We start from the raw sequence: 108,945 nt of genomic DNA on the forward strand, positions 1-108,945 counted from the left end.
TGGGATGGCTTCAGTGACAAGGTAGATCGGTATTTTGAGAGGGAGGATTGGCAAGCCAACCCGCCTCCATCGCAACCATTCCCGGCGGCAGTGGGCCGCTTGCTCAAGGCGCTGGACGAATTCCGCCCCACAGGATGGCTACAGTTTGACGGATTCTTGCGAGATTTTGGAGACGAGGGGCGAGGTAACATCAGCCAATATCTCGATGAGCTTACTCCTACTCTTTCAGAACATCCTCGGCGTCGTTTTCAAATTGGCGAGGACGCACCGATTCAATTTTGGCTTTTCCGCGAAGCCTCACCACCTGATGCAAAGGAGGTACGATATCAGGCTCAGGTGGGCTGTCTGACCGTCCAAGCTGCAGATATGAGGGTTTTGCTCGTCGCCTATAACAACTCGGGGAAAATCAGTGGCTTGCGCTGCGAAACCCATCTTGCGCCGTCGGTTCTGCAAGTTGACTACCCAACATTACGGGCGGAAGCTGATCGGGAGCGTGCCCAAATAATTACGCTCGGTTGAGAGCTTCGGCGTATCGCTGCTGCCATGAACACGCCGCGCCCGGAACAAGAGATATTTGACGAGCTGGAAGCGCAGGCCGCTACGCTAGGTTTGCCTAGTCGCAGACCACTATCCCGCGCTTGCCTTCCAAGCCGATCAGTTCCTTGTTCGCCGTGAAGTGGAAGCCGTCTTTGACCCGCTCATCATCGACGTTTTTACGCTCGATGTCATGGCCGAGATGCTGCACCGTCCGTTGCGCTTCCTCAGCTATCTGGAACTGCGCGTGCTCTATGGTGACAAGGTGCATAGCCTGGCGGGACGTAGCCTTCCACTTAAGGCGTGCATGAGTGTTCCTCTCAGCGCACCCAAGCCCCGCAGATGCCAGATGAAGGGGCTAAGCCATCGCACCAAGCGCTAGGACAACTCTGTGACCCCATCGGGACCCACGCGGGCGGACGCGCCGCCCGATCATCCGTAAGTCATTGAAAAATGGTGGACGCACTAGGGCTCGAACCTAGGACCCGCTGATTAAGAGTTAGTGCGTCTGCCTAGGACGCGATCGACAGACATCCTGAAAACAACGCCCTTCCAGCATATTCCCCACCTGATGCCATCCGATGCCATTGCATGCTTGATTGCTGTCGCTTACTATTTGATTGCTAGATGTGATCAACGGAGCCTGCGGCCATGCCCACCACCAGCGACAAAAAGTCGAAACGCCTGACGCTCGACACCGTGAAGGATGCGAAGCCGGGCGAGCGGGATGCGTTCCTGTGGGATGCTGACATCAAGGGCTTCGGCCTGAAGGTCACGCCAGCCGGCAGCAAGGTCTACATCTACCAATATCGGGTTGCGGCGCCTGGAGAGTCCGCAATCACGACGGCCAAGCGCTACACCATCGGCCGGCATGGCTCGATTACCCCGGAGCAAGCCCGGCGCCGTGCCAAGGAATTGGCGGCGATGGTGACCAACAAGATTGACCCCATGCAGGCCGAGAAGGCGGAGCGTGACGAGCGCAACCGGCTGGCGGCGGAGGCTGCCGAGAAGGCGAAGGCTGACACGCAACTTGCCTTCAGCCGCTATGCCGGCCTGTGGCTTGACCATTACGAGAATGAGAAGGGCCGGCGCCCTGCCAGCGTGCGCTTGGCGGCTTCCATCGTGCGCAATCACCTGAAGCCGGCGCTGGGCGACAAGCCGATGCCGCACATCACGGCGGCGGACATTAGGCCCATCATCGATGACATTCCCCTGAAGCGCAAAGGGCTGCGGCGGGCGGTATTCGCCTATGCGTCGGTGCTGTTCGGCTGGGCGGTGAAGCGGGGCGACATTGCCGAGAGCCCCCTTGCCAAGATGGCCCGCCCTGAAGCCCCGAAGTCGCGCGATCGCGTGCTTGAAGACACCGAACTGGTGCGGGTGTGGCGGGCAACCTTCGAGGTGTCGGAAACCTTCGGCCCGTTCTTCCGCTTGCTGGTGCTGACGGGGCAGCGCCGCGACGAGGTTGCCGGCATGGCATGGGCGGAACTGGACAAGGCGTCGGCCACCTGGACCATTCCGGCCGCGCGCTCAAAGAACGGCGTTGCGCAGATTGTGCCCCTGTCGGCCCCGGTGCTGAAGGAACTGGACGCGCTGGCGCGGCTGGGCGAGCTGGACAAGAACGGGAAGGCGATCGAGGCATGGCCCAAGACCGGCCTGACGTTCACCACCACCGGAGAGACGCCTATCAGCGGCATGACGAAGGCGAAGCGGGCGCTTGACGAGGCGGTGGCCAAGGACGGCGGCAAGGATGCCGAGCGCAACCCGCTGCCCGAATGGCGCGTGCATGATCTGCGCCGCACGGTCGCCACCGGCCTGCAACGGCTGGGCGTGCGCTTCGAAGTCACGGAGGCCGTGCTGAACCATGTGAGCGGCGCCAAGGGCGGCATTGCCGGCATCTACCAGCGGCATGACTGGAAAGAGGAAAAGCGGGCCGCGCTGGACGCATGGGGGCGCCATGTGGAAGCCATCCTGAAGCCGGCGACGACCGACAATGTGGTGTTGCTCGGCAAGAACAAGAGATTGGCGTAGCGTCTCACTTACATCTTTTTTTGAGTATGCCCCTCCCCCTATCCTCCTAAAGAGGGCAAGGAGGCATCCTCAGAATCTGGGCGAGGCTCAAGGGGAGAGGGATGCTTCAATCTGTCGAGCTTTTTGCCGGCGCTGGGGGCCTTGGGATGGGCTTGGCGTTGGCGGGGTTCAAACCGGGCGCGGTTATCGAGTGGGATCGGTGGGCGGCCGACACGCTCAAGGAAAACCAACAACGTCACTTTCCCCTTGTGGACGGTTGGCAGATACATTGCGGCGATGTCCGGACCTTCGATTACAGCTCTGTTCAAGGTGATGTCGACCTGGTGAGCGGGGGGCCGCCTTGCCAGCCGTTCTCGATGGGCGGAAAGCACAAGGGTAATGGGGATAGGCGGGACATGTTTCCGGCAACGGTCGATGTCATTCGGCAGCTCCGCCCGCGCGCGTTCATCGTTGAGAATGTGAAGGGATTAACCAGGGCGGCATTCTCCAATTACCTGCAATATATCGAGCTGCAGCTTCAGCATCCCGAACTTGTGCGCACGGATGACGAGACGGTCGACGATCATAACGCCAGGCTACAGCGGGAGCATACAGCCAACGCCGGCGGCCTTCGGTACGATCTTGTAAGGACGCTGGTGAACGCGGCTGACTATGGCGTACCTCAAAGGCGTGAGCGAGTTTTCATCGTCGGCTTCCGACGCGATCTCGGGATCGAGTGGAGCTTCCCAAGTCCGACACATTCGCTCGACGCCCTTTTGGTCAGCCAGTTTGTTTCGCAGGAATACTGGGATCGGCACAAGCGCCGAATGCCGCCCGAGTTGGAGCTTGGGCGGAAGATGGGCGGGCGGCTCGAGCGGATGCGGATTGCTAACGACATTGCCGAGCATCGTCTCCCTTGGCGTACGGTTCGCGATGCTTTGGCAGGTATGCCGGAACCAAGAAGGGTGGAGACTCCCGGTTGGTTCAATCACCGGCTTCAAGAGGGCGCCCGATCCTATCCCGGGCATACTGGTAGTCCGCTAGATCTGCCGGCGAAAACCCTCAAGGCGGGGGACCATGGCGTGCCAGGCGGCGAGAACATGATGGTTTGCGATGATGGCAGCGTCCGCTATTTCTCGGTGAGGGAGAGCGCTAGGCTACAAACCTTCCCGGATACTTTCGTCTTTCATGGGTCTTGGACGGAGACAATGCGCCAGCTAGGCAATGCCGTGCCGGTCAGCCTTGCTCATGTGGTGGCACGATCGGTTGCGGAAAAGCTACTCGAGGCAAGTCACAGTGAAATGCTGGCGACTGCGGCTACAGCTGCATGAGCTTCGACCCCTACGATCCTCTAGACGATCGCAACCTTGGTGCCAGCGTGGCCGAGGCTCTACTCGAGCGGGAGCCAATGCCCATGGGAACGATGCCCCAATTCGACGGGGCGGGAGTTTACGCGATTTACTACACGGGCGAGCATCCGGCCTATGAGCCGTTGGCAGCTCGCAATCGAGACGGGCAGTTTGGCTGGCCGATCTACGTTGGGAAGGCTATCTCAGAGGGCGGCCGGCAAGGTGGTTTCGGACTAGGTGGCAATCCCGGGCCTCGGCTAGCGCGCCGCCTAAGAGAGCATGCGGGCTCCATTCGCCAGGCTATCAATCTCCAGATCGAAGACTTTTGGTGCAGGGCCCTAGTGGTCAAAGAGATATGGATACCGCTGGGGGAGGCGATGCTCATCACGAAATACACGCCGATCTGGAACACGTATCTGGATGGCTTCGGCAATCATGCGCCCGGCTCCGGCCGGAATATGGGTTTGAGGCCTCGGTGGGATGTGATGCACCCTGGAAGGGCATGGGCGACCAGCCTTCAACCCCGGACGGAAACAGCCGAACAGCTGGCGGCCGAGGTCCTAACCTCCCTGGCTTCAATCAGCGTCCCTGATCATCCCAAGTTCCATAAGGTCTAGATGGGCGTCGACACTCAAGCTGCGCTTCAAGGTGACGTACAAGCCGCCGATGTCTCAACGGCTCTTGCTCATATCCTGCCGGTCGATTCCTTCGACGAGATTGCCTGCCGGCCAATATCCGGCTCACACTGGATCATTCAACCGATCGTCGACGGCCTCCCGATCGCCAGCCTCGAGCTTTTCATCGGCCGACGATACTTATCCGACTTCCGGGAGCTGACAGTACTCGAAGGCGAGGGAAGCCTCGCTGTGGCTGAGGCGTCGCCGATCGGGCTCGATCTATGCCAACGGCTGGCAGCGCATTTTGGCGGCTGGTGGCGGCCGTCGGATCATGGGGAGTGGCAGCGGCTGGGCCCGATGTGATTGCCTAGGCAATGAGAACGATCAGCAAGAGAGAGCGCGCTATCGGGCCGCGCTGGACGCATGGGGGCGCCATGTGGAGGCCATTCTGAAGCCCGCGAAGGCAGACAATGTGGTGTCTCTGGACGCCGCGCAGAGATCGGCGTGAGCCGATAAACGCGGCCCGGCCGGGTGCTGGAACCACTCGACCGGGCCTAACCGCAACCGTCTGAAATGGAGACGATCATGGCTGAGATGAACCTACACCCCAAAGGCCCGGACGCAATCGGGGAGCTTTCCGAGCTGGAGCGCGCCTGCATTCTGGCGCTTCGCCGGGATGCAGCCTCTAGGGTGCCACCGGACCCCGAGACGCTTCGCATCAAGCGAGAGCAGGCCGAATTGCGCGCCATGACATTCGCGGCCCGGAATGCCCGGGCGGTGCGCAATGTCGCGGCGATCCTGCACTCGATCAACCTGGGCGAGATGCTGGAGCGGGTGCAGCCCAAGGAAGGGGAAACCATGGATACGCATTGGGCAGCCCTGGACCTGCTGAGGGCGGCCCGTATCGAGCTTTCCACTGTCGGCAGCGGGGACGCGCCCGGCTGGGATGACTTCGGGGACGTGCTGGCGAAGCATGGCCTGTGCCTGTTCGAGCCAACCGAACCGGAGAGCGCCGTCATGAGCCGCGCCGCCTAGTTGTTCCTCGAAAGGGGCGGCAAACGTGCTCTGCGGGCACTGACAAAACTGACAAAACCCCCCACCTAGGGGGCGGGGATAGGCCGGCCAGCCGACAAGCGCGACACTCCGACGTGCTTCCCCGTTCCACCATCGGAGCCGCACCGGAGGCGGGATGAAGCACTCTAAGGACGGCCCGGCACCTTTGGATGCCGATGCTCTTTTCGACCCATTGGAGAGAGAAGAGAGATTGTTTTGGGCGACCTTTTGGCAGTCCGATGCCGCCATAAACAGAACATTCGAAGATGCTGGCCGAACAGGTGGCGGCTACCAAGCTAAGGCTCTTTTTGAGAATGCTGAGAGCGAGGTTCAGAAGTTTGTATTTGGGTTGAACGAGAGAGGTTGCCTGCGCATTTCTCCCGTCGAACTGGCTACGCGACTGCTTCAGCAATATGTCGATCAGAAGAGGCAGGTCTTTCGTAGCCAGAACTTGCGCCTGCAGGGCAGTCCGATGATTACAGTGCTCGACAGATGTTGGGCACAGTCATTGCGCGAACTCAAGGCGCTAGAAGAGACTGACCCGAGGTGGGCGCTCAAGAAGGGTCCGATTCTCTCTAATGGTAGCCTACGCGAAGCGAGGGCGCCGGCGTTCAAGAGCGGTCGGCAGCCTCCAGATGCCGACATTCTCGCGAAGGCAGACGAGATGAAAGCGCGCGGGCTGGATAGCCGAACCATAGCAGCAACAATGCGGCACGAAACTGGCTTCGAGAACGTGGCAACGACGCATGTCCGCACGCTACTCCAAGGACGCTGGCAGCCTGGAAGGCCAAGAAAAACAGCAGGATAAAACGCGCAGCCATTCGCGCACATGGGCATTTCGCTGCGCATTTTTAGCAGGATTAGGAAGGCGTCACCGACAACATGAGGTGACTGCCAATGCAAACAGACATTCTGAAAACCCCCGAGGCGGCTGGATATGTCCGGCTTGGGGTGCCGACGCTGGAGCGCTTGCGCCTTACCGGTGACGGCCCTGCCTTCCTGAAGCTGGGGAAGGCCGTGCGCTATCGCAAAGCCGACCTGGACGCATGGCTGGAAAGCCGCATCACTCGCTCCACCAGCGAGGGGGTGTGACATGCCCCAGAAAAGCGAAACCCCGCACGAGGGCGGGGCGTCGCGGAATCAAATTGGTGTCTGGTTCCGCTGCGCTTCTACCCCCTCCGACCTTCAGGTGCAAACGCTGATCGCGCTGCACAATGTCCGTCCCGAGCTTGCTGCGACCATCGCAGCGCTCGCTTTTGGTGGAGGCGCCAATGGCTAGCGCCTATCCTGATGCGCCCGGCTTCAAGGGGCCGGATGGCACGAGCGAGGCGGCGGCGGCGGCGATCGCCCCGAGCGTTCCCCGCCTTCGCCTGATCGCGTTGCGCGTGCTTGCCATGCTGGGCGCGGCAACCGTGCTTGAGGCTGTCGCGGCGGCCAAACTGCCCCGCGAAGCGCTCCAGCCGCGTTTCTCGGAACTGCGGGCGGCGGGGCTGGTGGAGCCGACCGGCGATCGGCGGCGCAACCCGTCTGGCAAATGGGCGGCGGTGCTGCGGCTGACGGCCAAGGGGTGGGAGGTGCTGGCATGATGGACCTGCACCAGTTGCGGGCCGACAACCCGCTTTCCGCTGTCGCGGGCGCACATATGCGCCTTCACCGCGCTGGTCGTGAGTGGAAGGGGTGCTGCCCCTTCCATTCCGATCGGACCCCTAGCTTCACCATCTTTGCCGGTGGCGATCGCTTCCATTGTTTCGGCTGCGGCGCGTCTGGCGACGTGCTGGACTTTGTGCAGCGGTTGCACGGCGTCGAACTGGTGGAGGCGGCCCGGATGCTGGGCGCGGGCGATCTGCCGTGCGTGCCGCTGCCGGCCCTGCCACCAGCCGGCACCACCGACCGCAGCGACGAGGCGCGGGCAATATGGGAAGCGGCCCTGGATGCCCCGCAAACGCCCGCTGAAGCCTATCTGCGGTCTAGGGGTATCACGGACCCGCCACCGCCTGACATTCGCTTTGCGCGACTCCCTGTTGGCCGTGTGGAGCCTCTGCCGTGCATGGTGGTGGCGGTGCGCGACGTGGCGGGTGAGGTGACGGGCATCCAGCGCATATTCCTGCGGCCCGATGGGCGCGGCAAGGCCGACATGCCCAAGCCCAAGCTGTCGCTGGGGCGCATCGCCGGGGGTGCCATGCGGTTCGGCCGCGTGAAGCCGGGCGAGGTGCTGACAGTGTGCGAAGGGCCGGAGGATGCGCTGTCCATCCGGCAGATGTTCGGCCTTTCCGTCTGGGCGGCGGCCGGCGCTGCGAACCTGCCGGCGATGCGCTTTCCCCGCCATGTCCGGCGTGTGGCGATCGCGGCCGACAACGACGAGGCGGGCGAGCGGGCGGCGAAAGAGGCGGTGCGGGCCTTCACCCTGCAAGGGCTGATCTGCCGCATCATCCGCCCCGCTGCCGGCTTCAAGGACTTTAACGACGAACTGATGAAAGGGGCGCGCTGATGGCTGCGACCGCATTTGACGAGCGGCTGCAAGCCGCACCTTCCGACACCTGGCCCGACCCGCTTCCGTTGCGGGATGAACTGCCGGCCGTGCTGCCGTTTGACCCCGGCTTGATGCCGGCCCGGCTGCGGCCTTGGGTTGCCGACATTGCCGAGCGCATGAACTGCCCGATCGACTTTGTTGCCATTCCGGCGATGATCGCGGCGGGTTCGCTGATCGGCCGGCGTATCGGCATCCGGCCGCAAAGGCGCACGACGTGGCTTGAGGTAGGCAATCTGTGGGGGTGCGTTGTGGCGCGCCCTGGCAGCCTGAAAAGCCCGGCAGCGGCCGAAGCGCTGAACCCCCTGCGCAAGCTGGAGGCTGAGGCGGCAGAGGCGCACCAATCGGCCCTTGCCGATCACAAGGCAGCCGAAGTCTTGTTCAAGATTGAACGGGACCAAGCCGAAGCGGCAGCGCGGATGGCTTTGAAGGACAAGGCGGGCGGGCGCGGGCTTGCCATGCGGGCACTGTCGGACGTGCAAGAGCCGGAGGCGCCAGCCGCCAAGCGCTATCTGACGAGCGACGCGACGGCGGAGAAGCTTGGCGAGATATGCGCCGGCAACCCGAATGGCATCATGGTGCACCGCGACGAGCTGATGGCCCTGCTTGCCGATCTGGACCATCCCGAAAAGGCATCGGCGCGGGGGTTCTTCCTGACGGGGTGGAGCGGCCTGGACGGCTATACCTTCGATCGCATCATGCGCGGGACGGTGCGGGTGCCGGCGGTCAATCTGTCGCTGTATGGCACGACACAACCGAGCCGCCTTGCCGGCTATGTGCGCGAAAGCATCCGGCGCTTTGACGACGGCATGGTGCAGCGCCTGCAACTGCTGGCATGGCCCGACTGTGCATCGGAGTTTCGGGAGGCCGACCGCTATCCCGATGGCGAGGCACGGCGGGAGGCACACCTGTGCTTTGCCGACCTGTCGCGGCTGGACGCGGGCGCGATGGGGGCGGAGGTTGACGCCTTCGACGGGCCGGGCGCGGTGCCGTTCCTGCGCTTTGCCGGCGATGCCCAAGAGCATTTCAGCGAGTGGCGGGCCGATCTGGAGCGCACGGTGCGCGGCGATGACATACCGGGTCCGCTGGCAGCGCACCTGTCCAAGTATCGCGGGCTGCTGCCCCGGCTCGCGCTGATCTGCCATCTTGCGGGCGGTGGCTATGGGCCGGTGTCGCTGTCGGCGCTGAAGCAGGCGCTCTGCTGGGCGGAGTATCTGGAGAGCCACGCACGGCGGGCCTATGCCTCCACCAGCCTGGACAATGCGGAAGCCGCACGGCTGATCTGGCGTCGCGTGCGCAAGGGCGATCTGCCGGCCCTGTTCACGGCGCGGGACATTTACCGCAACGGATGGGTGGGCCTTGGCGACAAGGACCGGGTGACGGCGGGCCTTGCGGCGCTGCTGGAGGCCGAATGGCTGATTGCCGGCAAGGTGGAGCCCGGCAGCCAAGGCGGGCGCCCGTCTGCGGTGCACATTCCCAACCCCAAGGCGCTGCGGCTGTGACGCGGGCGACGGGCGGGGGTTTTGTCGGTTTTGTCGGTTCCCGCAGGTGCGAGTTTCCCCGCGCACCTGCGGCACCGGCCCGGACGGAAAGGGCAGGCCATGAGTGAGCGTGCAAAGATGGCGGACATGCCGGACTGCAAGGCGGAGCGGCGCAAGCTGATGACGGCGGCGATGATGAACCCCGCCACCGCGCACGCGGCGATTGCGCACGCCCTGCTGAAGCCAATCAGCGGCGACGATCTGGACCAAGAGGAACTTACGCTGGGGGTGCACGAGCGATTGAAGGCGGTGCGCGCCGGCAAGCTGGGCAGCGTGCACAACATGCTGGCGGCCCAAGCCTTCAGCCTGGACGCGCTGTATGCCGAGATGATGCGGCGCGCGATGCTGAACCTAGGCGAGTATCCCGACGCGGTGGAGCGCTACACGCGGCTGGCCCTGAAGGCGCAAGCGCAGAGCCGGGCGACGCTGGAGGCGCTGGCGAAGATGCACCAGCCACGCGAACAGACGGTGCGCCATGTGCACGTCGACAACCGGGGCGGCCAAGCCGTCATTGCCGAGACCATCCAGACGGGGGGGCAAAATGGAAATGCAGTCGGACAATCCCATGCAACCGGAGCGGCTGGCATCGGCGGCGCGCTGCCTGGCCCGGACGCGATCGGGTGGGCAGTGCCAAGCCCCCGCAGTGAAGGGCCGGAAGCGGTGCCGGATGCACGGCGGGACCAATCCGGGGGCGCCTAGGGGCAACAAGAACGCCTGGAAGCATGGCGCGCGATCGGCGGAGGTGGAGGCGCTGGTGCGGGAGTTGCGGGAAACATGAGCCCGACTGACGATTGACGATTTTCGGGTGCGAAGGACCAACATCAAGGGTAAGGAAAGCACATGGGCAAGATGGAACGCATTGCGCCGGACCCTCTGTTGGCAGGGTTCTACAGCATCGGGGATGCCACCCGACTGCTGGGCGCTTCTCATGCCTCCAAGCTTCGGAGCTGGGTCAACGGGCGGCCGTCTGCGAAGGTCGGCCCAATTGTCGATCGGGACTTCAAGAATACCCCCACTGTCAGCTTTCTCGACCTGATGGAGCTGCGGTTCATTGAGTTTTTCAGGGGGCAGGGTGTTTCGATGCACACCCTCCGCAAGGCGGCGGAAATGGCGCGTAAGGAGTGGAGCGTTCGACACCCCTTTGCTCTGTCGGAGGTGAAATACCTCACAGACCGCCGGAAGGTTATCGCTCGCGCGTCGGAAGACCTGGGCGATGTCCGCACGTGGGAGCTTGCAACTGGTCAATTCCTGATTTGGGAAGCGATTGAGAAGAGCATTGCAACCGGTGTCGAGTTTGACCCTTCTACCCATTTGGCAACGGCGTGGCGGCCTAGACCGGGCGATCATCCGAATATCATTCTCGACCCGTCGCGCGCGTTCGGAAAGCCCATTGTCGATAATGCGGGCATACCGACCTCCGCGCTTTTCCGGCAGTGGAAAGCCGAGGATGGGGACTTTGACCGTGTCGCGCGGTGGTTTCGAATTGAAAGGCCGCAGGTGGAAGATGCGGTCCGCTTCGAGCTTGAACTGGCGAGTTGAGGATACGAGCTGACGAACACGTGGCCGAAGCCATCGTGAGCGCGATCCGCGAGATCGCGTTACGCGATGGGTGGTCAATCGACTCTGTTGTAGGCGCGGGGCACAAAGGCAGAGACGATGTGCACTGGATTACTGCCTTCATGGCAGACGGCGGCAACGCAATCCTAACGGCTGATCGCGACTTCCTGGACAGCCCGCCGCAAGTGACGGCAGTCTTCAATACAGGTGCGAAGGTTATTCACCTCCCCCCGAAGTGGGGCACTGCACGCGGGGCAATGCAGTCAGCACATATCCTCATGTGGTGGGGGCGCATCGAAGAATGCCTTGTGAGGATGTCGCCTCGCCAATGCTATCGCCCCCCCTGGAACATCAAAGAAGTTGGCCAGCTGAACCAAGTGCCGCTGGATTTTCAGTCTGCTCAAAAGAAGCTACGGAAGGCCCGACAGAGGTAGGCATGTGCGCCGCGTCGAAAGGTTATTGATCTACAGCATGAGAACAGGGACAAACATCTTGCTGGCAGCTTTGGCCGCCCTGATGGCCGCGATGGTCGGCGCAAACGCGCAGGACGGTAGCGGATGGCTTGCATTGAATGCGTCCCAGACCAGCGTCATCTTTATACGCACGCCACTGGTGCAACCGACGGGCCCAATCAGGCGCGCTTGGGTCCACATCAGCCAAGTGAGGCCGAAGGGCCGAATGTATTACGCCCGATCTCTATATGATTTTGACTGCGCCGGTGGGCGAGCCAAGTTTTTGCATGGTTCGTCCTATGACGATCAAGGGGGCGTCATAGTGTCAGGTGATACTCCCGGCAACGATTGGAATTTCGTTGCGCCGGACACTCTGCTCGATACAGCTATGACGTTCTCATGTGGCTCCAGACATGTCGCCGATCCATCACGAAATTGGGTCGAGGTAGGTCCCGACCCGGAAGTAGGAATGAAAAGGCTGAGAGCAGCTGAGGTCGGACAAACCCGATAGCCTACCCACAGGTGCAGTCATGGTGCTTCAACCGGCTGCGCTGAACCCCCATAACACCAACCACATGCTTGCTATTTGATTGCCAACCGACCGCAACAAGGCGTTGGCGGGCTATCGCTGCTGGGTAAGTCATTGAAAAGTATGGTGGACGCACTAGGGCTCGAACCTAGGACCCGCTGATTAAGAGTCAGCTGCTCTACCAACTGAGCTATGCGTCCGTCACCATTTCGGCGGAATTGGACCGCCCGGGGTGTTCGCCCCGTGGGAGGCGGGCATTTACAAAGCGGAATCGGGCTTGTCCAGCCGATTCTCCAATCCGGCCTCAGATATGTTTCAGATGCCTTTGCCGGTACACGCCCATCAGGATGCCCAGCGCGATCATCACCGTAAGGGCCGCGCTGCCGCCATAGCTGACCAGCGGGAAGGGAATGCCCACCACAGGCGCCAGCCCCATCACCATCATGCTGTTGATCAGCACATAGAAGAAGATGGTCATCGAAAGCCCGGCGGCCAGCATCCGTGCGAAGTGGGTCTGCGCGGACAGCGCCACCCGGATGCCCCAGTTCAGCACCAGCCCATAGGCGATCAGCAGCCCGGCGCCCCCCATCAGGCCCCACTCCTCCGCCATGGTGGCGAACACGAAATCGGTGTGCTGTTCGGGCAGATACTGAAGATGGCTCTGCGAGCCTTCGAGGAAGCCCTTGCCGAACACCCCGCCCGATCCGATCGCGATCTTGGACTGGGTGATGTGGTAACCCGCCCCCAGCGGATCGGCGGAGGGATCGAGGAAGATCAGCACCCGCCGCTTCTGGTAATCATGCAGCAGGTTGTAGAGCAGCGGGAGGGAGGCGAGGCCCGCCGCGCCGGGGATGAGGAACCATTTCAGCGGCAGCCCGCCCAGGAACATCATCGTCAGCCCGCCCGCCGTGATCATCAGCGCGGTGCCCAGATCGGGTTGCAGCATCACCAGCGCGGCGGGCGTGCCGATCAGCGCCAGCGGCGGCCAGATGCCCGCCAGCTTCGCCGGATAGCCGCGCGGCAGATAATGATAGAAGCGCGCCAGTGCGATCACGACCGCGAGCTTCATGAATTCCGAAGGCTGAAGCCGGATGAAGCCCAGATCCAGCCAGCGCTGGGAGCCGCCCGCGATGCCGCCCACCACCTCCACGCCGATCAGCGCGACGAGAACGGCCGCATAGAGCGGGTAGGCGATCTTCAGCCAGAACCCCAGCGGCACCTGCGACAGCAGGATGGCGAGCCCCATGAACAGGCTGAGGCGCACCGCATGGTTCATCGCCCAGGGCTGCAGGCTGCCGCCCGCCGCCGAATAGAGCACCACCACCGCGAAGCCGCCGATCGCCGCCACCAGGAAGATGATCCGCCAGGGCAGTTGCAGGATGCGCTGCGGCCAGCGCGAGTTGAGCAACCCGCCGATCATGGCGCGCCGCCTGCGGCAGGCACTGGCGCGGGCGCGGCTGCGGCTGCGCGCGCGGCTGCCGCCTCCGCCGCTGCCCGGGCCGCGGCTTCCTCGGCGGCGCGGCGCGCCCGTTCGCGCGCCTCAAGTACGCCGGCGAGCTGTTTTTCGGCGGCGGGGCGATCATAGATCCAGGTCAGCACGTCGCGCGCGATGGGGGCCGCCGCGCGCGATCCGCCAATGCCATGTTCCACCACCACGCTGATCGCATAGCGCGGATTGTCCACCGGCGCGAAGCCGATGAACAGCGCGTGGTCGCGGAACTTCCAGGGCACGTTTGCGCCGCCCCGCGCGCTGCCCGATATGCGCCGCACCTGCGCCGTGCCGGTCTTGCCGCCCATCGCCACGCCCGGCACCCGCAGCATCGAACCGCGCGCGGTGCCGCCGGGGCCGTTCACCACATCGTCCATGCCGCCGCGCACCACGTCCAGATATTCGGGCGGGATGGGCAGGGGGGCGAAGGGCTTGGGCGCAGGCCCGGTCAGCATGCGCGGCTCCACCATGCGGCCGGTTGCGATGCGCGCCGTCATCACCGCCAGCTGCAGCGGGTTCACCACGACATAGCCCTGCCCGATGGACATGTTCAGCGTGTCGGCCACCGTCCAGTCCTTGTCGAACCGCTTCCGCTTCCAGGCCGGATCGGGAATGTCGCCGGCGCGCTGCACCGGCATGGGAATGTCGAACTTGTGGTCCAGCCCCAGCGTTCGCGCCATGTCCGCCACGGCCTGTGCGCCCACGCGCCGCGCCATGGTGTAGAAATAGACATTGCAGCTTTTCGCGATGCCGGATCGCATCGCCACCGTTCCGTGGCCGGATCGCTTGTGGCAGTGCCACACCGCCCGGCCATAGCGGTAGCTGCCGCCGCAATGCACCTGGTCCGTCGGCAGCACGCCGTTCGCCAGCGCCGCCAGCGCCGTGACGGGCTTGAAGGTGGAACCGGGCACATAGAGCCCCTGCAGCGTCTTGTTCAGCAGCGGCTTGCGCTCGTCCTCCTGCAGTTCCTTCCACAGCTTCGAAGGGATGCGGTTGGAAAACACATTGGGGTCGAAGGCCGGCATCGACAGCAGGCATTTGATGTCGCCTGTCACCACGTCGATCACGGTGACCGAACAGCTTTCGTTGCCTACCCGCGCCGCGGTGAAGGCCTGCAGGGCCCGGTCGATCGTCAACTGCACCTGCTGGCCCGGCGTATCTGGCCTTGTGTCCAGCTCGGCCACGATCCGGCCGCGCGCATTCACTTCCACGCGCCGCGCGCCGGGTTTGCCGCGCAGCACCGCGTCCTTCGATCGTTCCACCCCGTCCTTCCCCACGCGGAAGCCGGGCAGCAGGTAGAGCGGGTCCTTGGTTTCCAGATATTGTTCGCGGGTGGCGCGGCCGACATAGCCCGTCACATGCGCGAAGGCCTCAGCATCGGGATAATGGCGCACATAGCTGCGCATGGGTTGCAGGCCCGGCATGTCCGCCAGTTCCAGGTTCAGGGCGGCGAAGGCGTCCCAGCCGATGTCGTTGGCGATCGTCAGCGCGGCCGAAGGCGGAAGCCCCTTCGCTTCCTCCCGGATGCGGTCCAGATCGGCGGGCGCCAGCGGCACGATTGCCGAAATGCGCGCAAGCGCCTCTTCAAGCTCTCCGGCCAGGGAGGGGATCAGATCCACGGCATAGGCCGGGCGGTTGGTGGCGATGGCGGCGCCTGTCGCGTCCAGGATCCAGCCGCGGCGCGGCGGAATCAGGTGCAGGGCCACCCGATTGTCCTCTGCCGCGACCTTGTACTTGTCGGCCTCCGCGATGGAGAGCTGCGCCATCCGCCCGATCAGCGCCACGCCTGCGCCGGCCTGTACGGCGCCCAGAAAGAAGGCGCGGCGGTCGAACATGCGGCCATTTTCGCCTTCCGCCGCCACAGGATCAGCTGCCCGAAATGGCGAGCCGGCGGTGAATCTTCGCCGCGACCGACGCGGCCAGCGGATAGGCGACTGCCGTGATCAGCCCCTGCACAAGGAAGGGCAGGGCGGGGGCGGACAGGCCCATGAAGCCGTTCAGCTGCCAGGCCAGCAACTGCGCCGCCATCACCAGCAGCCCGGCAAAGCCCCAGTCGATCGCCAGGCTGTGCCCTTCCATCCGGCTTTCGGCGATGCGCACGGCCCCGATCACCAGCGGGAAGATCAGGCCCCAGATGCCCAGCATGCCGCCGAAAAGAAGATCCGCGAAAAGGCCCAGCAGAAACCCCCCCCAGACCGGCATCAGGCGCGGCTGGATGCTGGCCCACATGATCAGGAACAGCAGCGCCAGGTTCGGCATCACCCCCCAGGCCAGCGGCAGGGGCAGTGCCATCGCCAGCAGCGCCAGCAGGACGGTGCCGGCAGGCACCAGCCGGCGGACGATCTCGCCGGCGCCGGCCCTGTCCTTTACCAGATAGCTCATCGTGCGGGCTGCGGGGCCGGCGCGCGCGCTGCGGCTGCTGGGGTCGCAGCGGCAGAGGCGGCGGGTGCAGGAGACGGGGTGGCAACTGCAGGCACGGCCGCCTGCCCGCCGGGCGAAGCGGGCGGCACGGGCCTGTCGGCCTCGGGCCGGGCGGGCGCTGCAGGCACGAAGTCCGGCAGCGGCAGCCATGGCGCCTCGATCATCACGGTTCCAAGACCTGTCGGGTTGGCCAGCGGACGCGCGCGGGGCGGATTCCCTTCCGCATCGATGATCACGGCGACGGGAATGCCGGGCGGGAACAGACCGCCATCGCCCGACGTTACCAGCCGGTCGCCCACCCGGATCCTGTCCGAACCGGATGCGATGTCGAACTGGAAGTCCAGCAGGGTGCCGCCGGTTCCCACCAGCAGCCCTGTCCAGCCGGTGCGCAACACCTTCACCGGCACCCGGCTGTCGGCGTCTGTCAGCAGCATCATTCGCGCGGCCTGCCGTCCCACGTCTGTCACGCGGCCGGCAAGCCCGCCCGATGCAATCACCGGCATGCGCGGGCGAACCCCGTCCGACAGGCCCGCGCTCAGGATCGCCTGCCGCTGCCCGGCGCCTGCCGAAACGGCAGAGGCGACGGCCGAAGCCACCAGTCGCCGCTCGGGCCGGCGCAGCGCCAGCAACGCTTCCATGCTGTCCAGCTCGGCGGCCAGCCGCTCTGTCTCGGCCGCGCGCCGCTGGGCGGCCTTCAGGTCGGCGGCCAGCTGCCGGTTCCTTTCCACCACGCCCATATGCTCGCCGATCAGCCCGCCCAGCCGCCGCACGCCTTCAACCGGCGCCATGGCAACCGAGATCAGGGGCGAAAGGGCGTCGGCGGTGGCGCCGCGCATCCGGCCGCCCAGTTCGGGATTCACCCGCTGCAGCAGCAGCATCAGCAGCGCAAACGCGATAACGACGCCTGCGAACAGCGCCCCCAGAAGGGCCAGGTTGCTGTCCCTTCGGGCGAAACTGGTGCGTCGCGCGGGGCGCAGGCGCGATGGGTTCGGCATCCGGTTCATGCAAAATCCACGATGGGCGCGATCCCGGCGGTCATCAGGCTCCCATCAGCACGCCGCGATAGATCGGATCTTCCAGCGCCCGGCCGGTGCCCAGCGCCACGCACGACAGCGGATCTTCGGCCACCGTCACCGGCAGGCTCGTCGCCTGACGCAGTGCTTCGTCCAGCCCGCCCAGCAGGGCGCCGCCGCCGGTCAGCACGATGCCCTGGTCCACGATGTCGGCCGCCAGTTCCGGCGCGGTATTCTCCAGCGCGAGCCGCACCGATTCCACGATCTGGGAAACCGGTTCGGACAGCGCGTCCGCCACCTGGCCCTGGTTGATGGTGATTTCCTTGGGCACGCCGTTCACAAGGTCGCGGCCCTTGATCTCCAGCGTGCGGCCGATGCCGTCTGCCGGCGGCAGGGCGGTTCCGATTTCCTTCTTGATCCGCTCGGCCGTCGCGTCGCCGATCAGCAGATTGTGGTTGCGGCGGACATAGTTGATGATCGCTTCATCCATCTTGTCGCCGCCCACGCGGACGCTGGTGGTATAGGCGAGGCCGCGCAGCGACAGCACCGCCACTTCGGTCGTGCCGCCGCCGATGTCCACCACCATCGAGCCGATGGGTTCCGTCACCGGCATTCCCGCGCCGATGGCGGCCGCCATCGGCTCAAGGATGAGATGGACCTGGGAAGCGCCGGCATTGTTGGCGGCGTCGCGGATGGCGCGCCGTTCCACCGGGGTGGAACCGGAAGGAATGCAGACCACGATTTCGGGGCCGCGCGGCACCCAGCCGGATTTGCCGTGCACCTTGTCGATGAAATATTTGATCATGTCCTCGGCCACCTCGATGTCCGCGATCACACCGTCGCGCATCGGCCGGATGGCCTGCACATTGTCGGGCGTCTTGCCCATCATCAGCTTGGCGTCGTTGCCCACCGCTTTCACCTGGCGGCGGCCGTTCACCGTTTCCAGCGCCACGACAGACGGTTCGTTCAGAACGATGCCCCGTCCACGGACATAGACGAGCGTGTTGGCGGTTCCGAGGTCGATGGCCATGTCCTGGCTCAGGAAACCGAAAATGCGGCTGAAGAAGTTCACGGGTCTTGCTGGCCTCTTGTCAGGCGTCTTGCGCCGGTCTTCCGGGATTGGGCGTTTGCGGCAACCATGCCCGCTGGCCACCCGTGGCCTGCCGCGCCCGGTTTTCGCCGCGCATCAGGTCTGGCCGGAAGCGCGAATCGGGGCGGCAGGGCCGCGTCAGGCGCCTGTGCAGACACTGTTGCGGATTGACCAAGTGGAATAGGCTGTCGCTGACGGGCACGCAACCATTCTTCTAAGGCATCCGCCGGGCAATCCGGCTCGTTTCGGCCCGGTTCGCCGCGCCGATCCGGCGCAGGCGGCCTTGCCCACTTGAGCTCCCGTCCGGCAGGCGGCAACAGCAGGGCATGCCCATCCGCCGCCTTCCCAGCCATCTCGTCGACCGAATCGCGGCCGGCGAAGTCGTGGAACGGCCCGCAAGCGTGGTGAAGGAACTGGTCGAGAACAGCCTCGACGCCAACGCCTCGCGGATCGAGGTGCAGGTGTCGGGCGACGGCACCCAGCGCCTCCTCATCGTCGATGATGGCCATGGCATGGCGCCGGCGGAAATGCGCCTTGCCATCGAACGGCACGCGACATCGAAGCTGCCCGACGATGATCTGCTAGCCATCCACAGCTTCGGCTTCCGGGGCGAGGCGCTGCCTGCCATCGCGTCGGTCGCCCGCTTCACGATGGAAAGCCGCCCCGCGGGGGCCGAAACCGGCTGGCGCCTCCAGCTGGACGGCGGAGCGCTTCTGTTCGACGGGCCGGCGGGCCTCCCCCCTGGAACCCGCATCGCAGTGGACGGGCTGTTTTCCCGCGTGCCGGCCCGCGCGAAGTTCCTGAAAAGCCCGCGCACCGAAATCGCCGCGATCCATGATGCGCTGCGCCGGCTTGCCATGGCCCACCCCCATGTGGCCTTCCGTCTGCTGCACGAGGGCCGGCGCCTGCTGGATGTCACGGCAGAGCCCGAGCCCGGCGTTCCTGGCCTCGCCCGGCGTGTCCAGTCGCTGCTGGCCGATGGCGCAGACATGGTGCCGGTGGATTTCGAGCGCCCCGATCTTCGCATCGGCGGCCTTGCGGGGCTTCCCGCCGCTTCGCGCGCCACATCCGAGCATCAGTATCTGTTCGTGAACGGCCGCCCCGTGAAGGATCGCCAGCTGGTCGGCGCGCTGCGCGGGGCCTATGCGGATCGCCTGCCCGCCGGCCGCCACGCGGTTGCGGCCCTGTTCCTCGACCTTCCCACGCACGACGTCGACGTGAACGTGCATCCGGCCAAGACGGAAGTGCGCTTCCGCGACCCGGCGCGGATCCGCGCCTCCCTCATCTCGGCTATCCGCGCCAGCCTGGAGGACGCGGGCATCCGCCCGGTGCGGGCGGCTGGGCAGGCGCTGGCCGCCGCCTTCGCGCCCCCGCCCGCGCAGCTGTCGCTGCCGGCCGCGCCCGCGCAGGCGCCTCCATCGGTGGCGACGGCCCTGTTCGTGTCGGATACGGCCCTCGCCTGGGCGCCGCCGCAGGGCCGTTCGCCGGAGACGCTGGCGCCCGGGCCGATGCCCCATCCCGGCGGGGATTATCCGCTGGGCCTGGCGCGCGGGCAGATCGCCAACGCCTATATCGTGGCGGAAAGCAGCGATGCGCTGGTGCTGGTGGATCAGCATGCCGCGCATGAACGGCTGGTGCTGGAAGCGATGCGCGGCCGGGCCGGCGGCGCGCCGTCCGCGCAGCCGCTGCTGGTGCCGGAGGTTGTCCAGCTGGCCGAACAGGCGGCGGACACGCTGGAATCCGCCGCGCCGGCGCTTCTTGAACTCGGGCTCGAGCTGGAACGCTTCGGACAGGATGCGATCCTCGTGCGGGCCCTGCCGGCCGCGCTCGGCACGCCGCCGCTGAAGCCGCTGCTGACGGATCTGGCGGATGAAATCGCAGGGGGCGACGGCCCCCGGGCCCTGGTCGGCCGGCTCGATCACATCGCGGCCACCATCGCCTGCCACGGCAGCGTCCGCGCCGGGCGGCCGCTGAACCTCGCGGAGATGAACGCCCTGCTGCGCCAGATGGAAGCCGTGCCCGCCAGCGGGACCTGCAACCATGGCCGGCCCACCTTCCTGAAGCTGACGAAGGCGGATCTGGAAAAGTTGTTCCACCGCCGTTGAACGCCATGCCGATTGATCCGTCGCAATCCGTTCGTCGCAAAGCCGTGGCATCGGCTTGACGGACTGACCCGGCGGGCCAATGCTCAGCCGATCCACCCGGGAGAATGATCTTGAAGTCCTATCTGATTGCGATGCTGGCGGGCGCGACGGCGCTGTCGGCCTGTTCGACCCCGTCTACCCCGTCGCTGCGGCCAAATCCGGTTTTCACGGTGAACTACCGCTGCGCAAGCGGAGAGGCCGTGACCGTCCGCTACTTCGACGAGCAGGGGACAGCCGTGCTGGTGCGTGGCGGCCAGAACATGGAACTGAACCGGGTTTCCAACACGCCGCTCACCTATCAGGGCGGGCAGACGACAATTGTCGCCGACGCGGGGCGCATGGGCATCAACCTGACCACGGGCATGATGGCCCCCACCAGCTGTCAGGCCACCAGCGCCAGCGGCCGCCCGCCCGCGCCGCCGTCCCAGCCCGCGCCGCCCCCGGCCCCGCCCTCGCCGCCATCGGCCCCGGCTGAAATGCGCGTCACCTACAATTGCACCAACGGCGAACAGATCAGCGTGCGCTACTTCCCGCAACAAGGCGTGGCCTCGTTGAATCGCGGCGGCACCACGACGGAGCTTCAGCAGCAGTCCACGCCTCCGGGCTTCACCTATACCGGCCAGAATACCGTGCTGCGCGTGCAGGAGGATCGCCTGCGCCTGACGATGACGGTGGGCATGATGGCCGGCACCAACTGCACGGCGGCCTGAGGCGGCGATGCGCCCCCTTGCTGCCCTGGTGGGGCTGGCCGCTCTGGCGGCCTGCGCCCCGAAATCGCCGCCGAACACGCTCGACGCGCGGATGAGCGGCACCTTCAACTGGATATGCGCTGGCGGAACGCCCGCCACCGTCACCTTCCATGATGATGCGAAGCTGGCCGATCTCACCATCGAGGGGCAGACCATCCAGCTGCTCCGCATGCCCACAAGCCGGGGCTGGCTGTATCAATTCGGATCCACCCAGATCAGCGGCAGTCCGGACAGGATGCAGATTTCCAGCCAGCAGCACGGCAATCTGGATTGCCGGCCCAACTAACGAGGAGACTGATGATGAAACCGATCCTGTTCGCAAGCCTTGCGGCTGCCGCCCTGGTCGCCGGCTGCAACAAGCCGGCCGCCGCACCGGAAGCGCCCGCCCCCGAAGCCACGGCCCCTGCCCCTGAAGCAGTGGCCCCCGAAGCCACTGCCCCTGCGGCCGCGCCCGCTGGTGTCGTCGGCGCCGACCTTCCGGCCGACAACAGCACCCCCGCCGTCAAGGCGGAGATCGAAAAGGCCGCCGCTGCCGCCGGTGTTCCGGCCACGAAGCAATCCCGCACCACCTTCGCCTGCGACAATGACGAGACGATCGAAGTCCGCTTCTTCCCCGATCAGGGCATCGCGGTGCTGGTGCGCGGCGGCAAGAATACGGAGCTGAACGGCGAACCGGTCGCCTCGGGCTTCAAATACACGAACGGCCAGACGACGATTCAAGGCAAGGGCGACGAGCTGACCCTGAATGTCGGGATGATGGCCGGGACGAAGTGCAAGGCCAAGGCCGGCTGAAGCCGGCACGAGAAGGGCGGGGTTTCCACCCCGCCCTTCCTGTCGTTTACCACGCGCGGCATTGCCGCGCGCGGTTTCTCTTCATCCTGAACGGATGTTCCCGCCGCCTCAGGCGGCGAGCGCGCTGCGCCCCCGCTTCACGATCAGCTTGTTCAGCGCATTCACATAGGCCCGGGCCGAAGCCACCAGCGTGTCGTTGTGGGCGCCGACGCCGCGAACGGTCCGGCCATTCTCGGCCAGCACCACGCTCACTTCGGCCTGCGCGTCCGTTCCCGCCGTCACGGCGGACACTTCATACAGCTCCAGCGTCGCATCCTCGTGCGGCACCAGCTTGCGCACGGCATTGAACAGCGCATCCACCGGGCCGTTGCCCTTCACCGCCGCCGTCGATTCCTCGCCGTCGATCGACAGCGTCAGGATCGCCCGCTGCGGCCCGGTCGAGCCGCAATAAACCTCCACCTCGGTCACCTGGATCCTGTCGTGGCCGCGCAGAACCTCGTCGTCCACCAGCGCCACGATATCCTCGTCGAACACCTGCTTCTTGGCGTCCGCCAGCGCCTTGAAGCGCTGGAAGGCATCCTGGAACTCATTGTCGGACAGCTGGTAGCCCAGCGTTTCCAGCTTGTCCTTGAAGGCGGCGCGACCCGAATGCTTGCCCAGCACCAGGCTGGAATGGGATTGCCCCACGCTTTCCGGCGTCATGATCTCGTAGGTGGAGCTGTCCTTCAGCATCCCGTCCTGGTGGATTCCGCTTTCATGCGCGAAGGCGTTCGCGCCCACGATCGCCTTGTTGGGCTGCACATGCATCCCCGTCACGGCGGAAATCAGCCGGCTGGCGCGCGTGATCTCGGTGGAAACGATGCCGGTGCGGTAGGGCAGCACATCATGGCGCACCTTCAGCGCCATGGCGATTTCCTCGACGGCGGCGTTTCCGGCCCGTTCCCCGATGCCGTTGATCGTGCTTTCCACCTGGCGCGCCCCCGCCATCACCGCCGCCAGCGTATTGGCGACGGCCAGGCCCAGATCATTGTGGCAGTGGGTGGAAAACACCGCCAGATCGGCGTTCGGCACCCGGCCGATCATGTCGCGGAACATCGCGCCGTAGGTTTCGGGCGTTGCGTAGCCCACGGTGTCGGGCAGGTTGATGGTGCGGGCGCCGGCCCTGATCGCCGTCTCGATCGCCTTCGCCAGGAAATCCGGTTCGGACCGGGTGGCATCCTCGGCGGACCATTCCACATCGTCCACCAGGTTGCGCGCCAGGCCAACGGATTCGCGGATCGATTCCAGCACCTGTTCGGGCGATTTCAACAGCTTCACCTTCATGTGCAGGGGCGAAGTCGCGATGAAGGTGTGGATACGCGGCCGTTTCGCCGGCTTCAGGGCCGCGCCGGCACGTTCGATGTCGGCCCGCGCCGCGCGCGCCAGGCTCGCCACCACGGCGCGCTGGCACTGCCGGGCCACGGCCTGCACGGCTTCGAAATCGCCTTCGGATGCGATGGCGAACCCTGCCTCGATGATGTCCACGCCCAGCGCTTCCAGTTGCGCCGCCACGCGGAGCTTCTCTTCAAGGTTCATGGAGCAGCCGGGGGACTGCTCGCCGTCTCGCAAGGTTGTGTCGAAAATCAGGATCTGATCGGCCATGTCTGCCTCTTGTCGCGAAAGATCGTCTTGGGGGCTCGGATGTTCAACCCTCAGGCACGTGTTCGCTCAGGCCCGCCCGCAGGCCAGGGGGAACGCGCCTAAGGGCGCGTAAGTCGCAGCAGAAGAAGGGCGGTGGCCGCTTTCATGACGGTGGCGCGCATAACATCGCCCGCCAGCCCCTGTAAAGCTGCGCTTTGCGGCCCGCAAAGTTGTCAAGCCGCGCCCCCGCTCCTAAAGGCCCTGCAACGACACGGCAGCCGAAGGCAAAAGAATACCCGACATGGCGACAATCGTGATGAAGTTCGGCGGCACCTCCATGGCCGGGATCGAGCGGATCCGGGGCGTGGCGGCGCGCGTGAAACGAGAGGTCGAGGCCGGCAACCGCGTCGCCGTCGTCGTCTCGGCAATGGCCGGCGAAACGGACCGGCTGGTCGGCTTCTGCAAGGAGGCTTCGCCGCTGGCTGATCCTGCCGAATATGATGTGGTGGTGGCGTCGGGCGAACAGGTCACGTCCGGGCTGCTTGCCATCGTCCTGCAATCCATGGGGCTGCGCGCCCGCAGCTGGCTTGGCTGGCAGCTGCCGGTTCATACGTCGGATGCGCATGGCAAGGCCCGCATCATCGATGTCGGCACCGATGCGCTGAAGGCCGCGATGGAGTCGGGCGAAGTCGCCGTGATTCCCGGCTTCCAGGGCCGGACGGAAGGCAATCGCGTCACCACGCTGGGCCGGGGCGGATCCGATACGTCGGCCGTTGCCGTCGCCGCCGCGCTGAAGGCGGACCGCTGCGACATCTACACCGATGTCGAAGGCGTCTTCACCACCGATCCCCGGATCGTCCCGCGCGCGCGCAAGCTCGGCAAGATCACCTACGAGGAAATGCTGGAACTGGCTTCCGTCGGCGCCAAGGTGCTGCAGACGCGGTCGGTCGAACTCGCCATGAAGGAAAAGGTCCGGGTCCAGGTGCTGTCCAGCTTCTCGGATGCGCCGGGCACCATGGTTGTCGATGAGGATGAAGTCGTGGAACAGGAACTGATCGCGGGCGTCGCCTATGACCGCAACGAAGCCAAGGTCACCATCGGCGCCGTGCCGGACAGGCCCGGTGTCGTCGCGGCCATCTTCGGCCCGCTGGCCGATGCCAACATCAACGTCGACATGATCGTCCAGAACATCGCCAACGACGGCACGACGGACGTCACCTTCACCGTGCCGCGCACGGAACTGGCGCGCGCGCGCAGCGTGCTGGAGGCGAACGCCGGTTCCATCGGTTACGCCCGGCTGGTCGCGGACGATTCGGTGGTGAAGATCTCCGTTGTGGGGGTCGGCATGCGCAGCCATGCGGGCGTCGCCGTCACCATGTTCAAGGCGCTGGCCGATCGCGGCATCAACGTGCTTGCCATCACCACCTCTGAAATCAAGATCTCCGTCCTGATCGCGGAAGAGTATCTCGAACTTGCCGTGCGCGTGCTTCACACGGCCTACGGGCTGGACGCCGCTGCATGACGGATACGCCCCATCTCGACGCCCTGACTGAGCGGGGCCGCACCTTCCTCGGCACCCGACACGCCATCATGGCGGGCGCGATGTCCTGGGTGTCGGAACGCAACCTCGTCTCCGCCATCTCCAATGCCGGCGGGTTCGGGGTGATCGCCTGCGGCGCGATGACGCCCGCGCTGCTGGAAGCCGAAATCGCCGCCACACAGGCGCTGACCGACAAGCCCTTCGGCGTGAACCTCATCACCATGCACCCGCAGCTGATGGATCTGATCGGGGTCTGCCGCGCGGCGGGTGTTTCGCATGTGGTGCTGGCCGGGGGCATTCCGCCCGGGCCCGCCGTCGCCGCCATCACCGATTTCGCGAAGCTGATCGCCTTCGCCCCCAATTTCGCACTTGCCCGAAAACTTCTGCGCTCCGGCACCGATGCGCTGGTGATCGAAGGCTCGGAAGCGGGCGGCCACATCGGTCCTGTCAGCCTGGCCGTGCTGGCGCAGGAAATCCTGCCGGCTCTGCCCGATGCCACCATCTTCGCCGCCGGCGGCATCGGCCGGGGCGAAGCGATCGCGGCGCTGGTGGAAATGGGCGCCGCCGGTGTTCAGCTGGGCACCCGCTTTGCGGCCTCGGCCGAATCCATCGCCCACCCCAATTTCAAGAAGGCTTTCCTCCGCGCCGCCGCGCGCGATGCGGTGGCATCCGTCCAGTTCGATCCGCGCCTGCCCGTCATTCCGGTGCGGGCACTGAAGAATGCGGGTACAGAAGCCTTCATGGCGAAACAGCGTGAAGTCTCCGGACAGCTGGCGCGCGGGGAAATCGAGCTCGCCGCCGCCCAACTCGAGATCGAGCATTACTGGGCTGGCGCCCTGCGCCGCGCGGTGATCGACGGTGACGTTGAAAACGGCTCGGTGATGGCCGGCCAGTCGGTCGGGATGGTCACGGCGGAAGAACCTGTCGCCGTCATCATCGACAGTCTCGTCACGGAAGCGGAAGCCGCGCTCGCCCGCCGGGCCGGGTGCGCCTGATGCCGTTCGGGCACGCGAGGGGCTGATGCCGAGCACAGGCAGCGCCCGCGAACTGCTGCGCCGCCTGCACGATGTGATGGCGGCGCGCCAGAGCACGCAATCCAAGCTCGATCAGGTTGTCGAGCTGATTGCCGGCGCGCTCGAATCCGAAGTGGCGTCCATCTACCTTCTGCGCGACGGCATGCTGGAGCTCTCGGCCACCCGCGGCCTGAAGCAGCAGGCCGTGCATGTCACCCGGCTCGCCTTCGGGCAGGGTCTTGTGGGTACCATCGCCGAAACACGGATGCCCCTGAACCTCGCGGAAGCCAGCAGCCACCCGCGCTTCGCCTATCGCCCGGAAACGGGGGAAGAACGGTTCCACAGCTTTGCGGGCGTTCCGATCATCCGGCGCGAAGCCTGTGTGGGTGTGCTGGCGGTGCAGCACATGCAGCCGCGCGACTATGACGAGATCGAGATCGAGGCGCTGCAGACGGTTGCCATGGTGCTGGCCGAACTGATCGCGGCCGCCGGTCTCGTCGACGCCGACACGGCCGCCCCGCGTGTGGCGCGCGATTCATCGCCCGTTCGACTGGCGGGGCTGAAGCTGGTGGACGGCATGGCGCGCGGGCAGGCGGTTTTCCACCAGCCGCGCGTGGTCATCACCAATACCGTCGCCGACGACGCCGAGGCCGAGCGGCAGCGGCTGAAGGCGGCCTTCGCCCGCATGCGGGAAGAGATCGACCAGATGGTGTCCCGCGCTGATTTCGCGGGGCCGGGCGATCACGACGAGATTCTGGAAACCTACAAGATGTTCGCGCTGGACGAGGGCTGGGCGCGCCGCATCAACGACGGGATCGACGGCGGGCTGACGGCGGAAGCCGCCGTCGAGGCGGTCGCCCAGGCGCAGCGCATCAAGCTGGGCTCCGCCTCTGACCCCTATCTGCGCGAGCGTCTGCACGATCTCGAGGATCTGTCCAACCGGCTGATCCGCATCGTGTCCGGCCAGTCCGATACGGCGGCGAAGCGGGGCCTTTCCCAGGACAGCATCCTGATCGCCCGCAATCTGGGGCCTGCGGAGCTGCTGGAATATGACCGGCGTTTCCTGAAGGGCGTGGCGCTGGAGGAAGGGTCGCTGACGGCCCATGTCACCATCCTTGCGCGTGCGATGGGCATTCCCCTGGTCGGCCGTGTGCGGGGCCTGCGCGATGCCGTGGCGGAAGGGGATCCGCTTCTGCTCGACAGTTCGGCCGGCGCGCTGTTCGTGCGCCCGGCGCAGGCCGTCCTCGCCAGTTTCGAGGAGCGGACGGCGCTTCGCGTCGCCAAGCAGGCCGAGTTCGAGCAGTTGAAGGACCTGCCCGCCGAAAGCCTGGACGGCGTCACGGTGAAGCTGATGATGAACGCGGGGCTTCGATCCGACCTTCCCGCGCTCGACATCACCAACGCCGACGGCATCGGCCTGTTCCGCACGGAATTCCAGTTCCTGGTGTCGGCCACGCTGCCGCGCAAGGGGCGGCAGGTCGCGCTGTATCGCGATGTCCTGCACGCCGCGGCCGGTCGGCCCGTCGTGTTCCGCACCGTGGACATCGGCGGCGACAAGGCCGTTCCCTATGTCGATTCGCGTGGCGAGCGGGAGGAGAATCCGGCGATGGGCTGGCGTGCGATCCGCCTCGCGCTGGCCCGCTCCGGCCTGCTGGCGGCGCAGGCCTCGGCGTTGCTGGAGGCCGCCGCCGGCCAGACCCTGCACCTGATGTTCCCGATGGTCGCGGAGCCCTGGGAGTATGAGGAAGCCCGGTCGATCGTTGAATCGCGGCAGAAGCGGCTGGCGGCCGCAGGCATCCCGCACGCCACCGACGTGCGGTTCGGCGCCATGCTGGAGGTGCCTGCGCTTGCCTTCGTGCTGGACGAACTGCTGCCCCGGCTGGATTTCCTGTCGATCGGCACAAACGATCTCACCCAGTTCCTGCTCGCGGCGGACCGGGGCAACCCCCGGCTGGCGGACCGCTACGACTGGCTGGCGCGCGGTCTGCTGCGCTATCTGAAGCTGGTGGTGGATGCAGCGCGCGCAGCGGGCGTCCCGGTTTCCGTCTGCGGCGAAATGGGCGGGCGGCCGCTGGAGGCGCTGGCGCTGATGGCGATCGGCGTGGAGCGGCTGTCGATCACGCCGGCCGCGATCGGCCCGGTGAAGGCCATGGTGCGTTCGGCCACGCTTGCGCCGCTGAGGGCGCAGATGGCCCGCTGGCTGGAAACGCCGGGGGCAAACATCCGCCAGTTGCTGGCCGCCGAAGCCCAGGCGCAGGGCATCCGGCTGGACTAGGCCTGTCGGGAAGCCGCTGGTTTACCCCCTTCGGAAACTGCAGATCCGTGGAAAAGGGCGGCACCGAACGGCGGCCGCCGGATGGCTTTAGAAGGCCACCGCGCCGCCAAGCATTACGGCCCGATCATCCTTGTTCGGATCCAGCGGCGTCGGATTTTCCGGTGCCAGGCGATAGCGCAGCGAACCGCCCACCGAGATGCGCGGCGAAAGCGCGAGTGCGCCGCTGGCTTCCAGCGAGTAGCGCGGATCGGGCGAGCCGGCGCGCGGCACGATCTGGTTCATGTCACGCTCGGCGGAGGCCTGAAGCGCGGCCTGCCAGTTGCGGGCGCCATAGCCCAGGCCCACGTCAACGCCCTGCCGCGACCGGCCACCGATGCCGCCATCCACCCGGCTCATGCCGCCGGAAAGCTGCACGCCGCGATAGCCGACGGACAGGTCGAAATTGTAACCCGAAGGTGCGAGCGCCGGATCGGTCGACGCCGTGCGCTCCGCCGCGGTCGGCGCCAGGCTGCGCATGCTGCCGCCCAGGCTGACACCCTTGCTGCCGGCCGAGGGGGTGAAGCTGAAGCTCCGTTCCACCGTCTGCACCTTCGAGGAGGCGACCCGACCGGGTGCGGTGAAGGCGAACTTGCTGACATCCAGGTTGATCGGCTGAAGCACCAGCGCCTGTGATTTCGTGCGGAATCCGGCCACCGAACTCTCGGTCGTCACCTCCGGCTGAAGGTGGGTCTTCGTGGTTGCCGACAGGGCCGGAACGGCCGAAAGTGCCGAGGCGCACAGAAGGGCCGCCCCGGCAAGGGACGCCATTCGCGCAGCAAAGGACTCGGCACCTGATTGCATATCCGTAAAACGCTACCTCATCTGGCGGCGGAATCCCACGGTTTGCCGCATGATTCGCCCCTCAATTTTGCGCACAGGCAGCGAAAGCCCGCAGCTGTGGCATTTGGCCCACATAATTTGACTGGCAGATGAACATTCCCCATCGCCGTTCAGCCTGTGTTTCACGCCCGCCCGCCACGGCTGGCACGCCTGCCAGCGGCTGACTGTTGCGCACACCGCCGTCCGCCCTGTATGGCCGCCCATCGGCCCGGCGTCCACGCGCCCGGCCCCAAGGAACGGAGCCTTCATTGACCGACGGAATCGCCCAGTCCGCCTATCTGCCTTCCGCCCGTCCGGCGGCCGGCCGGGTCCCCGCCCTCGTCCTCATCGCCTGCGGCCTCGCGCTGGCGGCCTGTGGTGGCAAGAAGGGGCCCGAAGCGGTTGCGCAGCAGACGGCGGTCACCACCATCGGCGTCAATTCCTATCTGTGGCGCGCCAGCCTGGAGACGCTGCAATTCATGCCGCTCGCCCAGGTCGATTCCGCCGGTGGCGTGATCGTGGGCGAATGGTATCAGAACCCCAACGTCCCGAACGAGCGGGTGAAGGTGACCGTCGCCATCCTCGACGGCGCGCTCCGCGCCGACGCGGTGCAGGTATCCGCCCAGCGAGAGATCAACCAGGACGGCCGCTGGGTCGCAGCCCCGGTGCGCGCCGGCACGGTGCAGAAGCTGGAGGAGATCATCCTCGAGCGGGCCCGCATGCTGCGCCAGGCCTCCCTCGCCCGATAGGCGGCCGACACCCATGGCAATCGAACCCGAAAGCGGTCGCTTCGATCCGCGTGAGGCGGATTCCCGCTGGCAGGCCCGCTGGGAAGCGGCGCAGACCTTCCGCGCCGACAGCAGTTCGGCAAAGCCGAAGACGATGGTGCTCGAGATGTTCCCCTATCCTTCGGGGCGCATCCACATGGGCCATGTGCGCAACTATACCATGGGCGATGTGCTGGCCCGTGCGCGCCGCATGCAGGGCCATGCCGTTCTGCATCCGATGGGGTGGGATGCCTTCGGCATGCCGGCCGAAAACGCCGCGATGGAACGCAAGGTGCATCCGGGCGACTGGACACGCCAGAACATCGCCACGATGCGCGCCCAGCTGAAGCGGCTGGGCCTTGCGATCGACTGGTCGCGCGAATTCGCCACCTGCGATCCGGACTATTACGGCCATGAGCAGGCCCTGTTCCTGGATCTGCTGAAGGCCGGCCTGGTCGATCGCCGCGACGCCTGGGTGAACTGGGATCCGGTGGACAACACGGTCCTTGCCAATGAACAGGTCATCGACGGGCGCGGCTGGCGCTCCGGCGCGGTGGTGGAACGCCGCAAGCTGACCCAGTGGTTCCTGAAGATCACCGATTTCGCAGAGGAACTCGCCGCCGATCTGGCCACGCTGGACCAATGGCCGGAAAAAGTGCGGCTGATGCAGGAAAACTGGATCGGCAAATCCAAGGGCCTGCGGTTCCGTTTCGATGTCGATTCGCCGCCGGACGGCGTGCCCGGCAGTTTCGAGGTGTTCACCACCCGCCCCGACACGCTGTTCGGCGCCAGCTTCGCCGCCGTCGCCATCGATCATCCGATCGCGGCCGCGATTGCGGCCGGGAACGCGGCGGCACAGGCCTTCATTGCGGATGCCCGTGCCACGGGCACGGCCGCTGAAGAGATCGAGACGGCCGAAAAGAAGGGCTTCGACACCGGCCTTTCGGTTGTTCACCCGCTGGATCCGGGCCGCCGCCTGCCGGTGTTCATCGCCAATTTCGTGCTGATGGAATATGGCACCGGCGCCATCTTCGGCTGCCCCGCGCATGACCAGCGCGACCTCGACTTCGCACGGAAATACATGCTCCCGGTGCCGCGCGTTGTGGCGCTGCCCGGCGAGGAGGATGTGCCCATCGGCGACGAGGCCTATACAGGGCCCGGCCGGCTGATCCATTCCGGGTTCCTGACCGGCATGGAAGTGGAGCCGGCCAAGGCGGCCGTCATCGCCCGGGCCGAATCCGAAGGCTGGGGGCAGGGCACCACCGTGTTCCGTCTCAGGGACTGGGGCATTTCCCGCCAGCGCTACTGGGGCACACCCATCCCCATCATCCATTGCGAAGCCTGTGGGATCGTGCCGGTTCCCAAGGCGGACCTGCCGGTGACCCTGCCGGAGGACGTGACCTTCGACCGCCCCGGCAATCCGCTGGATCGCCATCCCACATGGCGCGATGTCGCCTGCCAGGCTTGTGGAAAGCCTGCCCGTCGCGAGACCGACACGCTGGATACCTTTGTCGATTCCAGCTGGTATTTCATCCGCTTCGCCTCTCAACCGGCGGACAGGCCGTTCGACCGGGCGGAAGCCGAATCCTGGTTGCCGGTGGCGCAGTATATCGGCGGGATCGAACATGCGATCCTGCACCTGCTCTATAGCCGCTTCTTCACCCGCGCGCTGGCGAGCATCGGCCAGATCGGCATCACCGAACCGTTCCGCGGCCTGTTCACGCAGGGGATGGTCACGCACGAGACCTACAAGTCCAGGGGCGGGGACTGGCTGGAACCGGGGCAGGTGGAAAAGCGCGGCGACCATTGGATCGAAATCGCCAGCGGTGAACCGGCGCAGGCTGGCCGCACCGAGAAGATGTCGAAATCCAAGAAGAATGTCGTCGATCCCGACGCCATTCTGGACCGCTACGGGGCAGACGCTGCGCGCTGGTTCATGCTGTCGGACAGTCCGCCCGAGCGGGACCTGCAATGGTCTCTCGCCGGGATCGAGGGCGCATCGCGCTTCGTGAACAGGCTGTGGCGCATCGCCGGCCTGGCAAAGGATGCCCCGGCGGGCGAGGACGAGGCGCTGACCCGGCTGACCCACAAGGCGATCGACGGCATCACCCACGATATCGACCGCCTGCAGTTCAACAAGGCGGTCGCCCGCGCCTATGAGCTGGCGAACGCCATCGAAAAGGCGAAACCCTCTGCTGCCCGCGCACAGGCCGCGAAGACGCTGCTTCTGCTGGTGTCGCCCATGGTGCCGCATGTCGCGGAGGAAGCCTGGGCGCTGATCGGCGAGCAGGGGCTGATCGCGGACGCATCCTGGCCCGTTGCCGATCCCGCCCTGCTGGTGGACGATGAAGTCACCTATGCCGTGCAGGTGAACGGCAAGCTGCGCGAAACGGTTGCCCTGGCAAAGGGCCTGCCCCGGCCCGAGGTCGAGCTCGCCGTGATGGCGCTGCCGAAGGTGCAGGCGCTTGTCGCGGGCGCAACGCCGAAGAAGGTGATCGTCGTGCCGGATCGCCTGGTCAACATCGTGCTGTGAAGCGGCTGGCGCGCCTTTTCTGGCCCTTGCTGCTGCCTGTCGCGCTGGCGGCCTGCCAGCTCGCGCCGGTCTATTCCGGCGGAACCGCCGGGCAGGCGCAGACGATGCTGTCCGGCATCGAGGTGGCCCCGATCGCGGACAAGGCCGGCTTCCTGGTGCGGGATCGCCTGATTGAGCGGATGAATCCGTCGGGCAACCCGGTGCTGAAGCTGGATGTGGCGCTGGACGACAACATCATCGGCTTCGGCGTGCGCGGCGACAACTCGATCATCCGCGAGCGCCGCACCCTGCGTGCGCGCTATCGCGTCACGGAGATCGCGACAGGCGCTGTCCTGCTGGACACGACCGCCAGCGCCGATGCCGGCGTCGATGTCGTCAGCTCGGAATATGCCGTGGTCGCGGCGGAGGCGACCGCGCTCGAGCGGCTTTCGAAGGACATCGCCGACCAGATCGTCGCCCGGGTGGCGCTTCTGGCCCGCAGCCGGGCGGCTGAATGACCGCGGTTCGCCGCGCCGACCTCCTGCGCCGCTTTTCGAGCTGGGATCCCGCGATCCGCCTGCTGCTGCTGGCCGGGCCGGATGAATCCGCCAGCCGCGAACTGGCGCAGGCTGCCGCCGCAGCGCTGGCCGATCCCGCCGATCCCATGGCCGTCACCGATCTCGCCACCGACGAGTTGAAGTCCGATCCGGGCCGGCTGGCGGACGAGGCCGCTTCTGTTTCGATGTTCGGCGGCGCGCGGCTGATCCGCGTGACAGGGGCCGGGGAATCGGCGCAGGAAGCGGTGCGTCTGCTGCTGGCCGCGCCTGCTGCCGGCAATCCGGTGGTGATGCTGGCGGGCGATCTTTCGAAATCCAGCGGCCTCAGGAAGCTTGCCGAAGACAGCCCGCTTGCGCTGGCGCTGATTTCCTATCCGCTGGAAGGGCGAGAGCTTCTGGGCTGGCTGGACGCACATGCGAAGTCGCTTGGCCTGCGGCTGGAATCCGGCATTGCCGAGCGGCTGGTTGCCACGTCCGATGGCGATACCGGCGTGCTGGCCTCGGAACTGTCGAAGTTCGCCCTGTTTCTGGATTCGGCCCCGGATTCCCCGAAAACGCTGGGGCGTGATCATGTCGCGGCGCTGGGGGCCGACAGCGCGGAGGACGACATGAACCTGCTGGTTTCCGCCGTGATCGCGGGCAACGCCGTGGCGACCGAGCGACAGTACCGGTTGCTGGCCGGCAACAGTGCCATTCCCGCCCTGCGGGCCATCGCCCGCCGGCTTCTGCAACTGGCCGAGGCGCGGGCGGCGGTGGATGCCGGCGCGCAGCCGCAGGCGGCGGTGAAGGCGCTTCGGCCGCCCGTGTTCTGGAAGGACGTGGATGCTGTGGCCGCCGCGCTGCGGCACTGGCCGTTGCCCCGGATCCGGCGCGGGCTTGCAGCCATGCTGGCTGGCGAGCAGGCGATCAAGCAGGCGGGTGGCCCGGGCGATGTGGCCGGCTGGCAGGCGATCGTGAACCTTGAAGCCGGCGCGAACCTTGGAAAGAGGCGGGAAAGACCCTAGGTTCACCCGGATGCCATCCACCGTGCCTGCGCCGAAGGGCTTCTTCGCCGATAAGAACCGCGCTTTCTGGACACTCCAGATCGCCGGATGGGTCGGTTATTTCCTGCTGCGTTCGCTGGGCGGGCTGGCGAACCGGATGGGCATCAGCTTCATCCTGCCGACAATCCTCGTCACGGTGACGGGGTTTTCCATCACCCTGCTGATGGCCTGGGCCTACCGCGCCATCATCCGCATGAAGCCGGTCTGGGTGTGGAGCCTGTCTCTGATGATCCTGGTGACGGCGGCAGTGTTGTTTTCCGTGATCGAGGTGTGGGCGCACGCCACCTTCTATGAACCCGGCTGGCGCCCTGCGGGGATCGAGTTCTTCGGCGCAATCCTGCTGACACTTGCCGTGCTTGGGGCCTGGTCTGCCCTGTATTACGGCATCAACTATTTCCTGATGCTGGACGAACAGGCCGAGCGGTTCGAGCGCATGGCGGCGCAGGCGAACAGCGCGCAGCTGGAAATGCTGCGTTACCAGATCAATCCGCACTTCCTGTTCAACACGCTGAATTCGATCAGCACGCTGGTGCTGCTGGCGGAAACGGAAAAGGCGAACACGATGCTGTCGCGCCTGTCCTCATTCCTGCGCTACAGCCTGGTGGGCGAGCGCGAAGGCCAGGCGACCGTCGCGCAGGAGATCCAGGCGCTGAAACTCTATCTGGAAATCGAGCGCACCCGCTTCGAGGACCGGCTTCGCACCCGATTCGACATCGCCCCGGATGTGATGAATGCGCGCATCCCATCCCTGCTGTTGCAGCCGCTGGTGGAGAATGCGGTCAAATATGCCGTCACCCCTCTGGAGGAGGGCGCGGACATCTGGGTGACCGCCCGGCGCTTGGGCGACAGGCTGGAGTTGACGGTGGCCGATACCGGACCGGGCGTGGGCGAGAGCCGGTCTGCTGCGGAAGGTACGGGCGTCGGCCTGGCGAACATCCGGGATCGGCTGCAGCAGGCCTATGGCGAGGATCAGCGCTTCGAGATTCTGCCGAACAGTAGTTCACCGCTCGTTCAAACCGGGGCGGCCAAGGGGCCGGGCGTACTCGCCGTAATCGAAATTCCCTTGCAACTCGTCTCGCCGGCCGAAGTGGCCCGCAGCGAACGTCTGCAAGGCTTCGTGCAAGAGGTTGCCCAATGACCATCCGAACCCTTCTCGTCGATGACGAGCCCCTCGCCGTGCAGGGGCTGGAGCTTCGGCTCAAGCCGTTCCAGGATATCGAGATCGTCGGCCGAGCGATGAACGGCCGGGAAGCGATCCGCGCCATCCGCACGGAAAAGCCCGACCTGGTGTTCCTGGACGTGCAGATGCCGGGTTTCGACGGCTTCTCCGTCGTGTCTGCGCTGGCTGACATCACCCCCCCGCTGTTCGTGTTCGTGACGGCCTTTTCCGACCATGCCATCCGCGCCTTCGAGGCGCAGGCGGTGGACTATCTGATGAAGCCGGTGGAGACCGAGCGGCTGGCGCAGACGATCGAGCGGGTGCGCGTGCGGCTTCAGGAAAAGCGCATGTGCGAGGAAGCCGAGCGGCTGGCCGCCAAGCTGGCCGAAGTCGACCCTGAGTCCGTTTCCACCCTGCAGCCCGCCGCCGAGCCAGCCTCAGACCGGTTCGAGAAGATCATCAACGTGAAGGATCAGGGCCAGATCTTCCGTGTGGACGTGGATTCGATCGAGAAGATCGACGCCGCCGGCGACTATATGTGCCTGACGACGGCCGACCAGACGCTGATCCTGCGCGAGACGATGAAGGACCTGGAGCGCCGGCTGGACCCGCGCAAGTTCCAGCGCGTTCATCGCTCCACCATCGTGAACCTCGACAATGTGCGCCAGGTGAAGCCCCATACCAACGGCGAATGCTTCCTGACGCTGGCCAGCGGCGCGACGGTGAAGGTCAGCCGCTCCTATCGCGACGTGGTGGCACGCTTCCTCTGACGGCTTGAATGAAGGGGAGGCGTCACCGTCCCCTTTTGCCCGCGAACGATCGGGAAGCCCCGACGGAGGCTTGCGAAGCATCTAGCAATGCCGTCGTCACGGTGCCAATGCGCGAGCCATGACCGAAAAGCCTTACGCTGGCGCCCGCCACGCCCCTGATCCCTCCATGCTTGCCAAGACCGAGGTGCTGGTGGAGGCGCTGCCCTATCTGCAGCGCTACGCCGGGCAGACCTTTGTGGTGAAATATGGCGGCCACGCCATGGGCGACCCGGAATTGGCGCGGGATTTCGCCGAGGACATCGTGCTGCTGAAGCAGGTGGGCATTCGCCCGGTGGTTGTGCATGGCGGTGGCCCGCAGATCGGGGCGATGCTGAAGCGGCTGGGCGTGGAAAGCCGCTTCGTCGACGGCCTGCGCGTGACGGACGCCGAAACGGCGGAAGTGGCCGAAATGGTGCTGGGCGCCATCAACAAGGAACTGGTGCGCTGGATTTCCGAAGCCGGCGGCCGGGCGGTTGGGCTCAGTGGCAAGGATGCCGGGCTGATCACAGCAGAAAAGGTGAATCGCACCAGCCGCGATCCCGGCTCCGCCATCGAGCAGGCCGTGGACCTGGGCTTCGTCGGCGAACCGGCGAAGGTGGACCGCAAGGTGATCGACGTGCTGACGGCGGCCGATTTCATCCCCGTGGTCGCGCCGATCGGGGCCGGCACGGACGGCCACACCTACAACATCAACGCCGATACCTGTGCCGGCGCGATTGCCGCCGCGCTGGGGGCGGCGCGCTTCTTCCTGCTGACCGACGTGCCCGGCGTGCTGGCGAAGGATGGCTCTCTGCTGACCGACCTGACACCTGAGGATGTGGCCCGCCTGGAAGCGGACGGCACCATTTCCGGCGGGATGATTCCGAAGCTCGAAACCTGCGTGGGCGCGGTGAACGGCGGGGTGGATGCCGCCGTGATCCTTGACGGGCGCGTTCCACATGCCATGCTGCTGGAAATCTTCACCCGGCGCGGCGCCGGCACACTTGTTCGGAGGCAGGCATGAAACCCATCACGTCCCTGATCGCCCTGGCCGGGGCCGCCATCGCCATCGCGGCCGCGGGGCCGGCCGCCGCTGTCAACGGCAACCAGGGGCGGCTGGGGGAAACCTGGGTCTGGCCGGCGATGTTCGAACAGACGCTGGCGCCGCTGGCTCCCATGGCGCAGAACGCGATCAAGAGCGGCCAGTGCCCCACGCTGGAGGGAACCGCCGGCAAGATGTCCCACAAGTTCGAGTTCGACGCGCAGATGAAGACGCGCGGCGCGGGGGAGAACAAACGCTGGGAAGTGGCGGAGCTGAAGCTGCTGACGCCATCGGGCTGCGAGGCGCTCGACGCGCAGGTCACGGCCTACATGCGCGACGCCATCCCGAAGTTCGCGGAGCCGTGGAAGGACCTGGACAAGAACGGCTGGACGCGGATTCCGGCCGTGCAGGTGAAGCTCGACTGACGGGGGCAAACGGGCGGCGTCTGCCGCCCGCCCGCATCAGAGCAGTTCGCCCCGAAGCGCATCCACCAGATCCGTCCGTTCCCAGCTGAAGCCGCCGTCGGCATCCGGCTGACGGCCGAAATGTCCGTAGGCGGCCGTGCGCCGGTAGATCGGCCGGTTCAGGCCCAGGTGGGTTCGGATGCCCTTTGGCGTCAGCCGCACAAGCCTTGGCAGCGCGGCTTCGATGCGGGCTTCGTCGACCGTTCCAGTGCCGTGGGTGTCAACCAGAATCGACAGCGGTTCTGCCACGCCGATCGCATAGGACAGCTGGATTGTCACCCGGCGGGCAAGGCGAGCCGCGACGATGTTCTTGGCGAGATAACGCGCGACATAGGCGGCCGAGCGATCGACCTTTGTCGGATCCTTGCCGCTGAACGCGCCGCCGCCGTGCGGAGCTGCGCCGCCATAGGTGTCCACGATGATCTTGCGGCCGGTCAGGCCCGCATCGCCGTCGGGGCCGCCGATTTCGAACAGGCCGGTCGGGTTCACATAGATTCCGGCCGCGCCGGGCAGCCAGCCCTTGGGCAGAACCTCTTCGAACACGGTCATCGCATAGTCGCGCAGGCGCTTCTGGCCTGCGTCGTTCGACAGGGCCCTGCCATGCTGGGTGGAAAGCACTAGCGCAGTGGCGCGAACCGGCACTTCATTCTCGTAGGCAAGCGTCACCTGGCTCTTGGCGTCGGGCTCAAGGAAATCGACGACGCGGTTGTGGCGATCTTGGGCCAGTCGTTCCAGGATCCGGTGCGAGTACCACAGGGTCGCCGGCATCAGATCTTCGGTTTCGTCTGTCGCGTAACCGAACATGATGCCCTGGTCGCCAGCCCCCTCGTCCTTGTTGCCGCTTTCATCGACGCCCATGGCGATATGCGCGGACTGGCCATGCAGATGGTTCTCGAACCGGGCCGTCTGCCAGTGGAAACCGTCCTGCTCGTAGCCGATGTCACGGATCGTGCGGCGCACATGCTGCTCGATCTCGTCTCGCACGCCGGGGGCCCAGCCTTCGGTATCCGGATGGGCCTCCTCATCGAACACGCCCTTGCAACGGATTTCCCCGGCCAGATAGATTCGCTGCGTTGTCACCAGCGTTTCACAGGCGACGCGCGCCTGCGGATCCTTCGTCAGCATGAAATCGACGACGGTGTCCGAAATCTGGTCCGCGACCTTGTCCGGATGGCCTTCGGAGACGGATTCCGAAGTGAAGATGAAGCTGCTGCGCGGCATTGGAGCTCCTTTGGACTCTAACTGCCGCTAGCCGCTGGGGCCAGCGATGGCAAGGGATATAAAGAGATACTTATGTCTTTCTGCGGCTAAGCCACAAGCCTGCGATGATGAGGATTGCCGCGAATCCCGCAGGGGAGAGAAGACCGATCCGCGCGAACGGGGTTGGTTTCAGAGGGGCGGGCGCCGCGATGAGCGCATGGGCCGCCACACCTTTCGGCAGGGTCTGAACCAGGCCGCCGCGCGGGTCGATCAGGCCGGAAATGCCCGTCGGGGTGACGCGGGCGACGGGCAAGCCTTCCTCGATGGCGCGCAGCCGGGCCTGGGCATGATGCTGCGGCGGGCCAGACGGGCCGAACCAGGCATCGTTGGAAATGGTGACGATCAGGTCCGGCCGGTCGCCCCGGTCCACGATGGCGCCGGGAAAGATGATTTCGTAGCAGATATTGGGTGCGATGGCGGGCAGGGGCGGGAAGCGCCAGGTCGCCGGCCCGTCGCCGGGCTTGAAATCCAGCGTACCGGGCACCAATCGGGCGAGCCCCAGCGGCTCGGCGATGGCGCGCAGCGGCAGATATTCGCCGCCGGGCACCAGATGCGCCTTATCATAGCGGGCGCGGATTTCGCCGCCGCTGTCCAGCAGATAGGCGCTGTTGGCCGCCGCCGTGATCGTGCCGCCTGCATCGCGCCAGAGCGCCACGCCGCCTGTCAGCAGGGCCGCGCCTTCTGGAAAACCCGAAACCAGTTCGCGCCTGAGTTCGGGCAGTTCCTCCAGCGGATATTCGACGGTCGCTTCCGGCCAGATCACCAGATCCGGCTTCAGCCCACCGCCAATGGCAAGCCGGGTGCGGGCGACCGCCGCCTCGACATTGCGCTCAAGCCCGCCAGCCTGATGCTTGTCTGCGATGCCCACGCCCGTCTGCACCAGCAGCAGTTTCGTCGCCGTCGGCGCGGGCAGAGGTTTCTGGATGCGTGGCACGACCAGCCCGATCCCCAGCAGCAGCGGGAAGGCGAGCACCAGCCCCAGCCGCCCTGCTTCGCCACGCGCGGCGATCAACGCCGCGAGGCTGCCGCCGGCGATCACCGCGAGCGCCGAAAGCCCGTTCGCACCCACCAGCGCGGCCAGTTGCGCCACGCCCGGCAATTGCAGCCAGGCGGCGCCCAGCGGGTTCCAGGCGAATCCCGTGAACAGCAGCCCCCGCAGGATCTCTGCGAGGGCGAACAGGCCGGCGAAGATCAGGGCCAGCGACACCACCCCGTTGGCGAGGCGCCGCGCCAGCCCCGCCGCAAGGGCGGTGTACAGGGCCAGGAACAAGGACAGCCCGACGACTGCGACCCAGCCCATCCATGCCGGCATCGCGGACTGGAAGCTGAAGGCCGTTGCGATCCATGTGAGGCCGATCAGGAAATTGCCGAATCCGAATCCCAGCCCCAGCCAGAAGGCCCGCCCGCGCGGACGGGCCGCCAACAGCAACAGCAGCAGGGCAAGGCCCAGAACGGGCCCCGCGACGCTGCCCACCGGTTCGAAGCCCAGCGCCGCCAGCGCGCCGGCGGCTAGGGCGGTTGCAAAGGCGATCGAAGACGGCAGCGCCGCCAGCTTGTGCATGATCGGGTGCTGCTCTGTCATGGCCGGGCGCATAGCCGCTGCCGGGCGGGTTCGCCAGCGCCGGACTCGACGCGGGCGCGCCGCTGGTGCATCGGCCCGGCCATGACGGCGCCTGCATTCATCCTCGTCCGCCCGCAGCTGGGCATGAACATCGGCATGGCCGCGCGTGCCATGGGCAATTTCGCGCTGGATCAGCTGCGGCTGGTGGCGCCGCGCGACGGTTGGCCCAATCCCGAAGCCGGCCCGCCTGCCGCCGGCGCCGATCATGTGCTGGAGGCCGTGACCGTGCATGACAGCGTTGCTGCGGCGCTTGCGGATTGCCACCTGACCTTCGCGACGACGGTTCGCCCGCGCGACATGCCCAGGCCGGTGGTGACCCCGCGCGAGGCGGCGGCGATGATGCGCAAGGCCGCGGCAAAGGGGCTGAAATCCGGCATCCTGTTCGGCCCGGAGCGATCCGGGCTGACGGCTGACGATCTTGCCCCTGTCGCAACCATCGTCACCTGCCCGGTGAACCCGGGCCATGGGTCGCTGAATCTTGCGCAGGCGGTGCTGCTGCTGGGGTATGAATGGTTTCAGGCGGCAGCCCCTGCGTCGGCCCCGGCCCCGGACCATGTGCCTGCGCCGCATGGCGAAGTGGCGGGGCTGATCGCGCATCTGGATCGCGCGCTGGATGAGGCCGGCTACTATCATGTGCCCGATCGCACACCTGCCACCCGGCGAACGCTGGCCGCGCTGCTGACCCGACCGCAATTCACCACGGAAGAGGTGCGCACCCTGCGCGGCATCATTCGCGCGCTGGCCGAGGCCCGAAAAAAACGGGCCTGACGCGCGGCATAGGCGCAGTCAGGCCCGAGCTCATCCAACCCTGGATGTGTTCGCGAAAAGAAGTTGTCGCTGCCGCAGCGCGGCAGGGTCCGGGCGCTGCCGGCGCCCGATGACCGAAGCCGTCAGGCTTCGTTGGCGATGGTGTAGCCCCGGCCCCAGACGGTTTCGATCACCGGCGGGGCGCCCGCGTCGGCGAGCTTGCGGCGCAGCTTGCAGATGAACACGTCGATGATCTTCATCTCCGGCTCGTCCTGCCCGCCATAGAGGTGCGCCAGGAACATTTCCTTCGTCACTGTCATGCCCCGGCGCGTCGCCAGGAATTCGAGGCAGGCATATTCCTTGCCCGTCAGCGGCACCGGCACGCCATGCACGGCGGCGCGATGGGCGACGAGATCCAGCACCAGCGGGCCGAACTTCACTTCCTGCGGAGAAGCGGCCCGGGCCCGGCGCAGCACCGCATGGATGCGGGCCAGCAGCTCGTCGCGGTGGAACGGCTTGGTGATGTAATCATCCGCGCCTTCCAGGAAATTCTCGATCTTGCTTTCCAGCGCGTTTTCGCCGGACAGGATGATGACGGGCGTGTCAGGGCGCATCTGGTGCAGTTGCTGAAGCACCATCGACCCTGCGATGTCGGGCAGCGTGAGATCCAGCACCACCACGTCGAAGCGGTAGGCACGGGCGAGATCCAGGGCGTCTTCCCCGAAGCCGGTGACGTAGACGGTGAAGCCGGCCATTTCCAGCATGCGGGACAGCGCATCCGACAGAAGCCGGTCGTCCTCGACGAGCAGCAGGCGGGTCGTGCTGCTGGGCGCCTGGAAACGGCTGCGGGCAGGTGCTGCGGCCGGGGCGATCCCGGCCCCCAGGGACGTGTCCAGCGTGTCCGCTTCGCGGCGGCCCGAAACGCGGATCGCGTCGATTCCGGTCAGCGGATCATGCCCGCCATGGTCGATCATCGTCATTTCTTGTCGTCCTTTCGGGCCGGCGCCTCCGTGTAAACGGGCGCCGCCGCAGCAAATTCAGGGGGTCAGATCGACCAGTGGCGGCTCAGGTCGCGGTGCACCGGCTCCGGCCGCTTCGCCTCTTTGGCTGCGGGCTTCACGGGATAGTCGCGATACAGCTGGATCCGGGTGACCCTGAGGCCGGGAACGCCGGCGCGGTCGATGGAGTCCTGCCACAGTTCGATCTCTTCGGGGCTCAGCCGGTACCGGGCGCAGGCCTCGGCAGCGGTCAGCAGGCCGCCGCGGATGGCTGCGATCACTTCGGCCTTGCGCCGCACCACCCAGCGCCGCGTGTCGGGCGGGGGAAGCGTTTCCAGGGAGATCATCCCGCCCATCGGGCCCGGGACTTCGAGGGGCCGTTGATCATCGGCACGGGCGCCGCTCGGGTTCCTGGCTGCCCGGGTCTCAGCGGACGTCGGCGACTTGGCCTCTTGTTCGTTCATGTTTCTAACCCTTGCTCTTCCGACAAAGCAGTTTCACGCAACCCGGCCACCGTCGTTTCCTGTCGGCAGCCACTCCTCCGGCGGTCGGGGCCATTCCCGCCGGCCGGTGTCCGCGTCCGGCGCGGTCCGGGCAGCCTCACCTGCCCAATCCGCGCCTGGCGTCTCCCGGCCTTCGAACCGCGCATCCGCCGGGGCCAGTCAAACCCCGCCCGGATCCAGGCACCTTGTGCTTTCGACCGGGACGGCCCATCTGGGCGCTTCCCGGTCGAAGGCGCGGTGCGCGCGCTCCAGCCTCTGTCGTCGGACTGCTGCCTGCCTTCTCCCAAGCAACGGCAGGTGTGTTCCCGCCTTGAGACCAACGATGATTGTCAGGTAACCCGAAACGTGGCCGAAGTGGTGCAAAGCATTGTTACCGGGGGCGCATCCGGGCCGCGGGACGCGGTTCAGGGCGCACTTCGTCACATTTCGGCGCGACTTCCCGCACCCGGCACCCGTGTCGTCGTCGCCATGTCGGGCGGGGTGGATTCCAGCGTGGTCGCGGCCATCGCCCACTGGCACGGGTGCGAGACGATCGGGGTCACGCTGCGCCTGTCGGACCATGAGGCCGCGCCGGCGCGCGAAGGGGCCTGCTGTGCCGGATCGGACATCGCCGACGCCCGCGCCGTGGCCGATGCGCAGGGGTTCGCCCACTATGTGCTGGACTATGCCTCCGCCTTCCGCAGCGAGGTGATGGAGGCTTTCGCGGACAGCTATCTGGAAGGCCGCACCCCGGTACCCTGCATCAGCTGCAACCAGACTGTGAAGTTCCGTGACCTGCTGGGCGTTGCGGCGGATCTTGGCGCGGAAGCCCTGCTGACAGGCCATTATGTGCAGCGCCTCGAAGGCGCGTCAGGGCCGGAGCTGCACCGCGCGGCGGATCCTTCGAAAGACCAGAGCTATTTCCTGTTCGCCACCACCCCGGCTCAGCTTGCCCGGCTGGGTTTCCCGCTGGGTGGGCTGGACAAGCCGACCGTGCGCCTGCTGGCCGACCATTTCGGTTTGCGTGTCGCCGCCAAGCCCGACAGCCAGGACATCTGCTTCGTACCCGGCGGCGATTATCGTGCGGTGGTGAAGAAGCTCCGCCCCGGCGCGGACCGTCCCGGCGACATCGTGGACATCGAAGGCCGGGTGCTGGGCCGTCATGCCGGCCTGATCGGCTTCACCGTGGGCCAGCGGCGCGGGATCGAGATCGGCGGCCAGGCGGAACCGCTCTATGTGGTCCGGCTTGACGCGGCGGCGAACCGCCTCGTCGTCGGCCCCCGGGCGGCTCTCGCGGTTTCCACCGTGGAGCTGGACGCCCTGAACTGGCTTGCCGGTCCGCTGCTGGCGGATGGTCTGCCGGTATCGGTGAAGCTGCGCTCCATGGCGCCACTGTCCCCGGCGCGGCTGTTCGGCGGCGCTTCGCCCCGGCTGGAATTCCCCGAGCCTCAGTTCGGGGTTTCGCCGGGGCAGGCGGCGGTCTGCTACGAAGGCAGCCGGGTGCTGGGCGGCGCCTTCATCCGGGCCGCCCGCTAGGCATCCCGGCGCGCCAACGCTTCCAGCGCAGCGCGAAGATCCTCTCCGATGGGAGCGGGGCGGCGGTTCGACAGATTGACCATCGCGCAGTCAGCGATGGCGATGGCACGACCCTGCTGGAACAGCGCCAGCCCCAGCCGGAAGCTGGACCGCCCGATGTCCGTCACCGCCAGCGTGGCTTCCACATCGTCGGGATATTGCCCCTCCGCCAGATAGTCGATCGAGACATGCACGATCATCATCGACGAAGGATCCCCGCCCTCGGGGGTGCGGCGCAGGCGGCTCAGCATGCGCACGCGCGTCTCTTCGAACAGCCGCGCGATGGCGACATTGTTCAGATGCGCGTTGGCATCCATGTCGCCATAGCGCGTCTGGATCGTTTCCCGCCGGCGGTAGGCGGCCGCGTCCAGCCGCCAGCCTTCGTCCTTCAGGCCCATCCTCAGGCCCAGGTCACGCGCACGGGCAGCGTCTTCAGTCCGTTCACGAAGTTCGCGTAGGAGTATTTCGGCTCGCCATCCAGTTCCACCGCCTTGATCTGCGGCAGCAGTTCCTCGAACAGGATGCGCAGTTCCAGCCGCGCCAGGTGCATGCCCAGGCACAGGTGCGCGCCATGTCCGAACGCGATGTGGCGATTCGGGTCGCGATCCGCCCGGAACACGTCCGGCTCGTCGAACACCGTCTCGTCGCGGTTGCCCGACAGGTAGAACAGGCAGAGCCCGTCACCCTTGCGGATGGTCTTGCCGCCCAGGATCGTGTCCTCGGTCGCGGTGCGCATGAAATGCTTCACCGGCGTGGTCCAGCGGATGGCCTCTTCCACGAACAGCGGGATCAGCGACGGATCCGCGTGCAGCTTCGCCAGTTCGGCCGGATTCTTCGCCAGTTCGCAGAAGCCGCCCGCGGCCGAGCTGCTGGTGGTATCATGGCCGGCGGTTGCGGTGATCACATAGTAGGACAGCGCCTCCCGCTCGGGGATGGGCTGGCCGTCGATGGTGCCGTTGGCGATCACGCTCGCCACATCGTCGCGCGGGTTGGCGCGCCGGTCCGCGATCACCTTGGCGAAATACTGGAAGAAGATCTGGGCCAGCTGCAGCAGGTCCACCTGCTTGTCCCCTGTTGAGCGGCCCCAGAGCGTGCTGTTTTCCGTGAGGATCTGCGAACGCGCGATCACGTCCGGGTCAAGCGCGCCGAAGGTCTCCTGCGTCAGCTTCAGCATCATGGGCTCGTCCTCTCGCGGGACGCCCAGGATCTCCATGATTACCCGAAGGGGGTAGAACAGCGCGACTTCGTTCACGAAATCCAGTCGTTCGCCCTTGGCGCGCATCAGATCGACATGTTCGCGCGCGATCTGGCGCACCTTCGGCTCCAGGTTCTTCTTCACCGTGCCCGGCTGGAACCAGCTGTGTGTCACCTGTCGCAGCTTGCGATGTTCGGGGTCGTCAAGATCGACAAGGGTGCGGAACAGGTGGGTGTCGCCTGTCATCTGCAGGATCCACTGCTCGCCCTCGATGGGGGAGAGGTAGGTGCGCTCCCGGTTTATGAACAGGTCGTTCGCCTTGGAAACCGCCGTGATGTCGGCGTGGCGGGTAATCGCCCAGAAAGGCCGGTATCCGCTGGGCTGGGTCCAGTGAACGGGATCGTCCCGGCGCAGGGTCGCATAGTCCGCCAGCAGCGTCGCCGGTTCGGTGTAGACTTCGGGGTTCACGATCCGGTCGTCCAGCGTGTCCCGGTTCCAGGTGAAGGGTTGTGTCGCCATCTTTCTCGCCTCCCAGCGGTTTGTACCTGATTGGCCGCGCGGCGCTGGGCTGCCAAGCTGTCAAGGCTGGGGGCTAAGCGCCTCAGCCGGCAGGAGAGGAAGGTTCCGGTGCGGCAGAGGCGCGACGCGCCTGCCAGATGCAGGCAGCCCCGATGATGAAGGCGCCCGCCCATGTGCGTGGCGCGACGGGTTCGGCGAAGAACAGCCAGCCGTACAGCGCAGCCCACACCAGCGCGGTATATTCGAAGGGCGCCAGCACCTGCGCTTCCGCCCGGGCGTAGGCGCGGGCGATGAATTGCAGCGCAACCGCGCCCGTTGCGCCGGCGGCCGCAACCCACAGCCAGTTTTCGCCGCTGGGCAGGATGGCCCCGGCCGGCACCGTCAGCAGCATGGGCACGAGCAGCGCCCCCGCCGGGATGATCGCGCCCAGCAGGCTGACGATGGCGGGCCCGTCCTTCGCGGCGCGCAGACGCAGCAGCACGATGGTCAACGCATAGGTCAGCGCGGATACCAGCACCGCCGCCACGCCCAGCAGCTGGCCCTCTGTCCAGGCACCGGGGTCGATCCCCACCGCCACGATCACGCCGGCAAAGCCCGCGATCCCGGCGAACAGGCTGCCGCTCTGCAGCCGCTCTTTCAGGAGGACGGCGGCAATGGGCGGGATCAGCAGCGGGGCGATGAAGGCGATGGTCACCGCCTGCGTCAGCGGCAGCACCGTCAGCGACCAGAAGAACAGGAAGGCGGACAGCGCCAGGATCACCCCGCGCGCCAGGTGCACGGGCAGCATGTCTGCCGTGATGCGCGGCCGCCCGGCCTGCACCCAGATGAGGCCGGTGAAGAAGATCGCCGCGACGTAGCGCCAGAAGGTCGCCATCACCGCCGGGTTGGTTTCGACCAGCTTCTTCATCACCGCATCCATCGCGCAGAAGATCGCGATCCCGATGATGTACAGAAGGAAGGGGCCTGCGCGCATGCCGCATCCGTTGGGCGCATTGCGAGGTGATTGCAACCGCTTCGCATGGCTGGCATGAACGGTTCAGAAGCCGTACGAATTCGGTCTGAAATTCAAGGGATGAGGGGAAGGATCATGGCAAAACTGCTGGGCAATCTGTCCTATGCCGTGCTGTTGGGCGCTGTTCTGCTGCTGGTGGTGCTGTTCGGATTCCATGGCACGCTGGTCGGCGGCGAAGGCACCCACTTCGCGAACGGCATTTTCCGCTTCCTGCATGTGCTGTGCGGGATCATGTGGATCGGCCTGCTTTATTATTTCAACTTCGTGCAGATCCCGACGATGCCGAAGGTTCCTGCCGAACTGAAGCCGGGTGTTTCCAAATACATCGCGCCCGAAGCGCTGTTCTGGTTCCGCTGGGCGGCAGCCTTCACCGTGCTGACGGGCCTGATTGTCGCCATGCTGTCCGGCTACCTGATCGATGCGCTGGCGCTGCGGCCGGGCGCGCGCGTGATCGGGCTGGGCATGTGGCTGGCGCTGATCATGGCCTTCAACGTTTGGTTCGTGATCTGGCCGAACCAGAAGAAGGCGCTTGGCATCGTGGAGGCGGACGCCGACACCAAGGCGAAGGCCGCGACCACGGCGATGATCTTCAGCCGAACCAACACGGTTCTGTCCCTGCCGATGCTGTACTGCATGGTGACGCAGGGCTGGCTGGGCGGCGTCTGACACCGCCCCCTTCGCAAGCCTGACGGGCCCGCTTCCGGAACGGCCGGAGGCGGGCCTTTTGCTGCCCGCACTTTCAGCCGCCTGCACCTTTGGCGACGGGGCTGGCGCGGCTGGATATGCGCGAGGGGCCCGCGGCGGCTCAATAACGGCGCAGCAGCCCCGCCAGCTTGCCCTGGATCTTCACGCGGGAGGGCAGGTAGCGCTGCGGCTCATACAGGCTGTTGGCCGGATCCAGCCGGATCATGCCCTTTTCCCGGTGGAAGTATTTCAGCGTCGCGTCGGCATTGTCGATCAGCGCGACCACGATGTCGCCCTCGCGCGCCTCTTCCGTCTTGCGGATCAGTGCGAAGTCCCCGTCGAAGATGCCGGCCTCGATCATGGAATCGCCGGAAACCTGCAGCGCATAATGTTCGCCCGCGCCCAGCAGCGCCTGCGGAACCGCCAGCTGCTCATGATCCTCGATCGCCTCGATCGGAAGGCCGGCTGCGATCTTCCCGACAAGCGGCACCGCGATTGCGGGCGCATCGGATGGCAGGCTTGCAGCCACCCTGCGGGCCCGAGCCTCTGCCAGATCCGAAACGGAAGCCGTGGGGGCTGGTGCGGCCGCCGCCGATCCGGCGGATCCGGGCAGGCGCATCACCTCCAGCGCGCGGGCGCGGTTGGGCAGGCGGCGCAGGAACTGCCGCTCTTCCAGCGCGCCGATCAGACGGTGCACGCCGGATTTGGATTTCAGATCCAGAGCTTCCTTCATTTCCTCGAACGACGGGGAAACCCCGGTTTCTTCCAGCCGCTTGTGAATGAACAGCAGCAGTTCATGTTGCTTTGCAGTCAGCATTCCGGCGCTTTCCCATCGGCTGTTCCACCCAGAAGGAACATGGGTGGAACATTAAGGGAACCAAACGGAACAGGTCAAGGGGGTTGCACCCCTTGTCAGAGGGTCAGCACCGGAACGGATGCACCCGCCGGCTGGGCTGGGTCGTTTTCGGGCCGCACAAGCAGCGCGTCGGCCTGTGTCAGCATCCGCATCAGGCTGCTGTCCTGGTTTTCAACGGGGGTGATGCTTCCGTTCCGAAACTGTGCGCGCATGAAGTGCCGCCGCACGCCGTTCGCGGGCAGCGGCACGGTGGTGCGGGCCATGCCATAGTGATCCCGGGGCGCCCGGTCGCCCGCCAGCAGCCTCAGCAGCGGCAGCAGGAACAGCCGCGCGCACACGAAGGCGGAAACCGGATTGCCCGGCAGCCCCACGACAAGCGCATCACCCAGGCGCCCCGCCATCAGCGGCTTGCCCGGCTGGATCGCCACCTTCCAGAACGCCATCGTCGCACCGGCCGCCAGAAGCGCCGGGCGGACCAGATCATGCTCGCCAACCGATGCGCCGCCCACCGTCACCAGCAGGTCGAAGCCTTGCGCGGCCGCGATCCGCCCGGCCAGCGCTTCGGGTCGGTCAGGGGCGATGCCCAGGTCTGTCACATCGGCTTCGGCACCCAGAAGCGCCGCCAGCATCAGTCCGTTCGATCCCACGATCTGCCCGGGCCCCGGGGCGATGCCGGGCGGCACCAGTTCGTCGCCGGTGGACAGCAGGGCGACACGCGGCCTGCGGTGAACCGGAACCGTCGCCAGCCCCGCGGCCGCCAGCAGGCCCAGCCGCGCCGCAGTCACCCGGTCGCCCGCGCGCGCCAGCACGTCGCCCGCCACAAAGTCGATCCCGCGCCGGCGGATATGCGCCCCTTCGCGTGGCGGCCCGTCTCCCGGGAAGCGCAGCAGGTTGCCGGTGCGTTCGGCATCTTCCTGCACGGCGACGGTATCCGCACCCCGCGGCACTTCGGCGCCGGTAAAGATGCGCGCCGCCTCTCCTTCGGCCAGCACATCCGTGAAAGGCCTGCCGGCGGCGGAGTCGCCCACAACCCGGAACGGGCCGGGCAAACCGTTGAAGCGGATGGCATAGCCGTCCATTGCGCTCATGTCGGCGGGCGGCTGGGTCAGCAGCGCCTGCACATCGGCCGCCAGAACATGTCCGGCGGCCAGCTGGATGGGCTTCTGGATCGCCCGCAGCGGCGCGCCCATCGCAAGCATCTGCGACAGCGCCGTCTCGAACGGGATCAGCCCGGCCATGCCCTCAGGGGGCCCGCCAGTCGCCGGACTTGCCGCCGCGCTTTTCCAGCAGCCGCACATCCCCGATCCGCATGCCCCGGTCCAGCGCCTTGGCCATGTCGTAAATGGTCAGCAGCGCGACCGACACGGCCGTCAGCGCCTCCATCTCCACGCCGGTCTGCCCGGTGGTGGCGACGGTTGCCGTCACGGCCACGCCGTCCGCTTCCAGGGCCAGTTCGACCGATACGCTGGAAACGGGCAGCGGATGGCACAGGGGGATCAGATCCGACGTCCGCTTCGCCGCCAGGATGCCCGCGATGCGCGCCGTCGCCAGCACGTCGCCCTTCTTCGCGCTGCCCTCGCGGATGGCCGCCAGCGCCTGCGCGCTCATGGCGATGCGTCCGCCGGCCACCGCCATGCGCGCCGTCACCGCCTTGGCGCCCACATCCACCATGCGGGCCGCGCCGGCCTCGTCCAGGTGGGTCAGGCCGGTCATCGGCCGCCCAGCAACGCCCGGGTTGCGGCTTCCACGTCGGGTTCGCGCATCAGCGTCTCGCCGACGAGGAAGGTCGTCACCCCGGCGATATCCGACAGGCGCAGAAGGTCGGCATGGCTGCTGATGCCCGATTCCGAGATCAGCAGCCGGTCCTTCGGCGCGATTGCCGCCACTCGTTCCGTCACGGCCAGATTCACCGCCATCGTCTTCAGGTTGCGGTTGTTCACGCCGATCAGGGGCGTCTTCAGCCGGCAGGCGCGGGCCAGTTCGGCTTCGTCATGCACTTCGGCCAGCACATCCAGCCCGATCTCGAAGGCGGCCGCCTCCAGCTCCGCCATCAGCCCGTCATCCAGCGCGGCGACGATCAGCAGGATGGCGTCAGCCCCCAGGCTGCGCGATTCCCGGATCTGGTAGGGATCCACGATGAAATCCTTGCGCAGCGCCGGCAATGAGCTGGCGGCATGGCGGGCCAGCGCCAGATAGGCATCCTTGCCCTGGAAATAGGGCTCGTCCGTCAGCACCGACAGGCAGGTTGCCCCGGCCGCTTCATAGGCGATGGCGATCGCCTCCGGATCGAACTGGGGGCGGATCAGGCCCTTGGACGGGCTTGCCTTCTTCACTTCCGCGATCAGGCCGAAGCGCCCGGCCGCGCGCGCGGCCAGAAGGGCGGATGCAAATCCGCGCGGCGGGCCGAAGGCGCCGGGATCCAGCGAATCCGCCGGACGAACAGCCTTGCGCGCGGCAACATGCGCGCGCTTGGCTTCAAGGATCGGTTGGAGGCGGTCACCCATTGCTGGCCCTTAGCGGAAAGACAGGAACTGCGCGAGGCGGTCGGCCGCCGCACCGCCCGACAGCGCCTCGCGGGCTTCGGCGAGCGCGGCTTCCCAGGGGCGGCCCGCAACAGTGAGTGCGGCTGCGGCGTTCGCCAGCACGATGTCGCGATAGGCCGGACGCCCCCGGCCGTCGAAGAGGGCGCGAAGCTCGGCGGCATTCTCGGCAGGGTCGCCGCCGGCGATCGCCTCGCGCGGGTGGCGGGCAAGGCCATGCGCCTCCGGCGTGAAGTGTTCCGTCGAAAGCCCGTCGGTGCTGCCGCGCACCAATGTGCTTTCGGCATGAACGGCGATTTCGTCCAGACCACCGCCATGCACGGCAAGAACGGCCTCTGCGCCCAGGGTCATGGCCGCCTGCGCGACGGGCTGCACCCACACCGGCGCGAACACCCCGATCATCTGCCGCTTCACGCGCGCCGGATTGGCAAGGGGGCCCAGCAGGTTGAAGATGGTTCGCCGCCCGAGCGCCCGGCGAATGGGGGCCACACGGGCCAGCGCCGGATGATGCGCCTGCGCGAACAGGAAGGCGATGCCCGTTTCCCGCAGCGCCGCTTCCACGCGCGCGGGCGGCTGATCCGGCCGCCAGCCAAGGGCTTCCAGCACGTCCGCCGTGCCGCTACGCGAGGAGGCCCCGCGGTTGCCATGCTTGGCGACCGGCACGCCACAGGCCGCGACGACGAAGGCGACGGCCGTCGAGACATTCAGGCTGTGCGATCCGTCGCCGCCGGTTCCGCACACGTCGATGGCGTTTTCCGGCGCTTCCACGGCGCACATCCGCGCCCGCAGCACCTGGGCGGCCGCCGCGATCTCATCCGGCGTCTCGCCCCGCTCCGACAGAACCAGCAGAAAGGCGGAGATGTCCGCGTCCGCAAGGTCGGCGCCCAGGATCCTGTCGAAGGCGTCGGCGGCGGTCCCGCTGTCAAGCGGGCGGGAGGGATCGGGCAGGCTTGTCATGCCGCCTGCCCACGCGTCCGGCGGTTCATGCCGTCAGCCCTTCGGGATTGCGGTGCGGGATGCCGGCGATGTCCAGGAAGTTCGCTAGTAGTCGGTGCCCATGTTCCGTCGCGATGGATTCCGGGTGGAACTGCACGCCGTGCAGCGGCAGATCGCGGTGCTGAAGGCCCATGATGATGCCGTCCGTCTCAGCGGTGATTTCCAGCACGGGCGGCAGGCTGTCCCGATCCACGATCAGGCTGTGGTAGCGGGTTGCCGTGAAGGGCGACGGCAAGCCCCGGAACACGGACTTTCCCTGATGGAAGATCGGGCTGGTCTTGCCGTGCATCTGCTGTGGCGCGCGCACCACCCGCCCCTGGAAGGCCTGCCCCAGCGCCTGATGGCCAAGGCAGACACCGAACAGCGGCAGGCGGCTATCGGCGGCGGCCGCGATCAGATCCAGGCAGATGCCCGCTTCGTTGGGGGTGCAGGGGCCAGGGGACAGCAGCACCGCCTCGGGCTTCAGCGCCAGCGCCTGCGAAACCGACAGGGCGTCGTTGCGCACCACCTCCACCTCAGGCCCCAGTTCCAGCAGATAGTGGACCAGATTGAAGGTGAAGCTGTCGTAATTGTCGATGACGAGGATCATGAGGCCCCCGCCGCAATCCCCAGGAAGTCGGCCGCCTTCAGGCTGGCGCCGCCCACCAGCGCGCCGTCGACATGCGGCACCGCCAGCAGCTCGGCCGCGTTGGAGGGCTTCACGGAGCCGCCGTAGAGGATCGGCACACCGGCGCCCACCACCGCCCGGATCGCGGCATGCACTTCGGCCACCTGCGCCACCGACGGGGTCAGGCCGGTGCCGATAGCCCAGACCGGCTCATAGGCGATCACCAGCGCGGCCAGGCCTTCGGGCACCGATCCCGCCAGTTGCCGCTCGATGACGGCCAGCGTCTCGCCCGCTTCGCGCTGGGCCAGGGTTTCACCGATGCACAGGATGGGCGTCAGCCCCGCGCGCGCGACGGCCTGCGCCTTCGCCTTCACCACCGCATCCGTTTCGGCGTGATCCGTCCGCCGTTCGGAATGGCCGACGATGATGTGGCTCGCACCGGCGTCCGCCAGCATCTCTGCGGAAATGTCGCCGGTGTGGGCGCCGGAAACCTGCCAGTGGCAATCCTGTCCGCCGATCCGCACATGCGTGCCGGCCGCCCGGGCCGCGAACGCCGCCACCAGCGTGGCGGGCGGGCAGATCAGCAGGTCGCAGCCAACGGGCGCGGGCGCTGCGATCAGGGCGTCCAGCTCGGAAAGGCTCGCCTTCAGGCCGTTCATCTTCCAGTTGCCGGCAATCAGCTTCACGTCTGTCCCCATCGTTGCGGGCCGCCACGTTCAGGCGGCGCTCAGGGGACCCTCTAGACAGGGAGGGCAGGAAACGGCAACCCACAGGCCTCGCATGCAACGGTCCCGCCTTGCTTCGGCGATCATCGCCCTCTCGATGCTGGTCGTCGCCCAGATCCTTGCGCCCGCCGCCCGTGCGCAGTCGCTTCTGCGCGATGCGGAAACCGAACAGTTCTTCCGCGACATCGGCGAGCCGCTGATGACGGCAGCCGGGCTCGACCCCCGCGCCGTTTCGATCGGCCTCGTCGGCTCGCCCGAGATCAACGCCTTCGCCACTTTGGGGCAGAGCGTCTATTTCTACACCGGCTTGCTGGTTGCGGCCGACGATGTGCTGGAAGTGCAGGGTGTTCTGGCGCATGAACTGGGCCATGTGGCAGGCGGCCACGCCGTCCGCTTCAACGAGGGCATAGCGCCGGCCACCAACATCACCCTCCTGTCGCTGGTATTGGGTGCGGCCCTGCTGGCGGCGGGCGCGGGCGACGCCGGGATGGCGGCGATGATGGCGGGCCAGCAGGCCGCGCAGGGCAAGTTCCTGGCCTTCAGCCGCGAACAGGAAAGCCGCACCGATCAGGCCGGCGCGCAGTATCTGCAGAAGGCCGGTGTCGATGGGCAGGGCATGATCAGCTTCTTCAAGGAGCTTCAGGGCCAGGAATATCGCCTCGCGATCCCGCAGGACAACGCCTACAACCGCACCCACCCGCTCTCGGGCGAGCGGATCAGCGCGCTTCAGCATGTGCTGGAACAGTCGCCGACGTGGAAGAAGGGCGCGGATCCGGTGCTGCAGGCGCGCTACCAGCGCATCCGGGCGAAGCTGATCGGCTATGTCTCCGAACCGAAGGACACGTTGAAGGCCTATCCCCTGTCCGACACGTCCGCCCCGGCCCGCGTCGCCCGGGCCTATGCCTTCCACAAGCTGGCGGAGCCCGACAAGGCGATTGCCGAACTGGATGCCCTGCTGAAATCAGCCCCGCACGATCCCTATCTGCTGGAGATGAAGGGGCAGGTGCAGCTGGAATCGGGCCGTGTGGCGGATTCGATTCCGGCACTCAGGGAGGCCGTGGCCCGTTCGAACGGCAACCCGCTGATTTCGGGCATGCTGGGCCATGCGCTGGTGCAATCGGGGGAGCAGACGGGCAACAGCGCCAGCTTCGAGGAGGCGGAGCGGGTTCTCCGCGCCAGCCTGGCGCGTGATCATGACAATCCCTTCGCCTGGATGCAGCTGGAAACCGTCTATGAACGGCGCGGCGACAAGCCCCGGCTGGCGCTCGCCACGGCGGAACGGTTGACGCTGACGGGCGGCAATCCCATTGCCGCGCTGAATTCCGCGCAGGTTGCGGTGCAGGGGCTGGACGAAGGCACGCCGGAATGGATCCGGGCGCAGGACATCGTGCAGCTTTCCCGCAACAGGCAGGAAGACAAGGCAAAGGACCGTCGCCGTTGACCGATACTGAAGTTTCCGCTGGATCCGAAGCTAGGCCGTCGGGCTGGGCACGGGCGAAGGCTGCGCTGATCCCGCCGACCGCCGCGCACTGGGGCTGGTGGGCCGCCGGCATCGGCATGGGTCTGACCATCGCAACCGTGGCGGTCACGCTGGCCGGCCGCAGCGTCACTGCGCCCGCCCCCACCGGCGGCAAGGCGATGGAACAGGCCGTGAAGGATGCCATCCTCGCCAACCCGGAGGTGATCCCGGAAGCCATCAACCGCCTGCAGCAGCGCGAGGTGGAAAAGCTGCTCGCCTCCAACCGGGAAGCCATCGAGACACCCTTTGCCGGGGCCTGGACGGGCGCGAAGGACGCCGATGTCGTGCTGGTGGAGTTCTTCGACTACAACTGCCCCTATTGCCGCCAGTCCGTCGCGGACGTCGAGCGGTTGCTGGCCGAGGATCCGAAGCTGAAGGTCGTCTACCGCGACATGCCGGTGCTGGGGCCGGACAGCGAGCGGTTCGCCCGCGCCAGCCTGTCTGCGGCGGAGCAGGGGCGCTATCGCGGTTTCTATTCGAACGTGTTCCGCGGGCAGGGCGCGCTCAGCCAGGAACGGTTGATCCGCACCGTGCGCGTCGCCGGTCTCAACGAGGCGAAGGTCGCCACCGATCTTTCCAGCAAGGCGATCGAGGCGGAAATCCGGAAGAATCTCGATCTTGGCCGGGCGCTGGGGCTGACGGGGACGCCATCCTATGTGGTGGGCAATCGAATCCTGTCGGGCGCGGTCGGCTATGAAGAACTGAAGGCCGCGATCGAGGAAGCGCGCAAGCCCGACGCGGCATAGACAGGTGCGCCGCAGGCCGAACCTGTCCTACAGGGGTTCAAATATATACCATATTGGTTGATTTAATCCAGAAAGGATCAACCGATGCGGCATTTTCATCTTCCTGCTCTGGCGCTTCTCGCTGGCTGTGCCACCGTGCCGGCCGGGTCGTTCCAGCCCGGCGCGGCCCATATCCGGCTGACGGTCGCAGCGGCGGAGTCGGCCCTTCGCCAGCTGGCGCTGGACGTGCAGGGGCAGGCCGTCGCGCCGGATTACGCCGGGGTGTCAACATTGCTCGACGCGGCGCGGGTGACGGTCGCAACCGAATCGGTGCTGGCCGATGGCGACTTCACCCCCGCCCTGGCGGCCGAACGCGCGCTTCTAGGGGTTACGCTGAAGGTCTGCGCCGACGGGGTGGATGCGATGCGGGCCGATCCCGGCTCGGCGGCGCCCTTCGCCCGCGGCCAGTTCGGCTTCAGCTGTCTTTTGCCGCTGTCGCTGTTCGCGGTGCGATAGGCGTGGCAAGGCCGCACCGTCGGCCACGCAAAAAGGGCGGGGTCATGCCCCACCCTTTTCGTGCCGGTCGGTCGTTCCGGCGAGTTCGCGCTTCGCGCTGACTCGCGGACGTCTTCACTCGTAATCCGGGCCCAGGTTCTGGTTGCGCGGCGGCGCGGCGGCCGTCAGGCGCAGGGCTTCGGCGGCGGCGGCCAGAGAGCCGACGTCGTCGGCCACGTCGTCCTCGTCGATCCGCACCTTCTGCAGGTCGGTGATGATCTTGTCGCAGAGGGCTTCGGGCGAAACCGTTTCTTCCGCGATCTCGCGCAGGGCGACGACGGGGTTCTTGTCCCGGTCGCGGTCAAGCGTCAGTTCGGCGCCGCCGGAAATCTGGCGGGCGCGCTGGCCAGCCAGCAGAACCAGCTCGAAGCGGTTCGGAACCTTCTCGATGCAGTCTTCAACGGTGACGCGTGCCATGGAGGCCTCTTCTTATGTTCCGGAAAATCTGGGCAGGGCCGCGCGTCTAGCCGCATTGGCCCCCGATGGTCAAGGATTCGGAAGGGTCCGGCCGTCTCTCCGTCTTGACCTCGCGCGTATCCGCCGCTAGGGGCCCGCCTTCGCATTCGGCCCCGCACGCCTGGTGAAGCGGTGGCCCATCCGGACATTCCGGATGCGCGTGTCCAGGTTCGCCCTTCCCCGGAAGGGCCGTGCTGCCGGCAATCGGGCCGCAGCCAGCGAAGGATGGAAACATGTCGAAGCGCACCAGCGCCAAGTACAAGCTCGACCGCCGCATGGGCGAGAATGTCTGGGGTCGTCCGAAGAGCCCGGTCAACCGCCGCGAATATGGCCCCGGTCAGCACGGCCAGCGCCGCAAGTCCAAGATGTCGGATTTCGGCCTCCAGCTCCGCGCGAAGCAGAAGCTGAAGGGCTATTACGGCGACGTCACCGAAAAGCAGTTCAAGAAGGTCTATGCCGAAGCCGTCCGCATGAAGGGCGACACGTCGCAGAACCTGATCGGCCTGCTGGAGCGCCGTCTGGCCTCTGTCGTGTATCGCGCCAAGTTCGCCCCCACCCCCTTCGCCGCGCGCCAGATCGTGAACCACGGGCACATCCTGGTGAACGGTCGCAAGTGCAACATCGCCTCCGCGCTGGTGAAGCCGGGCGACGTGATCGAGCTGGGCACGAAGGGCCGCGAGATGACGCTGGTTCTGGAAGCCATGCAATCGTCCGAGCGCGATGCGCCGGAATATGTGTCCGTCGAAGGCTTCAAGGCCACCTACGTCCGCGTGCCCACGCTGGATGAAGTGCCTTACCCGGTGAAGATGGAACCGAACCTGGTGGTCGAATTCTACAGCCGCTGATCCGGCTGAAGCTTAGGCTCAAACAAGAGGGCGGCGCAGTTTGCGTCGCCCTTTTTGTTTGTCCGGAACAGCAATCATCTAGCATTGCAATACATGTATCGCAATGCTAGATGGGCAAGATGCCAATCTCTCTCCGCCTCCCTGCCGAAGTCGAAGACCGACTATCCGCGCTCGCAGCGCTTACAGGACGCTCCAAGACTTTCTACGCCACCGAGGCCATCGTCGAGCATATCGACGATCTGGAAGACGCCCATCTGTCGGCCGAAACCCTGGCCCGCCTACGCGCCGGCGCCGAAGCCCGCATTTCCCTGATCGATCTGCTGGCCGAATATGGCCTGGCGGATTGAGTTCGCCGAAAGCGCCGCAAAGCAGCTCCGCAAACTGGACCCGCAAGTCGCAAAGCGAATCCTCGCCTACCTGCGTGACCGCATCGCTCCGCTGGAAGACCCGCGCAGCCTGGGCGAGGCGCTGCGCGGCAAGGACCTCGGCGACTTCTGGAAATACCGTGTGGGAGACTGGCGCATCATCGCCGATGTAGAGGATGGCGTGATGCTGATCACCGTCATACGCCTTGGCAATCGGCGGGAGGTATACCGACGCTGAACGTTATATGGTGACCGCTCGCACTCATTGCTGATATGGTTAACTGCACGAATAACGGAGGCAGTGAAGGGGTTCTCTGACGATGCTGCGCAAAATTACCGAATTCGTAGACAGGGATGTTGCGGCAAATTCCAGACCCATCTCAATGATCGGCGCGGCCATCCCATTTGTGCCATTCATGATGTTTGTGGATGGTGCGCCATTCGACAAATACCCTGTATTAGGGGGATTGGCGCTCGCAGTTAGTGTCGCTTGGGTGCTGTTTGTATTATGGCGGGGGTTTCGACACGTCCGGGCCAAATTAGAAGGCGACGGTTATGTCATTGGGTCGTTTCGTTTTTGGCGTTTGATAATCGGGACGGTTCTGCTCCTTTCACTCATAACAGTGGTGATAATGTGGCTCGAAAACAAGCTGGGCTGACTACGCCACGACCATAATATATCTATGTTCGCTGCCCACCACAAAACTGACATGCGCCACAGGCAATCCAACGAAACCCCATTCTCCAAGCTTGCCGACAATGTTCCAAAAAATCGAGGGTGCAGGGAAATCATTTCCCTGCTGGGTGCAGGGTGAAACCCTGCCCGCCGGAGGCCTCAAACAAAATTCTTCTGTAATCCCCGCGTCCTTCCTACATACTGCCCCGATATGCTGCGCCAGTATGAACTTGTTGAACGGGTGAAGAGCTACGATCCGGATGCGGATGAGGATCTGCTCAACCGCGCCTATGTCTTCTCGATGAAGGCCCATGGCTCCCAGCTTCGCGCTTCGGGCGATCCCTATTTCTCCCACCCGATCGAGGTGGCGGGCATCCTGACGGACCTCCGCCTCGACGACGAGACGATCGTGACAGGGATCCTGCACGACACGATCGAGGACACGGTGGCGACGCCGGAGGACATCCGGCGGCTGTTCGGGGAGAATGTCGCCCGGCTGGTGGACGGGGTGACGAAGCTCTCCCGCATCGAGGCGCAGACGGAAAGCGAGCGCGCGGCGGAGAATCTGCGCCGCTTCCTGCTGGCGATGTCCGACGATATCCGCGTGCTGCTGGTGAAGCTGGCGGACCGCCTGCATAACATGCGGACGCTGAAGTATCTGAAGAACCCGGACAAGCGCCGCCGCATCGCGCGGGAGACGATGGACATCTACGCCCCGCTTGCCGAACGCATCGGCATGTACGGTTTCATGGACGAGCTGAAGGAACTGTCTTTCGCTGAACTGGAGCCCGAGGCGTATCAGTCCATCACCAAGCGCCTCGAATCCCTGCGCGCCGGCGGCGGCGATACGGTGAAGCGCATCGAGAGCGGCATCCGCCACACGCTGGAATCGGCGGGCGTGATGGTGGACGACGTGCGCGGCCGGGAAAAGCGGCCATGGTCCATCTTCCGCAAGATGCAGGAACGGCATGTGCCGTTCGAGCAGCTGTCGGACGTGATGGCCTTCCGGGTGATCACGCGCAGCGCGGATGATTGCTATCGGGCGCTTGGCGCGCTGCACCGGCGCTGGCCGATGGTGCCGGGCCGGTTCAAGGATTACATCTCCAACCCCAAGCGCAACGGCTACCGTTCCCTCCACACCACGCTCATCGACCGCGCCAAGATGCGGATCGAGGTGCAGATCCGCGATGCGGACATGCATGTGGAGGCCGAGTTCGGCATGGCGGCGCACTGGGCCTACAAGCAGAAGAAGGGCGCTGGCGGCACCGAATATCCCTGGCTGTCGGATCTGCTGGAAATCCTCGAAACGGCGCAGAGCGCGGAAGAAGTGCTGGAAACCACGCGCATCGCGATGTTCCAGGACCAGCTCTTCTGCTTCACCCCCAAGGGGGAACTGATCCAGCTGCCCAAGGGCTCCACGCCGGTCGATTTCGCCTATGCCGTGCACACCACGCTGGGGGACACCTGCGTGGGCGCGCGGGTGAACGGCAAGGTCGTGCCGCTGCGCACCCGGCTGAACAACGGTGACCAGGTGGAGATCCTGCGTTCCTCCGCGCAGACGCCGGACCCCGCCTGGGACCAGTTCGTCGTGACTGCCAAGGCGCGCTCGGCGGTGCGCCGCCACCTGCGCCAGCGAGAGCGGGCCGCACAGCTGAAGACGGGGGAGGCCCTGTTCGAGGACGCGCTGAAGCGGCTGAAGGTGGATATCGGGGCAGAGGCGCTGTCCGCCGCGCTGAAGCGCCTGAAACTGGCCGACCAGCCGGCGCTGTTCGTGGCGCTTGCCCGCCAGCAGGTATCGGACGCCCAGCTTCTGGAAGCGCTGGTTCCGGGCTCCGCCGAGAAGCGCAAGGCCCGGCGCAAGAGCCCGCCGAAATCCCCCGAGGGCGCGATCCTGGTGGATGGCGATTCGCACGCCGGCGGCATGGAAATGGCGCAATGCTGCATGCCGGTTCCGGGCGACCGCATCGTTGGGCTGCGCGTGGCCGGCAAGGGGATCGTCGTCCACACCATCGATTGCCCCCGTCTCGCGGCTGCCGAGGACGGGGACTGGGTGGATCTGCGCTGGGCGCCCGATGTCGCATCCGGCACGGCGCGGATCGAGGTGGTGGTGATGAACGAGCCCGGCGCGCTCGCGCAGGTGACGGCGATCCTCGCCCAGCAGGGGGCGAACATCGTGAACCTTCAGCTGAAGGACCGCGACCGGTCACACCACCGCTTCGTCATGGACGTCGAGATCGACGACCTGAAGCATCTGGTGGAACTCGTCGCAGGCCTGCGCGCACCGAACCTGGTGGTTTCGGCAGACCGGTTGCAGGGATGAACAACCGCAAGCAGATTCTCGCGGCGTTCATCCGGCGCGTCTGGGATGAAGGCGACGCCGAAGCGGCGGCGGACTATCTGGCCCCAGCCTACACCATCCGGCATGACCCCGGCGATCCGTGGGACGGGATGACGCTGGATCTCGACGGTTTCAGGGAGCGGGTGACGAAGTCCCGCGCCGCCTTCCCCGATCAGCATTTCGACATCCAGGGCCTTTATGCCGATGGGGACGCCGTGGTGATGACATGGCTTTGGACGGCAACCCATCTGGGCGACATTCCCGGCTTTCCGGCTTCCGGGAAGACGATCCGCATGTCCGGCGCGACGGCTTATCTGTTCGACGACGCAGACCGTCTGACAGGGCATTGGCAGATCTGCGACCGGCTGGGTGTCTATCAGCAGTTGCAGCGGAATCTCGCCATCGGCTGAGCTGGCTCCTGTCGGTTGTTTTTGCTTGCGTTTCAGGCCTCTTTCTCCTTTCTTGCCGCCTCCGCCAAATCACCGATGTCATCGCCCGGGGAGTATCCATGCGACCGTTCCTGGCCGCCGCGCTGATTTACGCGACGCCTGTCTGCGCCGACACGGGCCCCGCTGCCCCCCCGAAGGCAGAACTGCCGCAGCCGGTGCGCGACATGGTTGAGGCCGCCGCCAGGACCGGGGACAAGGCGAAGATCGATGTGGTGGTCGCCTTTGCCAAGCAGACCAACAAGGGTGCCGAGGCGGAGATCGACCAGATCGTAACAGGCATCGCCGAAGCGCGCGCGGCGGCGCATCAGGCGAAGCTCGCCGAAGCCGGCTATCTGGACAATTGGAAGGGCAGGGGTCAGCTCGGCGCATCCCACGCCACGGGCAACAGCGAACTGACCAGCGTGACCTTCGGGCTGAACATGCAGCGCGAAGGGCTGGACTGGCGGCACCGGGCCGACGCCATCCTGGACATCACCGACAACCGCAACGGCAAGGATCAGCAACGAATCCTGGCCGGTTATCAGATCGACTACAAGGTCTCGGACCGGGCCTATGGCTGGGGCCGCATCGAGTATGAACGCAATCGGGAAGCGGGAATCCGGCGGCGATTCGCGGAATCCGCCGGAGTCGGCTGGCGCGCGGTGCAGAGCGGCCCGTTCCGCTGGGATCTGGAGGTCGGCCCCGCGCTGCGGCAGACCCGCTTCGATACCTATGCGGAAAACAGCGTCGCTGGCCGGGGTGCCTCGCGATTCGCCTGGGATCTTTCGGGCATCACCCGCTTCACCAACGATACGGCGCTGTTTGTGGACGATGCCGCTTCGCTCAGCAACACGGCCGCCCTCACCTCGAAGATGTTCGGCTCGGTGGGCACCCGGCTCAGCTACAATCTGGCGTGGGAAGAGGAGCCGCCCACCGGCCTCAAACGGCTCGACACGACCACAAGGGTGACGCTCGTCTACGACTTCTGAACGGGATGTGCGGAATTGCCCGACTTCGGACGGACCGCTGTGCTACACACGGGCACGGACCGGCTTTCGAAACGGGGGGCATTCATGACGATCCAACGAGCCACCATCCTGCTCGCCGCCACCGCCGCGCTGGCGCATCCGGCACTTGCGCAAACCGATTTGCCGCCCGCCGTCCGCCAGATGGTGGAGGCTGCCGCCAACTCGGGGGACCCGGCGAAGATTGCTGCCGTCGTCGCCGTCGCCAAGGAAACCAACAAGGGGGCAGAGGCGGAGATCGACAGGATCGTTGCCGACATCGGCGCGGCCAGGGCGGCCGAGCGCGAAGCGAAGCTGGCAAGGGCGGGCTTCTTCGAGGGCTGGACAGGGGCGGGCCAGCTTGGCGCCTCCGTCTCCACCGGCAACAGCGAGACGAAGAGTCTGACCATCGGCCTGAACCTGCAGCGGGATGGGCTGAACTGGCGGCACCGGGTGGATGCGCTGGTCGATATCGTCGACAACGACGGCGGCGCTGATCAGGAACGCATCCTCGCGGGCTACCAGATCGATTATAAATTCTCCGACCGCCTCTATGCCTGGGGCCGCTTCGAATATGAGCGCAACCGCGAGGCCGGTATCCAGCGACGCTTTGCCGAATCCGCCGGTCTGGGCTGGCGCGCGATCGACGGCTCCCGCGTGAAATGGGATCTGGAGGCTGGCCCCGCGCTCCGGCAGACCAAGTTCCTCACCTTCAGTGAGAACAGCTTCGCCGCCCGCGGCGCGTCGCGCTTCCTGTGGGCCCTCTCTGACACCACCGCTTTCACCAACGACACCGCCGTCTTCGTCGACGGCGCGGCATCCATCAGCAACACGGCGGCGCTCACCTCCAAGCTGTTCGGGGCGCTCAGCACCCGCCTCAGCTTCAACCTCGCCTGGGAAGAGGAGCCGCCGCTGGGGCTGGAAAAGCTGGACACCACCACACGCATCACGCTGGTCTATGATTTCTGAAGCCGGGCGCGGCTGAAACGGAAAGGCCGGGAGCGGAAGCCCCCGGCCTGTCGTTCGTTCGCCTGGAAACGAAGGCGCGTCGGTCAGCGCGCGATGGCGATCGCCACTTCGCTCACCCAGCCCTTGGTGCCCAGTTCGTCTTCCACTTCCCAGAAGCCGTTCTGCTTGTTGCCCGTGGGATACAGCATCGCTCCCGCATCCAGCGGCTTCAGCACCTTGGCCGTGGACGGGCCGGCGAACAGGCGGCCGGGACCCTTCATCGTGACCGCGCGTTCGGCCTGCTGTCCGCCGACCGCTTCGGTCAGGCCGCCCAGATCGTTCACCAGCTTGGTGTAGGCATCCAGATAGGCCAGCGCGAGCACCTGCCCCATTTCGGTATTGTCATAGCCGCTGGCGCCGCCCGCACCCAGGAACCCGCCCGAGAACAGGCCGCCGCCGCCGCCCCAGCCCAGATCGGACTTCTTGGACTGGCCTTCGGAAACGAACTCTTCCGACGACTTGTTGTTCACGACGTTGAGAACGACGTTTGCCGACTTCTTCTTGATGTTGAGCCCGCTGGCCAGGGCGCCGAAGCCGCCCGGGATGAAGCCGCCGACGATCCCGCCGATGTTCAGGCCGCCCTTGTTGCTGTTCTGGCTGACGATATCGGGGATCAGTGTGAAATCCGCTTCGACCATCTGCCCCTTGCCGATGGTGCCCCCGCGCCGGGTCTCGCCTGCGGCAGCCAGCGCGCGCTCCTGCTGCATCGCCGCCATGCCCGTGTTCGATCGGTTCACCAGCCGGAAGCATTTGGATTTCTGCACATAGACCCGCAGCAGCGCTTCCGGCGAGCTGAGGCCGAGTTCCGTCCACCAGGGGCGGGCATTTTCCGGCTGCGAAAGGGCGATCGTGCCGATCGGCTTTGCACAGACCGGCAGTTCCGCCGTCTTTTCGGCCCGGGTGCTTTCCGCCGTTTTCCCGGCTTTCGAATTGATCTGGGCGGCGGCAGGCACCGACCCTGCCATCATCGCGGCGATCACCGCCATCCCGGTGATCCGGCCGCCGATGCGGCCCGCTTGCATGGAAATGCGCACGTTCCTGATACTCCCCTGTTGAAATTGCCCGTCCATGCTTGTTGCAAAGCATTCGCGGGACTTCAACTGCCTTTCCCTGGATCGGCCGGCGATGTTAAGGCCGTTCCATGCAAAACGACCTTCCGACCAACGGGGACGACCTCATGACCGACGAGGATGTCCTTGCCGAATTCCGCGCCGCCGATGCTCTTCTGGAAGGGCATTTCATCCTGTCCTCCGGGCTTCGATCCCCGCGCTATCTGCAATGCGCCCGGGTGCTGATGGACCCCGCCCGGGCCGAGCGGCTGGCGCGTGCGCTCGCTGCCAGGATTCCGGCCCCGGTCCGGACGGAGGCGAAAGCGGTGGTTGCGCCGGCCATGGGCGGGCTCATCTGCGGATATGAGCTGGCGCGCGCGCTCGGCATCGATTCCATGTTCGTGGAGCGTCCGACAGGCACGTTCGAACTGCGGCGGGGTTTCCGGCTGGCGCCGGGAACGCCGGTGATCCTGATGGAGGATGTCGTCACGACCGGCCTTTCGAGCCGGGAAGCCATCAAGGCGATCGAGGCGGCCGGCGGCCGGGTGATCCACGCCGCCAGCCTGGTGGACCGTTCCAACGGCACGGCCGATCTCGGCGTTCCGTTCACACCGCTGATCCGCCTGTCCGTCCCGAGCTATGACGCCGACAAGCTGCCGCCGGAACTGGCCGCCATTCCAGCGGTGAAGCCGGGAAGCCGCGCAGCGTGAGCAGCCCTCTCCGGCTGGGCGTGAATATCGATCACGTTGCGACGATCCGCAACGCGCGGGGCGGCGCACACCCCAGCCCGCTGCGCGCGGCGGAACTGGCAAGGGCGGCCGGCGCCGACGGCATCACCGCCCATCTCCGCGAGGATCGGCGCCACATGACGGACGCCGACATCGCCGAACTGGTGACGGGCATTGCCCTGCCGCTGAACCTGGAAATGGCGGCGACGGATGAAATGCTGGCGATCGCCCTGAAACACCGACCGCATGCCGCCTGCATCGTGCCCGAGCGCCGGGCGGAGCGCACCACCGAAGGCGGGCTGGATGCGGCGGGGCAGCACAACCAGCTCGCTCCGCTGATCCGGCGTCTGTCGGGCGCGGGGATCCGCGTGTCGCTGTTCATCGCGCCCGATCCGCGCCAGATCGAGATGGCGGCCCGCCTGGGCGCGCCTGTCGTCGAACTGCACACGGGGCCCTATGCGCATGGCGAGGATGGCGCGCTTGAGAAGCTGGTGGCGGGCGCGACCCTTGCCGCGTCGCTCGGTCTCGAAGTCCATGCCGGCCATGGGCTCACGTTCGAAAACGTCGGCCCGGTGGCGGCCATCCCCGAACTGGCGGAACTCAACATCGGCCATTTCCTGGTTGGCGAAGCCGTGTTCATCGGGCTGGAAGCCGCAATCCGGCAGATGCGCGCGCTGATGGATGAAGCCCGCGCATGATCGTCCTCGGTTTCGGCAACGACCTCACCAACATCGATCGTATCCAGAACTCGATCGATCGTTTCGGGCAGCGCTTCATCGACCGCGTCTTCACCGACATCGAGCAGGCTAAGGCCAACCGCCGCCAGCTGACGCGCACCGCCACCTACGCCAAGCGCTTCGCCGCCAAGGAGGCCGCCGCCAAGGCGCTGGGCACGGGGTTCCGCAGCGGGGTCTTCCTGCGCGACATCGGGGTCGTGAACCTGCCCTCGGGGCAGCCCACCCTGCATCTGACGGGCGGCGCGGCCGCACGCCTTGCCGCCATCACGCCGCCGGGGCATAAGGCGGACATCCATCTGACGCTGACAGACGATCACCCCTGGGCACAGGCCATCGTGCTCATAACCGCGAGTCCTGCATGAACGTTTCCGCGCCCGACGTCACCAAGCCGCCGAAGGAGCCCTTCAGCTGGCGCCGAGAGATCCAGCAATGGGCGGTGCTGATCCTGATCGTGCTGGGCATCCACAGCTTCATCGCCAAGCCCTTCTTCATTCCTTCGGAATCGATGATGGCGAACCTGCTGGTCGGCGACCGGCTGATCGTGTCGAAATTCCCCTACGGCTTTTCCTATCTAAGCCCCTCGGTGCCGATCCTGCCGCATATCCCGGGCCGTCTGTTCGGCAGCCTGCCCGAACGTGGCGACATCATCGTGATCAAGAGCCCGTCCGACGGCGCCGACTGGATCAAGCGCGTGATCGGCCTGCCCGGCGACACGGTGGAGATGCGCGACGGCCAGCTGATCCTGAACGGCAAGCCGGTGCCGCGGGTGCAGCGGCCCGATACGGCGCTGCGCGTTTCCCCCAACACGGATTGCCCCTACATGCCGCAGTTCCGCGGCCTGGACGACGCCGGCGTGCCGGTCTGCCGCTTCCCCACCTTCCGGGAGACTCTGCCCAACGGCCGCAGCTATGACACGCTGGACATGGCCCTGACCGAGCGGGACAATTTCGGCCCCGTCACCGTGCCGGACGGCGCGCTGTTCCTGATGGGCGACAACCGCGACAATTCGATGGACAGTCGTGTGCTGCCCGAAATCGGCGGCCTGGGGCTGGTTCCATACGAGAATATCGTGGGCCGGGCTGAGTTCACGACCTTCTCGCTGGATGGCAGCCAGACGCTGAACCCGCTGACATGGTGGGGCGCGCTGCGGGGAGACCGCGCTTTCATGAGCCTGAGGGGCTAGGGCGTCCGCGATCCGCGCCGGGCGCGGATCGCGCCCCATGTGCTGCCCGCCAGCACCAGCACGATTCCGGTGAGTTCGATCACCACCCAGGCGCGCGTTCCCAGCAGGTCGGTGCGCAGCAGCCGGTCCAGATGGTGGAAGGAAGCCGCCCGCAGCAGCACGAAGCCGCCCAGCAGCAGCAGCCCGCCCAATGCCAGCCGGACGGGCCCGCCCAGCCCGCGCGTCAACCAGCCAAGCCACAGCGCCAGCACCGCCAGCGACGTTCCCAGCCCCAGGATGAACAGCCGCTGCACGTCTCGTCGTTCCGCATACCAGCCGCCGCCACGGGCGATGCTGCGCCCGATCGCGGTCAGCTGCGTCTGAAGATCCAGCTGCTTGTTCAGGCCAAGGGCCAGAACAACGAGGCAGGCGAGCGTCCAGAACAGCCGCGCCCGCCCTTCGGTGCCGCGCAGGGCCATCAGCAGCGGCGGCAGCGTCAGCGCATAGGCGAACAGGATCGCCCAGGCCGCCCGCTCCGGATCGAAGCCGTCCATTCAGGCCCGGCCGGCAGCCGGCGGCTTCACTCGTCCCCCATCCGCAGCGCCGCGATGAACGCCTCCTGCGGAATGTCGACGCTGCCATATTGCCGCATCCGCTTCTTGCCTTCCTTCTGCTTCTCCAGCAGCTTCTTCTTCCGGCTGATGTCGCCGCCATAGCATTTGGCGGTCACGTCCTTCCGCAGCGCCGCGATCGTTTCCCGCGCGATCACCTTGGCGCCGATGGCGGCCTGGATCGGAATCTTGAACAGGTGCCGCGGGATCAGATCCTTCAGCCGCTCGCACATGTGCCGGCCGCGCGCTTCCGCCGCGTCGCGGTGGACGATCATGGACAGCGCATCCACCTGTTCGCCGTTCACCAGGATGGACATCTTCACCAGATCGCCTTCGCGGTAGCCCGTCTGGTGGTAATCGAAGCTGGCATAGCCCCGGCTGATGCTCTTCAGCCGGTCGTAGAAGTCGAACACCACTTCGTTCAGCGGCAGTTCGTAGGTCAGCTGCGCCCGGCCGCCCACATAGGTCAGGTTCTTCTGGATACCGCGCCGATCCTGGCACAGCTTCAGGATCGCGCCCAGATGCTCGTCGGGGACATAGATGGTCGCCTCGATCCAGGGTTCCTGCATGTGATCGATCTTCACCGGATCGGGCATGTCGGCCGGGTTGTGCAGCTCCAGTTCGGTGCCGTCGGTCAGGAACACCTTGTAGACGACGCTGGGCGCCGTGGTGATGAGGTCGAGGTCATATTCGCGGCTCAGCCGCTCCTGGATGATCTCCAGGTGCAGCAGCCCCAGGAAGCCGCAGCGGAAGCCGAAGCCCAGCGCAGCCGATGTCTCCATCTCGAAGCTGAACGAGGCGTCGTTCAGCCGCAGCTTGTAGATGCTGTCGCGCAGCTTCTCGAAATCGGCGGCGTCCGTCGGGAACAGGCCGCAGAACACCACCGGCTGCACTTCCTTGAAGCCGGGCAGCGCCGCCGAGGCAGGGCGCTTCACATCGGTGATCGTGTCCCCCACGCGGGCCTGTGCGATTTCCTTGATCTGCGCGGTGATGAAGCCCACTTCGCCGGGGCCAAGCTGGGGCAGCTGCTCGATCTTGGGGCGGAAGGCGCCCACGCGATCCACCAGATGTTCGGTGCCGCCGGCCATGAACTTGATCTGCTGGCCCTTGCGGATCACCCCGTCGATCACCCGCACAAGGATCACGACGCCCAGGTAAGGGTCGTACCAGCTGTCAACCAGCATCGCCTTCAGCGGCGCGGCCGCGTCGCCTTTGGGCGGCGGGATCTTCGTGACGATGGCTTCCAGCACGTCGCCGATGCCCAGCCCGCTCTTCGCGCTCGCCAGAACCGCTTCGGAGGCGTCGAGCCCGATGATCTCCTCGATCTCGGCCTTCACCTTCTCCGGCTCGGCGCTGGGCAGGTCCACCTTGTTGATGACGGGCACGATCTCATGGTCATGCTCGATCGACTGATAGACGTTCGCCAGCGTCTGCGCCTCGACGCCCTGCGCCGCATCCACCACCAGCAGCGCGCCCTCGCAGGCGGCCAGCGACCGGCTCACCTCATAGGCGAAGTCCACATGGCCTGGCGTGTCCATCAGGTTCAGGATGTAGGTCTTGCCGTCCTTCGCCTTGTAATCCAGGCGCACCGTCTGCGCCTTGATGGTGATCCCGCGCTCCTTCTCGATATCCATGTTGTCGAGCACCTGCGCCGACATCTCGCGCTCGGTCAGGCCGCCGGTTGCCTGGATCAGGCGGTCGGCAAGCGTCGACTTGCCATGGTCGATATGGGCGATGATCGAGAAGTTGCGGATCTGGGAAAGGGGAGTCATGCCCGCGCCCTTAGCGCCTGGCGCGCGATTGGCAAAGCGCGGCCGCTCAGGCGAAGCGGCGCTTCAGCTCCAGCAGGGCCAGCGCCGCGGCGACGGCTTCACCCGCCTTGTTCTTCTGCGCCGGATCCGCGCGGACCAGCGCCTGCGCCTCATTCTCCACCGTCAGGATGCCGTTGCCGACCGGCAGGCCGTCCAGTGTCAGCGCCATGATCCCGCGCGCGCTTTCGGTCGAGACGATCTCGAAATGGAAGGTCTCCCCCCGAATCACGCAGCCCAGCGCCACATAGGCGTCATAGGCGCCGCTGTCCGCCGCCATGGAGATGGCGGCCGGAATCTCCAGCGCGCCGGGCACCTCCACCAGTTCGTGCTTGTGCCCGCCGGCTTCCAGCGCCTCGATCGCGCCTTTCAGCTGAAGGTCATAGATATGCCGGTAAAAGCCGGCGCCCACGATCAGAACCTTGGCCATGATGCCCCCTCAATCCATCAGAGGTCGTTCGGAGACGACCTTCAGGCCATAGCCTTCAAGCCCCACATAGGCCCGGTGCCCGGTGGTGAGAAGCTCCATCTCGTCCACCCCGAGGTCGACAAGGATCTGCGAGCCGACGCCCAGTTCGCGCACCGTGTTGAACTCGCCCAGCCCGCGGGCCTTCATCTGCTGCGACAGGCCGTCGGCACGGCTGTCGCGGATCAGGATCAGCACGCCGGCTCCTTCCGCCGCGATGCGATCCATCGCCTTGCCGATCAGGCCGGATCGCCCGCCCGCCTCGTGGAACAGATCCGCGAAGGCGTTCACCACATGCACCCGCACCAGGGTCGGCTTCGCCGGGTCGATCCGGCCCTTCTGCAGCACCAGATGCTCGGCATATTCGGCGGTGTTGGCGTAGGTCATGGCGGTCCATTTCCCGCCATGCTCGCTCTCGATCTCAACCTCGGCCACCTTCGCCACCAGGTGATCGTGCCGCATGCGATAGGCGATCAGGTCGCGGATGGTGCCGATCTTCAGGCCGTGCTTCTTCGCGAACGGGATCAGGTCGTCCAGACGCGCCATGGTGCCGTCCTCGTTCATGATCTCGCAGATCACGCCCGACGGGTTCAGCCCAGCCAGTCGGCTGACGTCCACAGCCGCCTCCGTATGGCCGGCGCGCACCAGAACCCCGCCATTGCGGGCCACCAGCGGGAACACATGGCCCGGCGTCACGATCGCCTCCGGGCCCTTCGATCCGTCGATGGCGACCGCCACGGTCCGCGCCCGGTCTGCGGCCGAAATACCCGTCGTCACCCCGTCCTTCGCCTCGATGGAAACGGTAAAGGCGGTCTCGTGTCGGGTGCGGTTCATGGAAGACATCAGGGGCAGCCCCAACTGATCCACCCGCGACTTGGACAGCGACAGGCAGATCAGGCCGCGCCCGTGCGTCGCCATGAAATTGATGGCATCGGGCGTCGCCATCTGCGCCGGGATGATCAGGTCGCCCTCATTTTCCCGGTCCTCGTCGTCGACCAGGATGTACATCCGCCCGTTCCGCGCTTCGGCGATGATCTCCTCGATGGGAACCAGCGGCGAAGGGCCGGCGCCGGACAGATAGGCTTCCAGCTTCTTCAGGGTTTCCGCCGTGGGGTTCCAGCTGGCGTCGTCCAGATCGCGCAGGGTGTTGGCGTGAAGCCCCGCGGCCTTCGCCAGCCCGGAACGGCTGAGGCCGGTTTCGGCCAGGTGGTCGCGGATGCGGTTGAGAATCTGCTGTGCCATGCAGGGGGCATTCTCACACGCGCATGTGATGTGCAACCCTGTTCTTCACATCAGGCTGTGAGGTTGCGCCCCGCCATTCGCTGAAGATAGCGCGCCAGCACATCCACTTCCAGGTTCACTTCCCGGCCCGGCGCTGCGCTGCCCAGCGTTGTCCATTCGGCCGTGTGGGGAATGATGTTCAGGTGGAAGATGGCGCTGCCGTCGGGCTGGTCGTCAACCGCGTTCACCGTCAGCGACACGCCGTCCACTGCGATCGACCCCTTGGGCGCGATCATCGGTGCCAGCGCCGCCGGCGCGCGGATGGCGATGTGGTGCGATCCTTCGACGGGTTCGACCACTTCGACGATGCCGATCCCGTCCACATGGCCGGTGACGATGTGGCCGCCCAGTTCATCGCCCACCTTCAGCGACCGTTCGAGGTTCAGCTTCGCGCCTTCGGACCACATGGCCGAGGCCGTGCGGCTGACCGTTTCATCCGACACATCCACGGCGAAGCAGTCCGCCGATTTGGCCGTGACGGTCAGGCAGACACCCGAACAGGCGATCGAGGCGCCGATCGCGACCGGCGCAAGATCGTAGCCGGTGCGGATCAGCAGGCGCAGATCCTGGCCCGCCCGGCGCTCTTTCCCCACGATTTCCCCGACGTCGGTGATGATTCCCGTGAACATGACATGGGGTTTAGGCCCGGGCTCGCCGCAGGGAAAGGGCTGGAATCTGCGAGGTCGTGCATGCTACGTGCTGGCCGGTGCGGGGGCACCGGGGCCGCTTCCGCCGGGAGGGGCCATTGCGCAAGATCATCGCCGTGCTGCTGTATCTGCTCGCCATCGTGCTGCTGGCGCTGGCGCCCGTGTTCGGCTCGATCGCCTTTCACGAAGGCGGCGGCGCGCAGGCGCCGCTGGCGCTGCTGGTCTATGTGCTGGTCGCGCTGATCCCCCTGCTGCTGGGCCTGCTGACAGAGCCGGACGGGCGATTGATCCCGGCGGGGCTGATCCTTTTGGGGGCAGCCGGGACCGGCATCGCGCTGACGCTGCTGCTGTCCGCCACCTTCGGCAATCCGGCCTTGATGGACAGTCTCGTGCCCGGTCGCAGCCTCAACCTGTCCGCGCTCGGCCTGTTGTTCACCAGCCTGCCGATGGGCGTGGCAGGCGGAATCCTGTGGCTGCTGGGCCGACACTGGCGGGAACCGGCGAACCGGCCAAACCGCTATCGACGCCTGGTGCCAGAGGCCGAGGCCCCGGAACAGCCTGGGGCCGATCAGGCCGGCGTGTAGAGATCCAGCCGGTCCACCCCCAGCATGCGACTGTCCGCCAGTTGCCACCGGCCATGGGTTTCGGACAGATCTGCGGGGTTCAGCCCTTCCAGCCCGATGCCGTTTCCGATCAGGATGGGGGCCCGCAGGATCGCCAGCCGGTCCACGCGTCCCGCCGCCAGCAGGGCTGCGGCAAGCCCACCGCCGCCTTCGCACAGGATGCGGTTCAGTTGCCGTTCCGCCACCAGCGCGTCGAGCGCCGCAAGCGAGGGGAGGGCGATGAAGCCCTGCGGCACAGGTCCGGATGTCAGGACGGCGCGCAGCGGCTGCGGCGCGGTGCTGCCGGGCAGCCGGACTGTCAGTTGTGGCGCATCCGCCCGGAATGTGCCGCCACCCACAAGCACGAGGTCCGCTTCCGCCCGCAGGGCATGTGCGTAGGCCCGGGCGGCCTCTCCGGTGATCCACTGGCTGCGGCCATCCGCCATCGCCAGCCGCCCGTCGATCGAAAGGGCGAGTTTCAGCGTCAGCTCGGCGCGGCCCGTCGCCAGCCGGCCGGTGAAGCCGAGAAGCTCGCGCCGGGCTTCCGCCTCCATCAGGCCGTGGGCGACTTCGACGCCGGCCGCCCTTAGCCGCGCCAGTCCCTGACCGGCCGTCCGCTCGTCCGGGTCCACCATGGCGACGATGGCGCGGGCGATGCCGGCGGCCGCAAGCGTGTCGGCGCAGGCCGGCCCGCGCGGCGAAAGATGGGCGCAGGGTTCCAGCGTGACAAAGGCGGTCGCGCCGCGCGCCGCGTCACCGGCCTGGGCCAGCGCCATGGCTTCCGCATGGGGGCGGCCGCCGTCCTGGGTCCAGCCGCGGCCGACGACGCGGCCTGCCTTAACCAGCAGGCAGCCGACATTTGGGTTTGCGTCGGTTCGCCCACGGCCCCGACGCGCCAGCGCCAGCGCCGCCGCCATCCAGCGGGCGTCTGCTGCCGCCGTCACCTCAGCTCGTCGCGGCGCGCGCGGCGGCGCGCTCGGCCTCCAGCGCCTTCTGGCGGGCCTGTTCCGCCTCGTAGGCGCGGCGGTTCGCTTCCACCTGCGCCCTCAGCTTCGCCATCGCTTCCTCGCGTTCGGAAACGGCATCCTCCGCCGTGCGGTCGCCGCGCCAGCTTTCCAGATAGATCACCCGTTCCGGCACTTCGATGCCGCTGTCCATTGCGATCAGGAAAGCGGCGACAATCGCCGCGCCCATGCCGGCCGCACCAAAGGCGAACAGTGTCTTGTAGAGCGGCTGTTCCCGCCAGCGGGCGATGAGGCCCTGCCGGGGGGCGTTCCAGGAAAAACCCTCGGCGGCCTCCATCTCGCGCTTCATCAGCAGCGCCCGGCGGCGCGCGTCGTCGTCCTCCGAGGCGTGGAGGTCGGCAAAGGGCGTGGGCAGCTTGACCGCCTTGGGTTTCTTGATTGGCATTCAGTCTCCGGCGTCGGCCGCCCGGATCGCACTCACACCCGCATCGGCATCAGCACATAGAGGGCTTCGGAGTCCTCGGCTTCGCGGATGAGGGTGGGGGCAGCGGCATCCGCCATATGGACTTCGACAAGATCGCCTTCAACCTGGTCGAGGATGTCGATGAGGTAGCGGCTGTTGAAGCCCACGTCGAAGCCGGCGGCCGAATAGTCGGCGGGAACGTCCTCGCTCGCGGTGCCGTTTTCCGGGCTGGTGACGGAGAGCGTGACCCGGTCGCGGTCGAGGCTGAGCTTCACCGCGCGGGTCTTTTCGGAGGCGATCGCCGTCACGCGGTCCACGCCTTCGCGCAGGGTCGCGGGGTCGATCTTCAGCAGCTTGTCATTCGCTGTCGGGATCACCCGGCTGTAATCGGGGAAGGTGCCATCGATCAGCTTGGAGGTGAGGATGGCCTGCCCGATGGCAAAGCGGATCTTCGACTGGCTGAGCGAGATGCCCACATCGCCGCTGCGCTCGTCCAGCAGCTTGCGCACTTCGGCCACGCATTTGCGGGGAATGATGATGTCGGGCATGCCCGACGCGCCTTCGGGCAGCGGGATTTCCACTCGCGCCAGCCTGTGCCCGTCCGTCGCGACAGCGCGCAGCGTACCGCCGGGGGCGCCCTGGCTTCCCTGCGCCGGGGCATGCATGAAGATCCCGTTCAGATAATAGCGCGTCTCTTCCGTGGAGATGGCGAAGCGCGTCTTGTCGATCAGCGTGACCAGCGTTTCGGAGGGCAGGCTGAAGCTGACCGGCAGGTCGCTTTCGCCGATCACCGGGAAATCTTCCCTCGGCAGAGTCTGCAGGGAGAAGCGCGCCCGCCCGGCGGTGACCGCCATCTTGGAAGCGGCGGCATCCAGCGTGACCTGCGCGCCATCCGGCAGCTTGCGCACGATATCAAACAGGGTGTGGGCGGAAACGGTGGTCGCGCCGGCGGTTTCCACGGTGGCGGGAACCTCCTCCACGATCTGGAGATCGAGATCGGTCGCCATCAGCCGCACCGACTGGCCATCGGCCGCCAGCAGCACGTTGGACAGGATCGGAATGGTGTTCCGCCGCTCGACAACGGACTGCACATGGCCAAGCGCCTTCAGAAGTGCGGCGCGTTCGACGACCAATTTCATGCGTGACGTTTTCCCTACCTGAAGGCTTTTGCCTGTCTCTATACAGCAAGCCGGGGGGCGTGGAAGCGGCTTGTTTTGCAGTGCATCAGTGGACCTGTAGCGCCACCGCCGTCGCTTCCCCGCCGCCGATGCACAGGCTTGCCACGCCCCTGCCGCCGCCGCGTTTCTGCAGGGCGTGAATGAGGGTGACGAGGATGCGGGCGCCCGACGCGCCGATCGGATGGCCCAGCGCCGTGGCGCCGCCGTTGATGTTCACCCTGGCATGCGGGATGCCCAGTTCCTGCATGGCGACCATGGTGACGACGGCGAAGGCTTCGTTGACTTCGAAGAGGTCGGTGCCCTCCACGCTCCAGCCCAGGCGGGCCATGAGTTTCTGCATGGCGGGAACGGGGGCGGTGGTGAAGAGGGCGGGTTTCTGCGCGTGGACGCTGTGGCCGAGGACGGTGGCCAGCGGGGTGAGGCCGCGGGCCTGGGCGGTTTCACGGCGCATCAGGACAAGGGCGGCGGCCCCGTCCGAGATGGAGCTGGCGTTGGCGGCAGTGACGGTGCCGTCCGGGGCGAAGGCGGGCTTCAGGGTGGGGATCTTTTCCGGGCGTGCCTTACCGGGCTGTTCATCGATGAGGATTTCGCCAGCCTTGACGGCAACGGGGGTGATTTCGGCGGCGAAGGCGCCGGTGGCGATGGCCGACTGGGCGCGGGCGAGGCTTTCCAGCGCGTAGGCGTCCTGCGCTTCGCGGGTGAACTGGTAGGCGCGAGCGGTTTCCTCCGCGAAGGTGCCCATGGCGCGGCCGGGTTCATAGGCGTCCTCGAGGCCGTCGAGGAACATGTGGTCCATCACCCGGCCGTGGCCCATGCGGTAGCCGCCGCGCGCCTTGGGCAGCAGATAGGGGGCGTTGGTCATGCTCTCCATCCCGCCGGCGGCGATGATGTCGGCGCTGCCGGCCTTCAGCGCGTCTGCTGCGTCCATCACGGCTTTCATGCCGGACCCGCACATCTTGTTGAGGGTGACGCAGGCGGTGCCGAGATCGAGGCCGGCCTTCAGCGCGGCCTGCCTGGCGGGGGCCTGGCCCTGGCCGGCGGGGAGGACGCAGCCCATCACCACCTGCTCGACGTCCGTGGGGGAGAGGGCGGAATCAGCGACGGCGGCCTTGAGCGCGGCGGCGCCCAGTTCGGGCGCGGTCACATCGCGGAAATCGCCCTGGAAGCCGCCCATGGCGGTGCGGCGGGCGGCGGTGATGACGATGTCCGTGGGGGAAGTCATGGCAGGAATCTCCGGCTGGGATCGATGGACAGGTGGCGCAGCGAATGGCTGCCGCCGCTGTTGGCGGTGAAGCCCGCGACGCGCGGGGATACGAGCGCCCAGCCCAGCGGCTGCACCAGCCCGATTGCGGCGACATCGTCCGTCCACAGTTTTTCGGCGGCGGCGAGGGCGCGCAGGCGCGCGGCGCGGGTGGGGGCCTTCCAGCTTTCGGCATAGAGCCGGTCTGCTTCGGGCAGGCAGACGCCATGGCCGTTGCGGTTGCACAGATAGGGCCACAGGAAGGGCAGGGGGCTGTCCACGGGGGTTTCCAGCTGCTGCAGGGCCAGCTGGAACTCGCCGCGCGCGATCGCACGGCGCCGGCCTTCGGGGTCGCGCCGTTCCAGCGACAGGTCGACGCCGATGGCGGCGAGGTCGCGCGCGACCAGTTCAACGATCCGGGCTTCGCCTTCCGACTGGCCGATGCCGACGACAAGTTTCAGACGCCTGGCAGCCGGATCGAAGCCGGCTTCCGTCAGCAGGCGGCGTGCATCTTCCTGCCGCCCCACGAAGGGCCTGGAGACCCAGTCCGGTTCCGGCGGGGCATAGCCTGCGATGTTGGTCGGGCTGAGCGCGCGGACCTCCGTTGCGCTGCGGGTGCCGAAGAAGGATTCCCCGAGCGATGTGCGGTCGATCGCGATCTGCAGGGCCTGGCGAACGCGGACGTCGTCGAGCGGGGGCTGTCGATGGTTCACCAGCAACAGCAGCGCCGCGCGCGGTTGTTCGAGCTTGAGCGTTTCCCGCTTTGTCGTGACGCGGGCCGAGCCCAGCCCGTCGAGCCCGCCGCCCAGCACAAGATCGCTTTCGCCCCGGTTGAAGCGCTGGATGGCCGCGTCGGCGGAATGGGGCGACACGGTTGCCGCCCGAAGCTGCATCTGTTCCGCCCCGAAATAGCGGGGGTTCGCTTTCAGCAGCGTGGCCGTGTCGCCCGCCTGTCGCGGCGCGGCCAGGAAAGCGCCCGCGGTTTCCCGGCCCCGGCGGGACCGGATGGCGAGCGGTGGTGTCGCCAGCAGTTCCAGAAGTTCGGGCTGCGGTGTTGAAAGCCGCAATTCGACGACAGTGTCGAGCGGGGCATTCACCTCCGTCACGCCGGCCAGCAGATCCCGGGCCATCGCGCCCGCGCCTCCGCGCCGGGCGCGATCGAGCGCGGCGACGACATCGGCCGCCTTCACCTCCGCGCCGCCGACGAAGCTGGCCGGCCGCAGGCGGAACACGATGGACAGCCCATCGTCCGAGACGCGCCAGCTCTGGGCGAGGCCGGGAACGACGAGCCCAGCCGAGTCGCGCGCGGTGAGCCCCGCGTTCACCGCATCGGCTACCAGCTGGCGCGCCGCCCGTTCGCCAACGGCATCCACGCGCAGGGGCGGCGCCTCCTCCTCCTCGCCCCGGCAGGCGACCAGCAGCAGCGGCAGCGCAAGCAGGCAGATGATGGAACGGCGGCGGGCCATGGCATGGGCCAATCGCGGCAAATGCCCCGGCTTTCAAGCTGCATGATTTTGCTATGCCGCCGGGGCGCTGGAAAGCCGGGGCAGGCGTGGTAGGAAGGGTTCATGCCAAGGGTATCGAACGACATCGCCGGCCTTGTCGGCCAGACTCCCCTCGTCAGGCTGAAGGGGCCATCCGAGCGTACGGGATGCGACATCTACGGGAAATGCGAATTCATGAATCCCGGCGGGTCGGTCAAGGATCGGGCCGCGCTGTGGATCATCCGGGATGCGGAAGCTTCCGGCGCGCTGCGGCCGGGCGGCACCATCGTGGAGGGGACGGCCGGAAACACCGGCATCGGCCTGGCGGTCATCGGCGGCGCGCTCGGGTATCGCACGGTGATCGTGATGCCGGAAACGCAGAGCCAGGAAAAGAAGGACGCACTGCGGGCGCTGGGGGCGGAACTGGTGCTGGTGCCGGCCACCAGCTATGCGAATCCCGGCCATTATGTGCACACTTCGCGCCGGCTGGCGGACGACATGCCCGGGGCTGTCTGGGCCAACCAGTTCGACAATGTCGCCAACCGGCTCGCTCACATCAAATCCACCGCGCCAGAGATTCACGAGGCGATGGACGGCCGTGTGGACGGTTTCATCTGCGCGGCTGGTACCGGGGGCACGGTGGCGGGCGTCGGTCTGGGGCTGAAGGAATTGAACCCCGACGTGACCATCGGCCTTGTCGATCCGGATGGCGCCGCGCTCTACAGCTATTTCACCACCGGCGAACTGAAGGCGGACGGCAACAGCGTCGCGGAAGGCATCGGGCAGAGCCGGATCACCGCCAACCTTGAAGGCGCACCCATCGACATTGCCTTTCGCGTTTCCGACCAGGAGGCGTTTCCGATCCTGCACGAACTGATGGCGCGGGACGGGCTGCATCTTGGCCTGTCCAGCGCGATCAACGTGGCCGGTGCCGAACGCCTTGCGCGCGAACTGGGGCCGGGCAAGCGTATCGTGACCATCCTGTGCGACAATGGCAGCCGTTATCTCTCGACCATCTGGAATCCGGACTGGGTGCGGCAGAAGGGGCTGCCCCTGCCGCCCTGGCGTCAGGACTGACGCCGAAGAAGCCCGCGTCAGGACTGACGCCGAAGAGGCCCGCGTCAGGACTGACGCCAAACCAGCCCGCGTCAGGATTTGCGCGGATGGAAAGCTGCTTCTCGACTTTCGGTTCCGGCCCCCCTACATAGTGCGCATGGATCGCATCCGTGCCGGTCTCACGGGGTTGGCTGCCGTATTTCTGATCACGGCGGTCGCTTCGCTTCTGTTCGCGCCAGACCCGGCGCAGCAGGCCAGGGTCGAAGCTGAACAGGCTTCTGAGCCTGGTGAGCCCCTTGCCCAACTCGGCGTTGCCCCCGGCAGCGACAAGACGTCTCAGGCGCAGCCTGTGCCGCCGCCGCCTGTGCAGCAGCCGTCTGTTGCCCCCTCCTCGGACAGTGACGGTCTGTTCGGGGCGCCCGGCTCCGCGCTTCAGGGCGAGAGTCGACCCGTCGCAATCTGAGGGCGAGATCTCTTTCAGATGAACAGCCGGGGCCTTGTGCTGGCGCTGCTGCTGGCGCCGATGCTGCTGCTTGGCGGCCAGCACCTGTGGCAGTCCCGCGGGACGGAGCCTGTGGTTCCGGCATTCGATCCCGATGCGGTCGCAAGGGTCGAACTGGCGCGGGGTGATGCGCGCGTCCTGCTGGCGCGCGGTTCGGACGGCGGTTGGATCATCCCCTCGGCGGCCGACGCGCCGGCGGACGCGGCGCGCGTTTCGGCCGCGCTCGACCGGCTGGCGGATCTGCGCGGCCGACCGGTTGCAGCGGACGAAGGGCCGGACACGCGCGAGCCGTTGAGGCTGCGTCTGTCCGATGCGGCGGGCCGGCCGCTGGCCGAAGCGGATTTCTGGGCTTCGCAGGCGCGCGCCCGGCCGGCTGGTACGCGACTGGCGATCGAAAGGCCCCCCGCGCTGCCGCTGTGGCCGTCGGCCTGGTCTTCGCTGAAGGCGCCGCGCGTGCCGGCCGACCGGATCGCGGCTGTCGAGGAGCTGACGCCCGAGGGGCCAAGGCTGTTGTCGCCCGAAGACACGGTCGAGGTGGCGCGGATCCTGGCCGACCTGACGGCGAAGGACTTCGTGGCCGGCGCCTCTGTCAGCTGGGGCGGGGCCCGGATGCTGCGCGTGAAGCTGACGGACGGCGCCGTGATCGATCTGCAGCAGGTATCCGACGGCGATGGTCGCTATCACCTGCGCCTGACATCCGACACGCTGGAAAGCGTGCGCGCGGCACGGCGCTATGCGTTCCGCGTCGCCGAACCATTGCCCTGACGCATCGACCGATGATGTGGAACCGCATGGGCTTCGATGGGCGCCGCGTTGAGGGGCCTGCCGGGCACCCGTTCCCCAACAGACTTATCCACAGTTGTTTGCAATTTTCCCGCATAATCCACCCTTTCAGAAAAAGGTTAAAAATCAATTACCTGCGAGGCTTGATGTCGGTTTGACCATAAAATCCCATTGAATACCCATGAAAGCCCATGCTATCCCTTTTCCACAGGGCTGGCAGGCGACCAGGCTGTTTTCGTGAAGGCATTCCCCCGCCCCGCAGAACACCGGCGCCCGCACACCCGAAAAGAGGGGATCGGGTCATTCGCGGGTATTTTTCAGGGACTTATGTGAACGGAGTCGATGCCAAGCATCGGCTGTCCGTTCCTGCGCCCCTGCGCGAGACCATCGAGGCGCGAAGCCAGACTCGGGAAATGGTGATCGGCCCGGACGAGCATTCGCCCTGTCTGATCGGCTATGACGTCACCTATTTCGAGCGGATCGAGGCCCGGCTGGACGAGGAGTTCGCCGCCGATTTCGGACCTGGCCGCAACCTGAAGTCGCGCTCGATCTTCGGTGCGACCGAGCATCTGAAATATGACGACAACGGCCGCATCATCCTGTCGCCCCTGATGCGGGAGATGGGCGAGATCGGCACGACCGTGCTGTTCATGGGGCTGGGCCATCATTTCGAGATCTGGTCGCCCGAGGTGTTCCTCTCGCAGGAGGGGCAGGATCCCCGTGTGGTGAAGCTGGTCAGGGCGCTTCTCGCCGGGAGGGCGCAGTGAACGCCGGGGCTTCGGGCCTCACCCATGTTCCCGTGATGCTGGACGAGGTGATGATGGCCCTGTCCATTGGGTCTGGTGCGCGCATGGTGGACGGCACCTTCGGCGGCGGCGGCTATGCGCGGGCCGCGCTGGAGGCCGGCGCCGAAGTCGACGGCTTTGATCGCGATCCGCGCGCCATTGCCCGCGCCGCGCCGATGGTTGCCCGTTACGCGCCGCGCCTGCGCCTGTACAACAACACCTTCGCCCACATGGCCGAAGAGCTGGGCGAGGGCTGTGTGGATGCAGTGGCGCTCGACCTCGGATTTTCCTCGATCCAGATGGACGATCCGGCCTATGGCCTCAGCTTCCAGGCTGACGGGCCGCTGGACATGCGGCTGTCGGGCAGTGGCGAAAGCGCGGCCGATTTCCTGAATACGGCCTCGGAAGCCGAGATCGCGGACGTGCTGTTCCACTATGGCGAGGAGCCCGCCGCCCGCCGGATCGCCCGCGCCATTGTTGCCGATCGGCCGTTCAACACGACGGGCGAACTTGCCGCCATGATCCGCCGCGTGGTGAAGGCCCCCCGCGACACGAAGCGCGACCCGGCCACCCGCAGCTTCCAGGCGATCCGCATCCGGGTCAACGACGAGCTGGGCGAGCTGGAGCGCGGACTGGAGGCGGCCGAGGCGGTGCTGAAGCCCGGCGGTCGTCTTGCCGTCGTCAGCTTCCATAGCCTGGAAGACCGGATCGTGAAACGTTTCCTCGCCGAGCGATCGGGCAGCCTGCCGTCCGGTTCCAGGCATCTGCCCGTATCGGTTGCGGCACAGCCCCCCAGTTTCGAGCGCCCCGCCCGTGCGGAGCGCCCGTCCGACGCCGAGGTATCGGCCAATCCGCGCGCCCGCTCGGCCACGCTGCGCTGGGCCCGCCGCACGTCGTCACCCGCCTGGGGCCGTCGGCCGCGCGACAATGAAAACAAGGGGAGGTGAGCATGGCTAGCATGATGCGCCAGATGCCGGACGCCCGTGGCTGGGGCGGCGAGGCGCCGCAGAAATCCGCCGGTCGGCGGACCTGGGCATCGACCGCCTGGCTGGTGGCCGGCACGATCGCCGTTGCGGTGACGAGCTATTCCCTTTCGCTGAAGGTCGCGGCCGAACGCCGCGAGGTTGAGAAGCTGGCCCGGCAGAATGCCAGCCTGCAAGCCGATCTGAAGGCGCTGGAAGCGGAACTGCGCGTGCGGATGCGCATGCCGCAGCTGCAGCGCTGGAACGACAGTGTGCTGGGCATGGTGCCGATCAGCGCCACGCAATATCTGGCGAATCCGGTGCAACTGGCCGCCTATGGCGATCCGATCGAAGCGGCGACCCCGCCCGCTGCGCAGCCGCGCGTGCAGCTTGCGGTGCGGGATCTGGCGCCTGCTGCCCCTGCTGCGCCCGCCGCGCCGCGCGCCCTGCTGGTGCACGCGGAGGCTCCGCCCCGGCCTGCCCCGGCCGCACGCCCTGCGCCGGTGCTGGCGGCCTTGCCCGCCGTCGACCGGCCCGCGATCGAGCGCCCGGCGGAAGCGCCGGCCGATCTGCTGCGCGAAGTGGAAATGAACTTCGGAACCGCGGGAGGCCCCAACCGCTGACATGAGCCCCGCCGCCGCGCCCCGCGTTGCCGTTCGCCTTCCCGGTCATCGACAGATGGCCCTGGGGATCGCGCGCCAGCGCCTGGCGATCGGGATCCTGTTGTTCATCGCCATGACCGGGCTGCTGGGTGTGCGCCTGATGGAGCTGTCCCTGTTCGACGGGCCGCCCCGCCGCGCGATGCCCGTTGCGGCGAATCCGAACATCCGCGCGGAGATCGTGGACCGCAACGGCGTGACGCTGGCGTCCAGCTTCGAAGCCTATGCGCTGGCCGCGCGCCCGCGTGACATCATGGGCGACAAGGAGGCGCTGGTCGCGGCACTGGCGCGCATCCTTCCCGAACGGCCGGAAGAGGCGATCCGGGCGGCCATCTACCATGACGGCAAGTTCCGCTACATCACGCGCCGCATCCTGCCCGAACAGGCCGAAGCCATCCGCCGCCTGGGCGAGCCCGGCCTGACCCTGGAGCGTGAGGCCGAGCGGCTTTATCCGCATGTCGGCCTTGCGGCACATCTGGTTGGCTACACCGGTATCGACGGGCGCGGCGAAGGCGGCATCGAGCGTGCATTCGAAGCCCGGCTGACGGATCCGGCGAAGCTGGATCAGCCGCTGGCACTTTCCATGGACGTGCGGGTGCAGCAGGCGCTGGAATCCGAACTGAAGGCGCAGATGGATCTGCAGAAGGCCAGCGGTGCGGCGGGCGTGGTGATGGATGTGCACACCGGCGAGGTTCTGGCGCTTGCCTCTCTTCCGGCCTTTGATTCCAATCGGCCGGGCGGCCTGATCGGGATGCCAAGCCACATGAACCGGGCGACGCTGGGGGTCTATGAACTGGGCTCGACCTTCAAGGGCTTCACCATTGCGATGGCGATGGACGCGGGTGTGCTGCCGCGCATGGACGAGCGCTTCCCGACCACGCCCATCGCGGTGGGCCGGTTCCGCATCTCGGACAGCCACCCCAAGGGCTATCCGCTGACCGTGCCCGAAACGCTGATCTATTCGTCGAACGTCGCCACCGCGAAGATGGCCGAGCGCATGGGCCGGCAGCGGCAGGAATCCTTCCTGCGGCAACTGGGCATGATGGATCGCGCGCCGGGCGAACTGCTGGAAGCCGGCCGCCCGCTGACACCGCCGGCCAACAACTGGGGTCTGTCCTCGGTGCTGACGGTGGGCTTCGGCCACGGCATCGCCGTGACCCCGCTGCATCTGGCGACGGCCTATTCGGCGCTGGTGAACGGCGGCATCTATCGCCCGGCCACGTTCCTGAAGGTGCCCGAGGGTGCGGAACGTCCCGGCCGTCGCGTGTTCCAGGAACGCACGTCGCGCTATCTGAACGGAATGCTGCGCCTTGCCGTGCTGGACGGCACGGGCCGCCAGGCTGATGCCGAAGGCTATCGCGTGGGCGGCAAGACGGGCACCGCCGAAAAGGTGCTCGAAAACGGCCGCGGCTACGACAAACGGCGCAACATCACCACCTTCGCCGGGGCCTTCCCGATGGACAATCCGCGCTATGTGGTGATCACCATGGTGGACGATCCCACGGTCGGCTCGCGCATGGCGGGTTCGGTCGCGGGGCCGGTGTTCAAGCGGGTGGTGAACCGGATCGCCCCGGTTCTGGGCGTCGCGCCAGATACCAGCGGTGCGTCGGAGCCGGACCTTTCCATGTTCGAGGGGCTCTACAAGCCGCGCGACGTGAAGCGCGACCCGAACGCCATGCGCCGGGCTGCCGCCGGCCTGCCTCCGCTGGAGGGGGCGGCCCAATGACGGATCCGCTGGCCCCCGTCCGCGCCCGCATCACGGGCTTCGCCATCGATCACCGGAAGGTGGCCCCGGGCACGGTATTCGGCGCCTTCCGGGGCGCGCGCTTCGACGGCGAAAGCGTGATCGCGGATGCCGTGAAGGCGGGCGCCATCGCGGTCGTTGCCCGCCCCGAGGCCAGGGTGGAAGGCGCGCTGCACATCGCCGACGCGGAGCCACGCCGTCTGTTCGCGCGGCTGGCGGCCGGCTTCTACGCGCCGTTCCCGGCCGTCACCGCCGCCGTCACCGGTACCAACGGCAAGACCAGCACGGCGGAACTCGCCCGCCAGTTGTGGCATCTGGCGGGCGAACGCGCGGCCTCGATCGGGACGCTGGGGGTGATTACCTCGGCCGGGCAGGACAAGGCTGGATCCGGCGGGCTGACGACGCCCGACATCGTCACCTTCCTGTCCAACGTGCACGGCCTTGCGCTGGAGGGCATAAGCCATCTGGCGTTCGAGGCGTCGTCCCACGGCCTCGCCCAGTATCGGACCGAGGGATTGCCGGTGAAGGCCGCTGCCTTCACGAACCTGACGCGCGACCATCTGGATTATCATGAAACGATGGAGGCCTATTTCGAGGCCAAGCTCAGGCTGTTCACCGAGGTTGTGGATGCGGATGGCGCGGCCGTGGTGTGGCTGGACCGGGATTCGGCAGGCGCGGACTATAACGCGCGGGTGATCGAGGCGGCGAAGGCGCGCGGCCTGAAGCTGTTGACGGTGGGGCCGGACGGCGAAGCGCTTAAGCTGGTGAAGCGGGTGCCGACTCTGCTGGGCCAGACACTGACGGTTGAAGCCGGCGGTATGGCGCATCTGGTGAAGCTGCCGTTAATCGGCGGCTACCAGGCGGCCAATGCGCTGGTCGCGGCGGGCCTGGTGATCGCGACCGGCGGCGACGCGAGGAAGACACTGGCTGATCTTGGCCGGGTTTCGGGCGTCCGCGGGCGGCTGGAACGGGCGGTGATCACGCCATCGGGCGCGCCGGTCTATGTCGATTATGCGCACACGCCGGACGCGCTGGAAGCGGCGATCGCCGCGCTACGCCCGCACACCGCCAACCGGCTGATCCTGCTGTTCGGCTGCGGCGGAGACCGGGATCGCGGCAAGCGCCCGGAAATGGGTGCCATCGCCGTGCGCGACGCGGACCTGGCCATCGTGACAGACGACAACCCCCGGACCGAGGATGCGGCTTCGATCCGCGCCGCGATCCTGGCGGCCGCGCCCGGCGCGCAGGAGTTGCCGGGCCGGGCAGACGCCATCCGTGCCGCGCTGCAGGTCGCGCGGGAAGGCGATGTGGTGCTGCTGGCAGGCAAGGGCCATGAACAGGGGCAGATCGTTGGAACCGATGTGCTGCCCTTTGACGATGCCGAGGTGGCGCGCGAAGCCGCGCGGGATCTTTCGCGCGGGGGAAGCGAAGCGGACCCGAAGGGGCAGTCCGCGGCAAATGAAAGGACCGGGCGATGACCCCGCTTTGGACCGGCGCCGACATCGCGGCTGCGACCGGCGGCACGCTTTCAGCCGCGTTCGAGGTGGAGGGCGTCACCTTCGACAGCCGCGAAGTGATCGGCGGCGAACTGTTCGTGGCCATACGCGGCGAGCAGGCCGACGGCCATAGCTTCGTGGAAATGGCCGCCGCGCGCGGGGCGGCGGGCTTTCTTGTCGAACGCGCGGTTCCGCATCCGCATGTGCGGGTGGCTGACAGTTTCCTGGCGCTGCAGGCGCTTGGCAGGGCCGCCCGGGCGCGCACCGGGGCCACCATCCTGGGCGTCACCGGCAGCGTCGGCAAGACGGGCACGAAAGAGGCCCTGCGGCTGGCGTTCGAGCGCATTGCGCCCGAGGCCACCCATGCCTCGGTGAAGAGCTACAACAATCATACGGGCGTGCCGCTCAGCCTGGCCCGGATGCCCGCGGACAGCCGCTTCGGCGTGTTCGAGATGGGCATGAACCACATGGGCGAACTGGCGGCGCTGACGCGGCTCGTGCGGCCGCATGTGGCGCTCATCACCTGGGTTGCATCCGCGCATATCGCCAACTTTCCCGGCGGAGAGGCCCAGATCGCGGCGGCCAAGGCGGAAATCTTCGAGGGGCTGGAGCCCGGCGGTACGGCGATCTGGCCGGCCGACAATGATCATGCGCCGCTTCTGGCGGACGCGGCGGCCCGGCATGCCGCGAACAGCATCAGTTTCGGGTGGAAGAAAGGGGCCGACGTCCGCGTCCTCCAGGCGGATGTCGGCCCGACTTCCACAGCCCTTGTCGCAGATGTGCAGGGCGAAGAGGTGCATTGCACGATCGGCATGGCGGGTCGGCACTGGGTGAACAACGCACTGGCCGTCCTTGCGGCGGTGAAGGCGGCGGGCGGCGATCTGGCCGAGGCTGGGCTTGCGCTCGGCGGGCTGAACGATCTGCCCGGCCGGGGCGCCCGACTCCGCATCCGGGTTCCGGGTGGCGAGGCGCTGCTGATCGACGAAAGCTACAACGCCAACCCGCTCTCCATGGCGGCGGCGCTGGCTGTGCTTCGGGACAGCCCGGCAAAGCGGCGGCTCGCCGTGCTGGGGGCGATGCGGGAACTAGGCGAGGAGACGGAGGCGCGCCATGCGGCGCTGGCCGCTCCGATCGCCGAGGCCGGAGTGGCCGAACTCGCCCTCGTCGGCCCCGAAATGGCCGCTCTGAAGGCCGAAGGCGCTTCCCATCTCAGCGATGCAGCCGCCGCCCTGGATTGGGTGCGCGCCACGCTTCGCGACGGCGACGTGCTTCTCGTCAAAGGGTCCAACTCCGTCGGTCTCGGCAGGCTCGTGTCGGCTCTGAAGGAGGCCGCCCAATGATCTTCCACCTCGCCGAATGGCTCGGCTTTCCCGGCGTCCTCAACGTCGTCCGCTACCTGACGTTCCGGTCGGGCGCGGCGCTGATGACGGCGCTTCTCATCGGCCTGCTGATCGGCCCGCGCTTCATCATCTGGCTGCGCGTGAAGCAGGGCAAGGGGCAGCCCATCCGCGAGGACGGGCCGCAATCCCACTTCTCCAAGAAGGGCACGCCCACCATGGGCGGGCTGAAGATCCTGATCAGCCTGACCATTTCCACCCTGCTGTGGATGGAATGGGACAAGCCCTTCGTGTGGGCGGCGCTGTTCGTGACACTGGGCTTCGGCATCATCGGCTTCCTGGATGATTATGCGAAGGTGACGAAGCGCAGCTCGGCCGGCGTTTCGGGCAAGGTGCGGCTGCTGGCGGAGTTCCTGATCGCCGGTTCCGCCGCCTATTATGTCTCCCTGTTCGGGGGCACCACGCTGTATTTTCCCTTCCTGAAGGATACCGGCCTCGACCTCGGCTGGATCTACATCGCCTTCGGGGCGCTGGTGATCGTGGGCGCGGGCAACGCCGTGAACCTGACGGACGGGCTGGACGGGCTGGCGACCATGCCGGTGATCATCGCCGCGATGACGTTCGGCATCATCGCCTACCTCGTCGGCAATGCCGTGTTCGCCGATTATCTGGGCGTGCATTTCGTTTCCGGCTCGGGCGAGCTGATCGTGTTCGTGGGCGCGCTTATCGGGGCCTGCCTTGCCTTCCTGTGGTTCAACGCGCCACCCGCCGCCGTGTTCATGGGCGACACCGGCAGCCTGGCGCTGGGGGGCGCCATCGGCACCATCGCCGTCATCACCAACCATGAACTGGTGCTGGTGGTGGTGGGCGGCCTGTTCGTTCTGGAAGCGGTTTCCGTGATCGTGCAGGTGGCGAGTTTCAAGATGACGGGCAAGCGCGTCTTCAAGATGGCCCCCATCCATCACCATTTCGAACAGCTGGGCTGGCCGGAATCGACGGTGGTGATCCGTTTCTGGATCATCTCCATCGTGCTGGCGCTTGCCGGCCTCGCCACGCTGAAGCTGCGCTAGATGCTGGCCGCCCCCGCCCTTCGCGGCAAGCGGTTCGCCGTCTATGGCCTCGCGCGGTCGGGGCTGTCGGCGCTGCGGTTCCTTCAGCGCTCGGGCGCGGAGGCCATCGCCTGGGACGAAGCGCCAGCCGCGCGGGAAAAGGCGCTGGCGGAATTTCCCGGCCTTCTGCTGGCCGATTTCGCCAGCCTCGACCTGGCCGGTGTGGATGGTCTGATCGTATCCCCCGGCGTCCCGCTGAACCGCCATCCGCTGGCGGCGCGCGCCCGCGAAGCCGGCACCCCGATCCTGGGCGACATGGAGCTGTGGCAGCAGGCGCGCGAAACCCTGCCCGCGCACCGGCTGGTCGGCATCACCGGCACAAACGGCAAATCCACCACCACGGCGCTGATTCACCACCTGCTGGAACAGGCCGGGGTGACGGCGCGGCTGGGCGGCAACATCGGCCTGCCGGTTCTGGATGCGGAGCCGCTGGCGCAGGGCGGCGTCTATGTGGTGGAACTGTCGAGCTACCAGATCGATCTGGCGCAGACGCTGGCGTGTGATGTCGCCGTCTATACCAATCTGACCCCCGACCATCTGGACCGCTACGACGGCATGGCGGGCTATGCGGCCTCCAAGGCGCGGCTGTTCGCGATGCAGCGGCCGGGCGCCCATGCCGTGATCGCGACCGACGATAGCTACACCCGTGCGGCGGCCGCAAACCTGCCCGCTGGAATCGTGAAGGTCGCCGTTTCCGCGGCAGATGTGGACCCTGGGGCGCAGGCGCACTGGCCCGCGCTGCAAGGCCCGCACAACGCGCAGAATGTCGTCTGTGCAGTGGCGGTTGCGCGCATCCTCGGCCTGTCCGACGCTGTGATCGAGGCCGGGCTGCGCAGTTTCCCAGGCCTGCCGCACCGGATGGAGATCGTCGGCTCTGTCGGCGGTGTGCGCTATGTGAACGACAGCAAGGCCACCAACCCCACGAGCGCCGCCCCGGCGCTTCAGGCGTTTGACCGGCTGCACTGGATCCTGGGCGGTCAGGCAAAGACCGCGGAACTGGATGCCTGCCTGCCGCATCTGGCCCATGTGAAGGCCGCCTATGTGATCGGCGAGGCCGCGCCCCTGTTCGAGCGCATCCTGAAGCCGTTGCTGCCGGTCGTGAACGCGGGAAGCCTGAAGGTCGCGGTGGAGGCCGCGCACGCCGCGGCTGTTCCGGGCGACACGGTCCTGCTGTCGCCGGCCTGCGCCTCGTTCGACCAGTTCAGCGATTATGAAGCCCGGGGCGCCGCTTTCCGGGATCAGGTGAAAGGCCTTTCCGCGTGAAGATCGCCGGCGTCCCCATCTCCTTCGGCCGCGCAGACAAGAGCCCGATCGCCCGCTGGTTCTGGACCATCGACCGCCCGTTACTGTTCATGCTGCTGGTGCTGATCGGCGTGGGGCTGATCGGGGTCGCCGCTGCTTCTCCGGCGGCCGCCCTCAGGCTGTCGGGCGGCTCTGTCGTGGTGCCGCCGCTGCATTTCCTGTGGCGGCAGCTGATGTGGGTGGCGGCGGGTGTGCCGTTGATGCTGGCCGTTTCGATGCTGACGAAGGAAAGCGCGCGCCGCTTCGCGCTGGGCGGCTTCGTCGTCTTCTTCGTGCTGCTGATGCTTGTTCCGCTGATCGGGGCAGAGAAGAACGGCGCCGTCCGCTGGATCCAGCTTCCCGGATTCCAGATGCAGCCGATCGAGTTCCTGAAGCCCTTCTTCGTGGTGGGCACCGCCTGGCTGTTCGCGCTGAAGTTCGAGGACAGGTCGCTGCCGGTAATCCCGGCGGGCGGCTTCGTGCTGGCCGCGATCGTCGGGCTTCTGGTGATCCAGCCGGATTTCGGCCAGGCTGCGCTGGTGATCGCGGTCTGGCTTGTGCAGGCTGTGCTGGCCGGGCTGCCGCTGCTGGTGCTGGGACTTGCTGTCGTCGGGCTGCTCGGCGGGCTTGTGATCGCCTATCAGTTCGAGCCGCACATTCGGAACCGGATCGACGGATATCTGCATGGGGAAGGCGACACCTATCAGGTCGATCGCGCACTGGATTGCTTCCGTTCGGGCGGCCTTTACGGTGCCGGGCCGGGTGAAGGAACGGCAAAATTCCATCTGCCCGAAGCACATACGGACTATATCTTCTCGGTGATCGGGGAAGAGTTCGGGGCGATCGCCTGCTTCGCGCTCGCTTTACTATATCTTGCGATTGTCCTTCGTGTGCTGCTACAACTTCTGGACGAAGACGACCCCTTCACGCTGATCGCAGCGACGGGCCTCGTCGCGCAGTTCGGGGGTCAGGCGCTCATCAACATGTCGGTCAATCTGGCGCTTGCTCCATCCAAGGGGATGACCCTCCCGCTGGTCAGTCACGGCGGCTCCAGTTTCCTCGCGACGACCATCGCGATGGGGCTTCTGCTGGCGTTGACGCGGCGCAACCGCCATCTGAAGGCCAGCCCCTATCTCCAGCCGGGCGCAGCCCTGTCATGAGCCTGTCCGTCATCCTCGCGGCCGGCGGCACGGGCGGGCACATGATCCCGGCCCATGCCCTGTCGGAAGAACTTCTGCGGCGCGGCCACAGGGTCACGCTGCTGACGGACGCGCGCGGCCTGCGCTTTCCCGGGTTGTTCGGGTCGGTGGATCGTCATGTGCTGGCCAGCGCGACGGCTTCGGGCCTGAACCCTGTCGCATGGGCGAAGGCGGCGATCGCGATCTGGAAGGGTCGGGCGGAAGGGCGGCGCATCGCCGCCGAGGTGGGCGCGGACGCGGTTGTCGGCTTCGGTGGCTACCCGTCGCTTCCGGGCCTGCTGGCGGGCGTGTCGCTGAAGCTGCCCTGCGTTCTGCACGAGCAGAATGCCGTGCTGGGCCGGGTGAACCGCAAGCTGCAGGGCCGGGTGTCGGCCATCGCGCTTACCTATGCCGAAACCGCCTTCCTCGAACAGCCGGGCAAGGCGCATCACACCGGCAACCCGGTGCGCGAAGCCATTCTGAAGGCGCGCGATTCCGTGTTCCATGCGCCGGCCGCCAACCAGACTTTCCGGATTCTGGTCGTCGGCGGCAGCCAGGGCGCGCGGATCCTGGCCCGCCTGGTGCCGCAGGCGATTGCGTCGCTGCCGGCCCATCATCGCAGCGCCCTGCACGTGACCCAGCAGTGCCGTGCGGAAGATCTGGCGGACGTTGCAGAGGCCTACAGCGCGGCCGGCGTCGAGGCGGATTGCCAGACCTACATGGCAGACCTGCCCGAACGGCTTGCCGCCAGCCACCTGGTCGTCAGTCGGGCAGGGGCCTCCACCATGGCCGAGTTGATGGCGGTGGGCCGTCCGGCCATCCTGATCCCCTTTGCTGCCGCGACCGACGACCACCAGAGCGCGAATGCCGCCGGTTTCGTGAAGGCAGGCGGCGGCTTCCTGATTTCCGAGGCAAAGGCGTCTGCCGCGATGATCGCCGGCCATATCGAAGGTTTCCTGAACAGCCCCGAGGCGCTTTCGGCCGCTGCCGCCGCGGCGCGGTCCCTGGGAATTCCGGACGCCGCCGGGCGGCTGGCCGATCTGGTCGAACATGAAGTGCGCGCGCTTGGAAGGAAGGCGGCATGAGCGTGTTCAACAAGGCCGTCGGACCCATCCACTTCATCGGCATCGGCGGCATCGGCATGTCCGGCATCGCGGAGGTGATGGCGAACCTGGGCTTCACCGTGCAGGGTTCCGACATCGCCGAAAGCTATGTGGTGCAGGGCCTCAGGAAGAAGGGCATCACCGTTCATATCGGCCACAGGGCCGAAAACCTGGGCGACGCCGCCGTCGTGGTCGTTTCCACCGCGATCAAGCGGGGCAATCCCGAAGTCGATCTGGCGCTGGAACGGCGCGTGCCCGTGGTGCGCCGCGCGGAGATGCTGGCGGAACTGATGCGACTGAAGTCCACCGTCTGCGTGGCCGGCACGCATGGCAAGACGACGACGACCTCCATGGTCGCCGCGCTGCTGGATGCCGGCGGCCTGGACCCGACGGTGATCAACGGCGGCATCATCAACAGCTATGGTTCCAACGCCCGGCTGGGCGACGGCGAATGGATGGTGGTGGAGGCCGACGAGAGCGACGGCAGCTTTCTGCGCCTGCCGCCCACGCTCGCCATCGTGACCAACATCGATCCCGAGCATCTGGATCACTATGGCGATTTCGAAACGGCGAAGGCCGCGTTCCGCCAGTTCATCCAGAAGGTGCCCTTCTATGGCGCGGCGGTGCTCTGCCTCGATCATCCCGAGGTGCAGGCGATGATCCCGTCGGTTTCGGATCGCCGCATCGTCACTTACGGTTTCGCAGGGCAGGCCGACATCCGCGGCGACAATGTGCAGCCGATCCCCGGCGGCAACCGCTTCGACGTGACTTTGCGCGCACCGGGGACGGCCGAACGTCGCTATGAAGGGCTGGAACTGCCCATGCCCGGCCGCCACAATGTGCTGAACGCGCTGGGCGCGATCGGAATCGCGGATCAGCTTGGCATCGTAGAGGACCAGATCCGTGCCGGGTTCGCGAAGTTCGGGGGCGTGAAGCGCCGCTTCACCAAGGTGGGCGAGTTCCCTCTGGGCGACGGCGTGGTGACGATCATCGACGATTACGGCCATCACCCGGTGGAGGTGAAAGCCGTGCTGGCTGCCGCCCGCGAAGGCGCGCGCGCCCGGGTCGTCGCGGTGGTGCAGCCGCATCGCTATACCCGCCTGCGTGACCTGTTCGAGGAGTGGCGCACGGCGTTCAACGACGCCGACACCGTCATTGTCGCGCCCGTTTATGCGGCGGGCGAACCGCCGCTGGAGGGAATTTCCCACGAGGCGCTGGCGGATGCGATCCGCCGTTCCGGCCACCGGCAGGTGCTGACCGTCTCTGGCGAGGCGGATCTTGCCCCCACGCTTGCCCCGTTGCTGGGCGCGGGCGACATGGTGATCTGTCTGGGCGCGGGCGACATCACGAAATGGGCCGCGAACCTGCAGGGTGCGCTGGAAACAGCGAAGGCGGCATGATGGCGCTGGAAGCCCGACCCGCCACCATCCCCACCCCGCGCGGGAAGCTGACGGCGCATGCGCCGCTGGCGCCGCTTGTGTGGTTCAAATCCGGCGGGGCGGCGCAATGGCTGTTCGAGCCGAAGGACGCCGACGATCTGGCGGCCTTCCTGCGTGATCTGGATCCGGCGATGCCGGTGATGGCGCTGGGGCTCGGCTCCAACCTGATCGTGCGCGACGGCGGCGTGCCCGGCGTGGTGGTGCGGCTGGGCAAGGCCTTCGGCGCGGTCGAGCGTCTGGATGAAACCACGCTGCGGGCTGGCGGTGGTGCTTCGGGCATCGCGGTTTCGTCCGCCGCGCGGGACGCGGGCATCGCCGGCCTGGAATTTCTGCGCGGCATTCCCGGCACTGTCGGCGGCTTCGTGCGCATGAACGGCGGGGCCTATGGCCGCGAGGTGGCGGATATTCTGTTTTCCGCCGACGTGCTGCTGCGCTCCGGCGAGCAGGTGACGCTTCCGCTTTCCGCGCTGGGCTATACCTATCGCCATTCCGAACTGCCGGACGGCGCCATCGTGATCGCGGCGACCCTGCGGGGACAGCCCGGCGATCCGGCCGCCATCCAGGCTGAGATGGACCGCATCGCCGAGGCGCGGGAAGGCAGCCAGCCGCTGCGCACGAAGACCGGGGGGTCCACCTTCAAGAACCCGCCAGGCCACAAGGCCTGGCAGCTGGTTGACGAGGCCGGGTGCCGGGGCCTGACGCTTGGCGGCGCGCAGGTTTCGGAAAAGCATACCAATTTCCTGATCAACACGGGCGACGCCACAAGCGCGGAGATCGAAGCGCTGGGCGAAGAAGTCCGCCGCCGCGTGAAGGCGAAATCCGGCGTGACGCTGGACTGGGAAATCCAGCGGGTGGGGATCCAGCCATGAGGGTCACCGTTCTGAAAGGCGGCTGGTCCGCGGAACGCGAAGTCAGCCTGGTGTCGGGCAAGGGCATTGCCGAGGCCGCGCGGACGCTTGGCCATGCCGTGACGGAGCTGGACCTGGGCGCGACGGCCGCCGACGGGGCCACCTTCCCGGCACGCCTGCTGGCGACGAAGCCCGATGTCGTGTTCAACGCGCTGCACGGCACCCCCGGCGAGGATGGCACGGTGCAGGGCCTGATGGACCTGATGGGCATCCGCTATACCCATTCGGGCGTCACCACCTCCGCCATCGCCATCGACAAGGAACTGACCAAGAAGATCCTCGTCCCTGCCGGCGTGAAGATGCCGGGCGGGCGCATCGTGCGATCGGAATCGCTGTTCGAACGCGATCCGCTGCCGCGCCCCTATGTGCTGAAGCCCGTGAACGAGGGCTCCTCGGTGGGGGTCGCCATCGTGACCGCCGAATCCAATTACGGCACCCCGATCGCCTGCACCGCGCCGGGCCCCTGGGCCCATTATCCCGAACTGCTGGCCGAGCCCTTCATCGCTGGTCTGGAACTGACGGTCGCCGTGCTGGATCATCTGCCGTCCGGCGTGGGCGAGCCGCTCGCGGTGACGGAACTGAAGCCGACGTCGGGCTTCTATGATTATGAGGCGAAATACACCGACGGCCGCACCCTGCATGTGTGTCCGGCCGAGATTCCGCCGATGATCACGGTGATGGCGCTGGAGCAGGCCGCGCTCGCTCACCGGGCGCTGGGCTGCAGGGGCGTCTCCCGCTCGGACTTCCGCTATGATCCGGCCGAAGGGCCGAACGGGCTCTATCTGCTGGAAGTGAACACCCAGCCCGGCATGACGCCGCTCTCCCTCGTGCCGGAGCAGGCGAAGGTGCGCGGCATCAGCTATGAGGCGCTGGTCGGCCGCCTGATCGAAAGCGCGCTTGCATGAGCGCGCGCAAGCCCCGCCCGCAATCCGCCCCCCGCAAGGCGCCAGCGCAGCCGGTTGCGATTCCCGTCGCGCCGCGCACGGCCTGGCGGCTGATCCTGGGCAGTGTCGTCCTGCTGGGCAGCGCGGCGGCGATCGTGTGGGCGGTTGCCGCCGGGCTGCCGCGCAACGCGACCATGGGGGTTGCCACGGCGGCTTCCAGCGCGGGCTTCGTGGTGCGGCAGGTGGAAATCGAAGGGGCGCGGAACCAGCCGCGCCTTTCCATCTATCGCGAGCTGCTGCAGGGCGGATCGGATTCGATGCTGCTGGCTGATCTGGACGAGATGCGCGGCCGCCTTGTCGCCCTTCCATGGGTGAAGGATGCCGAGATCCAGCGCCGCTGGCCGGACAGGCTGCATATCACCGTGATCGAGCGCAAGCCCGCCGCGTTGTGGCAATGGCAGGGCCGGATCCGCCTGATCGATGCGGAAGGGCAGGTGCTGCCAGCCTCTGACCTTGCCCCCTTCGCACAGCTGCCGCTGCTGGTGGGCGAGCGGGCCCGGCTGCAGGCGCCCGCCATCCTGAAGATCATCGCCAGCCGCCCGGATCTGTCCGGCGATGTTCAGGCCGCGGTTTGGGTAGGCGACCGCCGATGGGATGTGCGGATGAAATCGGGGGAAACGATCTCCCTGCCGGAAGGCGCCGCCGCCGCCGCTTCCTGGCTGCGCTTCGCGGATCTCAACACACAGAGCCCGCTGCTGGGGCGGGGCTTCGTCCGCTTCGATTTCCGCATCCCTGACAAGATGGTGGTGCGGGTGGAAACCGATCCGGGGCAGACGGTCAAGCCGCGCGCCAATCCGCAGCCGGCGCAACCGCAGCCGGCCCAGCCGCCTGCGGCGATCGCCGGAACACAGCCCCGTGCCGCGCAGCCGATGCAGATGGCGCGTTCGGCCCAGCCCCAACCAGAGGAGGTCGTGATCTGATGGCCGTTGCGGTTCTCAACCCGACCCAGTTGCTAAAGCCCCGCGCAGAGCGTGTGATTGCGGCGATCGATGTCGGCTCGTCGAAGGTCGCCGCGCTTGTTGCCATGGCCGACGGCCAGGATCAGCCGCGCGTGATCGGCGCCGGCGTGCGCGCCTCCAATGGGCTGAAACGCGGCCTTGTCGCCGATATGGCGAAGACGGAAACCGCCATCCGTGCCGCCATGATGCAGGCGGAAAAGGCCGCCGGGGTCGAGATCGAGAGCGTCATCGTCAACCTGTCCGCCGGCGGGCTGGACAGTGACGTGACCTCGGTGGAGATCGACATCGCCGGGCATCGCATTTCGGAAGAGGACATGGGTGCGCTGCTGGCGCAGGGCCGCGCCCGCATCGACGAGACGATCAGCAAGGCCGGCCGCACCACTCTGCATGCGGAACCCACGCTCTACACCGTGGACGGACTGGACGGCGTCACCAACCCGCGCGGCTTCCACGCGAACCGGCTGGCGGTTGACATTCATGTGCTGACGGCGGCAACGCCGCCCTGCCGCAACCTCGATCTCGCCGTCCGCAACGCGCATCTGGGCGTGGAGGCAATCGTCGCTTCCGGCGTCGCGGCGTCGGCCTCCGTCCTGAACGACGAGGAACGCGAGCTGGGCGTCGCCGTGATCGAGATCGGCGCGGGCGTCACCACTGTCGCCGTGCATGGCGGGGGCATGCTGGCGGGGTTAGTTTCCCTGCCGATGGGTGCGGGCGACATCACCGCCGACATTGCCGCCAGCTTCGGCACCCGCCGTGCGGCCGCCGAACGGCTGAAGACGCTGTCGGGCGCGGCCACCACCTCTCCGCGTGACAACCACGACATGATCGAAGTGCCGCCGCTGGATCCCGAAGACGGGCAGGAAGCCCGGCGCGTGCCCCGTTCGGAACTGAACGCCGTGATACGCGCCCGTCTGGACCTGATCTTCGGCGAAGTGGAGCAGGCGCTGAAGCACATCGGCTTCACCGGCCCGGCCGGTCGGCAGGTGGTGCTGACGGGCGGCGGCGCGGAACTGCGCGGAATCGCGGATTTCGCGCAAGGGGTTCTGTCGCGCAATGTCCGCATCGGCCGCCCGCGCGGCCTGATCGGCCTGCCCGAAGCCCAGTCCACCGCAGCCTTTGCCACCCTGGCCGGGCTGATCCTGCACGGCAGTCAGCCGCGGCTCGATCTTGCCCGCATGGCGGTGCCGCGCAGCCGGGGCGCCCCGGCCCGCGATACGCCGAAATCCGGTTTCTTCCGCCTGTTCGACCACCTGAAACGCCAGATCTGATCCAGACCCAGCCTTTGACGAGGAGCCCACCCATGTCGTTCGATTTCGTGAAACCCAGCCTTGTGGAACTGAAGCCCCGCATCAGCGTGATCGGCGTTGGCGGCGCGGGCGGCAATGCCGTCGCCAACATGATCAACGACGGCCTGCAGGGCGTGGACTTCGTGGTGGCCAACACCGATGCGCAGGCGCTGGCGCTGAGCCCGGCGCAGACGCGCATCCAGCTGGGTCTGAAGATCACGCAGGGGCTGGGCGCGGGTGCGCGGCCGGAAATCGGCGCGGCCGCCGCGGAAGAGGCGCTGGGCGAAATCGATCATGTCCTGGATGGTGCGCACATGTGCTTCATCACGGCGGGCATGGGGGGTGGAACGGGCACGGGCGCGGCCCCGGTGGTGGCCCGCGCGGCGCGCGAACGCGGCGTGCTGACGGTGGGCGTCGTCACCAAGCCGTTCGCCTTCGAAGGGCTGAAGCGGATGCGGTCTGCCGAGGAAGGCATCGCGGAACTTCAGCGCCATGTCGACACGCTGATCGTGATCCCGAACCAGAACCTGTTCCTGATCGCCAACCAGCAGACGACCTTCAAACAGGCCTTCTCAATGGCGGATCAGGTGCTGAACCAGGGCGTGCGCGGCATCACCGACCTGATGATGCTGCCCGGCCTCATCAACCTGGACTTCGCCGACGTCCGCACCGTGATGTCGGAAATGGGCAAGGCGATGATGGGCACCGGCGAGGCGGAGGGCGACCGCCGCGCGATCGAAGCCGCCGAAAAGGCCATTTCGAACCCGCTGCTCGATGAAGTGTCCCTGCGCGGCGCCAAGGCGGTGATCATCAACATCACCGGCGGCGAGGATCTGGGCCTGATGGAAGTGGAAGAAGCCGCCCAGCACATCCGCGAAATGGTGGACCCGGACGCCAACATCATCGTCGGCTCCGCCTTCAACGACGATCTGAACGGCAAGATGCGCGTCAGCGTCGTCGCCACCGGGATCGAAGGCAACCAGCAGTCGATTCCCGGCGTTGCCGGCGGCCAGCAGCGTCCGTCGGCCGGCGCCCAGATCTTCGGCGCCAGGCCGCAGATCGTGCCGCCCGCAGCCCCCGGCGCGGGCGAAGTCGATCCGACCCCGCCGTTCGGCGGCGGTGGGGGTGGCGGCGGTGGCTTCCGCCCGCAGACCTCGCCGGCCGCCGGGCCCATGGCGGCCGGAATCTTCGGAACCCCTGCGGGCACCTTCCGCCCGGCTGCGTCGGATGAAGCCCCGGCCCCCGGCGACGCGCCCTCTGCCGATCCGCTGATGGAAGAGGATGTGAGCCTGTCGGACGAGGACATCCTGGAACTGGGTGATCCGGTCGAGGCCGAGCTCGATCTGCCCGAGCCTGAGGCCCCGCCGGTCGTCGCGGAGCTGCCGCTGCCGGCGCCCGCCCGGCTGGAACTGCCCGAAGCCGAGCGCCGCGCGCCCCAGCCCGAGCCGGTTCAGCGCCGCCAGACCCTGTTCGAGCGGATGATGCACCTGTCGCGCAAGCCGAAGGTCGAGGAACCCCCGGTCGAGACTCTGGCGCCGGAGCCCGAGATGGGTGCGGACGAGGAAGAAACCCGTATCCCGCCCTTCATGCGCCGTCAGCGCAACTGAGACCGGCCGGACAGCGAATATCCGGCGCACGCGGGCGACCCTGTCAGGGTCGCCCGCTTTTCTTTTGCCGGCGGCCTTTCTAAGTCCGTTCGGCAATGAACGCCGAATATGAGAAGCTGGTGGCAGAGGCCCCCTATGGCCAGGTCGAGCGCCTGTCCCCGCTGGTCCGCCGGGTGCTGGCGCACAATCCTTCGCCCTTCACCTTCCTGGGCACCGGAACCTACATCGTGGGGCAGGGCGCAGTCGCCATCATCGATCCGGGCCCGGCCGATGACGCCCATCTGGAAGCGGTCGCAAGCGCCGTCGCGGGCGAGACCGTCACCCACCTGCTGATCACCCACACCCACATGGATCATTCCCCGGGGGCCATCCCGCTGAAGGCCCGGCTGGGCGGGTCCATCGTCGGCTGCGCCCCGCTCGTCCTCAGCGACGACGGGCCACGTGCCGATGCCGGCTTCGATCCCGGTTACGCCCCTGACCGGGTGCTTGCCGATGGCGAAGCCGTGTCCGGCCCCGGGTGGACGCTGGCCGCGGTTCACACGCCGGGCCATACGTCCAATCACCTGTGCTTCGCACTGGAACAGGAACGGGCGCTGTTCACGGGCGATCATGTGATGGGCTGGTCGACAACGGTCGTCGCGCCGCCGGACGGCGACATGGCGGCCTACATGGCCTCGCTCCAGAAGCTGATGGACCGCTCCGACACCCGTTACTATCCCACCCATGGCGCGCCGGTTGAGGAGCCTCAGCGCTGGGTGCGGCACCTGATGGGCCATCGCCGCCAGCGCGAAGCGCAGATCCTTGCCCAGCTTGCGGCGGGCCCACGCGAGGTTCCCGAAATGGTGGGCCAGATGTACGCCTCGGTTGACCGTCGGCTGTGGCCGGCGGCGGGGCGCAGCGTTCTCGCGCATCTGATCGATCTGGAGGCGCGCGGCCGTGTCGTGCGGGCGGGCGAAACCTGGGAGGCGCTGGCATGAAACGACTTCTGTCCGTCGTCGGCGCGGCGGCGATCCTGCTGGCGCTGATCGGCTGGGCTGCCGGGCCGGACCGGCGGCGAGAGGCCTGCATCGCCGTTGGCCTGTGCGAGCAGCCGGATTTCCTGGGCGCCATGCTCGTTTCGGTGCAGCGGCAGCAGAAGCTGCTGGTGCTGACGGCGCGGCTGGTGCAGCCCGTCACGTCTGAGCGGGCGACAACGCTGGGGCCGATCACCGTCGCCACGACACGGCAGACGGCGATCCTGCCGGCCACGGTGACCTATGTGGTGGATCTGTCGAAGCTGAAGGCCGCCGATCTTCAGTGGAATCCCGAAGCACAGCTGCTGAGCGTGCGCCGCCCCCCGGTGGAGCCGATGCCGGCCAGCATCGAATGGGCGAACGCGCAGACCTTCCAGGACAATGGCTGGCAGACTGTGCTGACCGACGTGAGCGCGAACCTGAAGCGCGACAACGAGGCGAAGGCCCCCGGCCAATTCGCGGCGCAGGCCCGCGCGCGCGATCTGATCGCCATGGCCGATCACGCCGCCGACCAGGCGCTCGAAACCACGTTCCGCATGCCTCTGGTGGCGGCGGGCTATGCGGATGCGAAGGTGGCCGTCAGCCGCTAGGCGGGACGCCTAGAATTTCGCGCCGAGTCCCAGGCTCAGCGCATGGTTCATCCGGTCCGTCCCGGCGACGACTGACTGGTTCAGATAGCCGGCTTCCAGCGACAGGTGCCGGCCCATGGGAATGCCCAGCCCGGCGAAGGTGCGGATCTGGTTCACGCCCTCATCCGCGCCGCCGGCCGGCGTGGACAGAAGCACGAAACCCTCTGTGTGGACGATCGCCTTCAGGCCCTTGGGGCCTTGCAGCGGCACGTTCAGCCGGATCTGCTGCCTCAGCCGCCAGGTCGCGCCGTCCAGATTGCTGAACCAGCGCTGTTCCAGCCGTGTGCGGCCGACAAGCTCTGCCTTGCCGATGGTCAGGATGTCGTAGTTCGCCTGCTGGAACATGCGATGTTCGCGCACCACACTGCCGGTCAGGCTCCGGTTCCAGACATAGCTGTAGCCGACGCCCAGCAGCCCGTTGTCATCCGGCTTCCAGCCGATCATGCCCCGCACCTGGAAATGGCCGTAGTGCGCGGCGTTGTCGAAATAGCGGCTGTTCATGTCGACCACGGCATCGAAGCTGTCCGAAAGCCGCTTCGTCGCAGTCAGCGAAAGCCAGACCTGCGCATCGTCGTCCGCCAGGGCGGGGGCGGCCGCCGCAAGCAGCGCGCAGAGCGCGGCGCTGTAAGAAAAATGACGTAGAACTGTCATGTCGGTCGCATTGGCAGATCACAGGTCCGGTGCAAGCCCCATTCTGCACGCCGATGCCCTCTTCCCATGACAGGCGGGAGACTCCACAGACAGGCGATGATCGAGCCTGTCGCCTCCGCGGTTGCATCCCCCTGCCGCAACATCTGCCGGGTCAGGCGCGGCCTCTGCACGGGCTGCGGCCGGACCCTGGAGGAGATCGCCGCCTGGCCCGTCGCGCCCAATTCGGAGCGGGTGGCGATTCTCGCGCGGTCGGCCGCCAGAATTCGCCGCTGAACCGGCAATCAGCACTTGGCTGCGAATCGGCCAAAGGCTAACGATCGACCATGCCGGTTCGCATCGCCCCCTCCATCCTGTCCGCCGATTTCTCGAAGCTGGGGGAAGAGGTCCGCGCCATCGACGCCGCCGGCGCGGACTGGATCCATGTGGACGTGATGGACAATCATTTCGTCCCGAACCTCACCATCGGGCCAATGGTGGTGAAGGCACTTCGCCCGCACAGCACCAAGCCGTTCGACGTGCATCTGATGGTGACCCCGGCGGATGCGCTGGTGGAGGCGTTCGCGGAAGCCGGCGCCGACATCCTTTCGGTTCACCCGGAATCCGGGCCGCACCTGCACCGCACGCTGATGCGCATCCGGGCGCTGGGCAAGCAGGCCGGCGTGGTGCTGAACCCGGCCACGCCACTGGATTCGCTGGATCATGTGCTGGATCTGCTGGATCTCGTGCTGGTGATGAGCGTGAACCCCGGCTTCGGCGGGCAGAGCTTCATCGAAAGCGCGCTGCCCAAGATCGAGGCGATCCGCAGGCGCATCGACATGAGCGGCAAGGCGATCGAACTGGAAGTGGACGGCGGCGTGGATGCCGGCAATGCCGGGCGACTGGTATCAGCCGGCGCGACCATGCTGGTCGCGGGCACCGCCAGCTTCCGGGGCGGGCCCGGCCAGTATGCCGCCAACATCGCGGCGCTGAAGGCGGCGTGATGCCCGGCGCGGAAAAGCAGGTTCCGCAGTCTGACATGGTGGAGCCTGCTGAAACTGTGAAGCCTGACGCGCCCGATTCCGCCGAACCTGGCTCGGATGCATTCCGGCTGACCCGCAACCTCGGCGATCGCGGCCCCTCCCTTTCGGAGCGGCTGTCGGATCGGCTGGACCGTCTCTCGTTCGCCTCGCCCTTCCACCGCATGCGGCTGAAGGGCCGTTTTCCGCTGAAGTTGATCGCCGTGCCGGACGATCCCGTTCCCGGGGATCCGGCTATCGCACAGCGGCTGAAGGGCGGCCGGCTGTTCCGCGGCGGCTATGGCCAGGGCATGCTGGATGCGCGGCTCGACAATCCCGACGCCCCCGAAGGCTGGCGGCGCTGGGTGCATGGCTGGGGCTGGCTGCGTGATCTTTCCATGGTCGACCTCACCGCGGCCGAAGCGGCCCGGGCCGAAGCGCTCGCCCGGCGCTGGCTCGCCCGTTTCCACGAGTATGACGAGGAAGCCTGGGCGCCGGATTGCACGGGCATGCGCATCCAGATGGCGATCCTGCACGCGCCGCTGGTGATGCCGGGCAAGGATCATGTCCATCGCTCGGCCGTGCTGAACGGGATCGCCCGCTGGTCGCGGCATCTGGATCGCGCCGCGCCGCGCATGCAACCCGGCCTGCCGAAACTCGTGGCCGTCTCCGGTCTCGTCGCGGCAGCGCTGATGCTGCCGGGTGGCGACGAACGTCTGCCGCGTGCGCTGGCCCTGCTGGACGAGGTGCTGGCCGCCCTGCTGACCGCCGATGGCGCGCCCGTCGCCCGGTCGCCGCTGCATCTGGCGGAGATCGCGGACCAGATGCTGGTGCTGGCCGCCTTCCACGCCGCACGAATGCAGAAGCCGTCCGAGCCTGTCGCGCGGACGCTGGAACTCGCCCGGACCACGCTCGGCGCACTGGCGCTGGGGGATGGGCTGCCGTCAGCCTGGCACGGCGGCCAGCCCGATGCCGCCCAGCTTGACCGGCTGAATGTGAAGCCGCTCGATACGCCGCCGCCACGTTCATCCGGATTCCAGCGGCTTGCCGCCGGCAGCGTGCGTCTCGTCGTCGATGCGGGGCCGCCGCCGCCCGCACGCCTCAACCCCGCCACCCATGCCTCCACGCTCGCCTTCACCTTCTCGGACGACAGGCGCCCCGTCGTCGTCTCTTGCGGGGCGGAAAACGGGTCGCGGGGGTCGCGCAACTTCCCCCCCGAACTGGTGATGGGGCTTCGTTCCACCGCCGGGCACAGCACGCTGGTGCTGGCGGATACCAACAGCAGCCGCCTGCACGATGGCGGCCTGCGCCGGCTGGGCGGGGTGGAGGAAGTGCTGGTGGAGGCCCGCCTGACGCGCGACGGCCAGTGGCTGGAAGGCCGGCACGATGGCTATCGCCGCCGCCACGGATACGACCATCTCCGCCGCCTGTGGCTGAACCCGGACGGCACCGACCTGCGCGGCGAGGACCATCTGCTGCCGGTGAAGGGCACGCTGGCGCGCGTCCGCCAGCGCGAATCGCTGCCCATTGCCATCCGATTCCACCTGGGGCCGGGCGCCACCGCCACCCCCACGCAGGATGGCAAGGGCGCGCTGATCCGCATTCCGGGGCAGGGGCGCGATCCGGCCATCGCCTGGGCCGTCCGCGCCAGCTTCAACCATGCGCCCGGCCTGCTGGCCATCGAACCCAGCCTGTTCGTGGACAGCGAGGGCGAAACCCACGAAATCCAGCAGATCCTGCTGACCACCCTCGTCGAACCGGGCAAGGCCGCGGACGTGAGCTGGAGCTTCAAGAAGCAATAGCCGTCAGGCCCTCTGCCCTCGGCGCGGGCGATTTCGCCGTCCTGCATGGCTGCCAGAAACTTGCGCCTTCGCGTCGTGTAAGGCACCGGGGCGCGCAGATACGCCAGATACAAGCGAGTCCCCACGTCATGACCAACCGCCTGCCCATTCGTCGCGCCCTGCTGTCCGTGTCCGACAAGTCGGGCCTTGTGGAATTCGCCCGGGCGCTCGCCGCGCATGGGGCGGAGCTGCTGAGCACCGGCGGCACCGCGAAGGCGCTCCGCGAGGCAGGGCTGGCCGTGACGGACGTGTCCGAGCACACCGGCTTTCCCGAGATGATGGACGGCCGGGTCAAGACCCTGCACCCCAGGGTGCATGGCGGGCTGCTGGCGCTGAGGGACAATGCCGAGCATCAGGCGGCCGCCGCAGCGCACGGAATCCCGCCCATCGATATGGTGGTGATCAACCTCTATCCGTTCGAGGCGACCGTGGCGAAGGGCGCCCCGCGCGACGAGGTGATCGAGAACATCGACATCGGCGGGCCTTCCATGGTTCGTTCGGCCGCGAAGAACCATGAATTCGTCGCCTGCGTGACCGACGCGGCGGATTATGCGGCGCTGACCGGGGAACTGGGTCAGGGCGGGCTCAGCCTCGAAACCCGCCGCCGCCTTGCGGCGAAGGCGTTCCAGGCGACCGCTGCCTATGATGCCGCGATCGCCAGCTGGTTTGCCTTTGCCGACCAGCAGGAGATGTATCCGGCGACCTTCCCGGTGGTGATGCGCCGGGTCGAGATGCTGCGCTACGGTGAGAATCCGCACCAGGAAGCCGCGCTCTATGCCGCGCAGGCGCGCCCCGGCGGCATCGCCAGCGCCGAACTGGTGCAGGGCAAGGCCTTGTCCTACAACAACATCGCCGACGCCGACGGGGCCTTCAACCTGATCTCGGAATTCCGTGACAAGGAACCGACGGTCGCCATCATCAAGCACGCCAACCCCTGCGGCGTCGCCAGCGCGCCCACCCTCATCGAGGCTTATGAGGCCGCGAAGGCCACCGACCCGGTTTCGGCCTTCGGCGGGATCATCGCGCTCAACCGCGCGCTGGACGGCCCCACGGCGGAAGCCATCACCGAACTGTTCACCGAAGTGATCATCGCGCCTGCCGCCGATGAAGCCGCCCGTGCAGCGGTGGCGCGCAAGAAGAATCTCCGTCTGCTGCTCGCGCCGCTGCTGGATCCGGCCCGCATCGGCTTCCAGCTGAAGACGGTGTCCGGCGGCTTCCTGCTGCAGACGCGCGACAACAGACTGGTGGACGAGCTGAAAATCGTCACGAAGCGCGCGCCGACGCCGCAGGAACTGAACGACATGATGTTCGCCTGGATCGTCGCCAAGCATGTGAAATCCAACGCCATCGTCTATGCGAAGGACGGGGCGACCGCCGGCATCGGCGCCGGGCAGATGAGCCGGGTGGACAGCGCCCGGATCGCCGCCTGGAAGGCGAAGGAAGCCGCCGAAACCGCCGGGTGGCCGCAGCCCCGCACCATCGGCAGCGCCGTCGCGTCGGACGCCTTCTTCCCCTTCGCCGACGGCCTGCTGGCCGCCGCGGATGCAGGGGCGACGGCGGTGATCCAGCCGGGCGGTTCCATGCGCGACGCCGAAGTGATCGCCGCCGCCGACGAGCGCGGCCTCGCCATGGCCTTCACCGGCCTCAGGCACTTCAACCACTGACAGTGACGCGATCCGGCATTCCCCTGCCGCCCCCGCACATCCGGGGCGCCTTGTGGATGGCGGTCGCCTGCGTCGCCTTTGCGGGGCTGTGGGTGATGATCCGCCTGGCCTCGCAGGAACTGCACCCCTTCGCCGTTGTCGTCTGGCGCAACTTCATCGGCCTCCTCTGGCTGATGCCGCTGGTGCTGACGTCGCCTGGCCTCATCCGGCTGGAACGGATGCCCGCCCAGATGAAACGGGCGGCCTCCGGCGTGGTCGCCACCTTCGCGACCTTCTACGCGGTGGCCAACGCGCCGCTCGCCAATGTGCTGGCGATCAACTACAGCGCGCCGCTGTTCGCGATGATCGGCGCGATGCTGTTCCTGGGCGAACGGGTGCGCTGGGTGCGGGGCGGGGCGCTGCTGATGGGGTTCGCCGGCATGCTGCTGGTGCTTCGCCCCGGCACCGCCGAAATGACGCCGGGCCTCTGGGCGGCCGTCATCTCCGCGCTGGCCACGGCCTTTTCCTATGTGGCGATCAAGCAGCTGACCGGCACCGACGACAGCCGCGCGGTGGCCGTGTGGAGCTTCATCCTGACGACGCCGGTTTCGATGATCCTCGCCATCCCCTTCTGGAGCTGGCCTTCGGCGCATCTGTGGCCGATCCTGGTGTCGCTGGGGGCCTGCGCGGCGGCCGGGCAGCTGGCGCTGTCGCGCGCGTTCAGCCTGGCCGATGCAGGGGCGGTGATGCCGTTCGATTTCGTGCGCTTCGGCCTGATCACGCTGGCCGGGATCCTGCTGTTCGGGGAACGATATGATCTGTTCACCCTGGTCGGCGGGGCGGTGATCCTTCTGTCCACCATCATCCTCGCGCTCAGGGAACAGGCGCTGGCGCAGGAAGAACGCAAACGTCCACCCTCCTAAGTTTTGGGGATGCAAGCCGGGGGGTTCCGCGCCTAGGCATGTCGCGCATTTCCAACCGGGAAGGGATTCAAATGGAACTCAAGGGACTGTCCGCCGTCATCACCGGGGGCGCTTCCGGCCTCGGCGCCGCCACTGCCCGCCGCCTCGCGGCTGAGGGCGTGAAGGTCGCGTTGTTCGACCTGAACGCCGAAAAGGGTGAGGCGCTGGCCGCCGAACTGGGCGGCGTGTTCTGCCAGGTGAACGTCACCGACGATGCGTCGGTGGATGCCGGCTTCGCCAAGGCCCGCGCGGCCATCGGGCAGGAACGCATCCTGATCAACTGCGCCGGCACCGGCAACGCCATCAAGACGGCGAGCCGCGCCAAGGAAACCGGCGAGATCAAGCATTTCCCGCTGGATGCCTTCAACCTGATCATCCAGATCAACCTTGTCGGCACCTTCCGCTGCATCGCCAAGTCCGCGGCCGGCATGATGACGCTGCCGCCCATCGGCGAGTTCGGGGAGCGTGGCGCGATCGTGAACACCGCCTCCGTCGCGGCGGAAGACGGCCAGATCGGCCAGGCCGCCTACTCCGCGTCCAAGGGCGGCGTTGTCGGCATGACGCTGCCGATCGCCCGCGACCTGTCCAGCGAAGGCATCCGCGTGAACACCATCCTGCCGGGCATCTTCAACACCCCGCTGCTGCAGGGCGCGCCGGAGAATGTGAAGGCCGCGCTGGGCGCCTCGGTGCTGTTCCCCAAGCGCCTCGGCAACCCGGACGAATATGCCGGGCTCGCGGTGGAAATGTGCCGCAACTCCTACTTCAACGGCGAGGATGTCCGCCTGGACGGCGGCATCCGCATGGCGCCGCGCTGAGGCTGGCGGGGCGGGGGGTTCGCCCCCCGCCCACCCCTGAAGGACCGGCCGCTCAGTCCAGCAGCGCGTCGATCGATTTCGCCATCCTCACGTCGCGGGCGCTCAGCCCGCCGGCGTCATGCGTGGTCAGCGCGATCTCCACGCGGTTCCACACGTTGAACCATTCCGGATGATGATCCTGCACTTCGGCCAGCAGCGCCACGCGGGTCATGAAGGCGAAGGCCTGGGAAAAATCCCCGAAGCGGAACGTGCGCTTCAGATGCTCGCCCTCCAGCGTCCAGCCCGGCAATTCGCCTGCCAGTTCCGCGCGTTCATGCGCCCCAAGCTTCTCGACCTTCGCCATCCGAGCCCCTATCTCCATCCCATGTCCGGTCATGCCCCCTCTCTCGCGGATATCGAGGCGCTTGCGCAAGCCGCCGTCGAACGCCTGCCCGATCTGTTCCGCCAGCATCTGGCGAACGTGATCCTGAAGGTGCAGGACTTTCCGGACGCCGACGTGATCGACGCGATGGCGCTGGAAAGCGAATGGGACATCCTCGGCCTCTACTGGGGCCACCCGGTCGGCAATCCGGGCGGGGATTATACCGGCGCGTTGCCGCCCACCATCTTCCTCTACCGCCGCCCCCTGCTCGACGAATGGGCGCACGGAGAGGACACGCTGGAACGGGTGGTGGCCCATGTGCTGGTGCACGAAGTCGGCCATCATTTCGGCCTGTCCGACGATGACATGCACGCCATCGAGGCCTCTCTGGACTAGGCGCGGCCACCCCCTATAGTCCCGCGCAATCAACGACAATCATTCAGGGAGTATCGTCCATGCGGGGACTGATTCCGGCCATCCTGCTCGCCACCGCCGCCCCGGCGGCCGCCGTCACCCCCGCCGAGATCGACGCGGCCGTCGCGAAGGACTGGGCGACCTATCTTGCCCCGCTCTACGATCATTTCCACCGCAACCCCGAACTTTCCGCAGTCGAGGTGAACACGGCAGCGCGCATGGCGAAGGAACTGCGCGCGGTGAAGGGCATGGAGGTGACGGAAAAGGTTGGCGGAACCGGCGTCGTCGGCGTGCTCCGGAACGGCCCCGGCCCCGTGATCCTGCTCCGCGCGGACATGGACGGCCTGCCCGTCGAGGAAAAATCCGGTCTCGCCAATGCCTCGAAGGTGCGCCAGAAGGACCGCAGCGGCGTCGAGCAACCGGTGATGCACGCCTGCGGCCACGATACCCACATCACCGGACTCGTCGCCACCGCCCGGCAGCTGGCCGCCCTGAAGGACAAATGGTCCGGCACGGTGATCTTCGTGGTGCAGCCAGCCGAGGAAATCGTCGGCGGCGCAAAGAAGATGATGGCGGACAATCTCTACCTGCGGTTCGGCAAGCCCGACTACGCCATCGGCTGGCACGTCGCCGCCGGCATTCCCACCGGCACAATCGGCCTCGCGGACGGCGTGACCTATTCGGCTGCCGACACGCTGGACATCGTCGTGCCCGGCATCGGCGCGCATGGCGCCAGCCCGCACAGCGGCAAGGATCCGGTTTTCATCGCGTCGGACATCGTGCAGTCGCTGCAGGGGTTCGTCGGCCGGGAGATCGCGCCCCTG

General features: G+C 67.0%; 115 protein-coding genes and 1 tRNA gene (2 of these 116 running past the window's edge). 79 read left to right on the plus strand and 37 right to left on the minus strand.

Going from position 1 to position 108,945, the window contains the following annotated elements; genetic code table 11:
• On the plus strand, positions 1 to 519 hold the 3' end of the coding sequence (locus ACW9TV_RS05115) for a hypothetical protein (RefSeq protein ID WP_494304774.1). 1,611 nt of this gene lie to the left of the window's left edge; only the last 519 of its 2,130 coding nucleotides appear in the window; the start codon falls outside the window, past its left edge; its stop codon occupies positions 517 to 519.
• Between the two features lie 94 nt (positions 520 to 613).
• On the opposite strand, the gene ACW9TV_RS05120 is transcribed toward ACW9TV_RS05115, so the two are convergent.
• Positions 614 to 805, minus strand: coding sequence for a hypothetical protein (locus tag ACW9TV_RS05120; RefSeq protein WP_494304775.1), 192 nt, complete (start codon positions 803 to 805; stop codon positions 614 to 616).
• Between the two features lie 380 nt (positions 806 to 1,185).
• Here ACW9TV_RS05120 and ACW9TV_RS05125 point away from each other — a divergent pair, with 380 nt between their 5' ends.
• From ACW9TV_RS05125 to ACW9TV_RS05195, 15 genes are all read left to right on the plus strand, one after another.
• Positions 1,186 to 2,562 (plus strand): tyrosine-type recombinase/integrase, encoded by a 1,377-nt coding sequence (locus ACW9TV_RS05125; protein ID WP_494304776.1) that lies wholly within the window; start codon positions 1,186 to 1,188, stop codon positions 2,560 to 2,562.
• Between the two features lie 101 nt (positions 2,563 to 2,663).
• Positions 2,664 to 3,872: a DNA cytosine methyltransferase gene (locus tag ACW9TV_RS05130; RefSeq protein ID WP_494304777.1), complete on the plus strand. Its 1,209-nt coding sequence runs from the start codon at positions 2,664 to 2,666 to the stop codon at positions 3,870 to 3,872.
• Positions 3,869 to 4,507: an Eco29kI family restriction endonuclease gene (locus ACW9TV_RS05135; RefSeq protein ID WP_494304778.1), complete on the plus strand. Its 639-nt coding sequence runs from the start codon at positions 3,869 to 3,871 to the stop codon at positions 4,505 to 4,507. The genes ACW9TV_RS05130 and ACW9TV_RS05135 overlap by 4 nt, the downstream gene beginning before the upstream one ends.
• Positions 4,508 to 4,870, plus strand: coding sequence for a hypothetical protein (locus ACW9TV_RS05140; RefSeq protein ID WP_494304779.1), 363 nt, complete (start codon positions 4,508 to 4,510; stop codon positions 4,868 to 4,870). It begins immediately after the preceding gene.
• 222 nt (positions 4,871 to 5,092) lie between these two features.
• Positions 5,093 to 5,542, plus strand: a complete 450-nt coding sequence (locus ACW9TV_RS05145; protein ID WP_494304780.1) for a hypothetical protein — start codon at positions 5,093 to 5,095, stop codon at positions 5,540 to 5,542.
• A 154-nt stretch (positions 5,543 to 5,696) separates the two neighbouring features.
• Positions 5,697 to 6,368, plus strand: a complete 672-nt coding sequence (locus ACW9TV_RS05150) for a hypothetical protein (RefSeq protein ID WP_494304781.1) — start codon at positions 5,697 to 5,699, stop codon at positions 6,366 to 6,368.
• Positions 6,369 to 6,457: 89 nt separating this feature from the next.
• Positions 6,458 to 6,652, plus strand: a complete 195-nt coding sequence (locus ACW9TV_RS05155; RefSeq protein ID WP_494304782.1) for a helix-turn-helix transcriptional regulator — start codon at positions 6,458 to 6,460, stop codon at positions 6,650 to 6,652.
• 179 nt (positions 6,653 to 6,831) lie between these two features.
• Positions 6,832 to 7,146 (plus strand): hypothetical protein, encoded by a 315-nt coding sequence (locus ACW9TV_RS05160; RefSeq protein WP_494304783.1) that lies wholly within the window; start codon positions 6,832 to 6,834, stop codon positions 7,144 to 7,146.
• Positions 7,143 to 8,048 carry a DUF7146 domain-containing protein gene (locus ACW9TV_RS05165; RefSeq protein WP_494304784.1) on the plus strand — a complete coding sequence of 302 codons (906 nt, stop codon included), beginning with the start codon at positions 7,143 to 7,145 and terminating at the stop codon, positions 8,046 to 8,048. Before ACW9TV_RS05160 ends, ACW9TV_RS05165 begins: the two co-directional genes overlap by 4 nt.
• Positions 8,048 to 9,589: a YfjI family protein gene (locus ACW9TV_RS05170; protein ID WP_494304785.1), complete on the plus strand. Its 1,542-nt coding sequence runs from the start codon at positions 8,048 to 8,050 to the stop codon at positions 9,587 to 9,589. Before ACW9TV_RS05165 ends, ACW9TV_RS05170 begins: the two co-directional genes overlap by 1 nt.
• Positions 9,590 to 9,706: 117 nt before the next feature.
• Positions 9,707 to 10,327, plus strand: coding sequence for a hypothetical protein (locus ACW9TV_RS05175; protein WP_494304786.1), 621 nt, complete (start codon positions 9,707 to 9,709; stop codon positions 10,325 to 10,327).
• The gene (locus ACW9TV_RS05180) at positions 10,272 to 10,406 is read left to right on the plus strand and encodes a hypothetical protein (RefSeq protein ID WP_494304787.1); all 135 of its coding nucleotides are present in this window, start codon (positions 10,272 to 10,274) and stop codon (positions 10,404 to 10,406) included. Before ACW9TV_RS05175 ends, ACW9TV_RS05180 begins: the two co-directional genes overlap by 56 nt.
• Before the next feature lie 62 nt (positions 10,407 to 10,468).
• Positions 10,469 to 11,167, plus strand: a complete 699-nt coding sequence (locus ACW9TV_RS05185; protein ID WP_494304788.1) for a hypothetical protein — start codon at positions 10,469 to 10,471, stop codon at positions 11,165 to 11,167.
• Positions 11,168 to 11,187: 20 nt separating this feature from the next.
• Positions 11,188 to 11,619: a PIN-like domain-containing protein gene (locus ACW9TV_RS05190; RefSeq protein WP_494304789.1), complete on the plus strand. Its 432-nt coding sequence runs from the start codon at positions 11,188 to 11,190 to the stop codon at positions 11,617 to 11,619.
• Positions 11,620 to 11,710: 91 nt separating this feature from the next.
• Complete coding sequence (locus ACW9TV_RS05195; protein WP_494305038.1) at positions 11,711 to 12,148, plus strand: surface-adhesin E family protein; 438 nt, start codon at positions 11,711 to 11,713, stop codon at positions 12,146 to 12,148.
• A gap of 142 nt (positions 12,149 to 12,290) precedes the next feature.
• Here ACW9TV_RS05195 and ACW9TV_RS05200 read toward each other — a convergent pair.
• The 6 genes from ACW9TV_RS05200 to ACW9TV_RS05225 all read right to left on the minus strand — a co-directional run bounded on the left by ACW9TV_RS05200 (position 12,291) and on the right by ACW9TV_RS05225 (position 18,161).
• Positions 12,291 to 12,366, minus strand: a tRNA-Lys gene (locus tag ACW9TV_RS05200).
• A 104-nt stretch (positions 12,367 to 12,470) separates the two neighbouring features.
• Positions 12,471 to 13,586, minus strand: coding sequence for a rod shape-determining protein RodA (rodA, locus tag ACW9TV_RS05205; protein ID WP_494304790.1), 1,116 nt, complete (start codon positions 13,584 to 13,586; stop codon positions 12,471 to 12,473).
• A complete protein-coding gene (mrdA, locus tag ACW9TV_RS05210; RefSeq protein WP_494304791.1) occupies positions 13,583 to 15,490 on the minus strand; it encodes a penicillin-binding protein 2 in 1,908 nt (635 codons plus the stop codon). Before mrdA ends, rodA begins: the two co-directional genes overlap by 4 nt.
• Positions 15,491 to 15,521: 31 nt before the next feature.
• A complete protein-coding gene (mreD, locus tag ACW9TV_RS05215) occupies positions 15,522 to 16,037 on the minus strand; it encodes a rod shape-determining protein MreD (protein ID WP_494304792.1) in 516 nt (171 codons plus the stop codon).
• Positions 16,034 to 17,080, minus strand: a complete 1,047-nt coding sequence (gene mreC / locus ACW9TV_RS05220) for a rod shape-determining protein MreC (RefSeq protein WP_494304793.1) — start codon at positions 17,078 to 17,080, stop codon at positions 16,034 to 16,036. The genes mreD and mreC overlap by 4 nt, the downstream gene beginning before the upstream one ends.
• Before the next feature lie 34 nt (positions 17,081 to 17,114).
• Entirely contained in the window at positions 17,115 to 18,161 is a 1,047-nt protein-coding gene (locus ACW9TV_RS05225; RefSeq protein ID WP_494304794.1) for a rod shape-determining protein, read from the minus strand.
• A 344-nt stretch (positions 18,162 to 18,505) separates the two neighbouring features.
• On the opposite strand from ACW9TV_RS05225, the gene mutL reads away from it, so the two are divergent.
• From mutL to ACW9TV_RS05245, 4 genes are all read left to right on the plus strand, one after another.
• A complete protein-coding gene (mutL, locus tag ACW9TV_RS05230; protein ID WP_494304795.1) occupies positions 18,506 to 20,284 on the plus strand; it encodes a DNA mismatch repair endonuclease MutL in 1,779 nt (592 codons plus the stop codon).
• A gap of 110 nt (positions 20,285 to 20,394) precedes the next feature.
• Positions 20,395 to 21,033 carry an MliC family protein gene (locus ACW9TV_RS05235; RefSeq protein WP_494304796.1) on the plus strand — a complete coding sequence of 213 codons (639 nt, stop codon included), beginning with the start codon at positions 20,395 to 20,397 and terminating at the stop codon, positions 21,031 to 21,033.
• Positions 21,034 to 21,040: 7 nt separating this feature from the next.
• Positions 21,041 to 21,358 carry a hypothetical protein gene (locus ACW9TV_RS05240; protein ID WP_494304797.1) on the plus strand — a complete coding sequence of 106 codons (318 nt, stop codon included), beginning with the start codon at positions 21,041 to 21,043 and terminating at the stop codon, positions 21,356 to 21,358.
• A gap of 14 nt (positions 21,359 to 21,372) precedes the next feature.
• Positions 21,373 to 21,864, plus strand: a complete 492-nt coding sequence (locus ACW9TV_RS05245; RefSeq protein WP_494304798.1) for an MliC family protein — start codon at positions 21,373 to 21,375, stop codon at positions 21,862 to 21,864.
• Between the two features lie 108 nt (positions 21,865 to 21,972).
• Here ACW9TV_RS05245 and ACW9TV_RS05250 read toward each other — a convergent pair whose 3' ends face one another.
• Positions 21,973 to 23,505 carry a 2-isopropylmalate synthase gene (locus ACW9TV_RS05250; RefSeq protein WP_494304799.1) on the minus strand — a complete coding sequence of 511 codons (1,533 nt, stop codon included), beginning with the start codon at positions 23,503 to 23,505 and terminating at the stop codon, positions 21,973 to 21,975.
• A 280-nt stretch (positions 23,506 to 23,785) separates the two neighbouring features.
• On the opposite strand from ACW9TV_RS05250, the gene ACW9TV_RS05255 reads away from it, so the two are divergent.
• Genes ACW9TV_RS05255 through ptsP form a run of 3 tightly spaced genes read left to right on the plus strand, consistent with a single transcriptional unit; the run spans position 23,786 to position 28,312 of the window.
• Positions 23,786 to 25,006 carry an aspartate kinase gene (locus ACW9TV_RS05255; protein ID WP_494304800.1) on the plus strand — a complete coding sequence of 407 codons (1,221 nt, stop codon included), beginning with the start codon at positions 23,786 to 23,788 and terminating at the stop codon, positions 25,004 to 25,006.
• The gene (locus tag ACW9TV_RS05260) at positions 25,003 to 26,019 is read left to right on the plus strand and encodes an NAD(P)H-dependent flavin oxidoreductase (RefSeq protein WP_494304801.1); all 1,017 of its coding nucleotides are present in this window, start codon (positions 25,003 to 25,005) and stop codon (positions 26,017 to 26,019) included. Before ACW9TV_RS05255 ends, ACW9TV_RS05260 begins: the two co-directional genes overlap by 4 nt.
• Positions 26,020 to 26,044: 25 nt before the next feature.
• Positions 26,045 to 28,312, plus strand: a complete 2,268-nt coding sequence (gene ptsP / locus ACW9TV_RS05265; protein WP_494304802.1) for a phosphoenolpyruvate--protein phosphotransferase — start codon at positions 26,045 to 26,047, stop codon at positions 28,310 to 28,312.
• A gap of 87 nt (positions 28,313 to 28,399) precedes the next feature.
• Here the strand turns inward: ptsP and ACW9TV_RS05270 are convergent, their stop codons facing one another.
• The gene (locus ACW9TV_RS05270; protein WP_494304803.1) at positions 28,400 to 29,119 is read right to left on the minus strand and encodes a hypothetical protein; all 720 of its coding nucleotides are present in this window, start codon (positions 29,117 to 29,119) and stop codon (positions 28,400 to 28,402) included.
• 320 nt (positions 29,120 to 29,439) lie between these two features.
• On the opposite strand from ACW9TV_RS05270, the gene ACW9TV_RS05275 reads away from it, so the two are divergent.
• The 8 genes from ACW9TV_RS05275 to ACW9TV_RS05310 all read left to right on the plus strand — a co-directional run bounded on the left by ACW9TV_RS05275 (position 29,440) and on the right by ACW9TV_RS05310 (position 37,463).
• The gene (locus tag ACW9TV_RS05275; protein ID WP_494304804.1) at positions 29,440 to 29,919 is read left to right on the plus strand and encodes a DUF3576 domain-containing protein; all 480 of its coding nucleotides are present in this window, start codon (positions 29,440 to 29,442) and stop codon (positions 29,917 to 29,919) included.
• 13 nt (positions 29,920 to 29,932) lie between these two features.
• Entirely contained in the window at positions 29,933 to 32,470 is a 2,538-nt protein-coding gene (leuS, locus tag ACW9TV_RS05280) for a leucine--tRNA ligase (RefSeq protein ID WP_494304805.1), read from the plus strand.
• A gap of 26 nt (positions 32,471 to 32,496) precedes the next feature.
• Positions 32,497 to 32,967, plus strand: a complete 471-nt coding sequence (lptE, locus tag ACW9TV_RS05285) for an LPS assembly lipoprotein LptE (protein WP_494304806.1) — start codon at positions 32,497 to 32,499, stop codon at positions 32,965 to 32,967.
• Complete coding sequence (holA, locus tag ACW9TV_RS05290) at positions 32,964 to 34,010, plus strand: DNA polymerase III subunit delta (protein WP_494304807.1); 1,047 nt, start codon at positions 32,964 to 32,966, stop codon at positions 34,008 to 34,010. The genes lptE and holA overlap by 4 nt, the downstream gene beginning before the upstream one ends.
• A 10-nt stretch (positions 34,011 to 34,020) precedes the next feature.
• Entirely contained in the window at positions 34,021 to 35,187 is a 1,167-nt protein-coding gene (locus ACW9TV_RS05295; protein ID WP_494304808.1) for a sensor histidine kinase, read from the plus strand.
• Positions 35,184 to 35,978: a LytR/AlgR family response regulator transcription factor gene (locus ACW9TV_RS05300; RefSeq protein ID WP_494304809.1), complete on the plus strand. Its 795-nt coding sequence runs from the start codon at positions 35,184 to 35,186 to the stop codon at positions 35,976 to 35,978. The genes ACW9TV_RS05295 and ACW9TV_RS05300 overlap by 4 nt, the downstream gene beginning before the upstream one ends.
• A gap of 118 nt (positions 35,979 to 36,096) precedes the next feature.
• The gene (gene argB, locus ACW9TV_RS05305) at positions 36,097 to 37,020 is read left to right on the plus strand and encodes an acetylglutamate kinase (protein ID WP_494304810.1); all 924 of its coding nucleotides are present in this window, start codon (positions 36,097 to 36,099) and stop codon (positions 37,018 to 37,020) included.
• Entirely contained in the window at positions 37,017 to 37,463 is a 447-nt protein-coding gene (locus ACW9TV_RS05310) for a hypothetical protein (RefSeq protein WP_494304811.1), read from the plus strand. Before argB ends, ACW9TV_RS05310 begins: the two co-directional genes overlap by 4 nt.
• Before the next feature lie 36 nt (positions 37,464 to 37,499).
• On the opposite strand, the gene metK is transcribed toward ACW9TV_RS05310, so the two are convergent.
• Positions 37,500 to 38,723: a methionine adenosyltransferase gene (gene metK / locus ACW9TV_RS05315; RefSeq protein WP_494304812.1), complete on the minus strand. Its 1,224-nt coding sequence runs from the start codon at positions 38,721 to 38,723 to the stop codon at positions 37,500 to 37,502.
• Positions 38,724 to 38,793: 70 nt separating this feature from the next.
• Positions 38,794 to 40,344 (minus strand): apolipoprotein N-acyltransferase, encoded by a 1,551-nt coding sequence (gene lnt / locus ACW9TV_RS05320; RefSeq protein ID WP_494304813.1) that lies wholly within the window; start codon positions 40,342 to 40,344, stop codon positions 38,794 to 38,796.
• An 81-nt stretch (positions 40,345 to 40,425) separates the two neighbouring features.
• Between lnt and ACW9TV_RS05325 the strand changes: the two genes are divergently transcribed.
• Complete coding sequence (locus ACW9TV_RS05325; RefSeq protein WP_494304814.1) at positions 40,426 to 41,151, plus strand: RNA methyltransferase; 726 nt, start codon at positions 40,426 to 40,428, stop codon at positions 41,149 to 41,151.
• Between the two features lie 122 nt (positions 41,152 to 41,273).
• Here ACW9TV_RS05325 and ACW9TV_RS05330 read toward each other — a convergent pair whose 3' ends face one another.
• Both ACW9TV_RS05330 and sciP read right to left on the minus strand, forming a co-directional pair.
• Entirely contained in the window at positions 41,274 to 41,894 is a 621-nt protein-coding gene (locus ACW9TV_RS05330) for a response regulator transcription factor (RefSeq protein ID WP_494305039.1), read from the minus strand.
• A 281-nt stretch (positions 41,895 to 42,175) separates the two neighbouring features.
• Positions 42,176 to 42,484, minus strand: coding sequence for a CtrA inhibitor SciP (gene sciP / locus ACW9TV_RS05335; RefSeq protein WP_494304815.1), 309 nt, complete (start codon positions 42,482 to 42,484; stop codon positions 42,176 to 42,178).
• Positions 42,485 to 43,054: 570 nt separating this feature from the next.
• Between sciP and mnmA the strand changes: the two genes are divergently transcribed.
• Positions 43,055 to 44,146, plus strand: coding sequence for a tRNA 2-thiouridine(34) synthase MnmA (mnmA, locus tag ACW9TV_RS05340; RefSeq protein WP_494305040.1), 1,092 nt, complete (start codon positions 43,055 to 43,057; stop codon positions 44,144 to 44,146).
• On the opposite strand, the gene ACW9TV_RS05345 is transcribed toward mnmA, so the two are convergent.
• The 3 genes from ACW9TV_RS05345 to ACW9TV_RS05355 all read right to left on the minus strand — a co-directional run bounded on the left by ACW9TV_RS05345 (position 44,143) and on the right by ACW9TV_RS05355 (position 46,872).
• Positions 44,143 to 44,583 carry an acyl-CoA thioesterase gene (locus ACW9TV_RS05345; protein WP_494304816.1) on the minus strand — a complete coding sequence of 147 codons (441 nt, stop codon included), beginning with the start codon at positions 44,581 to 44,583 and terminating at the stop codon, positions 44,143 to 44,145. The genes mnmA and ACW9TV_RS05345 overlap by 4 nt on opposite strands.
• Before the next feature lie 2 nt (positions 44,584 to 44,585).
• Complete coding sequence (locus ACW9TV_RS05350) at positions 44,586 to 45,899, minus strand: cytochrome P450 (protein WP_494304817.1); 1,314 nt, start codon at positions 45,897 to 45,899, stop codon at positions 44,586 to 44,588.
• Between the two features lie 82 nt (positions 45,900 to 45,981).
• Positions 45,982 to 46,872 (minus strand): DMT family transporter, encoded by an 891-nt coding sequence (locus ACW9TV_RS05355; protein WP_494304818.1) that lies wholly within the window; start codon positions 46,870 to 46,872, stop codon positions 45,982 to 45,984.
• Positions 46,873 to 46,986: 114 nt separating this feature from the next.
• Here ACW9TV_RS05355 and ACW9TV_RS05360 point away from each other — a divergent pair, with 114 nt between their 5' ends.
• Positions 46,987 to 47,577: a urate hydroxylase PuuD gene (locus ACW9TV_RS05360; RefSeq protein ID WP_494304819.1), complete on the plus strand. Its 591-nt coding sequence runs from the start codon at positions 46,987 to 46,989 to the stop codon at positions 47,575 to 47,577.
• 139 nt (positions 47,578 to 47,716) lie between these two features.
• Here the strand turns inward: ACW9TV_RS05360 and lexA are convergent, their stop codons facing one another.
• The 7 genes from lexA to tpiA all read right to left on the minus strand — a co-directional run bounded on the left by lexA (position 47,717) and on the right by tpiA (position 53,292).
• Entirely contained in the window at positions 47,717 to 48,412 is a 696-nt protein-coding gene (gene lexA, locus ACW9TV_RS05365) for a transcriptional repressor LexA (protein WP_494304820.1), read from the minus strand.
• A 95-nt stretch (positions 48,413 to 48,507) separates the two neighbouring features.
• Complete coding sequence (locus ACW9TV_RS05370; protein ID WP_494304821.1) at positions 48,508 to 49,689, minus strand: molybdopterin molybdotransferase MoeA; 1,182 nt, start codon at positions 49,687 to 49,689, stop codon at positions 48,508 to 48,510.
• Positions 49,690 to 49,693: 4 nt separating this feature from the next.
• A complete protein-coding gene (gene moaC, locus ACW9TV_RS05375; RefSeq protein WP_494304822.1) occupies positions 49,694 to 50,164 on the minus strand; it encodes a cyclic pyranopterin monophosphate synthase MoaC in 471 nt (156 codons plus the stop codon).
• Entirely contained in the window at positions 50,161 to 50,955 is a 795-nt protein-coding gene (gene trpC, locus ACW9TV_RS05380; protein WP_494304823.1) for an indole-3-glycerol phosphate synthase TrpC, read from the minus strand. Before trpC ends, moaC begins: the two co-directional genes overlap by 4 nt.
• Before the next feature lie 9 nt (positions 50,956 to 50,964).
• Entirely contained in the window at positions 50,965 to 51,948 is a 984-nt protein-coding gene (gene trpD / locus ACW9TV_RS05385; protein WP_494304824.1) for an anthranilate phosphoribosyltransferase, read from the minus strand.
• 25 nt (positions 51,949 to 51,973) lie between these two features.
• On the minus strand, positions 51,974 to 52,576 hold the full coding sequence (locus ACW9TV_RS05390; protein WP_494304825.1) for an anthranilate synthase component II: 603 nt from the start codon (positions 52,574 to 52,576) through the stop codon (positions 51,974 to 51,976).
• Entirely contained in the window at positions 52,573 to 53,292 is a 720-nt protein-coding gene (gene tpiA / locus ACW9TV_RS05395) for a triose-phosphate isomerase (protein ID WP_494304826.1), read from the minus strand. Before tpiA ends, ACW9TV_RS05390 begins: the two co-directional genes overlap by 4 nt.
• 82 nt (positions 53,293 to 53,374) lie before the next feature.
• Between tpiA and ACW9TV_RS05400 the strand changes: the two genes are divergently transcribed.
• The 3 genes from ACW9TV_RS05400 to ACW9TV_RS05410 all read left to right on the plus strand — a co-directional run bounded on the left by ACW9TV_RS05400 (position 53,375) and on the right by ACW9TV_RS05410 (position 56,079).
• Entirely contained in the window at positions 53,375 to 54,760 is a 1,386-nt protein-coding gene (locus ACW9TV_RS05400) for a M48 family metalloprotease (protein ID WP_494304827.1), read from the plus strand.
• The gene (locus ACW9TV_RS05405; RefSeq protein WP_494304828.1) at positions 54,757 to 55,584 is read left to right on the plus strand and encodes a DsbA family protein; all 828 of its coding nucleotides are present in this window, start codon (positions 54,757 to 54,759) and stop codon (positions 55,582 to 55,584) included. Before ACW9TV_RS05400 ends, ACW9TV_RS05405 begins: the two co-directional genes overlap by 4 nt.
• Before the next feature lie 84 nt (positions 55,585 to 55,668).
• Positions 55,669 to 56,079, plus strand: coding sequence for a hypothetical protein (locus tag ACW9TV_RS05410; protein ID WP_494304829.1), 411 nt, complete (start codon positions 55,669 to 55,671; stop codon positions 56,077 to 56,079).
• Positions 56,080 to 56,193: 114 nt separating this feature from the next.
• Here ACW9TV_RS05410 and rpoZ read toward each other — a convergent pair whose 3' ends face one another.
• Positions 56,194 to 56,535: a DNA-directed RNA polymerase subunit omega gene (gene rpoZ, locus ACW9TV_RS05415; protein ID WP_494304830.1), complete on the minus strand. Its 342-nt coding sequence runs from the start codon at positions 56,533 to 56,535 to the stop codon at positions 56,194 to 56,196.
• A 272-nt stretch (positions 56,536 to 56,807) separates the two neighbouring features.
• On the opposite strand from rpoZ, the gene rpsD reads away from it, so the two are divergent.
• The 8 genes from rpsD (at position 56,808) to ACW9TV_RS05455 (ending at position 63,199) form a co-directional block, all read left to right on the plus strand.
• Positions 56,808 to 57,419 (plus strand): 30S ribosomal protein S4, encoded by a 612-nt coding sequence (gene rpsD / locus ACW9TV_RS05420; protein ID WP_494304831.1) that lies wholly within the window; start codon positions 56,808 to 56,810, stop codon positions 57,417 to 57,419.
• A gap of 119 nt (positions 57,420 to 57,538) precedes the next feature.
• On the plus strand, positions 57,539 to 57,766 hold the full coding sequence (gene relB / locus ACW9TV_RS05425; RefSeq protein ID WP_494304832.1) for a type II toxin-antitoxin system RelB family antitoxin: 228 nt from the start codon (positions 57,539 to 57,541) through the stop codon (positions 57,764 to 57,766).
• Positions 57,750 to 58,022: a type II toxin-antitoxin system RelE family toxin gene (locus ACW9TV_RS05430; RefSeq protein ID WP_494304833.1), complete on the plus strand. Its 273-nt coding sequence runs from the start codon at positions 57,750 to 57,752 to the stop codon at positions 58,020 to 58,022. Before relB ends, ACW9TV_RS05430 begins: the two co-directional genes overlap by 17 nt.
• An 82-nt stretch (positions 58,023 to 58,104) precedes the next feature.
• Positions 58,105 to 58,443, plus strand: coding sequence for a hypothetical protein (locus ACW9TV_RS05435; protein ID WP_494304834.1), 339 nt, complete (start codon positions 58,105 to 58,107; stop codon positions 58,441 to 58,443).
• A 228-nt stretch (positions 58,444 to 58,671) separates the two neighbouring features.
• Positions 58,672 to 60,780: a RelA/SpoT family protein gene (locus ACW9TV_RS05440; RefSeq protein ID WP_494304835.1), complete on the plus strand. Its 2,109-nt coding sequence runs from the start codon at positions 58,672 to 58,674 to the stop codon at positions 60,778 to 60,780.
• On the plus strand, positions 60,777 to 61,208 hold the full coding sequence (locus ACW9TV_RS05445; RefSeq protein WP_494304836.1) for an ester cyclase: 432 nt from the start codon (positions 60,777 to 60,779) through the stop codon (positions 61,206 to 61,208). The genes ACW9TV_RS05440 and ACW9TV_RS05445 overlap by 4 nt, the downstream gene beginning before the upstream one ends.
• Positions 61,209 to 61,306: 98 nt before the next feature.
• The gene (locus tag ACW9TV_RS05450; protein ID WP_494304837.1) at positions 61,307 to 62,215 is read left to right on the plus strand and encodes a DUF481 domain-containing protein; all 909 of its coding nucleotides are present in this window, start codon (positions 61,307 to 61,309) and stop codon (positions 62,213 to 62,215) included.
• Between the two features lie 84 nt (positions 62,216 to 62,299).
• Entirely contained in the window at positions 62,300 to 63,199 is a 900-nt protein-coding gene (locus ACW9TV_RS05455) for a DUF481 domain-containing protein (protein WP_494304838.1), read from the plus strand.
• An 83-nt stretch (positions 63,200 to 63,282) separates the two neighbouring features.
• On the opposite strand, the gene ACW9TV_RS05460 is transcribed toward ACW9TV_RS05455, so the two are convergent.
• Positions 63,283 to 64,260 (minus strand): CsgG/HfaB family protein, encoded by a 978-nt coding sequence (locus ACW9TV_RS05460; protein ID WP_494304839.1) that lies wholly within the window; start codon positions 64,258 to 64,260, stop codon positions 63,283 to 63,285.
• 155 nt (positions 64,261 to 64,415) lie between these two features.
• Between ACW9TV_RS05460 and pyrE the strand changes: the two genes are divergently transcribed.
• From pyrE to lepB, 4 genes are read left to right on the plus strand one after another with little or no spacing between them, the layout of a single operon-like run.
• Positions 64,416 to 64,997 (plus strand): orotate phosphoribosyltransferase, encoded by a 582-nt coding sequence (pyrE, locus tag ACW9TV_RS05465; RefSeq protein WP_494305041.1) that lies wholly within the window; start codon positions 64,416 to 64,418, stop codon positions 64,995 to 64,997.
• Positions 64,994 to 65,713: a pyridoxine 5'-phosphate synthase gene (locus ACW9TV_RS05470; RefSeq protein WP_494304840.1), complete on the plus strand. Its 720-nt coding sequence runs from the start codon at positions 64,994 to 64,996 to the stop codon at positions 65,711 to 65,713. Before pyrE ends, ACW9TV_RS05470 begins: the two co-directional genes overlap by 4 nt.
• The gene (gene acpS / locus ACW9TV_RS05475) at positions 65,710 to 66,114 is read left to right on the plus strand and encodes a holo-ACP synthase (RefSeq protein ID WP_494304841.1); all 405 of its coding nucleotides are present in this window, start codon (positions 65,710 to 65,712) and stop codon (positions 66,112 to 66,114) included. Before ACW9TV_RS05470 ends, acpS begins: the two co-directional genes overlap by 4 nt.
• Positions 66,111 to 66,935, plus strand: a complete 825-nt coding sequence (lepB, locus tag ACW9TV_RS05480; RefSeq protein ID WP_494304842.1) for a signal peptidase I — start codon at positions 66,111 to 66,113, stop codon at positions 66,933 to 66,935. Before acpS ends, lepB begins: the two co-directional genes overlap by 4 nt.
• On the opposite strand, the gene ACW9TV_RS05485 is transcribed toward lepB, so the two are convergent.
• The 5 genes from ACW9TV_RS05485 to ACW9TV_RS05505 are packed head-to-tail and all read right to left on the minus strand — an operon-like array spanning position 66,932 to position 71,709.
• The gene (locus ACW9TV_RS05485) at positions 66,932 to 67,468 is read right to left on the minus strand and encodes a hypothetical protein (protein WP_494304843.1); all 537 of its coding nucleotides are present in this window, start codon (positions 67,466 to 67,468) and stop codon (positions 66,932 to 66,934) included. The genes lepB and ACW9TV_RS05485 overlap by 4 nt on opposite strands.
• 26 nt (positions 67,469 to 67,494) lie before the next feature.
• Positions 67,495 to 69,297: a translation elongation factor 4 gene (gene lepA / locus ACW9TV_RS05490; RefSeq protein WP_494304844.1), complete on the minus strand. Its 1,803-nt coding sequence runs from the start codon at positions 69,295 to 69,297 to the stop codon at positions 67,495 to 67,497.
• A 46-nt stretch (positions 69,298 to 69,343) separates the two neighbouring features.
• Positions 69,344 to 69,763 (minus strand): 6,7-dimethyl-8-ribityllumazine synthase, encoded by a 420-nt coding sequence (gene ribH, locus ACW9TV_RS05495; RefSeq protein ID WP_494304845.1) that lies wholly within the window; start codon positions 69,761 to 69,763, stop codon positions 69,344 to 69,346.
• A 9-nt stretch (positions 69,764 to 69,772) separates the two neighbouring features.
• Positions 69,773 to 71,041 (minus strand): 3,4-dihydroxy-2-butanone-4-phosphate synthase, encoded by a 1,269-nt coding sequence (gene ribB, locus ACW9TV_RS05500; RefSeq protein ID WP_494304846.1) that lies wholly within the window; start codon positions 71,039 to 71,041, stop codon positions 69,773 to 69,775.
• A gap of 50 nt (positions 71,042 to 71,091) precedes the next feature.
• Positions 71,092 to 71,709 carry a riboflavin synthase gene (locus tag ACW9TV_RS05505; RefSeq protein WP_494304847.1) on the minus strand — a complete coding sequence of 206 codons (618 nt, stop codon included), beginning with the start codon at positions 71,707 to 71,709 and terminating at the stop codon, positions 71,092 to 71,094.
• Between the two features lie 116 nt (positions 71,710 to 71,825).
• Here ACW9TV_RS05505 and ACW9TV_RS05510 point away from each other — a divergent pair, with 116 nt between their 5' ends.
• Positions 71,826 to 72,311: a hypothetical protein gene (locus ACW9TV_RS05510; RefSeq protein ID WP_494304848.1), complete on the plus strand. Its 486-nt coding sequence runs from the start codon at positions 71,826 to 71,828 to the stop codon at positions 72,309 to 72,311.
• On the opposite strand, the gene ribD is transcribed toward ACW9TV_RS05510, so the two are convergent.
• The 5 genes from ribD to ACW9TV_RS05535 form a co-directional block, all read right to left on the minus strand.
• The gene (ribD, locus tag ACW9TV_RS05515; protein WP_494305042.1) at positions 72,296 to 73,246 is read right to left on the minus strand and encodes a bifunctional diaminohydroxyphosphoribosylaminopyrimidine deaminase/5-amino-6-(5-phosphoribosylamino)uracil reductase RibD; all 951 of its coding nucleotides are present in this window, start codon (positions 73,244 to 73,246) and stop codon (positions 72,296 to 72,298) included. The genes ACW9TV_RS05510 and ribD overlap by 16 nt on opposite strands.
• 28 nt (positions 73,247 to 73,274) lie before the next feature.
• Positions 73,275 to 73,739 carry a hypothetical protein gene (locus tag ACW9TV_RS05520; protein WP_494304849.1) on the minus strand — a complete coding sequence of 155 codons (465 nt, stop codon included), beginning with the start codon at positions 73,737 to 73,739 and terminating at the stop codon, positions 73,275 to 73,277.
• Between the two features lie 32 nt (positions 73,740 to 73,771).
• Positions 73,772 to 74,896, minus strand: a complete 1,125-nt coding sequence (gene dnaN / locus ACW9TV_RS05525) for a DNA polymerase III subunit beta (RefSeq protein WP_494304850.1) — start codon at positions 74,894 to 74,896, stop codon at positions 73,772 to 73,774.
• A gap of 85 nt (positions 74,897 to 74,981) precedes the next feature.
• Positions 74,982 to 76,157 (minus strand): acetyl-CoA C-acyltransferase, encoded by a 1,176-nt coding sequence (locus tag ACW9TV_RS05530; protein ID WP_494304851.1) that lies wholly within the window; start codon positions 76,155 to 76,157, stop codon positions 74,982 to 74,984.
• Positions 76,154 to 77,641, minus strand: a complete 1,488-nt coding sequence (locus tag ACW9TV_RS05535) for an ABC transporter substrate-binding protein (protein ID WP_494304852.1) — start codon at positions 77,639 to 77,641, stop codon at positions 76,154 to 76,156. Before ACW9TV_RS05535 ends, ACW9TV_RS05530 begins: the two co-directional genes overlap by 4 nt.
• A gap of 102 nt (positions 77,642 to 77,743) precedes the next feature.
• Here ACW9TV_RS05535 and ACW9TV_RS05540 point away from each other — a divergent pair, with 102 nt between their 5' ends.
• From ACW9TV_RS05540 to ACW9TV_RS05640, 21 genes are all read left to right on the plus strand, one after another.
• On the plus strand, positions 77,744 to 78,736 hold the full coding sequence (locus ACW9TV_RS05540) for a cysteine synthase A (RefSeq protein WP_494304853.1): 993 nt from the start codon (positions 77,744 to 77,746) through the stop codon (positions 78,734 to 78,736).
• 136 nt (positions 78,737 to 78,872) lie between these two features.
• Entirely contained in the window at positions 78,873 to 79,178 is a 306-nt protein-coding gene (locus tag ACW9TV_RS05545) for a hypothetical protein (RefSeq protein ID WP_494304854.1), read from the plus strand.
• Between the two features lie 18 nt (positions 79,179 to 79,196).
• Positions 79,197 to 79,982, plus strand: coding sequence for a hypothetical protein (locus ACW9TV_RS05550; RefSeq protein ID WP_494304855.1), 786 nt, complete (start codon positions 79,197 to 79,199; stop codon positions 79,980 to 79,982).
• Positions 79,983 to 80,191: 209 nt separating this feature from the next.
• Positions 80,192 to 80,767, plus strand: a complete 576-nt coding sequence (locus ACW9TV_RS05555; RefSeq protein WP_494304856.1) for a division/cell wall cluster transcriptional repressor MraZ — start codon at positions 80,192 to 80,194, stop codon at positions 80,765 to 80,767.
• A gap of 35 nt (positions 80,768 to 80,802) precedes the next feature.
• Entirely contained in the window at positions 80,803 to 81,732 is a 930-nt protein-coding gene (gene rsmH, locus ACW9TV_RS05560; protein WP_494305043.1) for a 16S rRNA (cytosine(1402)-N(4))-methyltransferase RsmH, read from the plus strand.
• A gap of 2 nt (positions 81,733 to 81,734) precedes the next feature.
• Positions 81,735 to 82,370: a hypothetical protein gene (locus ACW9TV_RS05565; RefSeq protein ID WP_494304857.1), complete on the plus strand. Its 636-nt coding sequence runs from the start codon at positions 81,735 to 81,737 to the stop codon at positions 82,368 to 82,370.
• A 1-nt stretch (position 82,371) separates the two neighbouring features.
• The gene (locus tag ACW9TV_RS05570) at positions 82,372 to 84,132 is read left to right on the plus strand and encodes a peptidoglycan D,D-transpeptidase FtsI family protein (protein WP_494304858.1); all 1,761 of its coding nucleotides are present in this window, start codon (positions 82,372 to 82,374) and stop codon (positions 84,130 to 84,132) included.
• The gene (locus ACW9TV_RS05575; protein WP_494304859.1) at positions 84,129 to 85,628 is read left to right on the plus strand and encodes a UDP-N-acetylmuramoyl-L-alanyl-D-glutamate--2,6-diaminopimelate ligase; all 1,500 of its coding nucleotides are present in this window, start codon (positions 84,129 to 84,131) and stop codon (positions 85,626 to 85,628) included. The genes ACW9TV_RS05570 and ACW9TV_RS05575 overlap by 4 nt, the downstream gene beginning before the upstream one ends.
• Positions 85,625 to 86,986 carry a UDP-N-acetylmuramoyl-tripeptide--D-alanyl-D-alanine ligase gene (locus ACW9TV_RS05580; RefSeq protein ID WP_494304860.1) on the plus strand — a complete coding sequence of 454 codons (1,362 nt, stop codon included), beginning with the start codon at positions 85,625 to 85,627 and terminating at the stop codon, positions 86,984 to 86,986. Before ACW9TV_RS05575 ends, ACW9TV_RS05580 begins: the two co-directional genes overlap by 4 nt.
• Positions 86,983 to 88,053, plus strand: coding sequence for a phospho-N-acetylmuramoyl-pentapeptide-transferase (mraY, locus tag ACW9TV_RS05585; RefSeq protein ID WP_494304861.1), 1,071 nt, complete (start codon positions 86,983 to 86,985; stop codon positions 88,051 to 88,053). The genes ACW9TV_RS05580 and mraY overlap by 4 nt, the downstream gene beginning before the upstream one ends.
• Entirely contained in the window at positions 88,054 to 89,355 is a 1,302-nt protein-coding gene (murD, locus tag ACW9TV_RS05590) for a UDP-N-acetylmuramoyl-L-alanine--D-glutamate ligase (RefSeq protein WP_494304862.1), read from the plus strand.
• A complete protein-coding gene (locus ACW9TV_RS05595) occupies positions 89,352 to 90,533 on the plus strand; it encodes an FtsW/RodA/SpoVE family cell cycle protein (protein WP_494304863.1) in 1,182 nt (393 codons plus the stop codon). Before murD ends, ACW9TV_RS05595 begins: the two co-directional genes overlap by 4 nt.
• Entirely contained in the window at positions 90,530 to 91,636 is a 1,107-nt protein-coding gene (gene murG / locus ACW9TV_RS05600; protein WP_494304864.1) for an undecaprenyldiphospho-muramoylpentapeptide beta-N-acetylglucosaminyltransferase, read from the plus strand. The genes ACW9TV_RS05595 and murG overlap by 4 nt, the downstream gene beginning before the upstream one ends.
• Positions 91,633 to 93,054 (plus strand): UDP-N-acetylmuramate--L-alanine ligase, encoded by a 1,422-nt coding sequence (murC, locus tag ACW9TV_RS05605; RefSeq protein WP_494304865.1) that lies wholly within the window; start codon positions 91,633 to 91,635, stop codon positions 93,052 to 93,054. The genes murG and murC overlap by 4 nt, the downstream gene beginning before the upstream one ends.
• Positions 93,054 to 93,962 carry a UDP-N-acetylmuramate dehydrogenase gene (murB, locus tag ACW9TV_RS05610; RefSeq protein WP_494304866.1) on the plus strand — a complete coding sequence of 303 codons (909 nt, stop codon included), beginning with the start codon at positions 93,054 to 93,056 and terminating at the stop codon, positions 93,960 to 93,962. The genes murC and murB overlap by 1 nt, the downstream gene beginning before the upstream one ends.
• Positions 93,959 to 94,906, plus strand: a complete 948-nt coding sequence (locus tag ACW9TV_RS05615) for a D-alanine--D-alanine ligase (RefSeq protein ID WP_494304867.1) — start codon at positions 93,959 to 93,961, stop codon at positions 94,904 to 94,906. The genes murB and ACW9TV_RS05615 overlap by 4 nt, the downstream gene beginning before the upstream one ends.
• Positions 94,903 to 95,865: a cell division protein FtsQ/DivIB gene (locus ACW9TV_RS05620; protein ID WP_494304868.1), complete on the plus strand. Its 963-nt coding sequence runs from the start codon at positions 94,903 to 94,905 to the stop codon at positions 95,863 to 95,865. The genes ACW9TV_RS05615 and ACW9TV_RS05620 overlap by 4 nt, the downstream gene beginning before the upstream one ends.
• Positions 95,865 to 97,172: a cell division protein FtsA gene (ftsA, locus tag ACW9TV_RS05625; protein ID WP_494304869.1), complete on the plus strand. Its 1,308-nt coding sequence runs from the start codon at positions 95,865 to 95,867 to the stop codon at positions 97,170 to 97,172. The genes ACW9TV_RS05620 and ftsA overlap by 1 nt, the downstream gene beginning before the upstream one ends.
• A 32-nt stretch (positions 97,173 to 97,204) precedes the next feature.
• Positions 97,205 to 98,797: a cell division protein FtsZ gene (gene ftsZ / locus ACW9TV_RS05630; protein WP_494304870.1), complete on the plus strand. Its 1,593-nt coding sequence runs from the start codon at positions 97,205 to 97,207 to the stop codon at positions 98,795 to 98,797.
• A gap of 95 nt (positions 98,798 to 98,892) precedes the next feature.
• Complete coding sequence (locus ACW9TV_RS05635; protein WP_494304871.1) at positions 98,893 to 99,774, plus strand: MBL fold metallo-hydrolase; 882 nt, start codon at positions 98,893 to 98,895, stop codon at positions 99,772 to 99,774.
• On the plus strand, positions 99,771 to 100,400 hold the full coding sequence (locus tag ACW9TV_RS05640) for a DUF4230 domain-containing protein (protein ID WP_494304872.1): 630 nt from the start codon (positions 99,771 to 99,773) through the stop codon (positions 100,398 to 100,400). The genes ACW9TV_RS05635 and ACW9TV_RS05640 overlap by 4 nt, the downstream gene beginning before the upstream one ends.
• Positions 100,401 to 100,409: 9 nt before the next feature.
• Here the strand turns inward: ACW9TV_RS05640 and ACW9TV_RS05645 are convergent, their stop codons facing one another.
• Positions 100,410 to 101,090, minus strand: coding sequence for a DUF2490 domain-containing protein (locus ACW9TV_RS05645; RefSeq protein ID WP_494304873.1), 681 nt, complete (start codon positions 101,088 to 101,090; stop codon positions 100,410 to 100,412).
• Positions 101,091 to 101,186: 96 nt separating this feature from the next.
• Here ACW9TV_RS05645 and ACW9TV_RS05650 point away from each other — a divergent pair, with 96 nt between their 5' ends.
• The 6 genes from ACW9TV_RS05650 to ACW9TV_RS05675 all read left to right on the plus strand — a co-directional run bounded on the left by ACW9TV_RS05650 (position 101,187) and on the right by ACW9TV_RS05675 (position 107,346).
• Positions 101,187 to 101,363, plus strand: a complete 177-nt coding sequence (locus ACW9TV_RS05650; RefSeq protein WP_494304874.1) for a DUF1289 domain-containing protein — start codon at positions 101,187 to 101,189, stop codon at positions 101,361 to 101,363.
• Positions 101,364 to 101,413: 50 nt separating this feature from the next.
• Complete coding sequence (rpe, locus tag ACW9TV_RS05655; protein WP_494304875.1) at positions 101,414 to 102,070, plus strand: ribulose-phosphate 3-epimerase; 657 nt, start codon at positions 101,414 to 101,416, stop codon at positions 102,068 to 102,070.
• Complete coding sequence (locus tag ACW9TV_RS05660) at positions 102,070 to 103,887, plus strand: heparinase II/III family protein (RefSeq protein WP_494304876.1); 1,818 nt, start codon at positions 102,070 to 102,072, stop codon at positions 103,885 to 103,887. Before rpe ends, ACW9TV_RS05660 begins: the two co-directional genes overlap by 1 nt.
• A gap of 128 nt (positions 103,888 to 104,015) precedes the next feature.
• Positions 104,016 to 105,590 carry a bifunctional phosphoribosylaminoimidazolecarboxamide formyltransferase/IMP cyclohydrolase gene (purH, locus tag ACW9TV_RS05665; RefSeq protein ID WP_494304877.1) on the plus strand — a complete coding sequence of 525 codons (1,575 nt, stop codon included), beginning with the start codon at positions 104,016 to 104,018 and terminating at the stop codon, positions 105,588 to 105,590.
• Positions 105,591 to 105,592: 2 nt separating this feature from the next.
• Complete coding sequence (locus ACW9TV_RS05670; RefSeq protein ID WP_494304878.1) at positions 105,593 to 106,492, plus strand: DMT family transporter; 900 nt, start codon at positions 105,593 to 105,595, stop codon at positions 106,490 to 106,492.
• Between the two features lie 71 nt (positions 106,493 to 106,563).
• Positions 106,564 to 107,346, plus strand: a complete 783-nt coding sequence (locus ACW9TV_RS05675; RefSeq protein ID WP_494304879.1) for an SDR family NAD(P)-dependent oxidoreductase — start codon at positions 106,564 to 106,566, stop codon at positions 107,344 to 107,346.
• Between the two features lie 52 nt (positions 107,347 to 107,398).
• Here ACW9TV_RS05675 and ACW9TV_RS05680 read toward each other — a convergent pair whose 3' ends face one another.
• Positions 107,399 to 107,689 carry a 4a-hydroxytetrahydrobiopterin dehydratase gene (locus ACW9TV_RS05680; protein ID WP_494304880.1) on the minus strand — a complete coding sequence of 97 codons (291 nt, stop codon included), beginning with the start codon at positions 107,687 to 107,689 and terminating at the stop codon, positions 107,399 to 107,401.
• A gap of 21 nt (positions 107,690 to 107,710) precedes the next feature.
• Between ACW9TV_RS05680 and ACW9TV_RS05685 the strand changes: the two genes are divergently transcribed.
• Both ACW9TV_RS05685 and ACW9TV_RS05690 read left to right on the plus strand, forming a co-directional pair.
• Positions 107,711 to 108,103: a metallopeptidase family protein gene (locus tag ACW9TV_RS05685; RefSeq protein WP_494304881.1), complete on the plus strand. Its 393-nt coding sequence runs from the start codon at positions 107,711 to 107,713 to the stop codon at positions 108,101 to 108,103.
• Positions 108,104 to 108,162: 59 nt separating this feature from the next.
• On the plus strand, positions 108,163 to 108,945 hold the 5' portion of the coding sequence (locus ACW9TV_RS05690) for an amidohydrolase (RefSeq protein ID WP_494304882.1). It continues 546 nt past the right edge of the window; 783 of the gene's 1,329 nt are visible here — the first part of the coding sequence; the start codon lies at positions 108,163 to 108,165; its stop codon lies off the right edge, out of view.

This window comes from Sandaracinobacter sp. T42, from assembly GCF_059115405.1.

What these genes read in the sequence shown, in the direction of transcription:
- ACW9TV_RS05350 (WP_494304817.1), bottom strand. Translation starts at nt 45,899, where the DNA reads ATGGCGACACAACCCTTCACCTGGAACCGGGACACGCTGGACGACCGG.
- ACW9TV_RS05435 (WP_494304834.1), top strand. Translation starts at nt 58,105, where the DNA reads ATGCTGCGCAAAATTACCGAATTCGTAGACAGGGATGTTGCGGCAAAT.
- ACW9TV_RS05660 (WP_494304876.1), top strand. Translation starts at nt 102,070, where the DNA reads ATGCCCGGCGCGGAAAAGCAGGTTCCGCAGTCTGACATGGTGGAGCCT.
- ACW9TV_RS05620 (WP_494304868.1), top strand. Translation starts at nt 94,903, where the DNA reads ATGAGCGCGCGCAAGCCCCGCCCGCAATCCGCCCCCCGCAAGGCGCCA.
- ACW9TV_RS05185 (WP_494304788.1), top strand. Translation starts at nt 10,469, where the DNA reads ATGGGCAAGATGGAACGCATTGCGCCGGACCCTCTGTTGGCAGGGTTC.
- murB (WP_494304866.1), top strand. Translation starts at nt 93,054, where the DNA reads ATGGCGCTGGAAGCCCGACCCGCCACCATCCCCACCCCGCGCGGGAAG.
- rodA (WP_494304790.1), bottom strand. Translation starts at nt 13,586, where the DNA reads ATGATCGGCGGGTTGCTCAACTCGCGCTGGCCGCAGCGCATCCTGCAA.
- relB (WP_494304832.1), top strand. Translation starts at nt 57,539, where the DNA reads ATGCCAATCTCTCTCCGCCTCCCTGCCGAAGTCGAAGACCGACTATCC.
- ACW9TV_RS05450 (WP_494304837.1), top strand. Translation starts at nt 61,307, where the DNA reads ATGCGACCGTTCCTGGCCGCCGCGCTGATTTACGCGACGCCTGTCTGC.
- ACW9TV_RS05130 (WP_494304777.1), top strand. Translation starts at nt 2,664, where the DNA reads ATGCTTCAATCTGTCGAGCTTTTTGCCGGCGCTGGGGGCCTTGGGATG.
- mreC (WP_494304793.1), bottom strand. Translation starts at nt 17,080, where the DNA reads ATGAACCGGATGCCGAACCCATCGCGCCTGCGCCCCGCGCGACGCACC.
- ACW9TV_RS05570 (WP_494304858.1), top strand. Translation starts at nt 82,372, where the DNA reads ATGAGCCCCGCCGCCGCGCCCCGCGTTGCCGTTCGCCTTCCCGGTCAT.
- ACW9TV_RS05535 (WP_494304852.1), bottom strand. Translation starts at nt 77,641, where the DNA reads ATGGCCCGCCGCCGTTCCATCATCTGCCTGCTTGCGCTGCCGCTGCTG.
- ACW9TV_RS05240 (WP_494304797.1), top strand. Translation starts at nt 21,041, where the DNA reads ATGCGCCCCCTTGCTGCCCTGGTGGGGCTGGCCGCTCTGGCGGCCTGC.
- ACW9TV_RS05540 (WP_494304853.1), top strand. Translation starts at nt 77,744, where the DNA reads ATGCCAAGGGTATCGAACGACATCGCCGGCCTTGTCGGCCAGACTCCC.
- ACW9TV_RS05400 (WP_494304827.1), top strand. Translation starts at nt 53,375, where the DNA reads ATGCAACGGTCCCGCCTTGCTTCGGCGATCATCGCCCTCTCGATGCTG.
- ACW9TV_RS05355 (WP_494304818.1), bottom strand. Translation starts at nt 46,872, where the DNA reads ATGCGCGCAGGCCCCTTCCTTCTGTACATCATCGGGATCGCGATCTTC.
- ACW9TV_RS05445 (WP_494304836.1), top strand. Translation starts at nt 60,777, where the DNA reads ATGAACAACCGCAAGCAGATTCTCGCGGCGTTCATCCGGCGCGTCTGG.
- ACW9TV_RS05530 (WP_494304851.1), bottom strand. Translation starts at nt 76,157, where the DNA reads ATGACTTCCCCCACGGACATCGTCATCACCGCCGCCCGCCGCACCGCC.
- ACW9TV_RS05575 (WP_494304859.1), top strand. Translation starts at nt 84,129, where the DNA reads ATGACGGATCCGCTGGCCCCCGTCCGCGCCCGCATCACGGGCTTCGCC.
- ACW9TV_RS05160 (WP_494304783.1), top strand. Translation starts at nt 6,832, where the DNA reads ATGGCTAGCGCCTATCCTGATGCGCCCGGCTTCAAGGGGCCGGATGGC.
- leuS (WP_494304805.1), top strand. Translation starts at nt 29,933, where the DNA reads ATGGCAATCGAACCCGAAAGCGGTCGCTTCGATCCGCGTGAGGCGGAT.
- ACW9TV_RS05135 (WP_494304778.1), top strand. Translation starts at nt 3,869, where the DNA reads ATGAGCTTCGACCCCTACGATCCTCTAGACGATCGCAACCTTGGTGCC.
- ACW9TV_RS05125 (WP_494304776.1), top strand. Translation starts at nt 1,186, where the DNA reads ATGCCCACCACCAGCGACAAAAAGTCGAAACGCCTGACGCTCGACACC.
- trpD (WP_494304824.1), bottom strand. Translation starts at nt 51,948, where the DNA reads ATGACAAGCCTGCCCGATCCCTCCCGCCCGCTTGACAGCGGGACCGCC.
- ACW9TV_RS05170 (WP_494304785.1), top strand. Translation starts at nt 8,048, where the DNA reads ATGGCTGCGACCGCATTTGACGAGCGGCTGCAAGCCGCACCTTCCGAC.
- mreD (WP_494304792.1), bottom strand. Translation starts at nt 16,037, where the DNA reads ATGAGCTATCTGGTAAAGGACAGGGCCGGCGCCGGCGAGATCGTCCGC.
- sciP (WP_494304815.1), bottom strand. Translation starts at nt 42,484, where the DNA reads ATGGGCGGGATGATCTCCCTGGAAACGCTTCCCCCGCCCGACACGCGG.
- argB (WP_494304810.1), top strand. Translation starts at nt 36,097, where the DNA reads ATGACCGAAAAGCCTTACGCTGGCGCCCGCCACGCCCCTGATCCCTCC.
- moaC (WP_494304822.1), bottom strand. Translation starts at nt 50,164, where the DNA reads ATGACCGGCCTGACCCACCTGGACGAGGCCGGCGCGGCCCGCATGGTG.
- metK (WP_494304812.1), bottom strand. Translation starts at nt 38,723, where the DNA reads ATGCCGCGCAGCAGCTTCATCTTCACTTCGGAATCCGTCTCCGAAGGC.
- ACW9TV_RS05685 (WP_494304881.1), top strand. Translation starts at nt 107,711, where the DNA reads ATGTCCGGTCATGCCCCCTCTCTCGCGGATATCGAGGCGCTTGCGCAA.
- dnaN (WP_494304850.1), bottom strand. Translation starts at nt 74,896, where the DNA reads ATGAAATTGGTCGTCGAACGCGCCGCACTTCTGAAGGCGCTTGGCCAT.
- ACW9TV_RS05485 (WP_494304843.1), bottom strand. Translation starts at nt 67,468, where the DNA reads ATGGACGGCTTCGATCCGGAGCGGGCGGCCTGGGCGATCCTGTTCGCC.
- ACW9TV_RS05140 (WP_494304779.1), top strand. Translation starts at nt 4,508, where the DNA reads ATGGGCGTCGACACTCAAGCTGCGCTTCAAGGTGACGTACAAGCCGCC.
- rpoZ (WP_494304830.1), bottom strand. Translation starts at nt 56,535, where the DNA reads ATGGCACGCGTCACCGTTGAAGACTGCATCGAGAAGGTTCCGAACCGC.
- ACW9TV_RS05250 (WP_494304799.1), bottom strand. Translation starts at nt 23,505, where the DNA reads ATGGCCGATCAGATCCTGATTTTCGACACAACCTTGCGAGACGGCGAG.
- ACW9TV_RS05120 (WP_494304775.1), bottom strand. Translation starts at nt 805, where the DNA reads ATGCACCTTGTCACCATAGAGCACGCGCAGTTCCAGATAGCTGAGGAA.
- lexA (WP_494304820.1), bottom strand. Translation starts at nt 48,412, where the DNA reads ATGCTGACTGCAAAGCAACATGAACTGCTGCTGTTCATTCACAAGCGG.
- ACW9TV_RS05430 (WP_494304833.1), top strand. Translation starts at nt 57,750, where the DNA reads ATGGCCTGGCGGATTGAGTTCGCCGAAAGCGCCGCAAAGCAGCTCCGC.
- ACW9TV_RS05550 (WP_494304855.1), top strand. Translation starts at nt 79,197, where the DNA reads ATGAACAGCCGGGGCCTTGTGCTGGCGCTGCTGCTGGCGCCGATGCTG.
- ACW9TV_RS05175 (WP_494304786.1), top strand. Translation starts at nt 9,707, where the DNA reads ATGGCGGACATGCCGGACTGCAAGGCGGAGCGGCGCAAGCTGATGACG.
- mraY (WP_494304861.1), top strand. Translation starts at nt 86,983, where the DNA reads ATGATCTTCCACCTCGCCGAATGGCTCGGCTTTCCCGGCGTCCTCAAC.
- ACW9TV_RS05680 (WP_494304880.1), bottom strand. Translation starts at nt 107,689, where the DNA reads ATGGCGAAGGTCGAGAAGCTTGGGGCGCATGAACGCGCGGAACTGGCA.
- ACW9TV_RS05310 (WP_494304811.1), top strand. Translation starts at nt 37,017, where the DNA reads ATGAAACCCATCACGTCCCTGATCGCCCTGGCCGGGGCCGCCATCGCC.
- lnt (WP_494304813.1), bottom strand. Translation starts at nt 40,344, where the DNA reads ATGACAGAGCAGCACCCGATCATGCACAAGCTGGCGGCGCTGCCGTCT.
- ACW9TV_RS05360 (WP_494304819.1), top strand. Translation starts at nt 46,987, where the DNA reads ATGGCAAAACTGCTGGGCAATCTGTCCTATGCCGTGCTGTTGGGCGCT.
- ACW9TV_RS05345 (WP_494304816.1), bottom strand. Translation starts at nt 44,583, where the DNA reads ATGGGCCTGAAGGACGAAGGCTGGCGGCTGGACGCGGCCGCCTACCGC.
- mrdA (WP_494304791.1), bottom strand. Translation starts at nt 15,490, where the DNA reads ATGTTCGACCGCCGCGCCTTCTTTCTGGGCGCCGTACAGGCCGGCGCA.
- ACW9TV_RS05440 (WP_494304835.1), top strand. Translation starts at nt 58,672, where the DNA reads ATGCTGCGCCAGTATGAACTTGTTGAACGGGTGAAGAGCTACGATCCG.
- ACW9TV_RS05255 (WP_494304800.1), top strand. Translation starts at nt 23,786, where the DNA reads ATGGCGACAATCGTGATGAAGTTCGGCGGCACCTCCATGGCCGGGATC.
- ptsP (WP_494304802.1), top strand. Translation starts at nt 26,045, where the DNA reads ATGCCGAGCACAGGCAGCGCCCGCGAACTGCTGCGCCGCCTGCACGAT.
- holA (WP_494304807.1), top strand. Translation starts at nt 32,964, where the DNA reads ATGACCGCGGTTCGCCGCGCCGACCTCCTGCGCCGCTTTTCGAGCTGG.
- ACW9TV_RS05295 (WP_494304808.1), top strand. Translation starts at nt 34,021, where the DNA reads ATGCCATCCACCGTGCCTGCGCCGAAGGGCTTCTTCGCCGATAAGAAC.
- lepA (WP_494304844.1), bottom strand. Translation starts at nt 69,297, where the DNA reads ATGACTCCCCTTTCCCAGATCCGCAACTTCTCGATCATCGCCCATATC.
- ACW9TV_RS05460 (WP_494304839.1), bottom strand. Translation starts at nt 64,260, where the DNA reads ATGCAAGCGGGCCGCATCGGCGGCCGGATCACCGGGATGGCGGTGATC.
- rpsD (WP_494304831.1), top strand. Translation starts at nt 56,808, where the DNA reads ATGTCGAAGCGCACCAGCGCCAAGTACAAGCTCGACCGCCGCATGGGC.
- rpe (WP_494304875.1), top strand. Translation starts at nt 101,414, where the DNA reads ATGCCGGTTCGCATCGCCCCCTCCATCCTGTCCGCCGATTTCTCGAAG.
- ribD (WP_494305042.1), bottom strand. Translation starts at nt 73,246, where the DNA reads ATGGCGGCGGCGCTGGCGCTGGCGCGTCGGGGCCGTGGGCGAACCGAC.
- ACW9TV_RS05520 (WP_494304849.1), bottom strand. Translation starts at nt 73,739, where the DNA reads ATGCCAATCAAGAAACCCAAGGCGGTCAAGCTGCCCACGCCCTTTGCC.
- ftsA (WP_494304869.1), top strand. Translation starts at nt 95,865, where the DNA reads ATGGCCGTTGCGGTTCTCAACCCGACCCAGTTGCTAAAGCCCCGCGCA.
- ribH (WP_494304845.1), bottom strand. Translation starts at nt 69,763, where the DNA reads ATGGCCAAGGTTCTGATCGTGGGCGCCGGCTTTTACCGGCATATCTAT.
- lepB (WP_494304842.1), top strand. Translation starts at nt 66,111, where the DNA reads ATGAACGTTTCCGCGCCCGACGTCACCAAGCCGCCGAAGGAGCCCTTC.
- murG (WP_494304864.1), top strand. Translation starts at nt 90,530, where the DNA reads ATGAGCCTGTCCGTCATCCTCGCGGCCGGCGGCACGGGCGGGCACATG.
- ACW9TV_RS05245 (WP_494304798.1), top strand. Translation starts at nt 21,373, where the DNA reads ATGAAACCGATCCTGTTCGCAAGCCTTGCGGCTGCCGCCCTGGTCGCC.
- mutL (WP_494304795.1), top strand. Translation starts at nt 18,506, where the DNA reads ATGCCCATCCGCCGCCTTCCCAGCCATCTCGTCGACCGAATCGCGGCC.
- ACW9TV_RS05155 (WP_494304782.1), top strand. Translation starts at nt 6,458, where the DNA reads ATGCAAACAGACATTCTGAAAACCCCCGAGGCGGCTGGATATGTCCGG.
- ACW9TV_RS05640 (WP_494304872.1), top strand. Translation starts at nt 99,771, where the DNA reads ATGAAACGACTTCTGTCCGTCGTCGGCGCGGCGGCGATCCTGCTGGCG.
- murD (WP_494304862.1), top strand. Translation starts at nt 88,054, where the DNA reads ATGCTGGCCGCCCCCGCCCTTCGCGGCAAGCGGTTCGCCGTCTATGGC.
- ACW9TV_RS05325 (WP_494304814.1), top strand. Translation starts at nt 40,426, where the DNA reads ATGACGGCGCCTGCATTCATCCTCGTCCGCCCGCAGCTGGGCATGAAC.
- ACW9TV_RS05300 (WP_494304809.1), top strand. Translation starts at nt 35,184, where the DNA reads ATGACCATCCGAACCCTTCTCGTCGATGACGAGCCCCTCGCCGTGCAG.
- ACW9TV_RS05270 (WP_494304803.1), bottom strand. Translation starts at nt 29,119, where the DNA reads ATGGCGTCCCTTGCCGGGGCGGCCCTTCTGTGCGCCTCGGCACTTTCG.
- ACW9TV_RS05635 (WP_494304871.1), top strand. Translation starts at nt 98,893, where the DNA reads ATGAACGCCGAATATGAGAAGCTGGTGGCAGAGGCCCCCTATGGCCAG.
- murC (WP_494304865.1), top strand. Translation starts at nt 91,633, where the DNA reads ATGAGCGTGTTCAACAAGGCCGTCGGACCCATCCACTTCATCGGCATC.
- ACW9TV_RS05330 (WP_494305039.1), bottom strand. Translation starts at nt 41,894, where the DNA reads ATGCTGGAAATGGCCGGCTTCACCGTCTACGTCACCGGCTTCGGGGAA.
- ACW9TV_RS05545 (WP_494304854.1), top strand. Translation starts at nt 78,873, where the DNA reads ATGGATCGCATCCGTGCCGGTCTCACGGGGTTGGCTGCCGTATTTCTG.
- ACW9TV_RS05145 (WP_494304780.1), top strand. Translation starts at nt 5,093, where the DNA reads ATGGCTGAGATGAACCTACACCCCAAAGGCCCGGACGCAATCGGGGAG.
- ACW9TV_RS05455 (WP_494304838.1), top strand. Translation starts at nt 62,300, where the DNA reads ATGACGATCCAACGAGCCACCATCCTGCTCGCCGCCACCGCCGCGCTG.
- pyrE (WP_494305041.1), top strand. Translation starts at nt 64,416, where the DNA reads ATGACCGACGAGGATGTCCTTGCCGAATTCCGCGCCGCCGATGCTCTT.
- ribB (WP_494304846.1), bottom strand. Translation starts at nt 71,041, where the DNA reads ATGGCACAGCAGATTCTCAACCGCATCCGCGACCACCTGGCCGAAACC.
- ACW9TV_RS05580 (WP_494304860.1), top strand. Translation starts at nt 85,625, where the DNA reads ATGACCCCGCTTTGGACCGGCGCCGACATCGCGGCTGCGACCGGCGGC.
- ACW9TV_RS05555 (WP_494304856.1), top strand. Translation starts at nt 80,192, where the DNA reads ATGCTATCCCTTTTCCACAGGGCTGGCAGGCGACCAGGCTGTTTTCGT.
- ACW9TV_RS05565 (WP_494304857.1), top strand. Translation starts at nt 81,735, where the DNA reads ATGGCTAGCATGATGCGCCAGATGCCGGACGCCCGTGGCTGGGGCGGC.
- ACW9TV_RS05150 (WP_494304781.1), top strand. Translation starts at nt 5,697, where the DNA reads ATGAAGCACTCTAAGGACGGCCCGGCACCTTTGGATGCCGATGCTCTT.
- ACW9TV_RS05370 (WP_494304821.1), bottom strand. Translation starts at nt 49,689, where the DNA reads ATGGCCGGGCTGATCCCGTTCGAGACGGCGCTGTCGCAGATGCTTGCG.
- rsmH (WP_494305043.1), top strand. Translation starts at nt 80,803, where the DNA reads ATGCTGGACGAGGTGATGATGGCCCTGTCCATTGGGTCTGGTGCGCGC.
- acpS (WP_494304841.1), top strand. Translation starts at nt 65,710, where the DNA reads ATGATCGTCCTCGGTTTCGGCAACGACCTCACCAACATCGATCGTATC.
- ACW9TV_RS05195 (WP_494305038.1), top strand. Translation starts at nt 11,711, where the DNA reads ATGGTCGGCGCAAACGCGCAGGACGGTAGCGGATGGCTTGCATTGAAT.
- ftsZ (WP_494304870.1), top strand. Translation starts at nt 97,205, where the DNA reads ATGTCGTTCGATTTCGTGAAACCCAGCCTTGTGGAACTGAAGCCCCGC.
- ACW9TV_RS05505 (WP_494304847.1), bottom strand. Translation starts at nt 71,709, where the DNA reads ATGTTCACGGGAATCATCACCGACGTCGGGGAAATCGTGGGGAAAGAG.
- ACW9TV_RS05645 (WP_494304873.1), bottom strand. Translation starts at nt 101,090, where the DNA reads ATGACAGTTCTACGTCATTTTTCTTACAGCGCCGCGCTCTGCGCGCTG.
- purH (WP_494304877.1), top strand. Translation starts at nt 104,016, where the DNA reads ATGACCAACCGCCTGCCCATTCGTCGCGCCCTGCTGTCCGTGTCCGAC.
- ACW9TV_RS05650 (WP_494304874.1), top strand. Translation starts at nt 101,187, where the DNA reads ATGATCGAGCCTGTCGCCTCCGCGGTTGCATCCCCCTGCCGCAACATC.
- trpC (WP_494304823.1), bottom strand. Translation starts at nt 50,955, where the DNA reads ATGGGTGACCGCCTCCAACCGATCCTTGAAGCCAAGCGCGCGCATGTT.
- ACW9TV_RS05410 (WP_494304829.1), top strand. Translation starts at nt 55,669, where the DNA reads ATGCGGCATTTTCATCTTCCTGCTCTGGCGCTTCTCGCTGGCTGTGCC.
- ACW9TV_RS05675 (WP_494304879.1), top strand. Translation starts at nt 106,564, where the DNA reads ATGGAACTCAAGGGACTGTCCGCCGTCATCACCGGGGGCGCTTCCGGC.
- tpiA (WP_494304826.1), bottom strand. Translation starts at nt 53,292, where the DNA reads ATGGGGACAGACGTGAAGCTGATTGCCGGCAACTGGAAGATGAACGGC.
- ACW9TV_RS05165 (WP_494304784.1), top strand. Translation starts at nt 7,143, where the DNA reads ATGATGGACCTGCACCAGTTGCGGGCCGACAACCCGCTTTCCGCTGTC.
- ACW9TV_RS05615 (WP_494304867.1), top strand. Translation starts at nt 93,959, where the DNA reads ATGAGGGTCACCGTTCTGAAAGGCGGCTGGTCCGCGGAACGCGAAGTC.
- ACW9TV_RS05390 (WP_494304825.1), bottom strand. Translation starts at nt 52,576, where the DNA reads ATGATCCTCGTCATCGACAATTACGACAGCTTCACCTTCAATCTGGTC.
- ACW9TV_RS05260 (WP_494304801.1), top strand. Translation starts at nt 25,003, where the DNA reads ATGACGGATACGCCCCATCTCGACGCCCTGACTGAGCGGGGCCGCACC.